At 37.9% G+C, this 115,343-nt stretch carries 110 protein-coding genes, 1 rRNA gene, 2 pseudogenes, 2 riboswitches and 1 other annotated feature; of the genes and pseudogenes, 43 read left to right on the top strand and 70 right to left on the bottom strand.

Annotated elements, in window-relative coordinates; genetic code table 11:
* Nucleotides 1-31 precede the first annotated feature (31 nt).
* Together ACZ11_RS26430 and ACZ11_RS18215 are read right to left on the bottom strand one after the other, a co-directional pair.
* The gene (locus ACZ11_RS26430; RefSeq protein ID WP_161804480.1) at nucleotides 32-172 is read right to left on the bottom strand and encodes a hypothetical protein; all 141 of its coding nucleotides are present in this window, start codon (nucleotides 170-172) and stop codon (nucleotides 32-34) included.
* Nucleotides 173-216: 44 nt separating this feature from the next.
* The gene (locus tag ACZ11_RS18215) at nucleotides 217-441 is read right to left on the bottom strand and encodes a DUF1450 domain-containing protein (RefSeq protein WP_049667962.1); all 225 of its coding nucleotides are present in this window, start codon (nucleotides 439-441) and stop codon (nucleotides 217-219) included.
* Nucleotides 442-871: 430 nt separating this feature from the next.
* Between ACZ11_RS18215 and ACZ11_RS18210 the strand changes: the two genes are divergently transcribed.
* The gene (locus ACZ11_RS18210) at nucleotides 872-1,519 is read left to right on the top strand and encodes an RsfA family transcriptional regulator (RefSeq protein ID WP_049667961.1); all 648 of its coding nucleotides are present in this window, start codon (nucleotides 872-874) and stop codon (nucleotides 1,517-1,519) included.
* Nucleotides 1,520-1,577: 58 nt separating this feature from the next.
* Here the strand turns inward: ACZ11_RS18210 and ACZ11_RS18205 are convergent, their stop codons facing one another.
* Nucleotides 1,578-2,411 (bottom strand): lipoate--protein ligase family protein, encoded by an 834-nt coding sequence (locus ACZ11_RS18205; protein ID WP_049667960.1) that lies wholly within the window; start codon nucleotides 2,409-2,411, stop codon nucleotides 1,578-1,580.
* A gap of 157 nt (nucleotides 2,412-2,568) precedes the next feature.
* Between ACZ11_RS18205 and hemQ the strand changes: the two genes are divergently transcribed.
* Nucleotides 2,569-3,318, top strand: a complete 750-nt coding sequence (gene hemQ / locus ACZ11_RS18200) for a hydrogen peroxide-dependent heme synthase (RefSeq protein ID WP_049667959.1) — start codon at nucleotides 2,569-2,571, stop codon at nucleotides 3,316-3,318.
* Nucleotides 3,319-3,591: 273 nt separating this feature from the next.
* Here the strand turns inward: hemQ and ACZ11_RS18195 are convergent, their stop codons facing one another.
* Nucleotides 3,592-3,774 (bottom strand): hypothetical protein, encoded by a 183-nt coding sequence (locus ACZ11_RS18195; RefSeq protein ID WP_049667958.1) that lies wholly within the window; start codon nucleotides 3,772-3,774, stop codon nucleotides 3,592-3,594.
* A gap of 168 nt (nucleotides 3,775-3,942) precedes the next feature.
* The gene (locus ACZ11_RS26700; protein WP_049667957.1) at nucleotides 3,943-4,113 is read right to left on the bottom strand and encodes a hypothetical protein; all 171 of its coding nucleotides are present in this window, start codon (nucleotides 4,111-4,113) and stop codon (nucleotides 3,943-3,945) included.
* Between the two features lie 569 nt (nucleotides 4,114-4,682).
* Between ACZ11_RS26700 and ACZ11_RS18185 the strand changes: the two are divergent.
* Nucleotides 4,683-5,065: pseudogene (locus ACZ11_RS18185) on the top strand (cell wall hydrolase).
* A 21-nt stretch (nucleotides 5,066-5,086) separates the two neighbouring features.
* Entirely contained in the window at nucleotides 5,087-5,428 is a 342-nt protein-coding gene (gerQ, locus tag ACZ11_RS18180) for a spore coat protein GerQ (RefSeq protein WP_082172840.1), read from the top strand.
* Nucleotides 5,429-5,720: 292 nt separating this feature from the next.
* Here gerQ and ACZ11_RS18175 read toward each other — a convergent pair whose 3' ends face one another.
* The 5 genes from ACZ11_RS18175 to ACZ11_RS18155 all read right to left on the bottom strand — a co-directional run bounded on the left by ACZ11_RS18175 (nucleotide 5,721) and on the right by ACZ11_RS18155 (nucleotide 9,217).
* Nucleotides 5,721-6,896: a M20 family metallopeptidase gene (locus ACZ11_RS18175; protein ID WP_049667956.1), complete on the bottom strand. Its 1,176-nt coding sequence runs from the start codon at nucleotides 6,894-6,896 to the stop codon at nucleotides 5,721-5,723.
* Nucleotides 6,897-7,109: 213 nt separating this feature from the next.
* Nucleotides 7,110-7,490, bottom strand: coding sequence for a DUF423 domain-containing protein (locus ACZ11_RS18170; protein ID WP_049667955.1), 381 nt, complete (start codon nucleotides 7,488-7,490; stop codon nucleotides 7,110-7,112).
* Between the two features lie 435 nt (nucleotides 7,491-7,925).
* On the bottom strand, nucleotides 7,926-8,192 hold the full coding sequence (locus ACZ11_RS18165) for a YwdI family protein (protein WP_049667954.1): 267 nt from the start codon (nucleotides 8,190-8,192) through the stop codon (nucleotides 7,926-7,928).
* Nucleotides 8,189-8,368, bottom strand: coding sequence for a hypothetical protein (locus ACZ11_RS27105; protein ID WP_049667953.1), 180 nt, complete (start codon nucleotides 8,366-8,368; stop codon nucleotides 8,189-8,191). Before ACZ11_RS27105 ends, ACZ11_RS18165 begins: the two co-directional genes overlap by 4 nt.
* Nucleotides 8,369-8,539: 171 nt before the next feature.
* Entirely contained in the window at nucleotides 8,540-9,217 is a 678-nt protein-coding gene (locus ACZ11_RS18155; protein ID WP_049667952.1) for a uracil-DNA glycosylase, read from the bottom strand.
* A 374-nt stretch (nucleotides 9,218-9,591) separates the two neighbouring features.
* Between ACZ11_RS18155 and thiD the strand changes: the two genes are divergently transcribed.
* Nucleotides 9,592-10,422, top strand: a complete 831-nt coding sequence (gene thiD / locus ACZ11_RS18150) for a bifunctional hydroxymethylpyrimidine kinase/phosphomethylpyrimidine kinase (protein WP_049667951.1) — start codon at nucleotides 9,592-9,594, stop codon at nucleotides 10,420-10,422.
* A 57-nt stretch (nucleotides 10,423-10,479) separates the two neighbouring features.
* On the opposite strand, the gene ACZ11_RS18145 is transcribed toward thiD, so the two are convergent.
* Entirely contained in the window at nucleotides 10,480-11,007 is a 528-nt protein-coding gene (locus tag ACZ11_RS18145) for an acyl-CoA thioesterase (RefSeq protein WP_049667950.1), read from the bottom strand.
* A 190-nt stretch (nucleotides 11,008-11,197) separates the two neighbouring features.
* On the opposite strand from ACZ11_RS18145, the gene ACZ11_RS18140 reads away from it, so the two are divergent.
* Nucleotides 11,198-11,533 (top strand): hypothetical protein, encoded by a 336-nt coding sequence (locus ACZ11_RS18140; RefSeq protein ID WP_236690905.1) that lies wholly within the window; start codon nucleotides 11,198-11,200, stop codon nucleotides 11,531-11,533.
* A 391-nt stretch (nucleotides 11,534-11,924) separates the two neighbouring features.
* On the opposite strand, the gene ACZ11_RS18135 is transcribed toward ACZ11_RS18140, so the two are convergent.
* Both ACZ11_RS18135 and exaC read right to left on the bottom strand, forming a co-directional pair.
* On the bottom strand, nucleotides 11,925-12,287 hold the full coding sequence (locus ACZ11_RS18135; protein ID WP_049667949.1) for a DUF779 domain-containing protein: 363 nt from the start codon (nucleotides 12,285-12,287) through the stop codon (nucleotides 11,925-11,927).
* A gap of 21 nt (nucleotides 12,288-12,308) precedes the next feature.
* The gene (gene exaC, locus ACZ11_RS18130; protein ID WP_049667948.1) at nucleotides 12,309-13,829 is read right to left on the bottom strand and encodes an acetaldehyde dehydrogenase ExaC; all 1,521 of its coding nucleotides are present in this window, start codon (nucleotides 13,827-13,829) and stop codon (nucleotides 12,309-12,311) included.
* A 282-nt stretch (nucleotides 13,830-14,111) separates the two neighbouring features.
* On the opposite strand from exaC, the gene ACZ11_RS18125 reads away from it, so the two are divergent.
* Nucleotides 14,112-14,462, top strand: a complete 351-nt coding sequence (locus tag ACZ11_RS18125; protein WP_049667947.1) for a YojF family protein — start codon at nucleotides 14,112-14,114, stop codon at nucleotides 14,460-14,462.
* 13 nt (nucleotides 14,463-14,475) lie between these two features.
* Nucleotides 14,476-15,165, top strand: coding sequence for a bacillithiol biosynthesis deacetylase BshB2 (bshB2, locus tag ACZ11_RS18120; RefSeq protein WP_049667946.1), 690 nt, complete (start codon nucleotides 14,476-14,478; stop codon nucleotides 15,163-15,165).
* A 68-nt stretch (nucleotides 15,166-15,233) separates the two neighbouring features.
* On the opposite strand, the gene ACZ11_RS18115 is transcribed toward bshB2, so the two are convergent.
* Nucleotides 15,234-15,977 (bottom strand): TerC family protein, encoded by a 744-nt coding sequence (locus ACZ11_RS18115; protein WP_049667945.1) that lies wholly within the window; start codon nucleotides 15,975-15,977, stop codon nucleotides 15,234-15,236.
* A 246-nt stretch (nucleotides 15,978-16,223) separates the two neighbouring features.
* Here ACZ11_RS18115 and ilvA point away from each other — a divergent pair, with 246 nt between their 5' ends.
* Complete coding sequence (gene ilvA, locus ACZ11_RS18110; protein ID WP_049667944.1) at nucleotides 16,224-17,486, top strand: threonine ammonia-lyase IlvA; 1,263 nt, start codon at nucleotides 16,224-16,226, stop codon at nucleotides 17,484-17,486.
* A gap of 180 nt (nucleotides 17,487-17,666) precedes the next feature.
* Here ilvA and ACZ11_RS18105 read toward each other — a convergent pair whose 3' ends face one another.
* The 4 genes from ACZ11_RS18105 to ACZ11_RS18090 all read right to left on the bottom strand — a co-directional run bounded on the left by ACZ11_RS18105 (nucleotide 17,667) and on the right by ACZ11_RS18090 (nucleotide 22,372).
* Nucleotides 17,667-18,611, bottom strand: coding sequence for a nuclease-related domain-containing protein (locus ACZ11_RS18105; RefSeq protein ID WP_049667943.1), 945 nt, complete (start codon nucleotides 18,609-18,611; stop codon nucleotides 17,667-17,669).
* Nucleotides 18,612-18,827: 216 nt separating this feature from the next.
* A complete protein-coding gene (locus ACZ11_RS18100; RefSeq protein WP_049667942.1) occupies nucleotides 18,828-19,622 on the bottom strand; it encodes an ABC transporter ATP-binding protein in 795 nt (264 codons plus the stop codon).
* Nucleotides 19,615-20,643, bottom strand: coding sequence for an ABC transporter permease (locus ACZ11_RS18095; RefSeq protein WP_049667941.1), 1,029 nt, complete (start codon nucleotides 20,641-20,643; stop codon nucleotides 19,615-19,617). The genes ACZ11_RS18100 and ACZ11_RS18095 overlap by 8 nt, the downstream gene beginning before the upstream one ends.
* A gap of 706 nt (nucleotides 20,644-21,349) precedes the next feature.
* Nucleotides 21,350-22,372: an ABC transporter substrate-binding protein gene (locus ACZ11_RS18090; protein ID WP_049667940.1), complete on the bottom strand. Its 1,023-nt coding sequence runs from the start codon at nucleotides 22,370-22,372 to the stop codon at nucleotides 21,350-21,352.
* Between the two features lie 569 nt (nucleotides 22,373-22,941).
* On the opposite strand from ACZ11_RS18090, the gene ACZ11_RS26425 reads away from it, so the two are divergent.
* From ACZ11_RS26425 to ACZ11_RS18060, 5 genes are all read left to right on the top strand, one after another.
* Nucleotides 22,942-23,193, top strand: coding sequence for a hypothetical protein (locus tag ACZ11_RS26425; RefSeq protein WP_049667938.1), 252 nt, complete (start codon nucleotides 22,942-22,944; stop codon nucleotides 23,191-23,193).
* Nucleotides 23,194-23,345: 152 nt separating this feature from the next.
* Nucleotides 23,346-23,741: a DUF1259 domain-containing protein gene (locus ACZ11_RS18075; RefSeq protein ID WP_049667937.1), complete on the top strand. Its 396-nt coding sequence runs from the start codon at nucleotides 23,346-23,348 to the stop codon at nucleotides 23,739-23,741.
* Nucleotides 23,742-24,014: 273 nt separating this feature from the next.
* A riboswitch (PreQ1 riboswitch) is annotated at nucleotides 24,015-24,059 on the top strand.
* 6 nt (nucleotides 24,060-24,065) lie between these two features.
* A complete protein-coding gene (locus tag ACZ11_RS18070; RefSeq protein WP_049667936.1) occupies nucleotides 24,066-24,548 on the top strand; it encodes a QueT transporter family protein in 483 nt (160 codons plus the stop codon).
* Between the two features lie 92 nt (nucleotides 24,549-24,640).
* Nucleotides 24,641-24,842 (top strand) — a binding site (T-box leader).
* A 60-nt stretch (nucleotides 24,843-24,902) separates the two neighbouring features.
* Nucleotides 24,903-26,066 (top strand): tryptophan synthase subunit beta, encoded by a 1,164-nt coding sequence (trpB, locus tag ACZ11_RS18065; protein WP_049667935.1) that lies wholly within the window; start codon nucleotides 24,903-24,905, stop codon nucleotides 26,064-26,066.
* Nucleotides 26,067-26,355: 289 nt separating this feature from the next.
* Entirely contained in the window at nucleotides 26,356-26,886 is a 531-nt protein-coding gene (locus ACZ11_RS18060) for a hypothetical protein (RefSeq protein ID WP_049667934.1), read from the top strand.
* 161 nt (nucleotides 26,887-27,047) lie between these two features.
* Here the strand turns inward: ACZ11_RS18060 and ACZ11_RS18055 are convergent, their stop codons facing one another.
* Together ACZ11_RS18055 and ACZ11_RS18050 are read right to left on the bottom strand one after the other, a co-directional pair.
* Nucleotides 27,048-28,001 carry an L-threonine 3-dehydrogenase gene (locus tag ACZ11_RS18055; RefSeq protein ID WP_049667933.1) on the bottom strand — a complete coding sequence of 318 codons (954 nt, stop codon included), beginning with the start codon at nucleotides 27,999-28,001 and terminating at the stop codon, nucleotides 27,048-27,050.
* A 323-nt stretch (nucleotides 28,002-28,324) separates the two neighbouring features.
* Nucleotides 28,325-29,998 carry a methyl-accepting chemotaxis protein gene (locus ACZ11_RS18050; protein ID WP_236690904.1) on the bottom strand — a complete coding sequence of 558 codons (1,674 nt, stop codon included), beginning with the start codon at nucleotides 29,996-29,998 and terminating at the stop codon, nucleotides 28,325-28,327.
* Between the two features lie 440 nt (nucleotides 29,999-30,438).
* Here ACZ11_RS18050 and ACZ11_RS18045 point away from each other — a divergent pair, with 440 nt between their 5' ends.
* Nucleotides 30,439-31,623 carry an FtsW/RodA/SpoVE family cell cycle protein gene (locus tag ACZ11_RS18045; protein ID WP_049667932.1) on the top strand — a complete coding sequence of 395 codons (1,185 nt, stop codon included), beginning with the start codon at nucleotides 30,439-30,441 and terminating at the stop codon, nucleotides 31,621-31,623.
* Between the two features lie 241 nt (nucleotides 31,624-31,864).
* Here the strand turns inward: ACZ11_RS18045 and ACZ11_RS18040 are convergent, their stop codons facing one another.
* The 3 genes from ACZ11_RS18040 to ACZ11_RS18030 are packed head-to-tail and all read right to left on the bottom strand — an operon-like array spanning nucleotide 31,865 to nucleotide 36,211.
* Complete coding sequence (locus ACZ11_RS18040; protein WP_049667931.1) at nucleotides 31,865-33,223, bottom strand: aspartate aminotransferase family protein; 1,359 nt, start codon at nucleotides 33,221-33,223, stop codon at nucleotides 31,865-31,867.
* A gap of 24 nt (nucleotides 33,224-33,247) precedes the next feature.
* Nucleotides 33,248-34,777: a CoA-acylating methylmalonate-semialdehyde dehydrogenase gene (locus ACZ11_RS18035; protein WP_049667930.1), complete on the bottom strand. Its 1,530-nt coding sequence runs from the start codon at nucleotides 34,775-34,777 to the stop codon at nucleotides 33,248-33,250.
* An 18-nt stretch (nucleotides 34,778-34,795) separates the two neighbouring features.
* On the bottom strand, nucleotides 34,796-36,211 hold the full coding sequence (locus tag ACZ11_RS18030) for an amino acid permease (protein WP_049667929.1): 1,416 nt from the start codon (nucleotides 36,209-36,211) through the stop codon (nucleotides 34,796-34,798).
* Nucleotides 36,212-36,567: 356 nt separating this feature from the next.
* Here ACZ11_RS18030 and ACZ11_RS18025 point away from each other — a divergent pair, with 356 nt between their 5' ends.
* A complete protein-coding gene (locus ACZ11_RS18025; RefSeq protein ID WP_049667928.1) occupies nucleotides 36,568-38,136 on the top strand; it encodes a PucR family transcriptional regulator in 1,569 nt (522 codons plus the stop codon).
* 150 nt (nucleotides 38,137-38,286) lie between these two features.
* Here ACZ11_RS18025 and ACZ11_RS18020 read toward each other — a convergent pair whose 3' ends face one another.
* Nucleotides 38,287-39,081 carry a carbon-nitrogen family hydrolase gene (locus ACZ11_RS18020; protein WP_049667927.1) on the bottom strand — a complete coding sequence of 265 codons (795 nt, stop codon included), beginning with the start codon at nucleotides 39,079-39,081 and terminating at the stop codon, nucleotides 38,287-38,289.
* A gap of 82 nt (nucleotides 39,082-39,163) precedes the next feature.
* The gene (locus ACZ11_RS18015; RefSeq protein WP_049667926.1) at nucleotides 39,164-39,958 is read right to left on the bottom strand and encodes a PhzF family phenazine biosynthesis protein; all 795 of its coding nucleotides are present in this window, start codon (nucleotides 39,956-39,958) and stop codon (nucleotides 39,164-39,166) included.
* A 140-nt stretch (nucleotides 39,959-40,098) separates the two neighbouring features.
* On the opposite strand from ACZ11_RS18015, the gene ACZ11_RS18010 reads away from it, so the two are divergent.
* The gene (locus ACZ11_RS18010) at nucleotides 40,099-41,277 is read left to right on the top strand and encodes a pyridoxal phosphate-dependent aminotransferase (RefSeq protein WP_049667925.1); all 1,179 of its coding nucleotides are present in this window, start codon (nucleotides 40,099-40,101) and stop codon (nucleotides 41,275-41,277) included.
* A 69-nt stretch (nucleotides 41,278-41,346) separates the two neighbouring features.
* Here ACZ11_RS18010 and ACZ11_RS18005 read toward each other — a convergent pair whose 3' ends face one another.
* Nucleotides 41,347-41,850, bottom strand: coding sequence for a PPC domain-containing DNA-binding protein (locus ACZ11_RS18005; RefSeq protein ID WP_049667924.1), 504 nt, complete (start codon nucleotides 41,848-41,850; stop codon nucleotides 41,347-41,349).
* A gap of 120 nt (nucleotides 41,851-41,970) precedes the next feature.
* Nucleotides 41,971-42,077, top strand: a riboswitch (SAM riboswitch).
* A 271-nt stretch (nucleotides 42,078-42,348) separates the two neighbouring features.
* On the opposite strand from ACZ11_RS18005, the gene ACZ11_RS18000 reads away from it, so the two are divergent.
* From ACZ11_RS18000 to ACZ11_RS17975, 6 genes are all read left to right on the top strand, one after another.
* Nucleotides 42,349-43,182, top strand: a complete 834-nt coding sequence (locus ACZ11_RS18000) for a MetQ/NlpA family ABC transporter substrate-binding protein (protein WP_049667923.1) — start codon at nucleotides 42,349-42,351, stop codon at nucleotides 43,180-43,182.
* 105 nt (nucleotides 43,183-43,287) lie between these two features.
* The gene (locus tag ACZ11_RS17995; protein ID WP_049667922.1) at nucleotides 43,288-44,313 is read left to right on the top strand and encodes a methionine ABC transporter ATP-binding protein; all 1,026 of its coding nucleotides are present in this window, start codon (nucleotides 43,288-43,290) and stop codon (nucleotides 44,311-44,313) included.
* Nucleotides 44,306-44,977, top strand: coding sequence for a methionine ABC transporter permease (locus ACZ11_RS17990; protein WP_049667921.1), 672 nt, complete (start codon nucleotides 44,306-44,308; stop codon nucleotides 44,975-44,977). Before ACZ11_RS17995 ends, ACZ11_RS17990 begins: the two co-directional genes overlap by 8 nt.
* Before the next feature lie 13 nt (nucleotides 44,978-44,990).
* Nucleotides 44,991-45,770 (top strand): enoyl-CoA hydratase/isomerase family protein, encoded by a 780-nt coding sequence (locus ACZ11_RS17985; RefSeq protein WP_049667920.1) that lies wholly within the window; start codon nucleotides 44,991-44,993, stop codon nucleotides 45,768-45,770.
* A gap of 14 nt (nucleotides 45,771-45,784) precedes the next feature.
* Nucleotides 45,785-46,945, top strand: coding sequence for an alpha-hydroxy acid oxidase (locus ACZ11_RS17980; RefSeq protein WP_049667919.1), 1,161 nt, complete (start codon nucleotides 45,785-45,787; stop codon nucleotides 46,943-46,945).
* Nucleotides 46,942-48,138 carry a CaiB/BaiF CoA transferase family protein gene (locus ACZ11_RS17975; protein WP_049667918.1) on the top strand — a complete coding sequence of 399 codons (1,197 nt, stop codon included), beginning with the start codon at nucleotides 46,942-46,944 and terminating at the stop codon, nucleotides 48,136-48,138. The genes ACZ11_RS17980 and ACZ11_RS17975 overlap by 4 nt, the downstream gene beginning before the upstream one ends.
* A gap of 2 nt (nucleotides 48,139-48,140) precedes the next feature.
* On the opposite strand, the gene ACZ11_RS26695 is transcribed toward ACZ11_RS17975, so the two are convergent.
* The 3 genes from ACZ11_RS26695 to ACZ11_RS17965 form a co-directional block, all read right to left on the bottom strand.
* Nucleotides 48,141-48,278, bottom strand: a complete 138-nt coding sequence (locus ACZ11_RS26695; RefSeq protein ID WP_169776091.1) for a hypothetical protein — start codon at nucleotides 48,276-48,278, stop codon at nucleotides 48,141-48,143.
* A gap of 126 nt (nucleotides 48,279-48,404) precedes the next feature.
* Nucleotides 48,405-49,604, bottom strand: coding sequence for a glycine C-acetyltransferase (locus ACZ11_RS17970; protein ID WP_201778550.1), 1,200 nt, complete (start codon nucleotides 49,602-49,604; stop codon nucleotides 48,405-48,407).
* Between the two features lie 58 nt (nucleotides 49,605-49,662).
* Nucleotides 49,663-50,739 carry a nucleotide kinase gene (locus ACZ11_RS17965; RefSeq protein WP_049667916.1) on the bottom strand — a complete coding sequence of 359 codons (1,077 nt, stop codon included), beginning with the start codon at nucleotides 50,737-50,739 and terminating at the stop codon, nucleotides 49,663-49,665.
* Between the two features lie 166 nt (nucleotides 50,740-50,905).
* Here ACZ11_RS17965 and ACZ11_RS26690 point away from each other — a divergent pair, with 166 nt between their 5' ends.
* On the top strand, nucleotides 50,906-51,076 hold the full coding sequence (locus ACZ11_RS26690; protein ID WP_169776090.1) for a hypothetical protein: 171 nt from the start codon (nucleotides 50,906-50,908) through the stop codon (nucleotides 51,074-51,076).
* A gap of 257 nt (nucleotides 51,077-51,333) precedes the next feature.
* Here ACZ11_RS26690 and ybaK read toward each other — a convergent pair whose 3' ends face one another.
* The 19 genes from ybaK to ACZ11_RS17870 form a co-directional block, all read right to left on the bottom strand.
* Entirely contained in the window at nucleotides 51,334-51,828 is a 495-nt protein-coding gene (ybaK, locus tag ACZ11_RS17960; RefSeq protein WP_049667915.1) for a Cys-tRNA(Pro) deacylase, read from the bottom strand.
* Nucleotides 51,829-51,852: 24 nt separating this feature from the next.
* Nucleotides 51,853-52,590: a hypothetical protein gene (locus ACZ11_RS17955; protein ID WP_049667914.1), complete on the bottom strand. Its 738-nt coding sequence runs from the start codon at nucleotides 52,588-52,590 to the stop codon at nucleotides 51,853-51,855.
* A 310-nt stretch (nucleotides 52,591-52,900) separates the two neighbouring features.
* Nucleotides 52,901-53,515, bottom strand: a complete 615-nt coding sequence (locus tag ACZ11_RS17950; protein ID WP_049667913.1) for a VanZ family protein — start codon at nucleotides 53,513-53,515, stop codon at nucleotides 52,901-52,903.
* A gap of 211 nt (nucleotides 53,516-53,726) precedes the next feature.
* Nucleotides 53,727-55,265 (bottom strand): acyl-CoA carboxylase subunit beta, encoded by a 1,539-nt coding sequence (locus ACZ11_RS17945; RefSeq protein ID WP_049667912.1) that lies wholly within the window; start codon nucleotides 55,263-55,265, stop codon nucleotides 53,727-53,729.
* 145 nt (nucleotides 55,266-55,410) lie between these two features.
* Nucleotides 55,411-56,193 (bottom strand): enoyl-CoA hydratase, encoded by a 783-nt coding sequence (locus ACZ11_RS17940; protein WP_049667911.1) that lies wholly within the window; start codon nucleotides 56,191-56,193, stop codon nucleotides 55,411-55,413.
* Nucleotides 56,190-57,107, bottom strand: coding sequence for a hydroxymethylglutaryl-CoA lyase (locus ACZ11_RS17935; protein WP_049667910.1), 918 nt, complete (start codon nucleotides 57,105-57,107; stop codon nucleotides 56,190-56,192). Before ACZ11_RS17935 ends, ACZ11_RS17940 begins: the two co-directional genes overlap by 4 nt.
* A gap of 12 nt (nucleotides 57,108-57,119) precedes the next feature.
* Nucleotides 57,120-57,332, bottom strand: coding sequence for an acetyl-CoA carboxylase biotin carboxyl carrier protein subunit (locus tag ACZ11_RS17930; protein WP_031418413.1), 213 nt, complete (start codon nucleotides 57,330-57,332; stop codon nucleotides 57,120-57,122).
* A 201-nt stretch (nucleotides 57,333-57,533) separates the two neighbouring features.
* Nucleotides 57,534-58,892 carry an acetyl-CoA carboxylase biotin carboxylase subunit gene (locus tag ACZ11_RS17925; RefSeq protein WP_049667909.1) on the bottom strand — a complete coding sequence of 453 codons (1,359 nt, stop codon included), beginning with the start codon at nucleotides 58,890-58,892 and terminating at the stop codon, nucleotides 57,534-57,536.
* A 16-nt stretch (nucleotides 58,893-58,908) separates the two neighbouring features.
* Nucleotides 58,909-60,543 (bottom strand): AMP-binding protein, encoded by a 1,635-nt coding sequence (locus ACZ11_RS17920; protein WP_049667908.1) that lies wholly within the window; start codon nucleotides 60,541-60,543, stop codon nucleotides 58,909-58,911.
* A 30-nt stretch (nucleotides 60,544-60,573) separates the two neighbouring features.
* Entirely contained in the window at nucleotides 60,574-61,716 is a 1,143-nt protein-coding gene (locus ACZ11_RS17915) for an acyl-CoA dehydrogenase (protein WP_049667907.1), read from the bottom strand.
* 315 nt (nucleotides 61,717-62,031) lie between these two features.
* A complete protein-coding gene (locus ACZ11_RS17910; RefSeq protein ID WP_049668715.1) occupies nucleotides 62,032-62,649 on the bottom strand; it encodes a TetR/AcrR family transcriptional regulator in 618 nt (205 codons plus the stop codon).
* A 641-nt stretch (nucleotides 62,650-63,290) separates the two neighbouring features.
* The gene (locus tag ACZ11_RS17905; protein WP_049667906.1) at nucleotides 63,291-64,343 is read right to left on the bottom strand and encodes a YkvI family membrane protein; all 1,053 of its coding nucleotides are present in this window, start codon (nucleotides 64,341-64,343) and stop codon (nucleotides 63,291-63,293) included.
* Nucleotides 64,344-64,578: 235 nt separating this feature from the next.
* Nucleotides 64,579-64,710, bottom strand: coding sequence for a hypothetical protein (locus ACZ11_RS27300; RefSeq protein ID WP_269079334.1), 132 nt, complete (start codon nucleotides 64,708-64,710; stop codon nucleotides 64,579-64,581).
* A gap of 24 nt (nucleotides 64,711-64,734) precedes the next feature.
* Entirely contained in the window at nucleotides 64,735-65,868 is a 1,134-nt protein-coding gene (gene menC / locus ACZ11_RS17900; protein ID WP_049667905.1) for an o-succinylbenzoate synthase, read from the bottom strand.
* Nucleotides 65,843-66,682 carry a GNAT family N-acetyltransferase gene (locus tag ACZ11_RS17895; RefSeq protein WP_049667904.1) on the bottom strand — a complete coding sequence of 280 codons (840 nt, stop codon included), beginning with the start codon at nucleotides 66,680-66,682 and terminating at the stop codon, nucleotides 65,843-65,845. Before ACZ11_RS17895 ends, menC begins: the two co-directional genes overlap by 26 nt.
* 46 nt (nucleotides 66,683-66,728) lie before the next feature.
* Nucleotides 66,729-67,844 carry a M20 peptidase aminoacylase family protein gene (locus tag ACZ11_RS17890; protein ID WP_049667903.1) on the bottom strand — a complete coding sequence of 372 codons (1,116 nt, stop codon included), beginning with the start codon at nucleotides 67,842-67,844 and terminating at the stop codon, nucleotides 66,729-66,731.
* Nucleotides 67,845-67,849: 5 nt separating this feature from the next.
* Nucleotides 67,850-68,716, bottom strand: coding sequence for a MurR/RpiR family transcriptional regulator (locus tag ACZ11_RS17885; protein ID WP_049667902.1), 867 nt, complete (start codon nucleotides 68,714-68,716; stop codon nucleotides 67,850-67,852).
* Between the two features lie 558 nt (nucleotides 68,717-69,274).
* On the bottom strand, nucleotides 69,275-71,467 hold the full coding sequence (locus ACZ11_RS17880) for a DNA topoisomerase III (protein ID WP_049667901.1): 2,193 nt from the start codon (nucleotides 71,465-71,467) through the stop codon (nucleotides 69,275-69,277).
* A gap of 897 nt (nucleotides 71,468-72,364) precedes the next feature.
* The gene (locus ACZ11_RS17870) at nucleotides 72,365-73,438 is read right to left on the bottom strand and encodes a glycosyltransferase family 2 protein (RefSeq protein WP_049667899.1); all 1,074 of its coding nucleotides are present in this window, start codon (nucleotides 73,436-73,438) and stop codon (nucleotides 72,365-72,367) included.
* 365 nt (nucleotides 73,439-73,803) lie between these two features.
* Between ACZ11_RS17870 and ACZ11_RS17865 the strand changes: the two genes are divergently transcribed.
* Nucleotides 73,804-74,427 (top strand): response regulator transcription factor, encoded by a 624-nt coding sequence (locus tag ACZ11_RS17865; RefSeq protein WP_049667898.1) that lies wholly within the window; start codon nucleotides 73,804-73,806, stop codon nucleotides 74,425-74,427.
* A 173-nt stretch (nucleotides 74,428-74,600) separates the two neighbouring features.
* Here the strand turns inward: ACZ11_RS17865 and ACZ11_RS17860 are convergent, their stop codons facing one another.
* The 6 genes from ACZ11_RS17860 to ACZ11_RS17835 all read right to left on the bottom strand — a co-directional run bounded on the left by ACZ11_RS17860 (nucleotide 74,601) and on the right by ACZ11_RS17835 (nucleotide 83,432).
* A complete protein-coding gene (locus tag ACZ11_RS17860; RefSeq protein ID WP_049667897.1) occupies nucleotides 74,601-75,779 on the bottom strand; it encodes a hypothetical protein in 1,179 nt (392 codons plus the stop codon).
* A gap of 63 nt (nucleotides 75,780-75,842) precedes the next feature.
* Nucleotides 75,843-76,577, bottom strand: a complete 735-nt coding sequence (locus ACZ11_RS17855) for a YiiX/YebB-like N1pC/P60 family cysteine hydrolase (RefSeq protein WP_049667896.1) — start codon at nucleotides 76,575-76,577, stop codon at nucleotides 75,843-75,845.
* Between the two features lie 343 nt (nucleotides 76,578-76,920).
* A complete protein-coding gene (locus ACZ11_RS17850) occupies nucleotides 76,921-77,679 on the bottom strand; it encodes a hypothetical protein (protein WP_049667895.1) in 759 nt (252 codons plus the stop codon).
* A 1-nt stretch (nucleotide 77,680) separates the two neighbouring features.
* Nucleotides 77,681-81,463 carry a DEAD/DEAH box helicase gene (locus tag ACZ11_RS17845; protein WP_049667894.1) on the bottom strand — a complete coding sequence of 1,261 codons (3,783 nt, stop codon included), beginning with the start codon at nucleotides 81,461-81,463 and terminating at the stop codon, nucleotides 77,681-77,683.
* A gap of 119 nt (nucleotides 81,464-81,582) precedes the next feature.
* Nucleotides 81,583-82,137, bottom strand: coding sequence for an NADPH-dependent FMN reductase (locus tag ACZ11_RS17840; RefSeq protein ID WP_049667893.1), 555 nt, complete (start codon nucleotides 82,135-82,137; stop codon nucleotides 81,583-81,585).
* 449 nt (nucleotides 82,138-82,586) lie between these two features.
* Nucleotides 82,587-83,432, bottom strand: coding sequence for an NAD(P)H-binding protein (locus ACZ11_RS17835; RefSeq protein WP_049667892.1), 846 nt, complete (start codon nucleotides 83,430-83,432; stop codon nucleotides 82,587-82,589).
* Nucleotides 83,433-83,693: 261 nt separating this feature from the next.
* On the opposite strand from ACZ11_RS17835, the gene ACZ11_RS17830 reads away from it, so the two are divergent.
* From ACZ11_RS17830 to ACZ11_RS17805, 6 genes are all read left to right on the top strand, one after another.
* Nucleotides 83,694-84,740, top strand: a complete 1,047-nt coding sequence (locus ACZ11_RS17830; RefSeq protein ID WP_049667891.1) for a PseG/SpsG family protein — start codon at nucleotides 83,694-83,696, stop codon at nucleotides 84,738-84,740.
* Between the two features lie 389 nt (nucleotides 84,741-85,129).
* Nucleotides 85,130-85,315: an SE1832 family protein gene (locus ACZ11_RS17825; protein ID WP_049667890.1), complete on the top strand. Its 186-nt coding sequence runs from the start codon at nucleotides 85,130-85,132 to the stop codon at nucleotides 85,313-85,315.
* A gap of 239 nt (nucleotides 85,316-85,554) precedes the next feature.
* Nucleotides 85,555-87,120, top strand: a complete 1,566-nt coding sequence (locus ACZ11_RS17820; protein ID WP_049667889.1) for an ABC-F family ATP-binding cassette domain-containing protein — start codon at nucleotides 85,555-85,557, stop codon at nucleotides 87,118-87,120.
* 96 nt (nucleotides 87,121-87,216) lie between these two features.
* Complete coding sequence (locus ACZ11_RS25965) at nucleotides 87,217-87,486, top strand: hypothetical protein (RefSeq protein WP_134008271.1); 270 nt, start codon at nucleotides 87,217-87,219, stop codon at nucleotides 87,484-87,486.
* Between the two features lie 340 nt (nucleotides 87,487-87,826).
* Complete coding sequence (gene spx / locus ACZ11_RS17810; RefSeq protein ID WP_049667887.1) at nucleotides 87,827-88,231, top strand: transcriptional regulator Spx; 405 nt, start codon at nucleotides 87,827-87,829, stop codon at nucleotides 88,229-88,231.
* A 23-nt stretch (nucleotides 88,232-88,254) separates the two neighbouring features.
* On the top strand, nucleotides 88,255-88,698 hold the full coding sequence (locus ACZ11_RS17805) for a MarR family winged helix-turn-helix transcriptional regulator (protein WP_049667886.1): 444 nt from the start codon (nucleotides 88,255-88,257) through the stop codon (nucleotides 88,696-88,698).
* Nucleotides 88,699-88,814: 116 nt separating this feature from the next.
* Here ACZ11_RS17805 and ACZ11_RS17800 read toward each other — a convergent pair whose 3' ends face one another.
* Both ACZ11_RS17800 and ACZ11_RS17795 read right to left on the bottom strand, forming a co-directional pair.
* Complete coding sequence (locus tag ACZ11_RS17800) at nucleotides 88,815-90,227, bottom strand: amidohydrolase (protein ID WP_049667885.1); 1,413 nt, start codon at nucleotides 90,225-90,227, stop codon at nucleotides 88,815-88,817.
* A gap of 2 nt (nucleotides 90,228-90,229) precedes the next feature.
* Complete coding sequence (locus tag ACZ11_RS17795; protein ID WP_049667884.1) at nucleotides 90,230-91,456, bottom strand: MFS transporter; 1,227 nt, start codon at nucleotides 91,454-91,456, stop codon at nucleotides 90,230-90,232.
* Between the two features lie 132 nt (nucleotides 91,457-91,588).
* On the opposite strand from ACZ11_RS17795, the gene ACZ11_RS17790 reads away from it, so the two are divergent.
* Nucleotides 91,589-93,532 (top strand): helix-turn-helix domain-containing protein, encoded by a 1,944-nt coding sequence (locus ACZ11_RS17790; protein WP_049667883.1) that lies wholly within the window; start codon nucleotides 91,589-91,591, stop codon nucleotides 93,530-93,532.
* Nucleotides 93,533-93,718: 186 nt separating this feature from the next.
* Here ACZ11_RS17790 and ACZ11_RS17785 read toward each other — a convergent pair whose 3' ends face one another.
* Both ACZ11_RS17785 and ACZ11_RS17780 read right to left on the bottom strand, forming a co-directional pair.
* The gene (locus tag ACZ11_RS17785; RefSeq protein ID WP_049667882.1) at nucleotides 93,719-94,267 is read right to left on the bottom strand and encodes an RNA polymerase sigma factor; all 549 of its coding nucleotides are present in this window, start codon (nucleotides 94,265-94,267) and stop codon (nucleotides 93,719-93,721) included.
* Between the two features lie 276 nt (nucleotides 94,268-94,543).
* Complete coding sequence (locus ACZ11_RS17780) at nucleotides 94,544-94,921, bottom strand: LuxR C-terminal-related transcriptional regulator (RefSeq protein ID WP_236690903.1); 378 nt, start codon at nucleotides 94,919-94,921, stop codon at nucleotides 94,544-94,546.
* Between the two features lie 234 nt (nucleotides 94,922-95,155).
* On the opposite strand from ACZ11_RS17780, the gene ACZ11_RS17775 reads away from it, so the two are divergent.
* From ACZ11_RS17775 to ACZ11_RS17765, 3 genes are all read left to right on the top strand, one after another.
* Nucleotides 95,156-96,025, top strand: coding sequence for a DMT family transporter (locus ACZ11_RS17775; protein WP_049667881.1), 870 nt, complete (start codon nucleotides 95,156-95,158; stop codon nucleotides 96,023-96,025).
* A gap of 232 nt (nucleotides 96,026-96,257) precedes the next feature.
* Nucleotides 96,258-97,055: a MerR family transcriptional regulator gene (locus ACZ11_RS17770; RefSeq protein WP_049667880.1), complete on the top strand. Its 798-nt coding sequence runs from the start codon at nucleotides 96,258-96,260 to the stop codon at nucleotides 97,053-97,055.
* A gap of 21 nt (nucleotides 97,056-97,076) precedes the next feature.
* Nucleotides 97,077-97,721: a methyltransferase family protein gene (locus tag ACZ11_RS17765; RefSeq protein WP_049667879.1), complete on the top strand. Its 645-nt coding sequence runs from the start codon at nucleotides 97,077-97,079 to the stop codon at nucleotides 97,719-97,721.
* 168 nt (nucleotides 97,722-97,889) lie between these two features.
* Here ACZ11_RS17765 and ACZ11_RS17760 read toward each other — a convergent pair whose 3' ends face one another.
* The 4 genes from ACZ11_RS17760 to ACZ11_RS17745 form a co-directional block, all read right to left on the bottom strand.
* Entirely contained in the window at nucleotides 97,890-98,747 is an 858-nt protein-coding gene (locus ACZ11_RS17760) for a M23 family metallopeptidase (RefSeq protein ID WP_049667878.1), read from the bottom strand.
* A gap of 337 nt (nucleotides 98,748-99,084) precedes the next feature.
* Nucleotides 99,085-99,210 (bottom strand): hypothetical protein, encoded by a 126-nt coding sequence (locus ACZ11_RS27295; RefSeq protein ID WP_269079333.1) that lies wholly within the window; start codon nucleotides 99,208-99,210, stop codon nucleotides 99,085-99,087.
* 132 nt (nucleotides 99,211-99,342) lie between these two features.
* On the bottom strand, nucleotides 99,343-99,738 hold the full coding sequence (locus ACZ11_RS17755) for an NUDIX hydrolase (RefSeq protein WP_049667877.1): 396 nt from the start codon (nucleotides 99,736-99,738) through the stop codon (nucleotides 99,343-99,345).
* Nucleotides 99,739-100,312: 574 nt separating this feature from the next.
* The gene (locus ACZ11_RS17745; protein WP_049667875.1) at nucleotides 100,313-101,761 is read right to left on the bottom strand and encodes a DEAD/DEAH box helicase; all 1,449 of its coding nucleotides are present in this window, start codon (nucleotides 101,759-101,761) and stop codon (nucleotides 100,313-100,315) included.
* 326 nt (nucleotides 101,762-102,087) lie between these two features.
* On the opposite strand from ACZ11_RS17745, the pseudogene ACZ11_RS27620 reads away from it, so the two are divergent.
* The 3 genes and pseudogenes from ACZ11_RS27620 to ACZ11_RS17735 form a co-directional block, all read left to right on the top strand.
* Nucleotides 102,088-102,226 (top strand): annotated as a pseudogene (locus ACZ11_RS27620) (tyrosine-type recombinase/integrase); the annotation flags it as partial.
* A gap of 245 nt (nucleotides 102,227-102,471) precedes the next feature.
* Nucleotides 102,472-103,335 (top strand): AraC family transcriptional regulator, encoded by an 864-nt coding sequence (locus tag ACZ11_RS17740; protein WP_049667874.1) that lies wholly within the window; start codon nucleotides 102,472-102,474, stop codon nucleotides 103,333-103,335.
* 53 nt (nucleotides 103,336-103,388) lie between these two features.
* Nucleotides 103,389-103,766, top strand: coding sequence for a VOC family protein (locus ACZ11_RS17735; RefSeq protein ID WP_049667873.1), 378 nt, complete (start codon nucleotides 103,389-103,391; stop codon nucleotides 103,764-103,766).
* Between the two features lie 351 nt (nucleotides 103,767-104,117).
* Here the strand turns inward: ACZ11_RS17735 and ACZ11_RS17730 are convergent, their stop codons facing one another.
* On the bottom strand, nucleotides 104,118-104,564 hold the full coding sequence (locus tag ACZ11_RS17730; RefSeq protein ID WP_049667872.1) for a MarR family winged helix-turn-helix transcriptional regulator: 447 nt from the start codon (nucleotides 104,562-104,564) through the stop codon (nucleotides 104,118-104,120).
* A 149-nt stretch (nucleotides 104,565-104,713) separates the two neighbouring features.
* Here ACZ11_RS17730 and ACZ11_RS17725 point away from each other — a divergent pair, with 149 nt between their 5' ends.
* From ACZ11_RS17725 to ACZ11_RS17715, 3 genes are all read left to right on the top strand, one after another.
* The gene (locus ACZ11_RS17725) at nucleotides 104,714-105,118 is read left to right on the top strand and encodes an Ohr family peroxiredoxin (protein ID WP_049667871.1); all 405 of its coding nucleotides are present in this window, start codon (nucleotides 104,714-104,716) and stop codon (nucleotides 105,116-105,118) included.
* A gap of 28 nt (nucleotides 105,119-105,146) precedes the next feature.
* Nucleotides 105,147-105,773 (top strand): nitroreductase family protein, encoded by a 627-nt coding sequence (locus tag ACZ11_RS17720; RefSeq protein WP_049667870.1) that lies wholly within the window; start codon nucleotides 105,147-105,149, stop codon nucleotides 105,771-105,773.
* Nucleotides 105,774-106,241: 468 nt separating this feature from the next.
* A complete protein-coding gene (locus tag ACZ11_RS17715) occupies nucleotides 106,242-107,624 on the top strand; it encodes a dipeptidase (protein ID WP_049667869.1) in 1,383 nt (460 codons plus the stop codon).
* Between the two features lie 45 nt (nucleotides 107,625-107,669).
* Here ACZ11_RS17715 and ACZ11_RS17710 read toward each other — a convergent pair whose 3' ends face one another.
* Both ACZ11_RS17710 and ACZ11_RS17705 read right to left on the bottom strand, forming a co-directional pair.
* On the bottom strand, nucleotides 107,670-108,242 hold the full coding sequence (locus ACZ11_RS17710) for a nitroreductase family protein (RefSeq protein ID WP_049667868.1): 573 nt from the start codon (nucleotides 108,240-108,242) through the stop codon (nucleotides 107,670-107,672).
* Nucleotides 108,243-108,606: 364 nt separating this feature from the next.
* Nucleotides 108,607-109,101, bottom strand: coding sequence for an amidase domain-containing protein (locus ACZ11_RS17705; protein ID WP_049667867.1), 495 nt, complete (start codon nucleotides 109,099-109,101; stop codon nucleotides 108,607-108,609).
* A 182-nt stretch (nucleotides 109,102-109,283) separates the two neighbouring features.
* Between ACZ11_RS17705 and ACZ11_RS17700 the strand changes: the two genes are divergently transcribed.
* Nucleotides 109,284-110,306 carry a DUF2804 domain-containing protein gene (locus ACZ11_RS17700; protein ID WP_049667866.1) on the top strand — a complete coding sequence of 341 codons (1,023 nt, stop codon included), beginning with the start codon at nucleotides 109,284-109,286 and terminating at the stop codon, nucleotides 110,304-110,306.
* Nucleotides 110,307-110,428: 122 nt separating this feature from the next.
* Here the strand turns inward: ACZ11_RS17700 and ACZ11_RS17695 are convergent, their stop codons facing one another.
* From ACZ11_RS17695 to ACZ11_RS17685, 3 genes are all read right to left on the bottom strand, one after another.
* A complete protein-coding gene (locus ACZ11_RS17695; protein ID WP_049667865.1) occupies nucleotides 110,429-110,734 on the bottom strand; it encodes a hypothetical protein in 306 nt (101 codons plus the stop codon).
* Between the two features lie 8 nt (nucleotides 110,735-110,742).
* Nucleotides 110,743-110,958 carry a hypothetical protein gene (locus ACZ11_RS17690; RefSeq protein WP_049667864.1) on the bottom strand — a complete coding sequence of 72 codons (216 nt, stop codon included), beginning with the start codon at nucleotides 110,956-110,958 and terminating at the stop codon, nucleotides 110,743-110,745.
* 134 nt (nucleotides 110,959-111,092) lie between these two features.
* A complete protein-coding gene (locus ACZ11_RS17685; protein WP_049667863.1) occupies nucleotides 111,093-111,812 on the bottom strand; it encodes a glycerophosphodiester phosphodiesterase in 720 nt (239 codons plus the stop codon).
* A gap of 173 nt (nucleotides 111,813-111,985) precedes the next feature.
* On the opposite strand from ACZ11_RS17685, the gene helD reads away from it, so the two are divergent.
* Nucleotides 111,986-114,223 (top strand): RNA polymerase recycling motor HelD, encoded by a 2,238-nt coding sequence (helD, locus tag ACZ11_RS17680; RefSeq protein WP_049667862.1) that lies wholly within the window; start codon nucleotides 111,986-111,988, stop codon nucleotides 114,221-114,223.
* A gap of 451 nt (nucleotides 114,224-114,674) precedes the next feature.
* Here helD and ACZ11_RS27580 read toward each other — a convergent pair whose 3' ends face one another.
* Nucleotides 114,675-114,782: an S-layer homology domain-containing protein gene (locus ACZ11_RS27580; protein ID WP_161804479.1), complete on the bottom strand. Its 108-nt coding sequence runs from the start codon at nucleotides 114,780-114,782 to the stop codon at nucleotides 114,675-114,677.
* A 271-nt stretch (nucleotides 114,783-115,053) separates the two neighbouring features.
* Nucleotides 115,054-115,169 (bottom strand): 5S ribosomal RNA (rrf, locus tag ACZ11_RS17675).
* Nucleotides 115,170-115,343 lie beyond the last annotated feature (174 nt).

Raw genomic sequence — 115,343 nt, 5'->3', positions numbered from 1 at the left:
TATTCTCGTCTTAATTTAGGATTCTATTGACCTAATTCCCATGCGACGGATAGTTTTCCGTCACTTCGATGGTTCTATCCGTCGCTCTGACTCTTCTATCCATCGCTTCAACGATTCTATCCTTCGCTCTAATTCTTCTATCAGTAAATATTAATAATGCAAAAAAAAACAAAAACTATCTCCAACTAGACTAGTGAAGATAGCGTTTTGTTTTACTTATTTTTTTAACTTTGCTAAAACCTTTTCCATTAGTTCTTCTTCCGTTAATGCAGCAACAGGACGGCTATTTACAAAGGTAAATGTTTTTTTACGTCCTGGGCCACAATAGGAATGACAGCCAATTTCGATGGTTGCATCAGGATCGATTTCCTTTAATTTTGGAATTAACGTTTTTAAGTTAACGGCCTGACATTCATCGCAAACTTTGAATTCGTTTGCCATTTTGTCAACAACCCTTTCTATATAGTATTTTTGTAACTTCTTTCAGCTGAAAGTCTCCCACCTCTATAGGTGGTGAAATGAATGCGTTTTTTAATCTCTTTTCAGAGCGGGTATCCAATCATCCGCTGAAAGAAGTTAAAGCCTCCGGCGGATGTCACGGAATCAGAATGGAGTTCTTTGTGCAAGCACAAAGCCGATTCCGGACGCAATTATGCCGAGGCAAAATTGATTCAAAAAGTCGTTTCTATGGAACGTATGACTTTCACATATTTAAGTATGTAGCATACGTACAAACCTACATCGGGTATTGTATCGCATTTTTCCCCTTGTATTCAAGCATAATTCCTTTCACATAGATGAATAAAAGGTTAAAAGATTGGTCATGCTAGTTGTAAATAAAAGTTCCAAATAAAGGTGGGAGGATTTAAATATGAGTAAAATAAGACAAGATGCTTGGTTAGAAGAAAACGATGAATTATTAGCAGAGGCGGTAATTCGCCATGTGACGGAAGGTAGTACACAATTAAATGCCTTTGAAGAAGCTGGTGATGCTTTAAATCGTACTGCTGCTGCATGTGGTTTTCGTTGGAATGCTGTTGTTCGTAAAGAATTCGAGGAACAATTATCAGAAGCAAAAAAAGAACGAAAAGAAAGAATGCGAGTATTAGGAGCTCCAGCAAGACGCCGTGCTTCTAGTATGTTTACAGTTAATAGTAGTGCTGCAGAGGGCAAATCAATTCCTTTATCTGCATTAAATCTTGATATTGTTATAGCCTATTTACTACGTTTACAACACTCTGGTGAAATAGGTAATGAGTCTGCAAAATGGAGACAACTAGTACACGTAACATCTGAGAAAAATAAAAAACTAGAGAAAACAATTACACAGCTAGAAGAGGAAAATAGAGCTATTCGAAAAGATTACGAGCAATTTGTTCAAATTATGAACCGTGCTAGACGACTAGTAACACTAGATGAAGAGGAAGAACGAATTGCACCTGTTTTCAAAATGGAGAAAAACGGAAATCTTGTTGTAAGTAGCCCTTATACACAAGAAAATGGCGATGCGCTTAATTAGCAGCATCGCTTTTTTCTTTGAAACAATCTATCTCGCGTTCACTGATTAAAGTTTAACTTCACTTTTGTTCAAGCATTTTCTTATTACGTTCTAAAACACGTTGTAAATAAAACGCATATAGTGTTAATTCTTCATCATGAAAAGATTCAACTCGAATTTCTTCCGCCATATTGTGAAGAAGCTGCTGTAAACGGATCCCAACGGCTTCCACTGTTAATGATGCATCAATTAGTTCGGATAATGAGGCCATCACATCAGGGACAATGTTAGGATACGTAAATTTTGTTTCCTCTCCTCTTAGACTTTCATTATAAAAGTCACGAATGAGTGCAGCTCGATCTGAACCGCTTCCTTCTATACATAAATATATTTGCACGGCTGCCCCTTGACGTAAACGTCTTTGAGAAATACCGGCAAATTTCTTTCCTTCAATACTTAAATCATAGGAACCTGGGCAATAGGATCCTACAATTTCATAGGCTTCAATTTTATCCGCTACTTCAGGGAACAATCCTTTTACTAGAGCTACCATTACATCATAGCCATCATTAATGCTTAGCGCTTCCGTTTGTTCAGATAAAACAATTGAAATATTTAATACACCTTCATCAAGCACAACTGCTAATCCGCCTGAATTTCGTACAATAGGATGATAGCCACGTTCTTTGAGTAAGTCCATGCCCTGCTGCACATATGGTAAACGGTGATCCTGAATACCAAGCACAACAGATGCATCATGTACCCATGTACGAATAGTTGGTGGAGAAGCTAATTGCCCAACTAGCTGACATAAAGTATCGTCGGTTGCGAAGGATTCAAGTGGCGATCTTTGCTTCGCGCTAATGGATTGATCGTAAAAACGCCAAATTGGCTGTTGTAAAATACTTTTCATGATTGGAGCTCCTCTATTTACATCTATTCTCTTTAGAATACATTATCTATGGAAGGTGTCAAATTCGTGAAATGCTATCATGAACTTAGGGATTTTGTACAAACTATGATAAACTGAAATTTGAATGGTATTCACTTATAAAGGAGTGTTTTTAATAATGAATGAAGCAGCAATTACTTTAGATGGTTGGTACGCTTTACATGATTTCCGCTCAATCGACTGGGCTTCATGGAAACTAGTTTCTGCTGAGGAACGCCAAGCAGCAGTAGAAGAATTCATTGCGTATTTAGAAAAATTAAACGAGGCTGATATCGCTAAAACAGGTGCCCATGCATTTTACGCAATTGTTGGTCAAAAAGCTGACTTTATGATTATGACATTACGCGAAACAATGGAAGAGCTACAAGAGCTTGAAGCTGAATTCAATAAATTGGCGATTGCTGATTTTACAATTCCTACATATTCATATGTATCTGTTGTTGAGCTTTCTAACTATTTAGCAGGTGATTCAGACGAAGATCCTTACCAAAACCCACATGTGCGAGCTCGTCTATATCCTGAACTTCCACGTGCTAAGCATGTATGCTTCTATCCAATGGATAAGCGTCGTCAAGGCAATGACAACTGGTATATGCTTTCAATGGATGAACGCAAATCTCTAATGCGTTCTCACGGTATGATTGGTCGTGGCTATGCTGGTAAAGTTAAACAAATCATTACTGGTTCTGTTGGCTTCGACGATCACGAATGGGGCGTAACACTATTCGCAGATGACGTATTACAATTCAAAAAATTAGTATATGAAATGCGTTTTGATGAAGTTTCAGCTCGCTACGGTGAGTTCGGTGCATTCTTCGTTGGTAACCTTCTTGATAACGAAAAACTAGTGAAATTCTTAACTGTCTAAAACGCTTTTAAATATCAATTTCGCCTTGGCGTAATTACGTCCGGAGGCTTTTGGCCAACAAATGTTTTTTGCGCGAAAGTGAAGCGTCAGCGGCACGAGGTTGACCACTCAGGTGTTTTTACAGGATGTGAAGTTTTTAGCCTGAGTTCCTCTATTTCAGTAGATGTTTGGAAAAGGAACCACATCGGCTTTCATCTCACTGACTTCATGAGGTGGGAGTCTTCTGCTGAATGAAGATAAAAATGCGAGTCCATTGTAGCGGACTCGCATTTTTTAATATTCATTTTCTTCGCTGTTCTCTGATTCCAATATTAAAATAATTGTATGAATAAAAAAACCAGTTAGAATCATAAGGAAAACTAAATACCAATTATATGGTTGATGATAGTATTCTGCTATACCAATTGCTATGAATGCACTTATGATAATTGCTACAAATGTACCAAAAGTCTGCATTGTAACACTCCTTCATGAAAGCAAAAAATAAATTTCCACTTTAGTATGTCACAGTTTATTTTTAATATACTTGCAAAACATTAGATATTATCTACTTATTCAAAAAAATTTAACAAAAAAATAAGAAAGTGTCATCCACTACGATGACACTTTCTTATTTTTCTCACCTTAAGACCTTTCATCCTTAACCTTCAAAATTAATATTATCGTATTAATGAAAAATCCTACTACGATTATTAATATAAATAGATACCAATGGAGTGGCTGTCCGTAAAAACTCCCTACTAAAAATGCCAGCACTGCACTTATCAAAATACCTACCCAAACACCAATCTCCATACCTTGTCACCTCACATGTATTCACTACACATGCAATTTCTTTCCCATGTTCCCCATTATATTTTCTATTCTCTCTTTATCCATTTTTATAAAATTTAGGCTGATCACCATAACGTGGGGTTGATTTCCGTTCCGGCCAGGAGGTTTCCTCAGGGCGTAGGGGTAAAAAATGTTTTCTCTGAGAGCGTAGCAGCAGCTGCGCTCTAGGGTCTCGGGTCTCGGGCCAACAGATGTTTTTTGCGCGAAAGCGAAGCGGCAGCAACACCGAAGTTGGTCACGAAGGCGTGATCACAGGACGTGATGGTTTTAGCCTTCGTTCCTCTATTGCTGATTCACAAGGAGTCACCCAACCCCACTCCATTTACATGACATATGTTTGGTGTTGAAATTTTTTTTAAAAGCCGTCCCTCTTTTTCAGACTACTCGTTATTACTAATATATGCTTAGCATTTTTTAATTGTGAATTTCTTTCATTAAAATTGAACATGTCTACAATACCATCATGCATATACTGTCTGCGAGGAGGAGTGAAAATCGCCGTTATAAAGACGAATGATGCACAAACAGCCATGCTTGCAAGGCTTATGCGCTCTGAGGCAGAAGGTGAAGGAAATTTAGGTTGCTAATGGTCGGCAATGTTGGCGTCAATCGTGTACGAGCCGATTGTTTAGATTTTACGGATGTTCGTACAATTGAACAAATGCTTTTTCAGCGTCCTGGGGCCTTTGAAGCGACACAAAAAAGCTATTTTTATCAGCGAGCACGTGATCAAGGCCTTCGATTAGCGAAGAGAGCTATTCAAGGCGAAAGATTCCATTCGGCGACTCGTTCGCTTTGGTTTTTCAGACCTGAAGGAGATTGTCCAGCACAATGGTATAGTCAGTGGAACACGGGAAGATTCAAAGCACATTGCTTCTTCTCGCCAACCGAAGAAGATTGTCCTCAAATCTAAAAGAAAGAAGGTTGATAACTTATGATGCCTTATTATTGGACACCGACAACGCAACAACAAATGCCTCCACAGGTAATGCCTCCACAGACGACTGGAGCACGACCACCTGGACGGGAGCAATCGTATATTGAAAATATTTTTCGTTTGAATCGCGGAAAGCCTGGTACTTTCCATTTTTCCTTCGAGCATGCGGTTGAGCCAGGAAAAAACACGAAAATAGTGCGAGGCGTTGTAGAAGCTGCTGGTCGAGACCATGTTATTTTACGTGAACTCAAATCGAATCATCGTTTCCTATTCCCAATGATTTACTTTGATTTTGCTGAATATGATGAAGAAATGGCTTATTTTAACCAAAATCCATAATTGAAGTGAACTTTTCAAAAGTCTTCTAATTCATATTTTCTTATATGGTAAAACTCCACTCCTCTAAATGTGAGAGTAAGAAAAGAGCAAAATCAATGAGCAACGTTGCATTGCATGTTTCGCTAGACTCCAAATTGGGTTTCGTATCCTTGTTTGCGTCGTAAACGTTTTTCGAATGAAAAAGAGGAATCTACTTGGATATTTGCCATTAAATCGAAAAAATTGGCATGTTAGGATACCTCCTAGCATGCCAATTTTTATGTAAAGCTCAAGCCTTGGGGAGAGCTTGTTATTAATTTTCTTGTAAAAACTGCAATGTTGCTTTTCCTAATGTTTTGGCAGCAATCAACATTGCACGTTCATCAAAGTCAAAGCGTGCATGATGGTGAGGATATGCCACTTCCCACTCTGGCTTTTTAGCACCTGTGAAGAAAAATGTACCTGGTACATTCTCTAAATAATACGCAAAGTCCTCTCCAATCATAAATGGTGGGCACGTTATAATATTTTCTACTCCTGGTACATCTGCTGCAAGTTGTGCAATAAATTCCGTTTCTTTCACATGGTTGTAAACAGGTGGGTAGCCTCTTGTATAACGATAATCATAGCTTGCACCAAAAGCCAAACAAGTGGCATTCAAAACGGCCTCAAGTTCTTGCTCCAATTGTTTTCGTACCTGCTCTTCAAAAGTACGGACTGTTCCAGCTAATACTACCCGTTCGGCAATAACATTGAAAGGATTAATCGCCTCCAAATGACCAATTGTTAAGACGGCTGATTTTAATGGATCAATACGACGAGATATAATCTGCTGTGCATTGACTACAAACTGTGAAGCAAGAGTAACTGCATCAATAGAATGATGAGGTTCCGCACCGTGACCACCTTTGCCATGAATCGTAATTTCCACTTTATCCGCAGCAGCCATAATTGCTCCATCTCTCACCAATATATCCCCTAACGGTGTTGGTGCCCATAAATGTGTACCGAAAATAACATCTACCCCATCTAGACAGCCATCTTCAATCATAGGCTTTGCCCCACCTGGTGCCATTTCTTCTGCATGCTGATGGATAAATACTACATTGCCTGCAATGTCATCCTTTATTGCATTAAGTGCTTTAGCAAGCCCTAGTAATGTTGCAGTATGACCATCATGTCCACATGCATGCATTTTACCATCTACTTTTGACTTATAAGGGACTTCATTTTCCTCCTGAATTGCCAGTGCATCAAAATCAGCACGCAACGCCACTGTTTTACCTGGCTTCCCTCCCCGTAAAGTAGCAACAACACCACGTTCACCTACATGCTCACGAACCTCATGTCCGAGCGCACGATGAAAAGCAGCTAGATACGCTGGAGTTTCCACTTCCTCAAAGGATACTTCCGGATATTCATGTAGATGACGACGAATCGCTACCATTTCATCATAATTATTATCTAGCAAAGTAAAAAGCTTCTCCATATCACAAAACCTCACTTCCGATTTGTCGAACTTATTTGATAATAACAGTGTACTATAAATCCTTACAAAAACAATAGGAATTAAAACTATCCTTTCTATAGTAATTATATTGTTCATTACGAAGAAAAATTCTCTTGATCCATTACTAGTAGTTTCTAAAAACAAAAACTCCCTCACACATAGTGCAAAGGAGTAACTTTGTATATTCAACTTTTATCGAGCATGTTTAAGGGCAGAAACTATAATTAGAACCCAGCCAGCTAAAAATAGAACACCACCAATTGGTGTGATGGCACCTAGAACTTTCACGCCGCTGATTGCCAGTACATATAAGCTTCCAGAAAAGAAGACAATACCTAGGTTAAAAAAGATTCCAGCTAAATTTAACTGCTTTACTTCACCTAGTAGTTTCGAGCTCATCAATATGCCAATCACAAGTAAAGCAGTGGCATGAAACATTTGGTACTGAACGGCTGTTTCCCAAATTCCGCGACTATAATCGTCTAGAACCTCTTTTAAAGCATGTGCACCGAATGCACCCAATGCCACTGCTAAAAAGCCGTGGAGTGCACCTGTTACGATAAATTTTTTCATGTCATTTTCCCTACCTTTTATCAATTTCGCCTTGGCGTATTGTAGCTGTCGCTTCGCTTTCACTACAAGAAATATTTTCCATCATCACTACACTTTCGCGCAGCAATGGTCCGTATTTTGAATTGTGCTTAGGCCTGCACGATGCAGGTCAGTTAGCCGTTTTCGCAGGATGCGAAGATTTTAGGCTAACTTCCTTGTATTTATTCATGTCAAAATCAGTGACATCCCCGGAAGCTTTGGGCCAACAGATGTCTTTTGCGCGAAAGCGAAGCGTCAGCGGCATGATGTTGGTCACTCAGTCGTTGCCACAGGACGTGGCGTTCTTAGACTGGGTTCTTCTATTTCAGTAGGCGTTGGGACACCTACTGAAAAGGAACCACATCCGCATTCATCTTGCCACCTTCAGAGGTGGGAGTCTTCGCTAAATGAAGATAATTAAAAGTCAAAAATTGAATCACCATTTGCTCCGTCTTCTTCTTCAATTTTTGCTGTATATAAGCTTGTTTGCTTCGGCTCTGACACTAGCATTTGTGGCACATGTTTTAACGGGGCTTTAGAGATGCCGTCAGATGAGTCTAATACCACATCACATAATGCACGGATTGCTGTTAAGGCTTCACGAATTTGTTGTTCGTCGCCAGTATTTTTGACACCAAGTAATTGTTTTTCAAGTTGTTGAATAACGGCTTGATAAGGAATCATTGCATTCTCCCACTTTCTGCTTTTGGCACAAATTTTAGACAGTCTGTGCCAGAGGATTGTTTAACAACAACAGATGGTATTTGCTTCGTTTTAAAGCCATATGCTACACAGGCCCGTGGAGTTTGCGGGTCCCACGTTACTTTAAAATATTGACACTTGAAACAATTTACATTCATCGTTGTCCCTCACTTTCTTCTATTATTAACTGTAACATGAAACGATGAATGCATGTGTATCAATTTCGCCTTGGTGTAATTGTAGCTGTCGCTACAGAAAAACAATGTTGCTGTCGCTTTGCTTTTGCTACAAGAACATTTGCTGAATGAAGATAAACGATTTGTGCCAACCTATGCTAGACTCCAATCAATTGGTTGCTCTCCCCATTCCACTAACTGTGTATTGATCTTCGAATATGGTTTACTGCCGAAAAAACCTCTATAAGCACTAAGTGGACTTGGATGTGGCGCTTCTAAAATTAAATGCGGTGTTGAGTATTTGCGAATTAATAGCTTTTTTCGTTGCGCTGGTTTACCCCAAAGTACAAAAATAATGGGTTTATCTCTAGATGCTAATTTATCGATTACAGCATCCGTAAATTGCTCCCATCCTTGTTCTTTATGAGAATTCGCCTGACCTGCTCGAACAGATAATACAGTATTTAATAACATTACTCCCTGCTGTGCCCATTTTGTTAATGTTCCGTTTTGAGGGATTGGACAGCCAAGATCATCCTGTAATTCCTTTAGCATATTTCGGAGGCTTGGTGGATGTGGGATTCCCGGCATGACCGAAAAGCTTAATCCATGTGCTTGGTTTGGTCCATGATACGGATCTTGACCTAAAATTACGACCTTTACATCATGATAAGCCGTCGTATAAAATGCATTCATTATGTCATTTATTGGAGGATAAATTGTTTCTGTTGAATATTCATCTGCTACAAATTGACGCAGCTTTGTGTAATATGTCTTTTCTATTTCTTCTGTAAGTATTGCTCGCCAATCATTCGGGAAATCTTCTTTCATCGTAATATAAGCCCCTTTCTCTTCTTACAACGGTACAAAAAAATAATGTTGAATTCAAGTATCCAGTTCAATTATGTCTTGGCATAATTGCGTCCAGAATCGGCTTTGTACTTAGGCCTGCAAGTGTTTTTTGTGCGAAAGCGCAGCGACAGCAACAGAACACCCTCTGAAATAGAGGAACTCAGTCTAAGAACGCCAAGTCCTGTGGCAACGACCAACATCATGTTGGCTCAAAGCCTCCGGCAGATGTCACAGAATCAAGAAGTTAAACTGACCTTCTAAAAATATCTAACTCTGACTATTTTTATAGCATCAGAATAGGACTATACTAGATGGTAATTTTAAAACTTTTATCTATAAAGGAGATATTCCACATGGTTCTTAAAAAAACTTTAACGATTGCTGGTTCAGATACATCAGGTGGCGCAGGTATGCAAGCTGACCTTAAAACATTTCAGGAACACGGCACATATGGCATGGTGGCATTAACAGTTGTCGTAACAATGGATCCAAACGGTTGGACTCATAACGTAACGCCATTACCAACAGAGCTTTTGCAAAAACAAATCGATACTGCTCTTTCAACAGGCATTGACGCCGTAAAGACTGGTATGCTATCAACGGAAGAAATTATTCGTATCGCAGGTGATGCTATCGCAAAATCTGGTACGACTAATGTTGTCATTGACCCTGTAATGGTATGTAAGGGAGAAGATGAAGTATTAAACCCTGGCAATACAGATGCAATGATTCAACATCTTTTACCATTAGCTGCAGTTACAACACCTAACTTGTTTGAGGCTGGGCAATTAGCCGGAACTGGAACACCAAAAACTATCGAGGAAATGAAAATAGCAGCTCGTAAAATTCACGACCTTGGTGCTAAAGCTGTTGTGATTAAAGGTGGAAAAGCGTTAGCTACTGAAAAAGCAACTGACTTATTCTTCGACGGTGCAAAATTCTACTTATTAGAATCTGAAAAAGTCGCTTCTACTTATAATCATGGGGCTGGCTGTACATTTGCTGCTTCAGTAACAGCAAACCTTGCAAACGGTCTTTCAGTACAAGAGGCTGTAATTGAAGCAAAAGAATTCGTTTCAGCAGCAATCGCTCACGGTTGGGCATTGAATGACTATGTAGGACCTGTTATGCACGGTGCAAAATCTCGTTTTGGCGCACCACAAGTAACAGTGACAGAAATTTAAATATGAAGAGGCATCTGATTAGTTTCAGATGCCTCATTTATATATAGTAGTTCTCCTTCATTTCGAGCAATCCCACGGATCGTTCATCGAAATGAATTGAGCCAATGCCTTACTTTCCTTTTTACGCTCTGCACGCACCTTCGCTCGTTCAGATGCAGTTTCATGTAGCTTTGTCTCCTCTACTGTTTCTGGAATGACAAATGGAACTGGGGTTGGTTTATTATTTTCATCTAATGCAACAAAAGTTAATAACGCTGTTGCCGCTACCTTACGTTCTCCCATTTTCAAATTCTCTGAAATGACCTTTACGAAAACTTCCATTGAAGATGTCCCTGTCCACGTTACATAAGATTCGAAATAGACAGAATCGGTCGGGCGTATTGGATGCAGGAAGTCTACAGAATCCGTTGAGGCCGTCACACAATCTCTACGACTATGTTTAGCAGCGGAAATTGAAGCTACTAGATCGATGTCACTCATTAATCGACCGCCAAACAGTGTATTATGATTATTAATATCATTCGGAAAAACTCGACTTGTACGCATAACTCTAGATTCTTTACAATATTTAAAGTCTTTGTTCATATCCATTCCCCCTAAAACAACTGTTTATTTCTACATATTGATTTATTTTTCCATGAAAATCAATTAAAATACCAGAAAGTTATGAATATTTATTTTAACAGAGGTTTAAGGTTTATTTCTTCAAATGCTCAGGACAAGATACACTACTACTTCATATGCCATATATTAGCTTTATATGGGAGGGAGAAAAATGGCAAGACGTAGACAACAACAAGACCCAGATCCAAATACACAAGCAAGTTTCCTAGGTGCTCAAGAAGCAGGTCTCCTAGGTGAAGACACAGGTGTCCAAGGCGGAAATATAACCTCTACGAAAGTAGAATTAATATCTTCAATGGTTTTGACAATAGGGTATTCATTAGCAACCCTCTCCAACATTTTAGCATTGCAGGAAGAAGAGGCAATTGAACAATCAAGATCATCAGACGCGCAAAATCAAAATGTACTTTTTAGACAAATGCATAGGCATCTATCACATCTCAACAATCGTCTAGATTCCATTGAACGAAAAATCAACCGATATTAATAAATACATACCCAAAAATACCGCTAATTATAAAAAGCCGCGATTCTCCGTCATAAAGAGAATCGCGGCTTTTTTACCATACTATGATAATGAGCTTTCAGTCTTCTTCCCTAATTACAGCTATACATATCAATGTTGAAGGAACGTCATCTATTGTACCAAGATAGAATTCGTTATTACCTAGTTTAAAATTCCCTTCAACATTATGCGCTGCCTTTCCGTCAGTTAAGGAAGAAATCATGGTCAGTATCTTTTCATTTGTGAAACCGTATACAATACAAAACGACACATTTTGTACAAAATTGCTTTCACACTCATTATATTGATATATTTCTATAATTTTTTCAAGAATATTGCTTAAAAATCTTCATAGATTAAAAGATGCAATCAATTAAAAGAGTTTTATTACTTCTTCATACTCTTCTGTTGTGAATACTCTAGAGTTTGTAATGAAATGCATATTTTCAACACTATCTAAAGAAAAACTTGCACCTCTGCCCTCAATCGCATGAATAATCAATTGCGTATGCTTAAAATATTCATATTGCGCTCTATGAATGTAAAAAGGAACGTCACCTATTGTACCAAGATAGATATCGTTTTCACCAATTTTAAAATCCCCTTCTACATAACACATCGGTGCAGAGCCATCACAGCAACCTCCAGATTGATAAAACATGATAGCGCCATGCCTACTCTTAATTAGCTCTATCAAATTTAAACCCTCTTTTGTTGCAATAACTCGTTTTGCCATGTTGTTATTCATCCCTTGGTATTAGAAAAATCCTTGTGCTTCTTTTTTGTAGCTTACTAAAAGACATTTAGTTTGTTGGTAGTGATCTAACATCATTGCGTGGTTTTCACGACCGATACCAGAAAGTTTGAACCCACCAAATGCAGCACCCGCTGGATATTGATGATAAGTGTTTGTCCAAACACGACCAGCTTGAATAGCTCGACCTGCACGGTAAGCAATGTCACCAGAACGTGACCAAACACCAGCACCTAAACCATATTCTGTATCATTTGCAATTTCCATTGCTTCATCGAAATCTTTGAATGTAGTCACGCCAAGCACTGGACCAAAGATTTCTTCTTGGAAGATACGCATTTTATTGTGACCTTTGAAAACTGTTGGTTTAATGTAGTTACCTCCTGCAAGGTCGCCTTCAAGAATATTTTCTTCTCCGCCTATTAAGCACTCAGCACCTTCTTCTTTACCAAGTTTAAGGTAAGAAAGGATTTTTTGTTTTTGTTCGTTAGAAGCTTGAGCCCCCATCATGACTTCTGTATCTAATGGATTACCAATTTTAATAGCTTTTACGCGTTCTAATGCAAGTTCAATGAATTTATCGTAAATGGATTCTTGAACAAGTGCACGTGAAGGACAAGTACAAATTTCACCTGAGTTTAATGCGAACATCACAAAGCCCTCAATTGCTTTATTTAAATATTCATCATCTGAAGCCATTACGTCCTCAAAGAATACGTTTGGTGATTTACCACCTAGCTCTAACGTTACAGGAATAATATTTTCAGTTGCATATTGCATAATTTGGCGACCAACAGCTGTTGAACCAGTAAAAGCAACTTTTGCAATTCTTTTGTTCGTTGCAAGTGGTTTACCAACTTCAACACCAAAGCCGTTTACAATGTTAAGTACGCCTTTTGGTAGGATGTCTTGAATTGTTTCAATTAACACTAATAATGAAACTGGCGTTTGCTCAGCTGGTTTCATCACGATACAGTTACCTGCTGCAAGTGCAGGAGCAATTTTCCAAGCAGCCATTAAGATTGGGAAGTTCCAAGGAATGATTTGGCCAACTACACCTAGTGGCTCTTGGAAGTGGTATGCAACAGTGTCGTTATCTAATTGAGTTGTACGTCCTTCTTGTGCACGGATAACACCTGCAAAATAACGGAAGTGATCAATCGCTAAAGGAATATCTGCGTTTAAAGTTTCGCGAACTGCTTTACCATTATCCCATGTTTCTGCAACAGCAATCATTTCTAAGTTTTCTTCAATACGATCTGCGATTTTATTTAAAATAGATGCACGCTCAGTTGCGCTTGTTTTACCCCATGCATCTTTTGCTGCGTGTGCTGCATCAAGAGCAAGCTCAATATCTTCAACTGTTGAACGAGCTGCTTTTGTGAAAACTTGACCTGTTACTGGTGTTTTATTTTCAAAGTATTGACCTTTTACTGGAGGAACCCATTCGCCACCGATAAAGTTATCATATTTTTCTTTGAAATTTACTACTGCACCCGGAGTATTAGGATTTGCATAAATCATAGTATCAATCTCCCCATATTTTATTTATGAAACCGCATACAAATTATAACGACACAATTCAATTTATATTAATCTGTTTCATGTGTCCTATATTGATACATCAAAATAGTTTTTTCAAGTAATTAACCCTAATAATAGTAGAAAACAGTTTTTTTAAAATAAAGAAATTTCTGTATTTCGTTAATAACAATTATGATTTGGTTGGCAACAAAGCCTTTCGATTTCCCTTTGTCATCTTTTTTAACTATACTTAAAGGAGAAATAATCGAGAGGAGTGTTAAGATGCAAGAAGTACAAGTAAAGACGTTGCAGGAATTATTGAATTCTTTCGCCAACAAAGACGTTTATATTCATCTTGAGACGACGAACGGTTCTTATGCAGCACACTATGATGAGAAATTTTTCAATGCAGGTGCTTTTATTCGCAATGCTAAAATTAACTATGAGCTTGCTAAAGTGGTAGATGATTCACCTCATCGTGTCGGATTAAAAATGGCACATGGCTGGGTCTATGCTCAAGGCATCACACATTTTGAATTAGATGATTTAGGCCGTTTATTAATGGCTGGACTAGACTACTCAGGTAAATTGGCGATTGCACTCGAAATTAGCGAAACGCCATTTACTTATTAAGGGGGACGACTTTTTGAATTTACAACCACAACGTCATATTTTAATTGTTTACCCTCACCCAGATGATGAGGCTTTTTCAATTGCTGGAACAATTGCCTATTATACAAAGAAGATGAATACACCTGTTACATATGCCTGTTTAACTTTAGGTGAAATGGGTCGTAATTTAGGAAATCCACCTTTTGCAACACGTGAATCTTTGCCAGAAATTCGACGTAAGGAGCTTGTTGCAGCAGCAGAGGCTATGGGAATACAAGATTTACGTATGCTTGGTTTCCGTGATAAAACGATTGAATTTGAAGATGATGAAAAAGTGGTAAAGCTTGTTGAAGGTTTAATAGAAGAGTTAATGCCTTCTCTTATTTTTACATTCTTACCTGGTTTTGCAGTGCATCCTGACCATGAGGCAACAGCGCGTGCCGTAGTAGAAGCTGTTCGTCGTATGCCAAAAGCTGCACGTCCACAAGTGTTAGGTTGTGCCTTTGCAAATGATACAATTGAAAAAAATGGAGAGCCACATGTCGTCAACGATATCAGTGAAATGAAGATGGATAAAATTAAAGCATTAAAAGCACATGCATCCCAAACTGCTTGGATGATGCAAGAAACAGAAAAACGTGTCGATGACGGTGAGCCAATGAGTGAAAGCTGGCTTAATATTGAAAAATTCTATATTATAAATCCTGATCAATATGTAAAATAACAATAAATCTTTTACAACAACAAAACGGTTCTGTCCTCTTTCTTCATTGAGAACAGAACCGTTTTATATTATGCGACTCTCATCTTTTTTAAAAAATGAATAATGAAAGTTATAGAGAAAATAATAATTAACACAACAAAAAACATATAATGTGGAACGTGAATACCGATGACGCTCGCTAACATTTTCAGTGCAATAATTCCAATAATAATAAATGCTGTTGCCTCTAATTCAGGTATTTTTTCAATAATGATTAAAAATAAACCTGCAATAGTTCTCATCATTAAAATACCTAACATTCCCCCGATTAGTAATATCCAAATTTGATTGGATATCGCAAAAGCGGCAAAAATTGCGTCAATTGAAAAGGCAATATCCATCAGTTCAACAGAAATCACCGTAGCCCAAAATGTTCCAAAAAGACGAACCAACAACCCTGTTTTTTTCATCTCCTTGGCACTATCCGCTTCCCCAACCTGTAAGAAATGAGCGACACATAGCCAACCTAAATACAAGGCTCCTAGCAATTTAATAAACCAAAATTCTACCAAATAAACACCTATCCCGATAAATAAAAATCGGAAAAAATAGGCCCCCAACATACCGTACATTAATGCTCGTTTGCGTTGCTTGTTTGGCAAATGCTTCACTAGCACCGCCAATACAAGTGCGTTGTCTGCCGAGAGTAAACCTTCTATTACAATTAGTGTTGATATTAACCCCCAAGATACAGGGTCAGATAAGATCTCTTTCCACATTTCCCAATTAAAAAATTGCATGTATGTAGATAGAATTCCTTGAATGATTTCCAATTACATACCCTCCTACTTGTCCTAAGGTATTCTAGTATATGCTTGACCATTTTCGTTATGAGGAAATGTGTGCATCCTTTATTTCTACAAAAAATTCTCGAAGAAATTTAATTATTCTCCTTTTTGTAGTTACATAGATAAAACAGACACCGAAAATTTAGAATTTACTAAAAATTAATAACATAATGCTTATAATATGTGCTATCATAGATAAATGTTTTATACGGATATCGGAGGATGAATATTATGGAAGCTGCTGAAACTAGAACTGTGCAGGTAGAAAATATCTTGATTGCACATCATTTCTTAAAAGACGTAGTGGTGCACACGCCGCTACAAAAAAATGACTATTTATCCGAGAAATACGGAGCTAATATTTATTTTAAACGCGAAGATTTACAGCACGTACGCTCATTTAAACTTCGTGGTGCCTATTATAAGATTAAAAAAATTGAAGAAGAGGCTCGTAAAAATGGCGTTGTTTGCGCAAGCGCAGGCAATCATGCCCAAGGTGTTGCCTATGCCTGTGCACAATTGAAAATTCAAGCAAGTATTTTTATGCCTCAAACAACACCTAAGCAAAAAATTGACCAAGTGCGTATGTTTGGTCGTGATTATACAGAAATTATTTTAGCAGGTGATACCTTTGATGATGCTGCAGAAAGTGCATTTGCTTACTGTAATGAACAGGATAAAATCTTTATTCACCCATTTGATGATTTTGATGTCATTGCTGGACAAGGAACGGTCGCAGTTGAAATTATGAATGACATGGAGGAACCGATTGATTACGTGTTTGGTAGTATTGGTGGCGGTGGCTTAATGTCAGGTGTTTCTGCCTATGTGAAAAACCTCTCCCCTAATAGTAAAATTATCGGTGTAGAGCCTGCTGGAGCGGGCAGTATGAAGGCTGCATTTGCAGAAGGCGGTGCAGTGGCACTTGATTGGATTGACAAATTCGTAGATGGTGCTGCCGTAAAGTGCGTCGGTAATTACACATATGATGTTTGTCGTCGCTACTTAGACGACATCGTACTAGTACCAGAAGGAAAAGTATGTACAACAATTTTAGATCTTTACAATAAACACGCCATTATCGCAGAGCCTGCTGGAGCATTATCAGTAGCAGCACTCGACTCTTATAAAGAGGAGATTAAAGGTAAATCAGTCGTTATCATCATTAGTGGTGGTAATAATGACATCGACCGTATGCAGGAGATTAAAGAGAAATCTTTAATTCACGAAGGATTACTATACTACTTCATCGTTAACTTCCCACAGCGTGCAGGCGCGCTTCGCCAATTCCTAACAAGCGTTCTAGGACCAAATGATGACATTACAACCTTCGAATACACAAAGAAAAACAACAAAGAAAGTGGTCCTGCCTTAGTCGGTATCGAGCTTGGCAATCGCGAAGATTACGAAGGATTACTAGCACGCATGAATGAATTCGGCTTCAAATACAAAGAAGTAAACAACGACATTCAACTATTTGGCTTACTAGTCTAATATACAGGGTCACACTTACTATGTAAGTGTGGCTTTTTTAGGTTTATCGGAATAAATTTGTGATTTATCGGAACAATTTTGAGATTTATCGGAACAATTTCGGATTTTATCGGAATGTTTCATTAATTTATCGGAACATTTTAATAAATACAGTCTATCTGACCGCATTGATAGACTATACTATTTAATAATATACTTTCGATTCTTCTTTGCGCCTACTTCTTGAAGCTGTAACGACTTCAATATTTTATATACCGTTTTAGAGCAAGAGATTCCGAAAAAATCTTGAAATAAACCGTTCGATATCAATTCACCATACATATAACGGTAATCTTTCAGTGCATCATTGAATGCTTGATTATCTACCTCACCACAATTCTCACACCTCCACTTACCTTGACGATATTGCATAACAAATCGATAATCGCACTTAGAACATATTACGCCTTTCTTTAGTTCATCCATCTTCATATCCAGTGTCCATTGCGTAGGTTTATGCATCTTTAGAATATGTTTCGAGAGTTCTCTTAAAGCTTTTTCACTCAAACAAACTTGTTGATGTTGCTTATACAGGTGCTCCATCTTTTCAGCCAAACCACTCACATGAATAATCGGTTGCGCTGACAAACTTGGCGTCATAATCATTTTCGGATTTGCAGAGACAATCATATATACAATCGGTATATGGTAGCCCGCTTTTTGAAAAATCTGACGCATAAATCTAGCATGCCGCTTCACTTGATCAAAGGGATTTCTAAAGCCATCTACTTTGCCATCAGAAGTAATTCGAACAAATTGATGATTATCTTCCATATATTCGACACGGCCCACGATATTTTTAATTTCCACTATTAAAACAAAATTTCTCGACATATATAATGTATCCATTTGATGTATTGCTCCACCTTCAGCTTTAAGCTGTACATCATGCAATAAATAATGCCATTGCTCCAAATAGATTTCCTGCCATTCCTGATCTACTCTTTGCTCACCTGCATACCCTGCTCTTGTTCTATTTAGCATTTCTTGATAGTAAGTAGACTTTGGGTGAGATTTCGTCAACCTCCTTTCAATCATTTCTAATGCGAGTTGCTTTGATGAGACTTCCCGTTTTTTCAGTAGCATATTTTCACCTCCTTTAGCTAGATTATAATGCACTTTATCGAAAGAGTTTGCTTATTTATCGAGAACTTTTGATTGTTTATCTACCAACTTTATTGATTTATCTACCAACTTTATCGATTTATCTACCAACTTTTTTAATTTATCACCCAACTTCTAAAAAATATCGACATCTAGCAGAAAAACGCCCATACCTATGTATGAGCGTTTTATCATTCATTATCCTAGTAACGCACGGTCTGAGTTCATTTTCTCTCCGCGGATACGTTCGAACTCTGCCATCAAATCTGGGATGGTTAGTTCATGCTTGCGATCCTCGCCAACCTCTAAAATGATTTGACCTTTATCCATCATAATCAGTCGATTTCCTAAGTCTAATGCTTGTTGCATATTGTGTGTGACCATCAATGTCGTTAAGCTGTCTTTCTCGACTAAATATTTCGTAATACGTGTGATTAACTCTGCACGAGATGGGTCAAGTGCCGCCGTATGCTCGTCTAGCAATAAAATCGAAGGCTTCGTAAATGTTGCCATCAAAAGAGACAAAGCTTGACGCTCCCCTCCCGAAAGTAAGCCGACTTTTGCAGATAGGCGATTTTCCAGATTTAAGCCCAACATCTCCAATGATTCCTTGAAAAATTCTCGACGTTTTTTATCAACACCGAAGCGCATGCCTCTTCTCTTATTACGTGAGTAAGCTAATGCTAAATTTTCCTCAATCGTCATCGTTGGTGCTGTGCCAGCCATCGGATCTTGGAATACTCGACCGATATAGTGAGAACGCTTATATTCTGGCAAAGCAGTAACCTCATTCCCATCAATTGAAACTGTGCCAAAGTCTGGCGTTAATGCACCAGAAATCATATTCATCATGGTCGATTTACCAGCACCATTACTACCGATAATTGTGACGAAATCCCCTGGCTTTAAGTGCAAATTGATTTCTGCAAGTGCAATTTTTTCATCAGGCGTACCTTCATTAAAAATCTTATTAATGCCGGTTAATTTAAGCAAGGCCCTTCCCTCCCTGCTCAACCGTCTTTACTCGTGTCCTCTCTGCCGCACGCTTCACCTTACGTTTGCGTTCCTTACTCTTATTAATAAATTGAGGTAAAATCAACGCTATAATAACAATGATAGCCGTTATTAATTTCATATCTCCTGAATCAAGGAAATCTACTCGTAATGCTAATGCTAAAATAATACGGTAAATGATCGCTCCAGCAATGACAGCGAAAGTAGTGCGCATAATCGTTTTTGTACCGAAAATTGCTTCGCCGATAATAACAGAGGCAAGACCGATCACAATCATCCCAATTCCCATACTGACATCTGAGAACTTCGAATATTGTGCGATTAAAGCGCCAGAAAATGCAACAAGTGCATTAGAAAGTCCTAGCCCTAGAATTATAAGTGTATCTGTATTTGCCGAGAAGCTACGAATCATGCGTTTATTATCGCCGGTTGCTCGAATAGCCAATCCAACCTCTGTTTTTAAGAACCAGTCTGCAATGAACTTAATTAAAATCGTGATGATCAATACTACGATTATCGTACTCCATGTTGAAGGTAGATGCTGAACGCCGAAGCCTTGTAATAGGTTATTTAAAGCAGCATCGATTCCTAAATCACTCCAAAACGCTTGAAACTTTGAAAATAAAGTCTCTGAATTTAATAGCGGAATATTCGGTCGACCTATCGTATTTTCTGTAGTTGACCCCATTATACGTAGGTTAATAGAATACAAAGCAATCATCATTAAAATTCCCGATAATAGAGGATTTATTTTCCCTTTTGTGTGAAGAATTCCTGTCATACATCCAGCAATAAATCCAGCAACAATTGCCACTAAAGTCGCTAAGATTGGGTGGTAGCCAAGCAGAATCATCGTCGCTGCTGTAGCTGCCCCTGTTACAAAGCTTCCATCAACCGTTAAATCCGGAAAATCTAACACGCGGAATGTTAAATACACACCAAGTGCCATAATTGCATAGATGATTCCTTGCTCCATCGCGCCAAATATTGCTAAAAACATAGTTGAATCATCTCCTAATAATTTCTTTTACAAATTTTTCATTAAAAATTCTTCCTTGAGCTCCATTCCTTTAAATGGAGCTCAAAACTTATAAAGTCCTTCGTACATAATAGAATCGATTATTTTAAGGTTTTAGCGCGACGGCCTGTGATAAATTCTTGCCCAACATCTGTGTGCCAAAATGAAGCTCAGTGCTATAATGGCTCATCACCAAAAGTTGGAGACGATATTTATTAAAAAAGTAGATAGGTTGATGAGGTGGAGACTGGGCGACCCCTTGGGGATCAGCAATAGATGAACGAAGGCTAAAACCATCACATCCTGTGATAACGCCTTCGTGACCAACATCGTGCTGCTGCCGCTACGTTAGCACTTCGCTTTCGCGCAAAAAACACCTGTTGGCCCAAGCGGCTCATCGGACGCCCCCAGGAAGCTCTGCTCTGCGCGAAAGCGAAGCGTCAGCGGCAAATGTTTTATCTGTGCGAAAGCGAAGCGACAGCAACAAATGTTTTCTGTAGCGAAAGCAAAGCGACAGCTACAAAGCGCCCCGTCGGAACGGAAATCAACCCTTACTTTATGATAATGAGCAAGATTTAATAGGAATTCACATAAATCCTCTACCAACACAAAACACTTAAAAGTAGATAAAGCGGAGGCAGTTTTACTTCTCCCCCGCTTCGCTCCATAAGATGATCATGTCAGGTCATTACTTTTCTAACAGCTCTGCACCCCAAGAATCTTTAATTTCGATTCCTAAATCATCCGCTACTTTTTTATTAATTAATAGTTTTAGCTTTTGTGGGTATTGAGCCGGTATATCAGCAGGTGTTGCTTCACCTTTTAGAATCTTCACAGCCATTTGCCCCGCTTCATAACCGATGTCATAATATTCAAAACCATATGCAGCTAAGCCACCACGCGCAACAGAATCAAGCTCTCCTACAACTAGTGGTAGTTTATTAGAATTTGCTACATCAATTACAGACTCAAGAGCCGAAACTACTGTATTATCAGTAATGATATAGAATGCATCTGCTTTACCGATTAATGATTCAGCAGCTTGTTTTACTTCCGCAGAAGTTGCCGCAGATGCCTCAACTACTGTTAGGCCTTGCTCACCCATAACTTTTTTCACTTCTTTTACTTGTGCTACTGAGTTTTGCTCACCAGCGTTGTAAACCATACCCACTTTTTTCGCACCTAATTCCTTTAAGAATGCTACTGTTTTCGAAATAGTATCAGGATGTAAATCGATTGTTCCTGTTACATTTTTCCCTGGCTTCTCCATAGATTCAATGAGCTCTGCGCCAACAGCATCCGTTACAGAAGTGAAGACGATTGGAATATCACTAGTAGCTGTCGCCGCTGCTTGTGCAGATGGCGTAGAGTTAGCAAAGATTAAATCTACGTTGGCACTTACTAGATTGTTTGCAATCGTCGTGTTAAGGCTGTTATCTCCTTGTGCTATTTGTGGATCGTACTCAACTTTTAATCCTGAATCTTCAATTGCTTTTTTAAAGCCATCCGTTGCAGCATTTAAAGATGGATGCTCAACTATTTGAGTAATCCCGATCTTATATGTTTTGTCATCTGCATTGCTGCCCTCACTTGCATTATTCTTTTCGTTCCCTTTCGAATCTGATGAACTAGAACCACCGCTACCACAAGCAGCAAGCATTAAAACTAACCCAAATAACAGGAACGAAAGCTTTTTCAGATTGCTTTTCACAAATAATCCCCCCGACTATTATCTCTGATATTTATCACACTTTATCCAAACAAAGTGTGAATGTATCGCTATATTATCGTTATTATTAAGGTTCGTCAACAACATTATGAATGTTCTGACTTTTAGATCCTGTGAAACATTTTATCTTTTCAATCAATTTGTCGCTTTAAACCGCTAAACTACGCTGTTTTTAAAATTGATTTCTTTTTTTAACATAACAAAAATTTTTTTGACAATTTCACGAAGTTATTTTTCTGTCATTTGATTTTTTAAGTAATTTATGTAAAACTCCAAAAACCTGACATTCCCCATAAGAAATGTCAGGCCTTCATAACAGTATTTGCTTTTACTTCTTCAAGATCTCTAATAACCAACTACTTTGAGGTAACAGGATATCTGGGAAGCATACGTGCGTTTGAGCAACACCTTGAATGGCTGAATACAGACAACCTGCGAGTATTTTAGAATTATCAGCTCGTATTATTCCCTTTATGTTTTTAGTCTCCTTTTTTGTATTTAATGCATATGATGCAAATGAGACAGTGCTGTTCCCAAAAAGGAGGAATACCATGAATAATGATGAAAGGGATTTAAATCATCAACCTTCTTATTCAAAAGAGAAGCAAAATGCAAAAACAGGAGATATTGACACAATCATTTCTAATCTTTGTGATAGTCTATTCGAATTTGCTCTAGATTTTGCCTTAAATGCCTTAGAATATACAAAAGAATTAGATGAAGAACTAGAATATACGGATGAATTTAAAAAGCAACTAGACGATTTAATTGTTGAAATAGAAGAAATTAAAAATGTTATGTGAGGATTAGTTTCAAATAAAAAACCCTTATTACTTTCTCTTCAAGGCATCCTCATTATAAATAATCAACTATGTCTCGGCTTGTTTGTAGTTGTCGCTTTGCTTTCGCTACAGAAAATAATTGCCGAAAGAAGTTTAATAATAGAGGTGTCTAAATGCAAAGCTTTCAAGATATGTGTACAAAATTTGCTCAGATTGCAAACGGAAAAGCTTCTATGGAACATGGCGTATGCTCAGTAAGACTTAATCGAAATCTTAATGTTATGATTCAAGGTCGCCCAAGTCGTAGTGCACTTCATGCTGGGATAACATTCGAATCGCTCGATATATATGGAAATGCACTTAACTTAGGTGAGGTTGTAGTACTAGAAGAGGAATTATCCCCATTTGTTAAGGTACTTGCTGAAAATAATTTGATTATTAGTGCTGTTCATAATCACTGGATATATTCGGACCCCGCTATTTTATACGTTCACTTTCAATCAATAGAGCCCCCATTAATTTTTGCGCAAAAATTTGCTCAAGCTTTTAGACTATTAAAAAACTATTGAATGTTCACTTTAAAAGAACTGCTTATAACAGTTCTTTTTTGATATGACCGGACTCCCCTTTAGTTGTTGCTTCTCATCCATTCCACCTGCAAAGAAGCATGTGTACAAGCCCCCTTCTTATGGTTTCAAAATTTAAATCCTGGTTACACACACATATCTAATTAATGAGCAACGAACAAAAGCTAAATATTACCGTTAACACTATGTATTTCTGCGTTTTTTTTGCTCATCGCTATTTACAAATAAGCATGAACATTGATATGATTGCATTTGCTTCACGTGGTTCGTAACCATCCCACGTAAAAAAACTAAGGAGAAATGAATATGAAAATAAAATTTTTAGCAACGAGCGGCATTATTGCAGCGCTCTACATTGCTGTTACATTGTTAGTCGCGCCATTTGGCTTTACAGAGGTGCAGTTCCGTCTATCGGAAATGTTTAATCATCTAGTTACCTTTAATCCACGCTTTGCCGTAGGGATCATTATTGGTGTATTTATCTCTAATCTATTTTCACCACTCGGCATCTACGATTTAGTTTTCGGTGTAGGCCATTCGATGATTACCCTTGGGTTACTCATTCTTATTTGTAAATTTGTTAAAAATATTTGGGCACGTTTAGTCATCAATACATTTTTATTTACATGCACTATGTTTATCATTGCATTTGAATTGAACTTAGCATTAGAATTACCATTCTTCTGGACATGGTTGACTGTTGCTGCAGGTGAATTTGTTGTCTTAGCGGTCGGTGCACCGATTATGTATTTATTGAATAAACGCTTAAACTTCAAAAATTTAATTTAATTTACCAGACGGATCTTATTAGATTCGTCTTTTTTATTTTCTAGGCACTATTACCTTGACACTATTCTGAAAATACTTTACAATTCTTTTCAATAAATGCTTGGAAAAAGAATAGTAGCAAGCGATAGTACTTAAAGAGAGCTGATGGTTGGTGCAAATCAGTAGTACATACTTGTGAATGGGCTTTGGAGCAGCCTCATCAAATATGAGGACGAATTTACTCCCCGTTACCGGAGTACGAAAGAGCGCATTTTTTTGCGAATTAAGGTGGCACCACGGTTACTCGTCCTTTTTACAGAAGGATTGTAGTGGCTTTTTTTTATGGAAAAATTAGATAAGAGGAGTCGAGAGAAGATGAGTATAGTAGTAGAGAAAAAAGGATATTTTGGTGAATTTGGCGGTAGCTTTGTTCCTGATGAGCTTCAAAATGTATTAAATATTTTAGATGAAAACTTCCAAAAATATAAAGACGATGAAGACTTTAATAAAGAGCTAGATTATTATTCCCATGAATATATTGGGCGCAAATCCCCACTTTATTTTGCAGAAAATTTAACAAAACAATTAGGTGGCGCAAAAGTTTATTTAAAGCGTGAAGATCTTAACCATACAGGTTCACATAAAATTAATAACGTTCTTGGACAGATTTTATTAGCAAAGCGCATGGGTGCTAAACGTGTGATCGCCGAAACAGGTGCAGGTCAGCATGGTGTAGCAACAGCAACTGCTTGTGCAATGTTCGGGATAGATTGCACAATTTATATGGGTTTAGAGGATACGAAACGTCAAGCATTAAACGTCTTCCGTATGGAACTTCTTGGTGCAAAAGTAGTAGCTGTTGATAAAGGTCAAGGGCGACTAAAGGATGCAGTAGATGAAGCATTTGCTGATTTAGTTGAAAATTATGAGACGACTTTCTATTTACTAGGTTCTGCTGTTGGACCTCATCCATTCCCTTCAATGGTCAAGCATTTCCAATCGGTCATTAGCCGTGAAAGTCGCGAACAAATTCTAGAAAAAGAAGGCAAGCTACCAGCAGCAGTACTAGCTTGTGTCGGTGGCGGTAGTAATGCGATCGGTGCATTCGCAGAGTATATTGCAGATGAAGATGTTCGCCTCATCGGTATTGAACCAGATAAGGCAGCAACATTAAATGAAGGAACACCAGGTGAATTACACGGCTTCAAATGTTTAGTACTGCAAGATTCAAAAGGCAATCCGCTACCAACATATTCGATTGCTGCTGGGCTTGATTATCCTGGAGCTGGTCCAGAACATAGCTATTTAAAAACGATTGGTCGTGGAGAATACGTAACGGTGACGAATGAAGAGGTGCTTGAAGCATTCCAAGTGCTGTCAAAGGTTGAAGGAATTATCCCTGCACTTGAGAGCTCTCACGCAGTTTCTCATGCACTAAAGCTTGCGCCAACATTATCTCCGGAAGAGAGCATTATTATCAATATCTCTGGCCGTGGAGACAAAGACGTAGAACAAGTATTTCAAATGTTAAATAAATAAAATGAAAGAGCGACTTCCCTTTGTGGAAATCGCTCTTTTATCTATACGAATGAACCTAATTCCGGATAAATTTCTGCCACATTATCTCTTAGCTTAGCCTTCAGGAACTTTCCAACTGATGTTTTTGGAATTTCATCTAAAAATACCACATCATCTGGTAAAATACCGCATTCCAGCAGATAGATGGTTAAGCTTGTTATCGAAAACCGATTCTAGTTCTCACATTTTTTCCTTTGGTCGTACAATAATATTATTTTATTAGTAAAATATTTATTAAAGGAGTGTTTATATGAAAAAATTTCTATTATATTTTAGTGTCTTATTTTGTTTGGTTTCAGTAGTAGGTTGTAACGAGCAGGACAAGGCTGTAAATGGTGAGTTTCTTTTAGGTAACTTTGGCGCTGATTGGAAGGAAGAAACTTATTATTTGGTTGTTCCAATTAATTGGTCAGGAAAATCACATGTAACAATAGAATCTATAAAGTTAATAAAAAAAGACGAAAAGCCTATTACATACGAGGAAGATGGTATAAAATATGAATTCTTTGGTGCAGACCCATTAAAGTCATCAGGGATATACGGTGAGTCAGATGTTGGAGAATTGAAAAATATAAAGGATTTAGAAATAGATGATGATGGTAAAATTGCGCTTAAATTAGTATTAGGAGAAGAGGTAAATGAAGACAGTGAACGAAGAATAAAAATTAGTTTTAGTATCAACGGAAAAGAATATGAAAAAATTGTTGAATGGAAAACCCTTGAACAATTAACTACGGTGTCAGAAAACAACTCAGTTATACCCTACACAACGGTGAAGTAGAAGCGACAGCTACAAAGCGCCTAGCCGGAACGGAAATCAACACCACGTCTTGCCGAAGGGTCATACTGGTATTTAAAAACATCTCCAAAACTCTTTAGTTTTCCAACACTAAAAGCGGACGAAGAAAACTAAATTCTTCGTCCGCTTTTGGGATTTATTATTTATGAACAGGCTTTTGTTTGTAGTTTGATTTTTAATTTATCAAGCATATCAACTGTCATTTTTGCTAGATCATATTGTGCTTTAAAGCCCCATTCTTTTTGTGCCGCTTCTATATTTATAGAATTTGGCCAGCTATCTGCTATCGCTTGACGTACTGGATCTACATTATAATCCATACGGAAATGTGGCAAATGCTTTTTAATTTCCTCAGCAATTTCAGATGGCTCGAAGCTCATTGCAGTGATATTAAAGGCATTGCGATGTATTAGTTTGCTACTATCTGCTTCCATTAAATCGACAATAGCTTGCAATGCATCTGGCATGTACATCATGTCCATGTACGTACCTTCTTGAATATAAGATGTGTACTTCCCTTGCTTGATCGCCTCATAGAAGATCTCTACTGCATAGTCTGTCGTACCACCTCCTGGAGGAGTTACGTATGAAATTAACCCTGGGAAGCGTACACCGCGAGTATCTACACCAAAACGATTGAAATAATAATCACATAACAGCTCACCAGCAACTTTATTTACCCCATACATTGTTGTTGGACGCTGTAATGTATCCTGTGGCGTATTATCCTTCGGTGTCGATGGACCGAATGCGCCTATTGAGCTTGGCGTAAAAAATTGCAAGCTTAACTCACGCGAAACCTCCAACGCATTCATTAAACCACCCATATTTAAATTCCACGCTAGCAAAGGGTTTTTTTCTGCTGTTGCCGATAATAATGCCGCTAAATGCATCATTGTATCTGCACCAAAATCCTTCGCTAAATCATGCATTCTTTGTCCATCCGTCACGTCCAATACTTCAAATGGACCTTTAGAATGCTCAAGCTTCCGGATATCTGTTGCTAATACATTGTCCTCTCCATAAATACTACGAAGTTTTTCTACAAGCTCAGAACCTATTTGACCTAATGCTCCTGTAACCATTATCTTTTCCATTTCTCCAAACCTCCACCTGTGAACAATTGTACTTTTGGAAAGTACAATAATATATAAATAAACATTGATTTAATAACATTCCTGATGAAATTCATTATAATTTGTTCGCATTAAAAATACAACCATAATATTTTTAATTTTTAAAAACAGAACGTAAAATCCTTTATCATCAGTATATGAGACCTATAAAATATTGTGCTAGCAAAATAAATAAAATACATATGTACGTCTCAAAAGTACATTTGTGAGCGTTATTAATTTTTGTTCGACACTAGTCGAACAAAGAACCTACTTTGTATACAAAGTAGGTCCGTTATTTCCTATTAAATTGAGAAACGCTTTACGGCTACCTGTAAAACTTTTGATACCTTATGTAGCTCTTTAATATAATCATGGAATTGCTGCTGTGCGGTTAATTGATCGGCTGTTAAAGTAGCAACATGTTTAGTGGATGCTGCATTCGTATCAGAAAATGATGTTAACATTACCGCATCTTCACTAACCTTTTTCGTATGGTTGGCTATTTCTTGAATGGTTGCAGATACTTCCATTATATATGGTTTAATTGTATGTACTTTTTCTAAAATTTGATCGAAGTTTGTTGCCGTATCTCCTGTAACCTGCACACCCTTTTCAGTTGCGACTAACACACCTTCCATCATTTGCACAGCATAGCTAGAATCTAAATGAATATTTTGCACAATCGACGTAATCGTTTGCGTTGAATGAACCGTTTGCTCCGCAAGCTTGCGAACTTCATTAGCCACTACCGCAAATCCTTTGCCATGCTCCCCTGCTCTAGCAGCCTCAATAGATGCATTTAAGGCTAGGAGGTTTGTTTGCGCGGTAATTTTTTCAATCACTTCAACCATTTGATCGATCGAAGCTGCTCTCTCTACAAGATTAAAAATGGCTGTATTTGATTTTTCAACTGCATGTTTAATAGCCTGTATTTGTGTTAAATTTGCCTGTACTATTTCCGTACCACTTTCTGCATCACGTGCAGTTTTATGAGCAAAATTTTCAACAACCTGTACTTTTTCTAAAATTACTTGCACACCATTTAGTACTTCCTCTAGAGATGCCGTATTGGAAGCTAATTTTTGGGTAGAAGCAGCAGTTGAATGTGAAATGGACTGCACATCCTTTGCAATTTTGCGTATCGTGTTAGATGATTGCTCGGAGGATTCCTGTAGTTTTCCGGTCATTTCTTCAACCTCATGTGCACTACTCGATACTGTATGAAGTAGTCTTTTCACCTCAGTTACCATTTGATTGTAAGACAATACTACCTCGCCAAGCTCATCCTGTGCCACATAACTGGCATTCGCTGTGAAATCACCCTGCTCTGCACGCTTTAATAATGATTTCAATTGACGTGTCGGTATATTCACAGCTTTTGTTGCTATAAATCCTATACAGATTACTATCAAAACAACAAAAAAACATACTCCTCCTAATAACCAATACCCAAACTGCACATCATTCTGGTATGCCTGTTGCTGCTCCTTAGCCCTCTGAACTAAATAGCTTTGAGTTTCTTCTAATAATGAATGACTTTGCTGACTTACAGGTAAATAAGACTGAGCATAAAATTGTTGTTGTTCATTTTGGCTCAATTGCTTATAGTTATCGATCAATTCTACCTGCTGTGCGAGTAAGGTCTTAAATTTCTTCATCTGATGGTTCGTCTTTTTATCGATTTCTAGACTTTCTAAATGATTTAAAGGCTGCTCAGCGTTTTTTAAAATGACAGTCATTTCTTGATAAGCTCCAGCTGAATCCACTAAATAATCTAATTGTCTTTGTGATTCCTCTAGTTCATTTAACCATCCGATCGGTACAAGCCCTTCTGTATAACTTTCACTTGCATGCCATGACATTTTCCGCAAATAATCAACACTAAAAATACCTAGCAATACATTCGATAGTACACAAACGATCATCAGTATAAGTAACTTGTCCTTCACCATTATGTATCGAAAAAAATGCATCATTCTTGGCTCCTTCTCCAACTCTTACCAATAATGATAGTATGAAGATATAAAGCCAGTGTTATGTTTTTGTAAAGATTGCACGAAGAATTGTGAAATTAATCCCATTACTCCTAATATTATAGGCGCATATATCCCTCGGAGTAACGTGATATTAGTCCTCACTAAATGCCTGGAATACCAGTTCAATTCGGAAATTCCCTCTACATTATGATGAGAGCTTCACTTTCCCCGTAACCTCACACTGCTTTGCTTACGCACATAAATCAATCAAACGTCATCTTGATAATCTTACGAATCCACTCATATAGCATCAAATGGAAAATCGACAAAATAGTAGAATGGGTTTATAAATTATAATAATCATAATAATCATTTATCTCGCAACCTTCTACATTTCCTATCGTTGTCTATTAATAGTACAGAAAAAAGGAGGTGTTTGAATGTTACAGTTTAATAAATTACAGTTCAATAAATTAGATAAAAGTTTAGTCATTAGCTTGTCATTACTCGGTATTATTAGTTGTCTCTTTGTCCATTCCAGTAGTACGGTGTTTGAACAGTATGCAAGCTCGTTTATTATAAAGCAGTTTTTTTATTACCTAATCGGATTTTTAATTATGTATGGAGTAGCAACGCTTGATATTGAGCAGCTAAAAAAAGTTGGCTGGCCATTTTATTGGGCGATGGTCTTGTTAACATTTGGCTTATTTATTGCACCCGAAAGTATAGCTCGGACTGTAAACGAGGCGAAGCGTTGGTACCAAATCCCAGTGTTGGGATCTATTCAGCCGTCAGAGTTTTTAAAGTTCGCGTTTTTAATCGTTGTCAGTAAGGTCATTGTTGAACATCGAGAGAAATATGTGCGCCCAACCTTTTTAACAGATATGCGACTTCTCTTAATCATTGCTGTTATCGCTCTTCCACCTACGCTTGCTGTTTACAAGCAACCTGATACGGGCATGGTCATGCTTTATATGTCGATGATTGTTCCGATGATTTTCTTTTCAGGTATACAAAGGAAATTACTTATAGCCTTTACAGCCATTCCAGTATCTATTCTCAGCGTTGTGGTTATTCTTTATGTAAAGTTTAATGATTTTTTCACAGATCAAATTTTAAATAAATTATCAGGGCATCAAATTTCTCGAATTCATGGCTGGTTGCAGCCTCATGAATATCCGGACTCCTCTTTTCAAACAAGGCAGGGATTTTCGGCAATTGGTTCAGGACAGTTTACTGGAAAAGGTTACATGAAAAATAATGTCTATGTCGTGGAAAAGCATACAGATTTCATTTTTGCCAACATTGCTGAAGAGCTCGGGTTCATTGGAGCGGCATTCGTCATTACTCTTTTATTTTTGGTTATTTACCGTATTGTCCTCATTACAGTAGAAGCAAAGGACCCATTTATGACGCTGATGGGAGCAGGTATTTCTAGTTTATTAGCCTTCCAAATTACACAAAATGTCGGTATGACAATTGGACTTTTACCTGTAACAGGTATGACATTGCCGTTTTTAAGCTATGGCGGAAGTTCCCTCATATCAAATTTCATGTTAATGGGCATTGTGATGATTATTTATAATTCTTATAGCGGCTACATGTTTAAAACAACAAAAGAGTAGGTGAAGGAAGGCTCGTATGAACAATATTTTTAAAAAGAGAATTTTATTATCATTATTCCTGACAGGAGTAGTTTTGTTCATACTCATAGTTCGCCTCGCCTTTCTTATGCTATAAGACAATCAAAAAGCTGCCTCATAAGTTTTTACTACAACTTTTGAGACAGCTTTATTTATATAGGCAGTAATGTACCGAAAGCAAAGCATCAGGTACAAGACTCACCCTTAATATGAAACCTACTAGTTAAAGCTTCACTTTATGAATACTATCAATGACAACCTTTACGATTGTATCAAGATCCTCTTGTACAATATTAAGTGGTGGAGATAATGTTAATACGTTATTAAAGCCTGCAACAGTTGCACCATTTTTACCTATAATAACACCCTGCTCCTTACATGCAGCAATAACAGCATTTACTTTATCTAATGGTAAAGGCTCCTTCGTCGTTTTATCTGACACTAACTCGATACCAATTAATAAACCTTTGCCTCGAACATTCCCAACGTTCGGGTGATTATTCAATGCTTGCTGAAGTGCTTGCAGAGTAGCAGCTCCAACCTCACTAGATCTTTCAAATAATGCTTCTTGCTGAAGAATCTCAATATTTTTCAATGCTACCGCACATGCAACTGGTGATCCACCAAATGTATTGACATGACGGAAATAACCGTATGCATCAGACTCGGTAAAAGCCTCATAAATTTCCCGTTTTACCGCTGTAGCTGATAATGGTAAATAGGCACTTGTAATTCCTTTTGCCATTGTAATAATATCTGGTTTTACACCGTAGTTCATAAATCCAAATGGCTTACCTGTTCGACCAAAGCCACAAATTACTTCGTCTACAATCATTAAAGCTCCATGTTTTTTACACACTTCTTCAATACCCCTTAAATAGTTCTCCGGAGGCATGATGACGCCCCCACCTGTAATAATTGGCTCTAAAATCATTGCGGCGATAGTGTCACTTAGCTCCCACGTCATCGTCTTATCTACAGCCTTGACGCTTGCTAAATCTGCTGGGGCAAGTGTATCACTTTCATGTTCCCGATATTGATCAGGTGGTGCTACATGGATAAAACCAGGAGATAGTGGTTCATATTTATATTTTCTTTCCGCTTGCCCTGTCGCAGCCAATGCTCCAAAAGAACTTCCGTGATATGCACGGTAGCGAGAAATAATTTTATAGCGAGAGCTTTCCCCTTTTTGTTGATGATACTGACGTGCAATTTTAAACGCAGTTTCATTAGCCTCTGACCCACTATTAGAGAAGAAAATAACATAGTCTCCACCAAGCATCTCATTAATCTTTTCAGCCAGTTCAACTGCTGGTAAATGTCCTTGCGATAAAGGAGCATATGCATTTTTCATCATCTGCTCATGTGCAACATCTGCTAATTCTTTACGACCATAGCCTACATTTACACACCACAATCCTGCCATTGCATCGATGTATTCAACTCCATCTGTATCAACAATCCTTGCACCATTTGATTTTTCTACTACATATGTCGCTTGTGGATTGTAAGGTTTCATTGAATGCCATACATATTGTTCATCTTTCTTTAAAATATCACTTTTAAGATTTACTTGAACCATATCTATACACCCCTTTATGTTTTTTTACTTATTCACATCGTTATTACTTGGAAACGCAAATGAACTTGTTGTATCCTCTGTTTCATTTGGCCAGCGTTCAGAAATCGTTTTCGCTTTCGTAAAGAATCGCGCTTGGTCTGGTCCAAACATATGCCCTTCACCAAACTTAGATCGCTTCCATCCTCCAAAATTGTGATAGCCAACTGGAATCGGAATCGGAACATTAACGCCTACCATGCCTACTTCAATTTCTTCTTGGAATTTACGCGCTGCCGAACCGCTACCCGTAAACATCGTGACACCATTCCCAAGTTCGTGATCATTAATCAAATCAATAGCTTCTTGTAAAGTTTCAACACCTACAACAATACGAGCAGGACCAAAAACCTCCTCTTTAAAAATAGTCATCTCTGGAGTCACATTATTTAACAAAGTCGGACCAAGATAGAAGCCTTTCGATGTTTCACATACTTTCGGATTTCGACCATCTGTTACAAGATTAGCCCCTTCCTCAATAGCCTCTTCGATATATCGAAGAATAGTATCTTTTGATTGTTGCGTAATAACTGGGCCAAAATCTACCTCATCATCTGTATATGGACCAACTTTTAATTTTAATATTTTCTCCTTCAATACCTCTGTAAAGCGTTGTTCAGTATCTTTCCCAACAACAATCGCTCCTGAAATAGCCATACAACGCTGGGATGCTGCTCCATAGGCTGCACCTAAAAAGGCATTAGCTGTTTGCTCTAGGTTTACATCTGGCATGACAATCATAAAGTTCTTCCCACCACCAAATGCAGCAACACGCTTATTGTGCTTCGTCCCTGTCTGGTAAATATACTCCGCAACAGGCGTTGATCCAACAAATGAAATTGCTTGTATCTCTTTATTTTCTAGCAGTTCATTAACTGCCTCTTTATCACCATTGACAACTGTCCAAATCCCATCTGGCAGTCCTGCCTCTTTCCATAAGTTACTTAAATATAAGGCTGAGATTGGTACGCGCTCAGACGGCTTTAAAATAACTGCATTTCCAACCGCAACCGCCATACTTGTAATCGCCAATGGAACCATGACAGGGAAATTAAATGGAGCAATTGTTGCTACAACTCCAAGCGGGGCTTTTGCAGAAAAGGCATTAATATCGCCACCTACATTAACCGAGTATTCCCCTTTCAGCATTTGCGGGGCACTTATTGCCATATCTACGGATTCAATGCCACGAACAATTTCGCCCTTAGCATCTTCCTTCGTTTTCCCACTTTCCTCACAAATTATTTTGATGAGCTCATCTTGTCTTTCAACTAATAACTGACGGAAACGGTGCAAAACCTCAACCCGTTTACCAATCGATGTCTTTTTCCATGAAGGGAAAGCTGCCTTCGCTTGCTGGATAGCCTGCTTCACCTCATCTCTAGTCGCTAAAGGAACTTGCGCAATGACCTCTCCTGTTGTTGGATTATAAACTTCCGAGTAACGGCCACTAGTACCTGCTGTTTCAACACCATTGATAAAATGTGATAGCGTTTTCACTTTTTGCTGAACTGTCATAATTTCCCCACTCCTCATCTATTGTTGTTCAAAATCTAATTCTTCCTTTTGGAAAATAGAATTTGCATCCTCTACTGAGTTTGACGACTTTTTCCTTTGTGTAACTAAATAGAAAATCATCACGACTGCAACTACAATACATGTAAATAAAATTTGTGAACGCATCGATTCAATAAAGAACATAGCGATCAGTAATGATGTCGTAGCCAATATTGTGAAATACGTTAAATATGGGAATAACCACATTTTCACTTTTAATAGCTCGGGATTTTCCTTCTCAATTTTCCGTCGCATTTTTAATTGTGAAAAAGCAATAATTAAGTAAAGAATCAACGTGATTGCACTACATGAACTAAGTAAAAACATAAATACTTTATCTGGTGAAACATAGTTCATAATAACGGCAATATAAGAGAAGAATGTCGCTGTTAATATGGCATTAACAGGTGCTCCCTTTTTATTTAATTTCAAAAATGCTTTTGGGGCCTCCCCCTTCTCCGCTAAAGAAAATACCATTCGAGATGTAGCGTAAAGCGCGGAGTTTAAGCACGATAAAACAGCTGTTAAAACTACAAAATTCATGATTTGCGCAGCTGCGGGAATGCCAATATAATCCAATACTGCTACATAGGGACTTGTTAAAATATCCGAGGAATGCCAAGGTAATAATGTGACAACTACCGCTATTGATCCAACGTAGAAAATCAAAATACGCCAAGTAATTGAATTTGTAGCCTTTGTCACTGCTGCCAACGGTTCGTCAGATTCTCCTGCTGCAATGGCAACAATCTCTGTACCCATAAAGGAGAAAATAACAATGACTACCCCCATCAAGACAGCACCGAAACCATTCGGTAAAAAGCCACCCTCACCGATTAAATTGGTAGTACCTACAGCATCAAAATTAGGTGCGATACCAAAGATAATAAATGCACCAAGACCAAGGAAAACTATAATACTTGTAACCTTAATAAGAGAGAACCAATATTCAAATTCACCAAAAGCTTTTACGGAAAGAACATTTGTTAAAGTAAGTGCTACCGTTAATATAAGACTTAGTAGCCATAAAGGAATTCCATCATACCAATATTGAATAATCGCAGCTGCTGCCGTTGCCTCTAAAGCAATTGCAACAACCCAGAAAAACCAATATAACCAACCAATCATAAAACCAGCCCACGGACCAATTGCTTCATGTGCATAATGCGCAAATGACCCACTTGTTGGATTGACGGCTGCCATTTCTCCAAGCATTCGCATGACAAGAATAACGATAATACCTGCAAAGATATAAGATAATATTGCTCCAGGGCCTGCTAAGTTAATCACTGAGCCACTCCCCATAAATAGACCAGCTCCGATAACCCCTGCAATAGCGATCATCGTCATATGCCTTTTCTTTAACCCTCTCTGTAATTGCGTCTGTTGCTCCATATCTGTTCACCTCTTTTATAGATTGGATTACCGCTTACAAAAATTTTACATGTTACATAGAAACGAAGTAATAGACAAACTGTAAAATTCTATACATTTGTTTTATACATATTGTAAAATAGACTAAAGATTCTTAAAATAAGATATTTCAGTTTATTTTAGCGGAAATACTATATCAATAAGAAAACAAGGAAATAGTCTTTGATCAATTATGCCTCGACATAATTGCGTCCGGAATCGGCTTTGTGCTTGCACAAAGAACTCCTTTCCGATTTCCGTGACATCCGCCGGAGGCAACATATTTCAGCGGATGTTTGTACACCCGCTGAAATATGTTAAAAGGGAGGAGGATAAACATGAGTCAATTTAAGCTTCAATTGAAGGATGTATTAGAAAATACATACTTCCAAAGTGCTGAGGTCGTAGCTGGTGAGGATGGATTATTACGAATAGTAAAGTGGGCTCATGTCATTGAAATTATACAAGTAGATAATTTTCTAGCTGGTGATGAATTGGTTTTAACAACAGGGATAAGCCTTCAGCATAGCATAGAGGATTTTATCTTTTTTGTAGAGTCCTTAATCCAAAAAAATTGTGCTGCATTATGCATTGAATATGGGACTTCCATACAAACCATCCCAGAAGTGATTGTAGCTCTTGCTAACCGTCACAGCTTCCCTATTATCGTTTTTCATGACACTGTTCCTTTTGTCCGTATTACACAGGATCTACATAGTCAAATTATGAATCAACAATATTTAATGATCTCTACTTTAGAATCCTACTCTCAAACATTAAATAAAAATGCTCTATTAGGGCAAACCGCAGAAGAAGTTTTACAAAATATGTATAATAAATTGAAGACACAAATTATCTTTTCTATTAAAGGTCGAGAGCCTATCTTTTTTCCAAACATGCCACATCATAAGCGCCAACTACTTTTAACGATGAAAAAATTAGCACCAGTATTTAAAAATGAACCAATCTTTATTTTGGATCAGCATTATGCAGATTTAACGCTCTATAGAGAGGATGGTCTATTCTCAGAGTTCGAATTACTTATTTTAGACCGTACGGCTACTGCGCTAGCGCAGCTGTTAATGAGAGAATTTTATATCGAAGAAAAAAGGGACATTGAGGATGCCTCTATTTTAGCGGATTGGATAGATCAAAAACTATCGAAAGAGGAAATTTATAAATTTATCGTAACCCATCACTCTAGCTATAAACTTTCTAGCGGAGCTGTTTTTATTCTAGCAACTCCTAACGCAGCCTCTAGGACGCAAGAGGATATTGTCTATAGTAAGCTCTACTATCGAAACCTTTTTGAGCAAAATGGATTTATACCATTTTTATTTGAAAGAAAAAGCTATGTCATTTTTATTTTACTCCATACAAAGGATAGCAAATCGAGTCGCGAATTATTAAATACGTTAGTTTCTTCCCTTCAAAAAACCGATTTATATAAAAAACAAATGGTTCAAGGTTATCAAGTAGCCATTGGCAAAGTCGTTGCAGACGTAGAAGAAATACCCAAGAGCTATCAAACCGCACTCGAAACATTGTATATTTGCAGTAAAGTACAAACAACTTCTTATTTTTACGATGATTTACATCTACATCACCTCATCTATAAATTACAGATGCAAGTAAATTTACAGGAAGTGATTCAAGATTATTTGCAACCTGTTATTGAATACGACAAAAAATATAACAGTAAGCTATTAGAAACTCTACAGGTATATTTACAAACGAATGGCTCCAAACAACAAACAGCCAACCAACTGTTCATCGTACGACAAACACTCTACCATCGTTTAAAAAAGCTTGAAAGTCTCTTAGGGGAAAATTTTATGAAGGGACATAATCGAATTACACTTGAATTTATGTTGCTTGCTAATTCATTGATTGAGGAGAAAAACTAAAATACTTTGTTTTTGTGGGGTTTATCGGAGGTGTTGACTGGGTTATCGGAGGTGTTGACTGGGTTATCGGCGATGGTCACCTTTTTACCGGCGATGTTGATTGATTAGCACGCTCAAGATTGCTTTACTTCTTGAGCGTGCTACCAGATTTTAATTTCCGGTAACTACTCCGCTATATAATCCTGGTCTGCGGTCGTCATAAACAGGAATTCTACCTCGTACTTCATCGACAATCGAAAAGTCCACATCGATGACAGCTACTTCTTCGTCCTCTGCGCCAACCCAAAGTACTTCGCCCCACGGTTGAATAATCATTGATTGACCATTGAAGTTTTCAACCTTCCTAGAAATACGATTAACAGCGATGACGAAGCATTGATTTTCAATGGCACGTGCTTGTAGCAATGTTTTCCAATGATCGATACGTGGTGTCGGCCATTGCGCCGGTACGAACAATACCTTTGCACCCTCTAAGGCGTGAGCGCGTAGCCATTCCGGGAAGCGGATATCATAGCAAATCACGCCTGCAGCCTCGATATCTCCAAGGGCAAAGCGATTCATTTCATCCCCAGCTTCTAAATATAAATGCTCGTCCATCAAACGGAAAAGATGTGCCTTGTTATATTCACCTACTAACTCACCATTCTTATCAAACGTATACATCGTGTTGTAAAATTTATCGCCCTTCTTCGTTGAAACAGAGCCTCCAACAATATGTACGCCAAGCTCTTTCGCTAAATCTGACAAAAATGCTTTCGAACGTTCTCCATCAACATCTGCAAGCTCCGGTAATTTTTCAAGTGCATAGCCTGTATTCCACATCTCCGGTAGTACAATAATTTCTGCACCTTGTTTTGTCGCTTCACGAATCTTATCCTCAGCACGAGCAAAATTTTCTTCTACTTTGCCAAAGCCAACATTTAGTTGGATACATCCAATTTTCATTGCTATTCCTCCTCTAGACAGTACATTTCTATATTTTATACTACAATAAAACAACCTTACTTCCATGGTTTTAGCTCAATATTTAGATTAATATTTCTCCGCTTAATACTCGAACTGCAGAACCTGCAATAGCTACATCTTTTATTTTGGGTGTAACGTATAATAATCCACCACGTTTTGAAAGCTGTTTGCTAACGATGCTTTCTTTTGATAACTTTTCACACCAGTAAGGTCCTAACGCACCATGAGTGGAACCATTTACATGGTCTTCATCAATGCCTTGTGCTGGAGAAAAGAATCTTGAGACAATATCAATCCCCTCATCCTTAGAACGACTTGTAATACAAACACCACGTACAGGGAACTGATTCATCGCATGAAAATCAGCTTTGAAATTTGCAATATACTCTTCGTGACTTAACTCCACAATTAAATCCAATTCTGTTTTCCCTACATATGTCGGTTTCATACCAAGCCATTCTTCAAGCCCCACAGGACATTCAATCTCTTCTAATCGATACTTTTGAATCGTTATTTCAACTAGTTCATTCAACCAAATTGCTTGCAAAGGACCACTTAAAGTTTGAAATGTAATTGAAGAGTTGACGGGTACAATCCCTTGTTTCCAAAGTAAAAAAGCGCTAGCAATTGTTCCATGTCCACAAATCGGTATTTCCTTTGCTGGCGTAAACCATCTAAGAAAAAAATCATTATCCTTCTTTTGGACAAAAGCTGTTGTTGGTACGGGAATCTCCTGAGCAATTTTTTGCATGGTCGACTCAGGTATTGCTGAATCAAGTAAACATACTGCTGCGGGATTTCCCTTGTAAAGCTCTGTAGTAAAAGCATTGACGATAAAATATGAGACTTTGTTCATTTTTCCCACCCCCATATACATATTGGGTCACTTATAGTTACCTATAGTTTTTGAAAATGCACTAGACAATTACTAAAAAAAGTAATAATATGTGCATCATATCTTTAATAATTATTATATTCTGAAAAAGGTGGACATGCATGGAATTCTCAAAAAAACTACAGCAACTCCCAACTCAATTTTTTGCAGCACTTGTGCAAAAAGTAAACGCAGCTCTAGCTGAAGGGCGTGATGTTATTAATCTCGGTCAAGGTAATCCTGACCAACCCACTCCTCCCCACATTATTAAAGCATTACAGGAGGCAGCAGAAAATCCTCAAAATCATAAATACTCTCCATTTCGTGGCATAGCAGAATTACGCCAAGCAGCAGCAAACTTCTACAAACGTGAATACAATGTTGACATTGATCCTGAAACAGAAGTAGCTATTCTCGGTGGTACGAAAATCGGTCTCGTTGAGTTACCGTTAGCCGTTTTAAACCCTGGCGATACAATACTTTTACCCGATCCTGGATATCCCGATTACTTATCTGGTGTCGTATTAGGCGATGTTAATTTTGAAGTCATGCCACTTTTTGCAGAAAATAATTTCCTGCCTGATTATAATGCTTTATCCGATGAAGTAAAAGATAAGGCGAAGCTACTTTACTTGAATTACCCGAATAACCCAACTGGTGGTACTGCAACACTTGAATTTTTCGAGGAAACAGTACGCTTTGCAAAAAAGCATAACATTATCGTAGCACACGATTTTGCCTACGGGGCAATTGGATTTGACGGCAATAAACCTATCAGCTTCCTGCAAGCTGATGGTGCAAAAGATGTCGGTATTGAAATGTATACATTATCCAAAACGTATAATATGGCGGGCTGGCGCATTGGTTTTGCAGTTGGTAACCCTGATATTATTGCAGCCATTAACCTTATTCAAGATCATCTATTTTGTAGTCAGTTCCCTGCAGTGCAACAAGCTGCGGCAGTTGCACTTACTGCTTCTCAAAGTTGCGTTGACAAGCTAAGAGCGACTTATGAGAGTCGCCGAAACGTCCTTATCGAAGAAGCTCAGCGAATTGGTTGGCAAGTAACAGCACCGAGAGGCTCTTTCTTTGCATGGTTACCTGTCCCACTAGGCTTTACGAGTAAACAATTTGCCGATTTATTGCTCGACAAAGCTGATATCGCAGTAGCTGCAGGAAATGGCTTTGGTCAATATGGTGAAGGCTATGTGCGAGTTGGTTTACTTGTTAGCGAAGACCGCTTACGTGAAGCAATCAGCAGAATCGAAAAATTAAACTTATTTAACTCATGTGCATTTTAGTCCCTCTACCTAAGTAAGACCCTATCAAAACTGTCCCCTTTGCGCATATTTGCTTTGGAGACAGTTTTTTCATTTTACTATCTTCCTTGGTTGCTTCAGCCCTTCTTCTAGTGGATAAAATTGGACATGACTTGTTTCTTCATCAAACTGGCGAATATGCTGAATCCCTTGTATTTCTGCTAAAACAACATCAGCTGTAATAACAATACTTCCACCTTTCATCAAATGCCCGCCGGACACTCCCCCCCACTGATCACTCATAGAACCATGAAGATGCGTATCATATCCTCCATCACGTTTACAAACAACACCAGAGCCTTGGATAAATTCAAGTGGGCCCTCTTTTTCAATAACTTCACTAAAACACACTTTAATTTTAGAAGATTCATCAGGTACTAAATAGACAAAGCTACTTTTTTGAAAGCTACCGATACAGCTAACAATTGTTGCTGACTCTATACCATTTTCTTCACAGATAGCCTCGATCCCCTCAATGATATCTGTTCCCATTAGAATACGTGCACTAATTACCTTTCCAAATGAGCCAATCCCATAATTCACTCTAACAGACATTCCCATCCCTCTTTCATACGAAATATTATAATAAAATAAAAAATTTGAAAAATTCGATTGACTTACTATATCCTATAATTTATATTAGTTCTATCGGATTTACAAAAAAATATTATAAATCTCTTATCAAGAGTAGCTGAGGGACTGGCCCTATGAAGCTCGGCAACCTCCTTTTTTTTAAGGAAGGTGCTAAATCCTGCAAACGATAATCGTTTGAAAGATAAGAGAGGACGTTTTTTCATGAGCCTCTCTTAGTTTTTTTAAGAGAGTTTTTTTTATCTTCATTTACATGAAGATAAAAGCCTCCGGCGGATGTCACGGATTTTGAAATGAACGAATACGAGGATGTTAGCCTAAAACCTTCGCATCCTGCGAAAACGGCTAACTGACCTGCATCGTGCAGGCCTAGGCACAATTCAAAATCCGGACGCAATTACGCCAAGGCGAAATTGATTTTTTTAAAGACCGATCGATAAAACAACTTTGGAGGTATGTTTCATGAAAAAGAAAAACAAAATTTTACTAGGTTTAGCGAGTCTCACATTAGTAGCAGCATTAGTAGGCTGTGGTACTAAAGAAGATAGTAAAGAGAGTCAAAGTAAGGCTATTAATGAACATAAAATTGTAGTAGGTGTAACTTCTGGTCCACACGAACAGATTGCAGAGGTTGCTGCAAAGGTTGCCAAAGAAAAAGGCTTAGAGGTAGAACTAAAATCTTTCTCTGATTATGTTTTACCAAATACATCATTAGCTGAAGGTGATCTTGATGCAAATAGCTATCAACACAAGCCATTCCTCGATACATTTAACAAAGATCACAATACAGATTTAGTGCCAGTAGGAAAAACAATTTTAAATCCTATGGGTATATACTCTGAAAAATATAAATCATTCGATGACGTTCCTGATGGTGCAACATTCGGATTACCAAATGATCCAACAAACGGCGCTCGTGCACTATTTGTCCTTCAAGAGGCAGGCTATATAAAATTAAAAGATGGTGCAGACTTAACTGCTTCTATTCGTGATGTGGAAGAAAATAAAAAGAACTTAAAATTCATTGAATTAGAGGCTGCACAAATTCCAAAGCAGCTAAGTGAAGTAGATGTAGCAGCCATTAATACTAACTTCGCTCTTGAAGCTGGCATTGATCCTAAAAAAGATTCCATTCTTTTAGAATCTACTGACTCTCCATATGTAAATTACATTGTGGTACGTGCTGAAAACAAGGACGACCCAACGATAAAGAAATTCGTTGAAGCTTATCAATCTGATGAAGTACGCAAATTTATTGAAGAAGAATTCAAAGGTTCTGTAATTCCAAGCTGGTAAGTGACGATTAAGACCCTTTCATAAAATCAAGAATCTGCGAGACTCCTATAGGAAAGCTAGCAGATTCTTGCTATATAGAAGGGCTTAGAAAGGAGATTTCACAGTATGATTCAATTAGAAAACATATCAAAAGAATTTAAAACTAAAAAAGGTATCGTCAAAGCAGTAGATGGTATTAACTTGCATGTCAGAAAAGGTGAAATTCATGGGGTTATTGGCTACAGCGGTGCAGGAAAAAGTACCCTCATTCGCTGTGTCAATTTATTAGAGCGTCCAACAACAGGAAAAGTATTGATTGATAATGTAGATATTACTTCCCTTTCTCTAAACGACCTTCGCAAAACACGTCAAAAAATCGGGATGATTTTCCAACATTTTAACCTTTTAAAAACAGCGACCGTTTACAGCAATATCTCGATACCATTAAAGCTTCTAGGCTATAACGGCTCTGAAGTAAAAGAACGCGTTGCAAAATATGCAGAAATTGTTGGCCTAACAGAGAAATTAGATAGCTATCCTAGCCAGCTTTCAGGTGGTCAAAAGCAACGTGTCGCTATTGCACGTGCCCTCGCCCAAGAGCCTGAGATTTTACTCAGTGATGAAGCAACAAGTGCACTCGATCCTGAAACAACTGACGCCATTCTTGAGCTTCTCTTGAAAATTAATCGTGAGCTAGGCATCACTATTTTACTCATTACACATGAAATGAATGTTATTCAAAAAATTTGCGATGATGTTTCCGTTCTGGAATCAGGGGCAGTTGTGGAATATGGCTCAGCGATAGAGCTATTTTCCAAGCCTCAGCATCCAACGACACGAAAATTTTTAAATACCATTTCTCAACGTAATTTATCTCCTTCCCTTATCGAGCAATTAAATGTTTCGGGAAGTGTTATTCGTTTAACATTCCTTGGTGAAAGTACAGGGAAACCATTACTAGCAGAAGTGAGCAAAGTTTATGATGTACAACCAAATATTTTAACAGCCAATATCATTGAATTAAAAAACGGCATTGTCGGTAATATTGTCGTGCATCTACACGGTAAAGCTCAAATCGTAGAAAAAGCACTTAAGTATTTTACAGAAAACGGAGTAAGCGTCGAGGAATTAGGAGGCGAATTAAATGAATAGCATTCAAAGCTTCTTTGCAGATTGGTCAGATGTTATTGGGAAATCCATTATCGAAACCTTCCAAATGGTCGGGATTTCATTATTCTTTTCTATTTTAATTGGGATCCCTTTAGGGCTTTTAATCGTTTTAACTCGCCCGGGACAATCCTTTGAAAATAAATTTCTCTATCAATTTTTCAATTTATTTATTAATATTATTCGCTCTGTACCGTTCATTATTTTACTATTTTTCATTTTACCGTTCACGAAGCTCATCGTTGGCACAACTATCGGTGTAAAAGGTGTTATTGTACCGCTTGTTGTTTATACAGCGCCATATATTGCTCGACTTATGGAAACGGCACTTTTAGAAGTTGATCCAGGTGTTGTGGAAGCTTATACAGCAATGGGTATTAAACGCCGTCATATTATTTGGAATGTCTTACTTCGTGAGGCTCGTCCATCCATTATTTTAGGTTTAACGATTGCTACAATTGGTCTTATAGGAGCAACAGCAATGGCAGGAATGGTTGGTGCTGGTGGTTTAGGTGATCTCGCATACCGTTACGGTCATTTACGCTATGAGGTCGATGTGATGTATGCGACTGTGTTTATCTTAATCATCCTTGTTCAGAGTATTCAATCAATAGGTAATCGCTTTGCAGCGAAACTAAAGAAAGATTAGTAGGAGGATTTCGATGACAAATGAAATTTACGTAGAGAAAAATGGCTATATCGCTACCCTGGTGTTAAATCGACCTGAAAAACGCAACTCTTTATCAAGAGCTATGTTTCAAACCATTTTAGATAATCTTGAAGCTTTACGTATAGATTCTTCTATTAAAGTTTTAATTGTTCGTGGTGTAAATAAAGTTGCCTTTTCTTCAGGTGCAGATATTAGCGAGTTTTTAAACGTTCGTTATGCAGCCAATCATGCAAAAGCCTATAATGATTTGGCATTAAAAGCCATTGATGCTCTTTATAAATTTCCACACCCTACAATTGCCATGATTCAAGGATTAGCTATTGGTGGTGGCTTAGAGCTAGCCAACGCATGTGATTTCCGACTAGCAACACCTAAGAGTAAGCTTGGCATCACTGCAGCGAACATCGGTATCATCTACAATCTTGGAAGTACAAAGCGTCTAATGAACATAGTAGGCGCGGCGAAGGCAAAGGAAATATTATATACAGCGAATATTTTCACAGCTGACGAAGGTAAAAATATCGGTTTAATTACTGCCTTACATGAGCCAGAGGATATTGAAGACGCGACAATTCAGTTCGCTAATCATTTATTAAGTAAATCCTCTGTTGCAAATGCTGGTATTAAAAAAATTATCCAAGCAATTGTCGATGGTGAAAACGAAGAAAGTGAAGAGTTAGCTCAAATGATTCTTGATTCATTTAGCTCTGATGATTACAACGAAGGTATCCAAGCATTTTTAAATAAAAGAAAGCCCATTTTCAATAAATAAGGGAGGTAATAACGATGACAAAGACAACAGATGGAGATCTACTGTTAAAAAATATTAACGCACAAGCCCCCTTCCCTATTTGCTTTGCAGATTTAGAAAAGGCAGTTGCAGAAAAAATAGAAGCTGGTCCGTTTGGTTATATCCGTTCAGGTGCTGGAGGTGAGCAAACATTAAGAAATAACCGTGCAGCCTTTGAAAAATACTCTATTATTCCACGCTTTTTACATGATGTTTCGAGTATTGATACATCGATTGAACTGTTCGGAAAAGTACATCCAACCCCGTTCTTATTTGCTCCTGTTGGCATGAACAGAATGGCGCATGACGAGGGAGAGCTTGCCGTTGCACGTGCAGCTGATCAGTTAAAAATTCCTTATATTCAAAGTACAGTTTCAAGCTATGCACTTGAGGATGTAGCACAAACAGCTCCCACTGCTACTAAATGGTTTCAATTATATTGGTCAACAAATGAAGAAATTGCATATAGTATGGCCGCTCGAGCCGAGGCTGCTGGTTTTGAGGCTATTGTTTTAACTGTAGATACAGTCATGCTCGGCTGGCGTGAAGAAGATGTTCGCAATCAATTTTCACCATTAAAGCTTGGGTATGCGCGAGGAAACTATATGAATGACCCTGTTTTTACTGCTTCCCTACCAGATGATTCATTTGAGTCATATGTACAAGGCGTTTTGCAAAATGTTTTCCATCCAACATTAAATTGGGACAATGTACGTGAATTAAAGCGCCGTTCTAATCTCCCTATTTTATTGAAGGGAATCTTACATCCTGAAGACGCAAAACTAGCTATAGAAAATGGCATTGATGGAATAATCGTATCAAACCACGGTGGTCGTCAATTGGATGGCGTAATTGGTTCACTTGATGCACTTCCCGACATTGTGAAAGCTGTAAAGGGACGAGTTCCTGTTATTTTAGATAGCGGTGTGTATCGTGGTATGGATGCTCTTAAGGCACTCGCTTTAGGAGCAGATGCTGTAGCCATTGGACGTCCCTTTGTCTATGGGCTTGCCTTAGAAGGACAGCAAGGAGTCGAAAAAGTAATGACGAATTTATATGATGAATTAAAAGTTTCTATCGCATTAGCGGGGGCAATATCTGTAAAGGGACTACGTGATATCACATTGGTGAAAAAAGATGGAGTCAATTATAGATGAAACTAGCATTAGAAGGTTTAAAAGTAGTTGATTTATCACAAGTGCTCGCCGGCCCTTATTGCACAATGGTGCTAGCGGATATGGGTGCCGAGGTTATAAAAATCGAAAAATATCCAAATGGAGACGATACACGCACGATGGGCCCATTCATTAATGAAGAAAGCCATATGTATATGATGGTCAACCGTAATAAAAAAGGCGTTTGTATAAATTTAAAAACGCCTGAAGGGTTGGAATTATTCAAAGAACTTATTCAATCTGTAGATGTTCTTGTAGAAAATTACCGACCAGGTGTCACAAAAAAACTTAGTATTGATTATGAAACATTAAAAGAAATTAACCCCGGGCTTATTTATTGCTCCATTTCTGGTTATGGTCAAACAGGTCCATATAGTCAAAATGGCGGCTATGATATTATGGCACAAGGGCTTAGCGGATTAATGCATATGACTGGTGAAGCTGGCGGTAGACCCGTAAAAGTTGGCTTTGCAGTGAACGATATTGCAGCTGCACAAACTGCTTTACAGTCTATTTTAATGGCATATATATATAAACTTCGTAGTGGTGAAGGACAATACATCGATGTGTCCCTAGTCGAATCCGGGCTTGCATGGACAGTTTGGGAGGCTGCTGCATATTTCGGAAATGGCGAATTACCTGAACGTACAGGGACTGCTCACCGAGTATCCGCTCCATATCAAGGCTTTAAAACAAAAGACGACTATATTTTAATAGGAGCAGGCAATCAAAAGCTGTGGGAGATTTTTGCCACGAAAGTCGTGAATCGCCTCGATTGGTTAGACAACCCTTTGTTTGCGACAAACTACTCCCGCGCTCAAAATGTGAAAGTACTTGAATCAGAAATCGAAAGCGAATTAATAAAACATCCAGCAACTCATTGGCTTCAACGATTAAATGAACATGGTGTTCCAGCTAGCCCCATCTATTCTTACGATCAAACATTGAATGATCCACATATTTTAGAACGTGGCATGGTGCTTTCCTATGAACATCCAGTCGCCGGCCCAATGCATACACTCGGCTTCCCAGCGAAGTTTTCGCAAACGCCTGGGCAACTAATGAAGGCAGCTCCTACATTAGGACAGCATAATGAAGATATTTTAAAATCATTGCATGTACCTGATGAACACATCAAGCATCTAAAAGCAGCGAAAGTCATTCACTCAAAATAAAGCTACCCCGGCATTTCGGGGTGGCTTTCCGTCGCTCTGGCTGTTCTATACGTTGTTCTGGCTCTTTTATCCGTCGCTTTGCCTCTTCTTTCCGTCGCTTCTACCTTTCTTTCCGTCACTTTGGCTTTTCTTTCCGTCACTTTGGCTTTTCTTTCCGTCGCTCTGCCTTCTATCCGTCACTTCGGCTCTTCTATCCGTCGCTTCGAACATTTAATCCGTCTGAACCTCAAAAAAGGGCTACCTCACAATTGAGGTAGCCCAATTTTTTATTGAATTACACCTAGCTCACGGCCGACTTTTTCATAGATTGCTAGAGCGTCGTCCAGCATTTCTTTTGTATGTGCCGCTGTAGGCATGTTACGAACACGTCCTGTGCCTTTTGGAACCGTTGGGAAAACGATTGATTTAGCATAGACGCCCTCTTCAAATAAACGACGTGAAAATTCCTGCGTAAGCTTTTCATCACCAATAATACATGGTGTAATTGGCGTTTCAGATTCACCGATATTAAAGCCTAGCTTAGCAAGACCCGCTTTTAAATAATCCCCATTTTTCCAAAGCTTATCGTGAAGCTCTGTTGAGTCAATCAGCATTTGCACTGCCGCTGTAATTGCAGCAACATCACCTGGTGGTAATGCTGTTGAGAATAAAAATGGACGAGAACGCACTTTCAGCCAGTCAATTAAATTTTTCTTACCTGCTACATATCCACCAACAACACCAATTGCTTTAGAAAGTGTACCAATTTGGAAGTCTATTTCTTTTTCTAAACCGAAATGCTTCACAGTACCCTTTCCTTTACCTGTTACACCTGAACCGTGTGCATCATCAACATACGTTATTAAATCAAACTCTTTCGCAATCTCAACGATTTCTGGTAATTTTGCAATATCACCATCCATTGAGAATACGCCATCAGTAATGACCATGACTTTATTATATATGCCTGATTCTTTCGCTTCCTTTGCTTTCGCACGTAAATCATCCATGTCAGAGTGATTATAGGCAATGATTTTCGCACGTGATAAACGACAACCATCAATAATCGAAGCATGGTTTAATTGGTCTGAAAGGATCGCATCATTTTTATCCATAACAGCTGAAATAGCTGCCATATTACAGTTAAAACCTGATTGGTAAGAGATCGCTGCTTCTGTTCCTTTAAATTCAGCAAGCTTTTCCTCTAATTTTACGTGTAAATCAAGTGTGCCGTTAATTGTACGGACTGCTCCAGCCCCCACACCGTATGTCTCAATTGTTTCTTTGGCAATACGCTTTAAATCTTCATTCGTTGCTAAGCCAAGATAGTTGTTAGAGGATAGATTAATTAGATTTTTGCCACGTACCTGAATAATTGGTCCGTTTGCTCCCTCTACTGGATCAATTTCGTTGTATAAGCCTTGATTGCGTAAGGCTTGTAGGTTTTCATCTAAAAATGCATTCAATACTTTTGACAAGCGTATCATCCTTTCCTAGGAACACTATTCTAGTTCCTAGTGTAGCACAAGCACGCTATTAGAAAAATTACTTTGTTAATCTTTCGAATAGTGGGGCAGTTTTTTCTCGCCAAAGAGATGATGATATACAATTATCTATTAATCGACGGACAGTATACTCTGCTTCCGCATAACGCTTCGAATAACCCATTGCATCCTGCATTGCTTCTTTATACTTTGCCCGAATATCTTCAACTTTAGCTTCTGCTTCCTGTGAGATTGCGCAATGTTCCCCTATATCGAAAATTTCATCACCAAGTCTTCCGGCCTGAGGTTCAAAGACATGTGGATCTGTACTATCAAAGATGCAGAAATTCAACTCCGGGATAATAACCATGTCAACAGAGTTTGAATCCAAGCCACACCAAATAACTTGTGCATCGAGCCCTCTCGCATTTGCTTCGTCTGCTAAACCTTTCATTAAAGAAGATTTACCTGTACCCGGCTTCCCTTTGATCATCAATCTTCGAGATACATTTTTTGTTATGCTATCTACTGTATTTTCAGCCCCCCTCGGTGTTAATGTTCCGAGTAAGCGATGTGTACGCATTCCTGTTTTATTTAAGACGATTGTTTGGAAAACATCTGTCTTTAAATTTTCAACCTGATCATTTAATGCCTGCCAGTTCATACAGCTTTGTGTGACTACTTCCCAATCATCATGGATCTTTATAGCACTATTAAGCTTCGAAATACACTTCTCACGCCACGACTCTCGTTCCGTCACTGCATCAGCGAGCTGTTCGCCAACCCTTTCAAGCTGGATTTCTTCTAAACAATCATAAAATGACATCACCCGATGCTTTGTTCCAAGGAAGATCGGTTCAATCCCCCACCCTGATGACCATACAAACAGTCGATTACATCCTTGAACATACACTGCCTCAACAATATCCTCCAACAAAGCATGCTTAAACCACTCCACCGTAAAGCCTTGCTTCACATAAAAATAACCTAGCTCTTTAATAAGCTCTGATCCTTTAAACGTAGGCGCACCTTGCAAAATATAAACTAATTCTGCCTCATCCATCAGTTCTTTATATAAATGTTTAATTCCTTGCCCAGTCAGTGCGTGCCCATAATAATAGGTCACATTTCCGTTCAATAACGCTCCCCCTTTATCTTATGCCTTGCATTATATGAAGGAACCTTTTAAAAAATGAAGAGCTACTTTTATTTTTTATAAATAAAAGTAGCTTCCTATTTAATAGAATTAGTTAAAACAGGAATATCCAAAATGAAATCGAATGTTTAAGTATGGAGGGAGATGTATGATAAAAAAAATTGGGATTGTTTTGTTTGCAATTGGTATAGTAATGATTTTTATAGGTATGCCTTATTTATTGGGTTATTCAACAAATGAATTTTTAAAGTATCCTTTGTATTTAGGATTGTTAGTAACAGTTATGTTCACCCCTACAAAAAACCAAAAAAGAAAGTAATGTTATTGAAATAATGGATAGTGTCGGCTGAGCAGGCGTTTCCGGGTTACATGAGCGATTCTTCAGTTTAACCGATGCAGTTCACCTGTCTTCTTGATCATTTTGACGCCCTACCCGCTCACTTCTTCAATATACCTGATCACTTTGGCGCCCTACCTAAGCGTTTCTTCCACATCGCCAAGCGGATTAACCATAAACCAAGCAATCTTTTTCTACTGTCACTACTTAAAAACCCAATAAAAAAACTACCCAACATATCATGCTTGGGTAGTGGTAATTGGTGCGAGCTTTGCCTTTGTTGCAGCAACTAAATCATCTAATTGTAGATGGATTTGCATGCCGATTTTTCCGGCACTCACAATAATCTTTCCTTGCTCTTGAGCTGAAGCATTAATGACAGTAGGATAAAGCTTCTTCATGCCGACCGGAGAACATCCGCCTCGTACATAGCCTGTGTAGCCGAGCAACTCCTTGACAGGGAGCATGTCGATTTTCTTCTCGCCTACAACCTTTGCAGCAGCTTTTAAATCAAGCTCCTCTGCTACAGGAATAACAAATACAAAAAGTTTTTGTGCACTTGCCTTTGCTACTAATGTTTTGAAAACACGAGAAACTGGGTGACCAATTTTTTCAGCAACCGAAATTCCGTCAACTTGGCCGTCACCTGTTTCATATTCAATTACTTCGAACTGAATTTTTTGTTGCTCCAATAATCTTATAGCATTCGTTTTCGCATGCTTCGCCTTAACCATATTAAAAAACTCCCATCTGCAGCATTAGGCTATCATGGAGAACATAGAGCCATTTCCTGGTCGATAGCCATCTTTCGCCATTTGAATATGAGTGGTATATTTTTCAGAAGCAAATTTAAATGTTCGCGCCTTATATGCCTCTGCATAACTCTTACCGAAAATTGTATCTGCAAATGGATCCAATTTCAATTCCTGCGAAAAACGTTCTGGTACTTTAACTTCAATTACTTCACGTACAAAAGCAGGCTGACTGTCGTCTAGTTCACTTTCATCTAGCTCTTGACCATTTTGTATTTGAGCATTTACACTTGCCGCCAAACGTAAATCCTGTGGTAATGACTGCACGGGTACTAGCGCTGTATCTCTCACCTGCTCTAGAATTTGTAACGTCTCCTTAGCATTCGCAACATCTACTATAGACGCTTCCCCATCTATATGCTCTAGCTGTGAATATTCAAGAGCTTCAGCTTTTTGCGTCTTTTCATGAGCGAGCACATTCTTTTTTGTCTGTTGCAAATCTTCAATGATTGCTTGCTGTTGAGGCGTGACTTCTTTAGATTCCTCTTTTTGTTGCTCGTATAGGTCTTGATCTGTATGCCCTAATAGTAAATTTTCTAGCTCAAGCAATAGCGGATTTTTCTTTGGCTGAAAATACAGTGAGTTTTTTCGATATGCATCACCTGCTTGTTTTCGCTGTAAAATCTTTTTACGATTATAGTATGATGAAACTCTTTCTTGTTCTATTAAACTGGATAGTTTCATATGATTCACCTCGGCTTTCTAATTTAATATGCAAGTTAAATAATAGATATGATAATTTCTTCTATTTAGTATAACTATTCCGTCTGAACAGTTTCTTTACACTAATTATCGGAATTTTCTTTATAAAATTCAAGAGCAAATTAATACTAAGCTCCTAAAGGAATATTCCATTTTCGACTAATTAGGTATAAAGACCCTAACAAAAGCCCATTATTCCATTCATTTATTATTTCAATATTTAATTTCAATAAAAAATATTACTGTTATCACTTTTAAAAAAGTGTTAATTTACCACTAAAAAAACAGCCCTTTAATAAGGACTGTTTATATCTATTTTTTTAGGTTTAATAAGTATACTTTTATAGGCTAAATAACCAAGCCATGCTCCAAGTGTATTTAAAATTAAATCATCAATATCTGCCGACCCAACCGTAAAAATAAACTGGATAGTCTCTACCGCTAAGCTAGAGAAAAAGCCTGCAAAAATAACTGTCCAAGCTTTACGAAACTTTTTTGATAATAATGGAAGTAAAAAGCCCATTGGGGTAAATATTAATAAATTGCCTAGTAAATTAATAATAATGATATCCAAATTAAAATACTGAGAGTAATTTATATAGCGAAGAACTGTATCAAAGGGAATAAAATTTGTAGTTAAACGCCAGTCACTATAATCAAACAGCCCTAATTCATCTAGAGAATATTCGCCATTAAATAAAATAATTATTACATTCACTAGACGGTCAATGACCAGTTTATAAAAAGCTATAACGGAATAAATACTAAAAAATATCCAACCTGTTATCTTAATTGGTAAATAATATGTATCTATCAATGAACGATAAGGTAATGGTAGCTTGGCACTACCCTGTATATTATTTTTTTTCATGCCTGTACCACCTACTTCCCTATATCCTCTCATCATTTTAATATGCTCTTCTTCCCCAAGCAAGTGGTAATAATAAGATGGGTAAAGCTTTTTAAGACATACCGGAGTACCCCCTTATACTATACGTTTGTCCAGGTTCAAATAGAAAAGAGATGATTATACCAATTCTAACAAAATACCATTCTTAGCTTTCAGAGGTGGACAAAAAAAGCTGCCTCAATTAACTGAGACAGCTTTGTTTCAGACTTTATACTGGATTTACTCCGTGTTTACGCTCTGAGAATAATAAGTACTTTGACATATAGAGCTCTAAACGTGATTCAAGTACTTTTCTTAAATCATTAGGCTCAATAACATCATCAATGATAAGTTCTGAGGCTAGACGATAGACATCGATTTCCTCTTGATATTCTTTGCGTTTCTCGGCAATAAAGCTTGCCTGCTCCTCTTTTGGAAGTTCAGCAATTTTATTTGCATATACTGCGTTGACCGCAGCTTCAGGACCCATTACAGCAATTTGTGCGTTGGATAGTGCAATACAGCAGTCTGGCTCAAAAGCAGGACCTGCCATTGCATACAGCCCTGCACCATATGCCTTACGAACAATGACCGTTAATTTAGGAACGGTTGCCTCGCTCATTGCGAAAATCATTTTTGCACCATGGCGTATAATCCCAGCTTTTTCAACCTGCGTACCAATCATAAAGCCTGGTACATCTGCAAGGAAAAGAAGCGGAATATTAAACGCATCACAAAGTGATATGAACTTTGCAGCTTTATCAGCTGAATCGTGGAACAAAACGCCTCCTTTTACGCGTGGTTGATTGGCGATTATTCCGACGGATTGCCCTTTAATGCGTCCAAGTCCCGTAATTAGTTCTGGAGCAAATAATTTTTTTACTTCACAAAACGAATCTTCATCAATGATACGTTCAATTAGTTTATACATATCGAAAGGAACGTTTTGATTTTTTGGTATTAGCTCATCAATCGATTTATCAAATGAAGCTGGTGGCTTTGGAGCCTCAACCTTACCGCGTTCTGCATAGTTATTCGGGAAGTAGCTCAAATATTTACGAGCATAGGCAATAGCTTCCTGCTCCGTTTTAGCAAGCACATCTCCGCAGCCGGAAACAGAACAGTGCATTTTAGCTCCACCCATCGTTTCCAAATCTACCTTCTCACCAATAACCATTTCCGCCATACGTGGGGATCCTAAATACATCGATGCATTGCCCTCTACCATGACTACAATATCGCAGAATGCAGGGATATATGCACCTCCTGCTGCAGAAGGTCCAAACAGTAAGCATATTTGAGGGATTTTACCTGAAAGCTTTACCTGATTATAGAAAATGCGTCCAGCTCCTCTTCGACCTGGAAACATTTCTAATTGGTCAGTAATACGTGCACCTGCCGAATCGACTAGATACAGTAATGGGCAATTTAGCTTTTCAGCTGTTTCTTGAATACGAATCATTTTTTCTACTGTACGTTTACCCCAAGAGCCAGCTTTAATCGTCGAATCGTTTGCTAATACACAAACAGTACGGCCATGAATTTTACCGATTCCTGTTACAACGCCATCTGCCGGTAAGTCACCAGCTAAGCAGTTTGCGTACAAGCCATCTTCTGATTGCAGCCCATCATCTAATAATAATTCGAGTCGTTCACGTACAAACAGCTTTCCTTGCTGTGCGTTTTTATCGTGATATTTTGGCAGACCACCTGCTAAAATTTGTTCCTTCATTGTTTTAGTCGTATTTTCTGTCGGTACATTGCTCATATTTAATTCCTCCTTTTGCCCATTCGGTTACGCCTTAGCACTTTGTATAACTTTACTTACGTACTGAGAATTTAAACGATATGCTTGGATTTCATTGTTTTTAATTTCCTACTTTAAAACTATTCAAAATCTATCATCAGAGCTTTTATTTCCCTAAGTATTGCGGTGTTCGCTTTTCTTGGAAAGCAAGTAAGCCCTCTAATCGATCTTCTGTAGGAATCAGAGCATTATATGCAAGTGATTCGATTTTTAAGCCCGTAGCTAAATCTACTTCAATCCCTTGATTCATAGCGATCTTCGCCTGTACTAAAGAAAGTGGAGCATTTTTGGCCATTTCGAGCGCAAGTTGCTGAGCCTTTTCAAGTACTTCATGTCCCTCATGAACGTACTCTACAATACCGTAACTTCTTGCTTCTTCCGCATTTAATCGACGAGCTGTATAAATTAATTCCTTCGCTTTTCCAATGCCAATTAATCGTGGAAGTCGTTGCGTGCCTCCTGCCCCTGGGATGATGCCGAGAGATGTCTCCGTAAGACCTAACTTTGCATGTGTAGCTGCCAGACGTAAATCACAGGCTAACGCTAGTTCGAGTCCTCCACCAAAAGCAACGCCATTTAGTACGGCGATAACTGGTTGAGCGAGTGCTTCTACTTTTGCCACTGTTGTACCGATTAATTGCACAATCTGCTTTACTTGTCGGTCTGGCATCCCTTTACGTTCTTTTAAATCTGCTCCTGCACAAAAAGCCTTTTCTCCTGTCCCCGTTAGTAGGACAACTCGCACTGCCGGATCACCGTTTATGTTGTCGAGAGTCGTGCTAAGTTCTTGGAGTAGTTGTACAGACATTGCATTCGCAGCTTCAGGTCTGGAAAGTGTAATCAGCCCAATGCAACCATCTAATAATTCAAAACGAACGAGTTGCGTCATAATTGACTCGCACTCCTTTCATTACGGGCAATCGCCATTTGTTTAGAGGCAACTGCTTTCCCTAGTTTCTGTTCAATAAATAGCGCAGCCTCTAGCACTTTATTCAGCTCTACACCCGTTTTAATACCCATTTCATCTAATAAATACAGTAGATCCTCCGTGGCTACATTACCCGATGCTCCTTTGGCATACGGACAGCCACCAAGTCCACCTAGCGCACTATCAAACTTTGTAATTCCCATTTCTAAAGATTGAACAATATTCGCTAGTGCTGTGCCACGTGTATCATGGAAATGCATCGCAAAATTTTCCGCAGGGTATCTTTTTAGCAATTCTTCTAAAAGATTTTCCACCTGTGTCGGCACACCAACACCAATCGTGTCACCAAGCGAAATTTCATCGACGCCCATTTCTAATAATTTTTCTGTTATTCGTAAAACCTTTTCTGGTTGTATGTAGCCTTCATACGGGCACCCAATCACCGTTGAGATATAACCTCGTACATTTTTATTCGCTGCCTTTGCCCCTACCACAACTTCCTGTAATATCGGAAATGTTTCATTAATCGATTTATTAATATTACTTTGATTATGGCTTTCGCTTGCCGACATAAAAACGCTCACTTCATCTACTTCAGCCTGCAATGCACGTTCTAAGCCACGCATGTTCGGTACTAATGCCGCATACGTGATATCTTTTTGGCGTTTAATGGCTTGAAGCACCTCCACTGCATCTGCTAGCTGTGGGATCCACTTCGGATGCACAAAAGACGTTACTTCGATATAATTCAATCCAGTTTGACTAAGTAAATTCACTAGCTGTACTTTATCGGCAGTCGCAAGATGTGTCTTCTCATTTTGCAAACCGTCACGAGGACCTACTTCCTTTAACGTTACATGCTTTGGTAGCTGCATAAAGAAGCCTCCTTATTCAATTTCTAAAATATCATCATCAACGTTAATAAAATCCCCTTCGTTCGCAATGATTTTTGTGACTACGCCATCTTCTTCTGCAGCAATAGGAATCTCCATTTTCATCGACTCTAAAATTGCCACATCTTGTCCTGCTGTCACTTTCTCGCCCTCTGCTACAACGATTTTCCATACTGTTCCTGCCATGCTCGCTTTAACTGTTGCCATTGTAAATCCCTCCAAATGTATGAATGTACGGATAACCGTATGTGATTTTCATATAACGCATTCGCACTAATGGTGAAGTGCGAATGCTTTTTATCATTTTCGCCTTGGCGTAATTGTTGTTGCTGTCGCTTCGCTTTCGCACAGAATACATTTGTTGCTGTCGCTTCGCTTTCGCATAAATAAACAATACGTTCAGAGGCTTTATTTCGTTTCTGCTAATTGAGGTAGATAATATTCATCTACAAATTTAGTTGTTGTATAGCCCTTCAAAAATTGTTCATGTGTGACTGTTTTCAACAACATCGGAATATTTGTTTGAATTCCTTCTACTTTATACGCTTTAAGTGCCTCAATAAGTCTTTCACACGCAATTGCTCGTGTTTCTCCCCACACTACTAATTTGCTAATCATTGGATCATAAAAAGGTGTTACCGTAGTGCCAGCCTCTACGCCACATTCATGGCGAATACCTTCACCTGTTGGTAATTCAAAAACCGTAATTGTGCCTGGAGAAGGGAAAAATGTCGATGGATTTTCGGCGTAAATGCGTACTTCAATTGCATGCCCTTTTCTTTGAATACTATCGCGAGTAAATGCTAATGGTTGTTTTGCCGCAATCTTTAATTGCTCCTCTACAAGATCCAGTTTTGTAATTTCCTCAGTCACCGGATGTTCAACCTGTAGGCGCGTATTCATCTCTAAAAAATAAAAGTTTTGCTCTGCGTCTACTAAATACTCAATCGTTCCAGCATTCACATAGCCGATATGCTGAACTGCCTTGACTGACGCATCTAGCATACTTTTTCTTGTTTCTTCAGAAATGAATGGAGATGGTGCTTCCTCAACCACTTTTTGATTTCTACGTTGAATCGAGCACTCACGTTCAAATAGTGGTACGACATTGCCATCATGATCTGCAATAATTTGCACCTCGACGTGATGAGGATTAGCAATAAATCTTTCCATATACATCGTTCCATCACCAAAGAATGACTGTGCACGCTTTTGATTTCCTTCAAAGGCTTTTGCCAATTCCTCGGCATTTTCTACGAGCTGCATTCCGATACCCCCACCGCCAGCAGAGGCTTTTAACATAATCGGATAGCCTAGACGACAAGCAATTTCAATAGCTTCTGTTACGTCTTTCACCGGTGTCTCTACGCCTTCAACAATTGGTACACCTGCCGCCTTCATTGTTTTCCGGGCTTCTAATTTACTACCCATCGAAGCAATAACGTCTGCGCTAGGCCCAATAAAAACTAAGCCCGCCTCGGTACAACGTTTAGCAAACTCAGCGTTTTCTGATAATAAGCCATAGCCTGGATGAACAGCTTCAGCACCGCTTTCCTTCGCCACTTCAAGAATACGATCAATATTTAAATAGCTTTGCGCAACAGGTGGTTTTCCGATACAGAACGCCTCATCCGCTTCCTTAACATGTAAGCTTTCAGCGTCTGCCTCGGAATACACCGCTACTGTTTGAACGTTTAGTCGTTTGCATGTTCTTATAACACGCCTTGCTATCTCTCCACGATTTGCAATTAAAACCTTCTTGAACATAACACCGGCCCCCTTCTTACTTCACTGCTGGAACAAAACTCTCTCGTAATCTATACTTTTGAACTTTTCCTGATGCAGTCATCGGATAGTCGTCGATAAAGAAAATATGTCGTGGTATTTTATGTCTAGAGATTTTATCCCGACAATAATCCCGAATCTCTTCTTCTGTTGCCTGCTCTCCTTCACGCAAAATGATCCAAGCTGCCGCTTCCTCTCCATAAATAGGATCAGGAACGCCCGCAACCTGTACATCTGCAATTTTGGTATGTGTGTAAAGGAATTCTTCAATTTCTCGAGGAGATAAATTTTCACCGCCGCGAATAATCATATCCTTTAAACGCCCTGTTACACGTACATAGCCCGCCTCATCCATCGTTGCCAAATCCCCAGTATGCAGCCAACCAGCCTCATCAATTGCAAGAAGAGTTTCTTCTTGGTTTTTATAGTAACCTTTCATGACATGGTAGCCTCTTGTACATAGCTCCCCTTGCTCATTCGGCGCAGCCTCTTCGTCTGTACCAGGAACGACAATTTTAACTTCCAGATTCGGCAAAGCACGGCCAACGGTTTCTACCTTTAACAATAGCGGGTCATCCGCTCTCGTTTGTGTGATAACAGGTGAGGCTTCTGTTTGTCCGTAACAGATAGTAACATCCGTCATCCCCATTTTGTCGATAACGGCTTTCATCACCTCAATAGGACAATTAGAGCCTGCCATTACTCCAGTACGCAACGTTGATAGATCAAAAGACGAAAAATTCGGTAAATTAAGTTCACTAATAAACATCGTTGGTACACCATGTAGCGAGGTACATTTCTCTTTTTCAACCGTTTGTAGCACCTCAGCAGGTGAAAATTCCTGAACTGGAACCATCGTCCCACCACTCGTTGTAATTGCTAATGTTCCAATTACACAGCCAAAGCAATGGAAGAAAGGAACAGGGATGCACAAACGATCTTCAGAAGTTAAACGCATACATTCTGCAATATTAATCGCATTATTGACTAAGTTATAATGCGTTAACATGACACCTTTCGGAAAACCCGTTGTTCCCGATGTATATTGAATATTAATAACATCATCATAATGAAGTACTTGCTGTCTTTGATCTAATTGCTCCTCTGTTATTTGCTCAGCAGCAGATAACACATCAGACCAGTTTAGCACTCCTGGGTATTTTGTCTCGCCAATTAAAATAACATTTTTCAATAAAGGTAGTCGCTTTGATTGCAAATTACCCGGTTCACAATGTTCAAGCTCTGGACATAACTCTTGAAGTGTATTCATAAAAGAATGGTCTCGATAATTTTCAATTAAAATAATCGTTTTTGCATCGGATTGCTTCAATAAATATTCCAACTCGCTTGAGCGATAATTAGTGTTTACAGTGACGATTGGGGCACCCATTTTACCTGTACCAAATTGCAGTTGCACCCATTCTGGGACATTTGTCGTCCATACTGCAATATGCTCGCCCTTCTCTATTCCAAGAGCCATCAACCCTCTAGCTACTAACCGACTTTGCTGATTGAGCTCCTCGTAGGTCATTCGTAAGTCCCTGTCTGCATACACTAATGCTTCGCGCTGTGGATACTTTTCAGATTGTTCATCTAGCAATTGACCAATAGTTTGATACACAAGTTCTGCCATGAAAATCCTCCTTATTTATGCTACTTAAGATTAACAGCCAATTAAACGAGAAATAACGAGACGTTGAATTTCAGACGTTCCCTCACCGATTTCCATTAACTTAATGTCACGCAGATGACGCTCTACGTCGTATTCTTTCATATAGCCTGAACCGCCGTGAATTTGAATTGCTTGATTACAAGTGCGGAAGCCCATTTCAGAAGCAAATAATTTTGCCATTGCCGCTTCCTTCCCGAACGGTTTCTTTTGATCTTTAAGCCATGCCGCCTTATGTACTAACGTACGTGCAAGCTCTATCTCCATTGCCATATCGGCTAATTTAAATTGTATTGCCTGTAGTTTCGATATTGGTGCACCAAATTGTTCACGTTCTTTTGCGAATTTTAATGCTTTTTCATAAGCCGCCTGTGCAATCCCTACCGATAGTGCAGCTATAGAAATACGCCCGCCGTCTAAAGTATTTAAGAATTGGCTAAATCCGCGTTTTTCATCCCCTAAAAGATTAGCCCTTGGCACACGAACATTTTGTAAAATAATCTCACACGTATTCGAGCCACGTACGCCCATTTTGTCGTAATTGCAGTTGATCGTTACGCCAGGAGTATTAGTTGGTACAATGATAGATGAAATAATCTTTTTACCATCTTCACGTTTACCTGTCACAGCTGTCACAATAATTTGACGTGCATAGCCAGCATTTGTGATCCAGCATTTCTCACCATTAATGATGTAATCATCACCATCAATTACAGCTGTTGTACGTGTCCCACCAGCATCTGAACCTGCATTAGGCTCTGTTAACCCAAACGAACCTAATGTTTCTCCCTTCGCTAACGGAACAAGCCATTCCTGCTTTTGCTCTTCTGTACCGAAATTGTAAATAGGCGAAGCACCTAAGCTAACTGCAGCTGCATAGCTTAATCCTGTACCACCACATGCACGACCGATTTCTTCAACAGCAAGTGCGTAGGAAACAGTATCTCCTCCTGAACCGCCGTACTCTTCAGGAAACGGTATACCTAATAAGCCTAGCTCTGCCATCTTTTTAAAGCTCTCTATTCTCATCGTCGATGTCTCGTCAACTTCACGAGCATACGGTTTAATTTCATTTTCAGCAAAATCACGTACCATATCTCGAATCATCGCTTGCTCTTTTGTTAGTTCAAAGTTCATCCCCAGTCCCCCTAATGTTTAATGTGCCATAGCAAATTTCGTTCAGATGTCGATTATAAAAATCAATTTTGCCTCGGCATAATTGCGTCCGGAATCGGCTTTGTGCCTGCACAAAGCACTCCTATCCGATTCCGTGACATCCGCCGGAGGCTTTGGGCCAACGTGATGTTGGTCACTCAGTCGTTGCCACAGGACGTGGCGATCTTAGACTGAGAGTTCCTCTATTTCAACGGATGTTTGGATACCCGTTAAAGAAGTTAATACCGACTAGTCGGTTTGTATTGAAAATTAATAAAACCAGTCTTTCTGCGCTGGCTACCCCTTTACCATAAATTGAACTGCTTCTTCCATTGCTTGTTCAGTGACAATCGCACGCAATACCATATCCGTAAATACTTCAGTAATTTCCTCCATTGTTAATGGACCTGATTGCTTAAACCATTTGTATGTCCAGTTAATCATCCCAACAATAGCCATCGTTACGATAGTACAAGGTAGTTCTGTACGAAAATCCTTTGTTTGCTGACCATCCTCTATGACTTTTTGTAAAATATCCCGATATTGATCTCGTTTTTTATGAATAATTTCACTATATTCCTCTGGCAGTGAACGGCTTTCCTCATAAAAAACAGTTATATGTGCTTGGTACATATCAAATACTTGGGTCAGTGTTTGCAGCATTGCACATAAACGTGTAATCGGTGTATCGTATTTGTCATATGCCTCCTGTGACTGCTTAATAACATATGAAATAAATACATCGTGAATTTCATACAACAGTTCATCTTTCGATTTAAAATTATGATAAAATCCACCCTTTGATGCACCAATGTATTCAACAATGCGATCAACAGTGACATTGTGATAGCCATCTTCCTGAAATAGCACTACAGAAGCGTCAACAATGCGTTGTTTTAACGTTTTCTTTACCATAGGCATCTATCATCCTTCTTATAACTCTTTACTCCATCACTCTTTATAATTAGAAAAAGTTTTGGGTCATCACCATATTGTGTAGTTGATTTCCGTTCCGGCTGGGCGCTTTCCTGGGGGCGTCCGATGAGCCGCTTGGGGCAACAGGATGTTGGTCACGAAGGCGTTATCACAGGACGTGATGCTTTTAGCCTTCGTTCCCCTATGTGCTCGCTCCAGGGTCTCGGGCCAACACGATGTTGGTCACGAAGGCGTTATCACAGGATGTGATGGTTTTAGCCTTCGCTCCTCTTTTCGCTAATCCCCGAGGAGTCGCCCAGCCTCCACTCCAATCAACTTACGCACATGGCCTATGTTTTAGCAAAATGCCATCCCATCTCTCGGTGACGAAGCCTGATTTTTCTTAATTATAAAAAAACTACGACACCATTAATATAGCATTCGAAAAAATTAGTGTCTAGCTCCAAAATAGATTTTAATCAAACTTTCGAGAATTTATTTTACATAAAGCAGAATTTTACAGATCTCTACAAATGAACAAACATACACTTACTGTATGATTCCCAACTTGTTTTCATTACAAAAATCCAAAAAAATTCCCTAGCGCAGTACAATAACACTAGAGAATCTCAAAAACATGATTATGAAGCTTTTGGTATTTTACGTAGCCACGAGAATATGATCGCAATGATTAATGCAAAGCCTAAATACCCCGTTGTTGAATAAACCTTTCCAACTAATGTCGTGAATCCTACTAAACTAGCGACGAAGCCTATTAAACCAATCACCACAATACCTATTTTAAAATATTTATGATCAGGCGCTATGAAACGTACTGCAAACGCATAAAGCATTCCTACAGCTGTATTGTACATCATGCCTAATAAAGCAATGGACATTAAGATACCCACTACAGGATGAATTTGTTTTGCTAGCTCTAATGTTGGCATTGCTGCCCCGCCAACTACGTCCATTTTAACGAACATAGCAATATTAATTAGTATGATTAAAACACCGAGCATTAAACCACCAAGAAGACCGCCTAAACCAGCAATCTTGCGCTCTTTTACTGTTCCCCCCATAACAATTAACATCGCAGTACCAGCAGCTATGTTATAAGATACATAGAGAAGTGCGCCCATTACCCAATTTGAGGCCGCAGATGTTTGCTCTTTCGCTAACACATTCTGTTCTGCAATTGTTAAGTCCATTGTAAAAATGGAATAAATTAATATAATAAAAACGATCCCCATTAAATAAGGTGTCACTAAAGCTATTATATTAATAATATTTTTCACATTTAATAGCAATGTTAAAATCGTAATGATTACCATAAAAATACTGCCAATCATCGGGTTTATATTAAACATTTGCTCGAATGTTGAGCCCGATCCAGCAAACATAACAACAGCCACACCAAATAAGAAGAATGTAATGACAATATCTAATATAACCCCAACATAACGTCCACCAATTTGATATATAACCTCTTTATGAGATGTCGTTTGTGAATCCGCTCCTAATTGCGCTAGACTCATCCCTAAAAAGGCAAATGCGATTGTTGCAACAATTCCTCCTGTTATACCGTAAAGACCAAAGCTCGTAAAATATTGCATAATTTCTTGTCCTGATGCAAAGCCAGCACCAACGATTAATCCTACAAATGCGCCACCTATCTGCCAACTTTTTTTCATAGAACACCTACTTATCTATTTTATCAATTATGCCTCGGCATAATTGCGTCCGGAATCGGCTTTGTGCTTAGGCCTGCCCGATGCAGGTCAGTTAGCCGTTATCGCATGGATGCGATGATTTTAGGCTAACATCCTTTAAGCACTCCTTTCCGATTCCGTGACATCCGCCGGAGGCTTTGGGCCAACAGATGTCTTTTGCGCGAAAGCGAAGCGTCAGCAGCATGATGTTGGTCACTCAGTCGTGTGTTGCTGTCGCTTCGCTTTCGCACAGATAAATTGCCACAGGACGTGGCGTTCTTAGACTGAGTTCCTTTATTTCAGCGGATGATTGGACACCAGCTGATAAGTGGTTTAAAACCGTGTTCATCTCATCATCTATAGAGGTGGGAGACTACCGCTGAAAGAAATTAAGCAAACTCAATCCATAAGTTTTCTGCTCTACTGTAAATAAATCGATTGTCTCTCTATTCACTTCATAGCCGATCCCCGCTTTTTGAGAAACTTCAATATAACCGTCCTTCACTACAACTTCTGGGTCAATGATATCCTTTTCCCAATAACGACTTGAGCCTGCAGTATCTCCAGGTAAAATAAAATTCGATAATGTTGTTAATGCCACATTATGTGCACGACCAATACCAGACTCCAGCATGCCACCACACCAGACTGGAATGTTATTTGCCTCACAATAATCGTGTATTTTCTTTGATTCTGTTAAGCCACCAACGCGTCCAATTTTTATATTAATAATTTTAGTACTGCCTAACTCAACAGCTTTACGTGCATCCTCTAATGAATGGATACTTTCGTCCAAGCAGATTGGCGTATCGATTAATTTTTGTAATGCTGCGTGGTCAATGATGTCATCTGACGCCAATGGTTGCTCAATCATAGTTAAATTAAAAGCATCTAGTTGCTTGAGCGTTTCAGCATCTGACAGTCTATAAGCTGAGTTCGCATCCGCCATAAATGCCACATCAGGGAACGCTTCACGTAATGTACTCATTACTTCTACATCCCAACCTGGCTTAATTTTGATTTTCATTCGTTTATAGCCTTCTTTAACAAAGCCATCTACTAACGCCACAAGATCCTCGATTGATTTTTGAATACCGATACTGATTCCTACTTCAATATTGTCCTTTTTGCCACCGAGTGCAGCTGCAAGGGATTGATTCGTCTGTTGGGCATAAATATCCCAAATAGCACCTTCTATCGTTGATTTCGCCATATTATTTTTACGAATTGGTTTAAATAGTTCATTGACCTCATCCGGATGCTGAAGCTCTTTATTTAAAATAAGTGGAATTAAAAAATCTTCTAGCATATGCCAGTTTGTTTGCAATGTTTCCTCGTTGTACCAAGGTGAATGGAACGCTACAGATTCTCCCCAACCGATTGTTCCTGCTTCATCCTTAGCCTCTAAAACTAAAAAATCTCTATCTTCAAATGTGCCAAAGCTAGTTGTAAATGGTTCTTTTAAATTCATTTTTAAATGTCTAATGGTAATTTCCGTGATTTTCATATTGTTTTGCCCCTTCCAGATTTAAAGTTTCTAATTTAACGAGAACATACTCGTTGTAATGTTCTTGCTGCTGCAATTGAACTGCCGCATAACCTTGTGCAAATAATCGTTGTAATAAATATCTCGTTTTGAAACGCCAATCCAATGCTAATGTTGGATCTTGCACCTTCAATGCTTGAAAATCCTTTGGTACAGGCATTGTATACAGACCTTCGTTATATTTTAAATTTTCAGTTATATTCAAACACGGAAATCCTTGCTCATTTAGAACACAGCTAGCCACTGGTATGGCATCCGTCGCATCTATTGAAACATTTTTACTTACGTAATCAGAGCTTATATACCAGCACACCTCAAAACGATCTGAAGGTAGTCCCTTATTTAAGCCATCCTTCATTTCACCATAGCAATTTTCTATATACGTATTACAAATACCATTTAATTTGGATAGATTGAGAAAACCATTTCGTGTTTCCAGCGGATCAAACGTCCACACCATTAAATCGTAGCCCCGCTCAATAGCAATAGCTTGCTGGGCATATTTTAATTGTTCACCTATTCCTTGGGAGCGGTAATTTTCGTCTATCCCTAACATATGGGAACATAAATAGCTTTTGCTCTCTCGAAATCCTGAAAAGCCATAGCTAAAGCCAACCAATTGATCACCATCATAGGCACCGACAACGATACCGCCATTTTTTACAGCTGTTAAAGTTTGATGAATGGGAATTGAAGGCATTCCCCAAACGTTATATTCCAATTGTTGAACTTGCTCCAGCTGTTCGATTGTCTTTATTTCCCTTATGTCAATCATTACTTTCACTCCTTTCTATTCTTTATCCCGTAATAACGACTAGAGTCTATAAAGCTCTTAAAATAGCTCTCGTAATAATGTTCACACCGGTAAAAAGCCGCTCTCGATTAAACGTCATTTTCGGATGATGTAATCCTGGCGTTACACCACAACCTAAGCCAAGCATTGTTGCTTTAAGGTTCGGACGCTCATACGTATAAAAATGAAAATCTTCTCCTCCAGGAGTGACGACTGGTGAAGCGCATGCTTTTTCGCCAACTACATCAACAATAGCTGAATTCATATGTTGTAATGCCTCATCATTCACTAATGCTGCAACAATATGTGCATCAACTTGCAATGAAATTTTCGCACCGTACATCGCTTCTACCGATGCCTTGACACGTTCAAGACCTTCTGTGAGAGATTGCATTACTTCATTTGTTTGTGCTCGTGCATCAATACTAAATGTTGCTTTCCCCGGAATAATATTCGTAGAGGTTCCTCCTGCATTAAATTGCGTCATTTTGACTGATGCAGAGACATTAGGATCTGTCCAAATTTTTTGTAAACCTTCGACAATCGCTGCCCCTACCTCAATTGCATTAATGCCGAGTTCAGGTCGTGCACCATGTGCTTCTTCCCCAAGAATTGTCCCAGTAAAAAGCTTTGCAGCACCGTGGTACAATGCTGGGGCATACGTTCCATCCTGTAATTCTTTTAACGGACGAACATGGACACCAAATAAGTATTCTAGATTATCAATAAGCCCCTTCTCAACGAATGCGCGAGCGCCCTGTGCCTTTTCTTCAGCAGGCTGAAAAAGAATACGTACTGCCCCGGGGAGTAAATGCACCATATCCTTTAACACTAGTGCCGTCCCAATAGCCATCGTCATATGACCATCATGACCGCAAGAATGATTAGCTTGAAATTTGCCATCAACTTCTTGCCATAGTGCATCAATATCCGTACGAAATCCGACTCTTGGTATTCCTTCCCCAATATCTACATACAGTCCCGTCATATCCTCGAACAACTGAGGCTCCATTTGTGCCTCCTTCAATAGATTGGCGATGTATTGCGTTGTCTTCTTTTCCTGCCAGCTAATTTCCGGATGCTCATGTAAATGTGTAAAAATATCAGCCAATCTAGGCTGTAAGTTTTGTAAAACTTGATTCATTGTATTCAACTCCATCGATTTGCTAAAAAGCTATTTTGGAAATCATCATATTTTACGCGTTGATTTTCATAATAGTCGTGATCTTGTGCAGTCATACCTGCAATTAGTGTATTTAAAAATGAAATTAGTGCTGGCATTGCGTCAATCGTAGACATTTCCTGTTGTTCATTCACAAAGGTAATCGTCGCATATTGCGTGATAGGTGCAATTTTAGAATCTGTAATACCGATAATCTCGCAATTTTTTTCTTGAATTTCAGCTGCAAATTGTATCGGTTCTTTAAAATAACGATGGAACGATAAAATAATGACCACACTATCCTCATCAATTTCTTGTAAAGCTCTAATGATTTCACTAGTTTCAAAATCTAAAAGCACTACGTTAGGACGTAGCATATTTAACGTAAAATACAACCATTGCGCCGCTAAATGGGAAGACCCATTCCCAACAATATAGATTTTTTTCTTCGTATGCAGCAGTAGTGACGCACGATTAAAATCTTCCTCATTAATGTTCTTAGCAATGTTTAAAATACTCGATGCATCCTTTTCCATCGTCTTTTCATAAAAACGTGGTGTCTCAAAAAGTACCTGCTTTGATTGCAAATAATTGTGCAAGCTACTAGCATTACCTTCATTGAATAGCTGCATCGTAATCTCCCGCTGCAGTTCAGCATAACCTGATAATCCTATAGCGTAGCAAAAGCGGATAACCGTCGTTTCACTTACCCCTGCCTTCTCCCCCACATATGCAGCTGAATGAACGCCGACAGTCTGCAAATTTTTGAGGATGAAGATCGCTACCTTTTGCTGACTCTTTGAAAGCTCCTGATAGTTATGTTGAATGACTTGTTGAATTGTTTGATTATCCATTAAAGAAGTACATCCTTCTTATTTTGTTTTTTTGAAGCTTAAACTTCATTTCCATGTTACATACAGTAGCATAATTATTTTCGCAATTCAATATATTTTCTGAAATTTCTGTTTATATATGAAAAATAAATTATCATAAACGTGGTGTCTATTTCCGTTCCAATGAGCGTTTTCCTGGGGGCGTCCAGTCTTCACTCCAATCTACTTATTCACATGATACACGTATAAAAAAATGTCATCCCAAACTTTGGGAGATGAGCTACCTTTTCCGTTCAGTTCATGGGTCGAATCGCTCGATACCACAGAATGACGCTTCGTTTTTCTTGTACAACCTAAAAAATGCACAAATGTTATCAAAATAACATTTGTGCATTTCATTATCGATTTCGCCTTGGCGTAATTGTAGCTGTTAAGTTTGATTCTTAACTTTCCCAATTCCCTTATTACTGCGCCGTTAGTTAAATAAAAAAAGCTCCAGATCATTGATCCAGAGCTAAAAACATCCCGACTGTTTTAAACATCATAATTTTATTTTAAAAATCTACTTTTAATTGATCTTTATTTATCAAATTTCATCCCTTTTAACAAATCTGCAAAAGCATTATTCAAAGGTTCAGCTTCTTTTTCTTGCTGTTTCATGTATTTTTGTACACTACGCTTATCTACTTTGCCACCGCCTTCTTTTTTACGACGGGCTTCAAATGCAGATAACTTCTCACGATAGCCACATTTACATACGAAGATTTGGCCATCACCTTCACCACGAAGTTCTAGCTTTTTCTTACATTGTGGGCAACGCGCGTTTGTGACGCGTGATACGTTTTTACGATGTCCACAATCACGGTCTTGGCAGACAAGCATTTTACCTTTTTTACCGTTGACTTCAAGCATTGGCTTGCCGCAATCAGGACATGATTTTGTTGAGATATTGTCATGCTTATATTTTTTATCATTTGCTTTAATTTCAGCGACTATTTCTTGAGTGTGCTGTTTCATTTCATTGATGAACGCGTCTTTTTTCAACTTACCTTTTGAAATTAGCTCAAGTTTTTGCTCCCACTCAGCTGTTGTTGCAGGAGAACGTAATTCTTCAGGCACTAAATCAAGTAATTGACGACCTTTAGATGTAATGTAAATTTCTTTGCCGCCTCGTTTTTCGATTAAGAATGAATTAAAGATCTTTTCAATAATATCCGCTCGTGTTGCAACGGTCCCTAACCCACCTGTTGATTTCAACGTATCAACAAGCTTCTTGTCGTTCGTTTCCATATACTTCGTAGGATTTTCCATTGCTGATAGTAATGTCGCCTCTGTAAAACGTGCTGGTGGCTTTGTTTGACCAGACGTTTGGGCAATGAGCTTTGTTTTTAACACTTGTCCTTGTTCTAAACGAGGAAGCAGTTGCTCTTTGACATCATCTGTTGATTCTTCATCATCAAAACGATTTTGATATACTTCTTTCCAGCCAGCAATAGTGACTGTTTTCCCTTTGGCGATAAATTTCTCATTACCGATTTGAGCTTGTACTGTTAATTGCTCGTATTCTTGTGCTGGGAATAATACAGCTAAAAATCGTTTTACTACTAAATCATATATTTTACGCTCTTTATCATTGAATGCAGAAAAGTTCACATAGCCCTCAGTTGGAATGATGGCATGGTGATCAGATACTTTACTGTCATCTACAAATGATTTATTCGCTTTAATCGGCTTTGTTAAAATTTTATTCGTCAATGTACGATATTCACCGATACCACATGCTTTTAGACGCTCAGGTAATGTGCCGACAATATCAGATGATAAGTAGCGAGAATCTGTACGAGGGTACGTCAGCACTTTATGAGATTCATATAGCTTTTGCATAATATTTAATGTTTCTTTTGCAGAATAACCAAATAATTTATTGGCATCTCGCTGTAATTCTGTTAAATCATAAAGACCTGGGGCAAATGATTTTTTAGGCTTGCGGTCAATTGAAGCAATCTTTGCATCTTGATTGCCTAATGCTTTGACAATAACGTCGACTTTTTCTTTATTGAAGCTACGTGAATTACCATTTGCATCTTGCCATGTAAGCTTTAATGAATCTGTTTGTGCTTCAATACCGTAGTACGTTTGTGGTTTGAAGTTTTTAATTTCATCTTCGCGTGCAGCAATGATCGCAACAGTTGGAGTTTGAACACGGCCACAGTTCAGCTGTGCATTAAATCTTGTCGTTAATGCTCGTGTCGCGTTTAATCCGATATACCAATCCGCTTCAGAACGAGCAACAGCAGCAGCATATAAATTATCGTAGTTTTTACCCGGTTTTAAATTAGCAAATCCTTCTTTAATCGCTTTATCTGTAACAGATGAAATCCATAAACGTTTAATTGGCTTTTTCACATTTGCTTTGTCAATAATCCATCGAGCAACTAATTCCCCTTCACGCCCAGCATCAGTAGCCACAATGATTTCGTTTACATCATTACGAGTTAACTGTGATTTGACTGCATTATATTGCTTACCTGTTTGCTTCATAACGACTAGCTTCATTCGTTCAGGCAACATCGGAAGGTCTTCTAAATTCCATGTTTTATATTTATTATCGTAGGCTTCTGGATCGGCTAATGTCACTAAATGACCTAATGCCCAAGTAACTATATATTTATCACCTTCTAAAAATCCATTCCCCTTTTTATTACATTTCAAGACATTTGCTATATCACGTGCAACTGAAGGTTTTTCAGCAATAACTACACTTTTAACCATATATTCGTACTCCTTTACTAACTATGTACTGTCTAATATACCATAAGTTCGGGACAGAAATTATTTAGAGCCTTCTACTTAGTCTTCATATTAGTCATTGCCAGAGAAATGATTAGGTAGTAATGAAAACTGATCGGGTACCTCAGAGAATTGATCGGGTAGCCTGAAAAATTGATCAGGTACGCATGAAATCTGATCAGGTTGCCTGGAAAATTGATCAGATTTCATGCGTACCTGATCAGGTTGCCTGGAAAATTGATCACGTACGCATGAGATCTGATCAGGTTGCTTAGAAAATTGATCAGGTACGCATGAGATCTGATCAGGTTGCCTGGAAAATTGATCACGTACGCATGAGATCTGATCAGGTTGCTTAGAAAATTGATCAGGTACGCATGAGATCTGATCAGGTTGCCTGGAAAATTGATCACGTACGCATGAGTTCTGATCAGGTAGCTTAGACAATTGATCGGGTACGCATGAAATCTGTTGAGGTGGCCTGGAAAATTGATCACGTACGCATGAGTTCTGATCAGGTAGCTTAGACAATTGATCGGGTACGCATGAAATCTGTTGAGGTAGCCTGGAAAATTGATCACGTTCCCCATAGATCTGTTCAGGCAGACAATTAATGTAAAGAGCAAATTCACAATTAGCGTGAATTTGCTCTTCTTTTCTATGTTTCAAAAAATGTTTACGATGCACTGCATACTCAAACTCTCAAAACATATGTTGAGTTAACAGAATGTACACAAATTAGAAAGGGGATGAATGAATGGATGCTCGAACTTTCAGACCACGGAATGTGATTTGTATGACAATTATTGTTTTTGTATCGGTGTTAATTGGTTACGGTATATATATAAATTTTATTGATGTTCCCTTCCCATGACGATCTTACTTCTTTAACTGACTTAACAAGTGTTTTCGGTTGTCTAGTATGCGCTGATCTTTTGGCTTAAATTTTCTTGCTACTTCATTATGCTGATATGCATTTTCAAAGAGACGCAAGCGATTGTATAACAAACTTAACTGTAAATGCGGAAGCCATGTGGAATATGCATGCTTATGAACAGCCATTGTCTGTTCTATAGGTTGCTGTAATGCTTGTGAATACCAGTATATAGCCTCTCTATTTTTCATTTGCTCCATAAAAAAATGACCGATTCGACAGCATGTTTCTGGTCTTGGTCGATCATATAATAATGATTGTAAAATAGCTTGTGTTGCTTGTTTTGCATCGTGTAGCTGTTGGTAGCAATCCGCTAAATTTAAGCAAGCTTGAATATTCTCATCATCGGTGCCTTTTGTGGAATCTAGGAAAATATTATAATGATTGATTGCTTCTAAAAATCGCTGATGAATCTTTAGCTCATTTGCGTATTGAAAAGTTTCTCTAGCTGAAAATGGGTGCCCTTCTTTCTTCAAATGCTCATAAATATTAATATTGCGATGAATATCACTTTTTCTTGGCAAATGTGTAACTGCTATATCGCTATGATAGAGCTGGCCTGTTATATCTAAATACTCATGGACGGCACCCCACCACTGAAAATTACGTTCACGTTTTACGAGACGAAATCTTTTTTCACTTGATTCTACACAGCCATCAGCATCCAGCGTTAAATAATAATCCATTGAAACAGCATCGACATTAGGATAAAAAAGCGATTGTTTAAGTTGTAGGAACTTTTGCTGATGTTCCGTTGTGATCACATCATCTGCATCGAGCCATAAAATAAAATCTTTCGTTGCTTGCTGAAAGGAAAAGTTACGAGCTTTGGCAAAGTCATCACACCAGGTAAAGTCGAAAATTCGAGAGGTATAGTTTCGGACGATATCTTTTGTACGATCAGTTGAGCCTGTATCAATAATATTGATTTCATCCACTAAATGTTGAACGGAATCTAGGCATCTTTCAATAATACATTCTTCATTTTTGACAATCATACATAAACTAATCGTAAACATCTGTCCCCTCCTTTTTTGTAATAATATATGCAAGTTTAAAAATTTATCGAGGATTTTTACCATCTTATCGTATTACTTTTTGAATTTATCACCTAACTTTTTGAATTTATCACCTAACTTTTATATTTATCACCCAACTTTTCCGTTTTATCGACATCCCCCTTAAATATTCGAACCATAATAAATGTTTACCTTCCCCATAATTGTATGCAATCATATAAATATATGGCTCATCACCAAAAGTTGCGAATGATATTTGTTAAAACATATGCCTTGTATATAAGATGATTAGAGTGAAGGCTGGGCGACTCCTTGGGGATTAGCGTCACAGATTATGAAGGGGGAAAAATAGAAGTTACTATACTATGATTAAATTACTAATATTAGACGATCATCCCGTTGTTCTAGAAGGTACAAGAACATTGTTGAAGGACATAGATGAAATAGAAATTGAGATTTCTTCTAACATCACTGATATAATGCCAAAAGTTCAAGATCACTTTTTTGATATTTATTTATTAGATATACATATGCCTCAGAAAAATGGTGTACTACTTGCCGAAGAAATTAAACAAATAGATCCTGAAGCCCGTATTATTCTTTACACAGGATGTAACATTACAGATTATTACCACTTATTATTAAATTATAAAATTGATGGTATTGTTGATAAAACGGCCAGCAGGGATCAACTACTTAGGGTAATTTATTCCGCTTTAAACGAAGAATTGACCGTTCCAAATGATTTTATTAGTTATGTAAAAAGATTCATGGATCAAGATAACAATATTTTTATCGGAGGCATCAACGAAAAAGAAATCAAAATATTAAGACTAATGTCACTAGGATATACGAATAAGGCAATTGCTGCCGAACTGGATGTGACACAAAGAACTGTTGAAAAATATATCGCAAAAATTTTATCAAAATTAGACGTAGATTCTAGGATAGCGGCAACAATTAAAGCAAAAGAGTTAAAATTAATTTAAAGGAGGACTAAATAAGAGCTCTATTAGCTCTACTCCCCTACTAGCAAACATTTTGAAGTGATTGAATGGAAGATGTATATAACATAAAACCTCTCCTGCGATCATTAGGAGAGGTCTTATCATGTTTGATGAATTTCCCAGCTAATGTGTGGCCGCCAATTTTGCACATTTTATTATTGCAATACCTTTAAATCATACGAATAAACCTTTTTACTTGAGGAGTGATTGATAATTTCATCCAAACCATTGATATCAAATGAATCTATCAACTTCCCTTTATCAAGTGAATAAGTTTCTAAATAATAGTAGCCATTTTTATCTTCACTGTACCTTAATACATATAAATTTCCATCTTTAAAATAAGTCTCTTCATTGTGACGGATTTTAGATTGACTTGCTTTTTTGAGTTTAAATGCCTTTGAGACTGCATGTGTTTTTAAATCAAAAGAATAAATTTCGCCTAATCCATTAGCATAAAATAACTTATTTTGAGAAATTGTTGCTGAATTTTTATAATTATAAGGAATCGTAGCCGTTAAATCTACATCATTGTATTCAATAAGCTTAAATTTCTCTTGTTCTAAAGTTTTTTTATTAATTCTATAAATTGATACACTTTCCTTAGATTCACTTATTATAGTTGATAAAATTAAATAGTAATAATGCTCATCAGTTAAAATTGGCGCCAGTGCTTGCGTGCTATCAATAGTTAATTCTTGAAGAGTAGTAATATCATTAATTTTTAATTCTTTATCAAATGTTACTTCTCTTAAGTTAAAAGTCTTGGTTTCAAAGTCTTGTGTGAGTATATTAATCCCTTTTTCCGTTACCCCGGAGATCAAAATATAATAAGGGATACTGTCTACATTGATTTTCTCAGCATTACCATACCGAACGTCTGAATTGTATCCCGATTCTTTAAATCCACTATTATATATACTAAAAAATAAATCTTGAGAGGGTAAATAACCCGTCCGTTCACCGGTATACTGTGGGGTGTCCATATTAAATTGTTTAATATCACCATCTACAATTCTTATAGTATTTTTATCTTCTAATAATAGCCGATTCTTACCAACAGCTATACTCCCTAGTTCAAGCCCATTCATAGTGAGCGCCTGAGTTGAATGGTCCTTCTTTACAAAAACACTATAACTTAGCCCCTTATTATCAAAGTCTTGGTCAGCTGTTGTCGATAAATAAATAACTGCTTTAGTATTTTTTAATAAACCTTTGTCAACGTCTTCAGCCGATAAAAATTGTGAGGAATCTTTTATATTTTGCTGCTTAAAAAGAATGATAACTATAAAAATTATTATTAAGCTAATCCCTATAAATATAATTTTTTTCAAATTTAGTTCCTCCCAAAAATAAAGATCGTCTCTAAATAATTAAAGACGATCTTTATAATAGAATTAAATATTTCTTACTAACACTGTATCTGATGCATCTCGGACATCCCGTGGATATACACCTAGTCCACCGTCCACGTCTAAGTCTAGATTACCGTTTACTTTATATGCTGACCAAATTAGTTTAGAGCAATTTTTAGCCCCATCATGTCCAGTTAAACGGTTTGTAGCAAAATTATAAGAATATGATTGTCCAACTTGGGTGTATGCCCAATCCGCAGCATTATTACGATTTGTTGTAGATGTTGAGACAGACTTTACTACTGATCCAGAGCTATCGACTTTGCGTGCACTAGTTGAGATTGTTCGAACTCCATCAGAAGGTACTGATTCTACAATTGTTGTTGACGTATAATACATCCCAACATGTCCATGATCTAAATAAGCTGTTTCTGATGGTGTATAATAGAAGTTTCCTTTTGTACTAGATCCTATGCTAACAGTCCCTCCACTTCCACCACGAGGTGATACTCCATATTTCTCTTTAGAATAAGCTGATTTTTCTGCAATACCTTTTGCTTCATCTTCTTTTAACTCTGTATAAATTTGTTCAAGAATAACTTGTTCTGATTGTCCTGTATTTGAAGCAATCATTTGAACATCCTGCAACAATTCTTCCTCCGAAATGTCCGGTTGGAGTTTTAAAATGTCATCCACATATGATTCAGCATTCGTAATACTTGCTTGACTAAATAACATAGCAGTAGTTAAAGAAAGTGCTAATATTGTTTTCTTCATTTTCACAGCCCCTTTAATAGTGTTAGAAAAAGTTAAACCCGGGTTACTATTAATTTTAGTCTATTTAATACCGAAAGTACCACTTCGCTTTTCCGAACAAGACGATGCAATTTACCGACTTTTATTTTTACAACATCTGTTCCCACTTTTCTGTAATACTATATGCAAGCTTAAAAATTTATCGAGGTCTTTTACCATTTTATTGCCTTACTTTTTGAATTTGTCGCTCAACTTTTATAATTTATCACCTAACTTTTTGTATTTATCACCCAACTTTTGTGTTTTATCGACAAACACCTCAAAAAGCACAAAAAAACGAACGCTGCACACGTTCGTTTCTTTCTTATAAGTATTGTTTACGCCATTGTAGTTGTTCTTTTTTTGTAAGCTGTTGTTCTAAGTGGGAATCCCATTGATTTGAGAGCGCATTCCATATACGAACGAACAAAATATCTTGTTCTTTATCGTGAAGGACAAATTCAAAGCATGGGATATCATTAATTTGTTTAGCGTCTGTTTGAACAATTTTTGAAATTAATTTTTGAGATGCCCCAACTCCAGCTTTTTCTTCATCCTCTTGCTGTAACGCTTCTATCAACAGTGCTTCTTCGAAATTCTCCTGCTTCTCAGCCTCTTCATCCACATAGCGATATAGCTCTGGTAGATCATCGTATTCTTCAATATTGTCTTCGTCGACAGCAAGAAATGCAAGATGGCATGGGCTATAGTAAAGGTTGGACATTTCTACATCTAGCTCCTCTTCAAAGATGCCACGTTCCAGTTGCTGCTGTCCTTTAGGTGTTAGTCTATAAAAGCCTTCCGTTTGCTCAATAAGACTAACTCGAGACATTAAAGATACTAGATCCTCAATAAATAACGGGTCGACTAGCAATAACTCACTCAATTCCTGTGCGTTTGCAAAATCCGCTTCCTGTATGCTCAGTAACAACATTGTCATCAGGACATCCATAGTAGAACGGCGAACTGGCTCATAGGTCACTTCTACCGTTCGAATCGGGATGCTCCATTCATCGGTTTTGACGATATTAACATTCCGATTTTGCTGAATTTCTCGCATTAAGCGCTGCTGTAATTTTGACAATCTACATCACCTGTCCTTCATGATTACGCAAGCCGTTATAGGATTTCACTGTCTCTAACAGATTGCTATACATCTCTCGTGTATCTGGATGCTTCGCCCGTTTGGCAAACATCTCAGCACTTCCGACAAGTAGTAATAGCTCTCGTGCGCGAGATAAGGCAACGTTTAAGCGGCGATAATCTCTTGCAAAGCCAACGTCTCCCCCTTTAGGCGTATTACGTACCATACTAACTAATATGACGTCCATCTCCATACCTTGGAACTTATCGACTGTCCCGGTTCTAAATTGAAGATGTGGTAGCTGTAATTCCTGTTGCAGAAGGCGATTAATTTTCTTTACCTGCTCCCCGTAGAAGCTTATAACCCCAACACTTTTTTGTACATCCTGAGGTATGCGTCCCGCTGCTTTAGCTTCAATAACAGCCTTATTCATATCTATTAAAATGCGTCGAATTGTTTGTAATTCACCCTCATTGTAACGACTCGTTCCGCCCTTTACCTGCTCCTCTAAATAAGGTTTTTCGGTTGGTATATCAACCCATAGCAAATGATCATCACGATTCACAAATTGTCCTTCTAGACAATGGTCTCGTGCTGCATCTGAATCAGGTAAACCACATTGCAGACCATTTTCCTCTTTCGCGTAAAACGGTGTAATACTGTGCATAATTTTCTCATGCATTCGGTACTGCAATGCCAGCATTTGCTTATGTGTTTGTGGCAAATTATTAAATAAACGCTCAAACAGCGATTCACGCAGTAAATTTTTTAATTCTTGCGCGCCATCAAAGTTTGGATTTTCATCGAGCATTGCTTTTAACGTTTCCTCCAACGTATCGTCTCCAAGTAGTGGAGGTAGCTGATGATGATCGCCTACTAAAATAACTTTTTTACCCTTAAGCATCGGTAATAATAGCTCTGGTGGTGTTGCCTTTGATACTTCATCAATAATGACAACATCAAACGTCGGGTAGTTTTCCATAAATTCTTTACTTGCTGAAGCGACACATGTTGTACCTATAACATTCGCATGACGCACATATAATTTACGAATTTCATCTAAATCATATTCGGTAGCATTTTGCAGCTTGTCACGCCATTGCTCTTGTAATTTTTTTCGAAGAGGTAGCTGCTGTTCCTTACGCTGTAATTCCACAATTGCTGTCTTCGAGGATGCAATTGCTTCCTCTACCTCCTCGTAAGTGCGCTCCGGTGTTGATTGAAGAAGCTTTGTGCAAGCTGTGAGCTGCTTCTCCTTCTTTAATCCAGCTATATTAATTTCTTTAACATTTTCTTCTAATTGTGTTAGCTGTTGTTCAATCTCTTGTAAGCTAGTCTGCGCTGTTTGAAGTGCCGCTCTCTTTGGTAGGAGCTGTGTATTTGCATGTTCTACTGCCTCAAGCTGTTGACTTGCTGTTTGAAGAGAAGATTTCGATTGTGATATAAGCATTTTTAAATGCTCTACAGACTCTTCTGGCTCAGCATCAATTTGGAATGTCTCAGCTAGTTGCTGAAGTCGTTCTGTATGCTGTAAAAATGGCTGCAATTGTCGCTGTAAGCTTTGAACATCGAAGCTTGTAATTGCACACTCTTGATGTAATAAGCCACCAATACCTTTACGCAAGGACTCAAACTCCTGATCTTTATGATCTTGTTGTTGTTTGAGAGCTACACCTTTTTGCCAGACAAAATCACGACGCATATATAATCCGAGCAAGAAACTCTCAATTTGCTCGGTAGGTGGCGTTTGATTATCTTGAAAGGCTGTATTGAGCTGGGCAAAAACACCTGTTAGATTTTGCAACGAAAACGATTGAACTGACTGCACTCTACTTTTAGCAAGGGCACGTTCTTTTTCTTCATAAGATACAAACGACTCAAGCTTTGCGATAGCTTTTTGTAAACGTGAATTGATGGTTGCCCATGCCTCCAAATCTTTGGCATCCTCTAAATGCTGCAAACGACTAATCTGCTGTGACAGCACATAGGATGGGCGAATTTGATAATGTTGTAGAAATCGTTGGATTCGCTCATAGGACGTTAAATTACTGACATATTGTTCGGCATCCTTCATTAATCGAAGACGATTATTTTCCTCTTCATATTTCGATTGGACATCTTTGAACTGCATTTCTAGATGCTGCTTTTGCTCTTGCAGCTCTTTATATTGCGCAGCCGCTTCATATTGCTCAATTTTTTGAGTAGTTTCCTCTATAGTAAGCTTTAGCTGCTCCGTAGATAGGCTTTCAGCAAGGGTTTGCTCAAGCGACTTTACAGCAGGCTCGATTTGCGCCAACTGTTTTTCGTAATGCCCTTTATGTGCTTCGCTCTCCTGCTGCTCAGCTTTTGCAGCCTTTAATTCTTTCTTTAACGCTTGTATTTCCTGCTGTAAAATTGGCTCGTCAATTGCGGCCTGTTCTTTTGCAGCTATTTCCTTTGTTAACTCCTCAAGCCATGCCTTAAGCTTTTCTAGCTCTTCTTCAGCCTTGCTAATACTTGATTTTAGTTCTTGTTCACGTTCTGTAAAGGCTGTAATTTCCTCTTCGATCGCTGCGAGAGTTTGCTCACGCCAATGAAGTGCAACATTTTCCTCAATAAACTTTTTACCCTCTTCTTCAATGCTTTCCGTTCTACCGTAGCGTAAAATTCGAATTTCTTGATTGGAAAGAAGTCGTCCTAAAGCATTATCCACGGCTAGATTTGATTGCGAAGCTACGAGTGTTTTTAAGCCAGCCTTGACATTTTGCTGACAAATTTCAGAAATAACGGTTGTCTTCCCTGTGCCAGGAGGTCCTTGAATCACATACAAGTCTTCAACAGACAATGCTCCTAAAACAGCCTGCCTTTGATATTCGTTTAAATTATTGTGAAAAACAATATCCTCTCGAAGCTTTGCTGTTCGGACAGTCGGACGCTTTTCAAATAATATTGTCTCTAAATTAGGGTTAACTGCCTCGCCTTTTTCAAGCTTTGTAAAACCATTGCGTAATCGTCTAATTTGACTCAATGTCGCAAAATTACTAAAGCTCGCTTGCTTTGAGCGAAGGTTAAGTTGATCTTTACGTGCTAAATCCTGTACAAAAGGCTTTAAGTCAATTTCTATTGTCTGCTTCCCTGCATTAGCCTTTAAAACTTGTCCAATTTCACCGCGTACCCCTTGAATGCTCACACTTAACCCTTCAAGCTTCTTCCATTCCTTCGATTTTATATAAGGGCAGACAATTGTCAGCCTAGTAAAATCTTCATTAAAATAGCTTTGCTTAAACTCTGTATGAATATCATCTACGGTCGCATCGCGTTCTTGAATTTTTAAATAGCCTTCCCAGCTCGAGATACGCTTTTTCACATATTCTGTGCGCTCCTCAGCTATCGGTAGCTCTCTTATTTTTTTATGAAGATCGAGCGGAATCCCTGCTCCATTGTTAGCTCTTGTAACAAAGTGTAATGCTGCTGGTAAGCGTCGGTTTGTATTGATTGGACCTCGCATATGTACAAAACGAATATTTGTAGCTAGCAATCCTTCAACCTTTAGCACACAATCCATAATGGCTGTTTTCTCAGCAAGGACGTCGGTTAACTTTTCATTTTGCTCCGCATTAAAATAAATCGATAAAAATGTTTCACCAACTGTTTTTGCTTTGCGCTTTTCGATATAGACGGTGAATGTATTTTGTAAGGCAAAAAAGGCATGCTCATTTGCTGAGCATTCCTCTACCGCTTCCTTCGCCTTATTAGTCAATATTAGACTACAGCGTTGTTTTTCTAGTATAGCGATGTCCTGCATGAGCAGCCCTCCCTTCCGTTTCACTAAAATTCTATTTTATCACATCGTAAAAGGATTCTTGAAAAGAAAAATCCCCTGCACAGTGATTTCCTTCCACTGCACAAGGGATGAATTTTATTTTAATGTTGATCAATCGGTTCTTTTGGCAATGTTTTGCTCATTTCACAATACTGCACAAAAACACGAGCCAATTCACGTAAACGATTATGAACATCTTCGTCGACAATATTATTATCTGCATCAAAGTGAGATGTGTGTGTGTATACATAGTTCGGAGTTACAAGTGCACGGAAGTAGTCTAAAATTGGTTTCAACTGATTTTCTACTACTAAATGGTGCTGATACGTACCACCATTTGCCACAATCGATACTGGCTTATAGCGCATTGTTTTCGGATGCAAGAAGTCAAATGCATTTTTTAAAACGCCTGGAATCGATGCCTGGAAAATAGGTGTAGCGATAATATACGCATCCGCTTCCTCGAACTTTTGAATCATTTCCTTCATGTCATCATTTAACGGTGAACCGTCTACAATTTGATGCTTATATTGACTAAAATGCATAATTTCTAACTCGAAACTTGCATCTAATTCTTTAATATATTGCTCCACTTGCTCTAAAATAGCACCAGTTTTACGACCAAACATCGTGCCATCAACGAGTAAAATTTTCATTTTCACTTTGCCTCCACATTCATTTCTACAATAATATTGTAACAAATGAAAAGAGGCACGGAAAGAATTGTAGTGGTTAAAACCATAAATTCAGTCTTTAGGCGGAACGGAGTCTACACAAAAAATATTGCTTTAGAAAGAAACTTTGGCATGTGGATTACTTGTTATTAAAATAATATTCGACTCATAACGTGGAGTTGATTTCCGTTCCAACTGGGCGCTTTCGCACAGAGCAAAGCTTCCTGAGGGCGTCGGGCCAACAGATGTTTTTTGCGCGAAAGCGTAGTGTTAACGAAGCGTCAGCGGCAGGATGTTGGTAGAAGGCGTTATCACAGGACGTGATGCTTTTAGCCTTCGTTCCTCTATCGCTGATCCCCAAGGAGTCGCCCAGCCTCCACTTCAATCAACTAATCTACTTAAAGATATTTCCCAATTCCAGTGATGGACCTTTATTTATCCTCACGACGTCGGAATTTTACTTCTTTATCAACAACGGTTTCCTCTATTTTATATTTATCTCGATTAATCACTACTTCACGATTTACTTTATCGCCTTCATCGCTAGAACCCGATAACCTGCGCTTATCCCAATTAAATAATTGCTCCCTTGAAACATCCCCATCCTGCTTTTCAAGAAAATCTAACTTAGCCAATTCCTGAGATTGATAAATTGTAACTGGCTGTTTATTGCCGTACAACGCAATAACTATCATCGCCTTCGCAACCTGGGAAGCTTCTATAGCTCTTGAACGCTTTAATGGTCCAACTAATAACGGCTTTACTAGCTTTAAAACTTTCTCTCCCGCCTTTTCACCTAGGCGAAATTCTTCTCTCTCCCCAACAAGTAAAGATGGGCGGATAATTGAAAGTCTCTGTAAGCCTAGCTCCATAAGGTCATGTTCAAGCTTTCCTTTTACTCGATTATAGTAAAATGGAGAACTTTCATTTGCTCCCATTGCTGTAATGACTAGCATATGTGGGATTCCTCGTTTTTTGGCTAATGAGGCAATCGTTAGCGGATATTCAAAATCAACTTTCTCAAATTCCTCACGAGATCCTGCCTTTTTAATCGTTGTTCCTAAACAACAATAAAGCTCATGTGCAAATTCGATATCTTTTTCCTCCAAAGTATCAAAATTACGGATTTTCACTTCTAGCTTTGGATGTGAATATGCTGGTGCTCTTCGTGCAATAACCGTAACTGAAACATATTCATCATTTTCACATAATTGTTCTACAAGAGAGGTACCTGTTAATCCAGTAGCCCCTACAACAATCGCTGCGCGCATTCCCATTGGTTGTACCCCCTTCTATGCTTATTTGCTCCAGAAGTCACAGTGCCGGAACAAAAGTTTTGCTGAAAAACTGCAAAAATCCTATGTATCTTCTTGCAAACTCTACTTTATTTATCGGTCAAAGAAAGAGCTCTTACTCATTTAATTTTAGGTTTTTATCAATTATTCCACGGTTAAATTGATTTAATAATCCTATTTTTTACACATACTTGCCCATCATTCACCATAGTTTAAATAGACGGATGAAAGGATGGGATACATTTGCAAAACGAAACTCAAACAATGGAACTAAAAAAGACGGTTGTTTTCATTATTGAAAGCTGTATTGATAAAGGGCTGTATCCTTTTGAACGGGTTGCAACGCTGGCAAAGCTACTTACAAATGAACAAGTTTTCATATTTGTAAAAACCCCTTCAAATGATGGGATTCAAATTTTAATGAATGAAAACCTCTCGCCAATCTTATTTGAACATTTCGATGAGCTACCTAAGCAAATGAAAGGTATTCAGCCTGATTTAATTGTAAGAGATGGTCGTAACTCAGAAAGCTGGCAAGTACAAAATTTACGACCATTCTGCAAAACAATCATTCATTTTGATGATTTGGGTGAGGGTGGCCAAGCCTGTGACTGTGTATTGCTAGCACTCTATCAAGAAGTTAAAGATTATTTACCATCTCATTATATTGGTGGTAGTTTCAACTTCGCATTACCACAAGCTTTTCAAAATTTTGATGATAGACCAGACAGTAAAATACCTGAAAACCCACCTCATATCGTTGTTGCTTTTGAGGATGGGGACGAGCATAACTTAACCTACCGTACTCTTCGACACTTAACGCAGCTACAAATCCCACTACAAATTACAGTGATGATAGATGATAGCTATCGACACGCAACAGATGATTTGCAAATGATGGTGCTTAGTCGTCGTAACACTGCCATTCTTCGTGATAAAAACGCACTCCTAAAACTATTACCAAAAGCAGATGTTATTATTTGTAATGCTAACTATACACCTTATAAAATCGCCTCTTATGGTGTACCTTGTATTACTCTTGCACAAACTGAGGCTGAGCTATTACATGCCTTCCCTCGCGAACAGAACGGCTTTATTCACCTTGGACTAGGTCGCAAAATGAAGCAATCACAAATTCAAAACGCTGTCATGGAATTTCTATTACATGAGGCCCGAAGCGAACGAGCTGTAAAAAAACAACGACAGCTCAATCTAGTAAGTAACAATGAAGCACTACAGTCATTGCTTTTAGATTTCGCTTACGATCGACATAATATCGCTTCTACTTAGTGATTCTTTGAAGGTGGATATGATACAATATAGAAGAATTTTTCACTTTCACTTATCTTTCATTATAAGAAGTGAATTCAAGCAACATAAGTACCCGATTGATATTAACTAATAAGCGGTGGGGGATAAAAAAACCTCCATCGCTTTTACCTTCTTTCAGCAGGCGTTTGGACACCTGCTGAAAGAAGGTAAAGCCTCCGGCGGATGTCATGGAATCGAAAAGGAGTTAATAAAGGATGTTAGCCTAAAATCATCGCATCCATGCGATAACGGCTAACTGACCTGTATCCTGCAGGCCTAAACACAAAGCCGATTCCGGACGCAATTATGCCGAGGCATAATTGATATACGCATTCGTTATAAAATAAACACATAAAGGAGCAATCATCATGCCATCAAAAAGCGATATTGAATATCAAATTAGAGAGCTAAAAATGGATTATATGAATTTACAAGGCGATATCGAAAAGCTTGAATCTACAGGTCATAATGATCAAGTAGCAAAAGCCGAGCAACGCCTTGCAAATATGGAAGCAACGCTAGCGGAATTAAATAAACAATTAGCAGAACTATAACCTCTTTCAGCAAGTGTTTTTTTTGTACCGAAGTGTAACGGCAGGTACAGGTGTTTTTTGTACCGAAAGTGTAACGGCAGGTACAGGTGTTTTTTGTATCGAAGTGTAACGGCAGGTACAGGTGCCAAAACACCCACTGAAAGAAGTTAATGCCTCCAGACGCAAGTTATGCCGAGGCAATTGATTAATACTATTATCTAGCGGTCATAAAAAAGCGCCGCTATTTCGGAGGAACATATATGGCAATATTAACAGTTGAAAATTTAGGTCATTCTTTCGGTGACCGTACGCTTTTTAAAGATGTCTCTTTTCGTCTAGTTGAAGGTGATCATATTGGTCTTGTAGGTGCAAACGGTGTTGGTAAGTCAACATTAATGAGCATCATTACAGGCCAAGCAATCCACGATACTGGGAAGGTTGAATGGCTTCCAGGAACGCATTATGGTTATTTAGATCAGCACACTGTATTGACAGCTGGTCGCACTATGCGTGATGCATTACGTGACGCCTTTCTTCCTTTATATAAAAAAGAAGAAGAACTTAATGAAATTACAGGCAAAATGGCTGAAGCAACACCTGAAGAATTAGAAGTTTTACTAGAGCAAATGGCTGAGGTGCAAGATGCTCTGGATGCAGGAGATTTCTATTCTCTTGATATGAAAATTGAAGAGGTTGCACGCGGTCTTGGTCTTGATGCAATCGGCTTAGAACGTGATGTTGCTTCCCTTTCCGGCGGTCAACGTACAAAGGTTTTACTAGCCAAGCTATTACTTGAAAAACCAAAAGTATTATTACTCGATGAGCCGACAAACTATCTTGATGAAGAGCATATTACATGGTTGAAAAACTATTTAAAGAACTATCCACATGCTTTCTTATTAATTTCGCATGATACAGAGTTTATGAATGAAACAGTGGATGTTATCTTCCAACTAGAATTCTCAAAATTAACTCGCTATACAGCGACATATGAAAAGTTTTTAGAGCTTGCTGAAATCAACAAGCGCCAGCATATCGATGCCTATGAAAAGCAACAGGATTTCATTAAAAAACAAGAGGATTTCATCGCGAAAAATAAAGCTCGCTACTCAACTACTGGCCGTGCAAAATCTCGCTCTAAGCAGCTTGACCGCTTAGAGCGTATCGATCGTCCTGAAACAGCTGTAAAGCCTGAATTTGGCTTTAAAGAGGCACGTTCTTCAAGTCGTTATGTAGTAGAGGCTGAAAACTTAGTCATTGGCTACGACAAGGAGAAGCCACTCCTTCCTCCTCTTACATTTGCTATTGAACGTGGGGAAAAAATTGCTCTAGTTGGTATGAATGGTGTCGGTAAATCAACATTATTAAAAACAATGCTAGGCAAAATAAATCCGCTAGATGGAAAAGTGATTCGTGGTGACTATCTTTACCCATCTTACTTCGAACAAGAAGTAAAGGCAGAAAAAATTACGCCTATTGATGATGTATGGAATGCCTTCCCTTCTATGGAGCAAGCACAAGTACGCGCAGCATTAGCACGCTCAGGTCTAAAAACGGAGCATATTACTCGCCCACTTAGTTCTTTATCTGGTGGTGAGCAAGCAAAGGTTCGTTTATGTAAGCTCATGATGGATGAAGCAAACTGGCTTGTATTTGACGAACCGACAAACCACTTGGATGTCGATGCAAAAGAAGAGCTAAAACGTGCCATGAAAGAGTTTAAAGGCACAATCGTACTAGTAAGCCATGAACCTGATTTCTATGAAGGTTTAGCAACAAAAGTTTGGAATGTCCAAGACTGGTTTACTACAGGACAACAAAGCTAAAAATATATTATCAATATGGGCAGTTCCCGATGTGATTGATGGATCACTCGGGGCTGCCCTCTTTTTTACCTAAAAACGAGATTGGGTAGCATTAATTTGGCGGTTCTATGGCCTATCGGGCAGTTCCTTGGCTCTCCCGATCAGTTCCTTGGTCTACCTGAGCAGTTTTTTGACCTACCCGAGCAGTTCTCTGACCTACCCGAGCAGTTTCCTGGCTTACCCGAGCAGTTTTCTGACCTACCCGATCAGTTTCCCGGCTTACCCGAGCAGTTCTCTGACCTACCCGATCAGTTTCCCTACCTAGCCAAGCTTTTGAAAGCAACACTTTTTTCAACCTCAAACAAAAATTTATTTATCTATGCATAAAAATCTGCATTAAATCATATTAATAATCAGTGGATTAACAATATATCTATCTCCATTAAATCTAACTATTTCTCTCTATATTAGAACAGCTCTCTTTATTCTATGAGCTTCTATTATTAATATTGAGTAAACTTACATCATTGTAAGCCGAATTTGCGAAACTTTTCGCTCTTTTGTGCGTATATTTTAGTGTAGAAAAAAAATTCACTTCTGTTTAAAATTTTTCAAATAACTATTGATTTATATATAGCTTACTAGTAAGATATATGTATAACCTAATTAACTTACTAATAAGATATATATTAAATATAATCCTAAAAAAGAAAGCGGGGAATGAAGAATGACAGTTACAATTTATTCACAAGCGAGCTGTTCTTCATCCAGAAAAGCATTAAAATGGTTAAAAGATCACAAAATCGAATATAAAGAAAAACGTATTACTTCACATCCACTAACACTTGCTGAATTTAAAGAAATTTTAAGCATGACTGAAGATGGAACAGACGAAATTATCGCAACTAACTCAAATGATTTTAAAAATTTAAATGTTGATATTGATCAGCTCTCTATTCAAGAGTTGTTTGCCATCATCCAGGCTCACCCAAGAATGTTACGAAGCCCTATCTTAATTGATGAAAAACGAATTCAAGTTGGGTACAATGAGATGGACATCCGTCGTTTTATTCCACGTAAAGTACGTGCATATGAGTTAAACGCGATGACAAGATTGGCACAAGAAAGTTAAAACAGTTTTGGAGTTGACCTTATATGGATCAAGAAAAACAAATAGCCATTACCTCATTGTTTGAAGTAGTATCTTCCATTGAACGTAAGTGGGCAAACGAGTGGAATAATCATAATGTACTCGGCTTTTCAAAATCCCATATTTTAATTTTAGACTACTTATCGCAGGAGGGACCAAAACGCCCTTCTGCCATTGCTGAACGGTTAAAAGTGACAACAGGTGGTGTCACTGTTTTAACAAGTAAGCTCATTAATGCTGGCTTTATTGAAAAAACACAGCATGCAACAGATCGACGAGCATCCCAATTGAAAATTACAACTGATGGCGAAGATATTTTAGAAGAATCCCGTCAGCAAGTTAGCGCAATTATACAAAATATGTTTGGTATGCTATCAGCAGATGAAGTACAAACATTACGTGATATTTTTGCAAAATTACTCAATGCTGAACCTAATCGATATGAGTAAACGCTTCATTTTCACACCGTAAAAAGTTAGACATGCATCTAACTTTTTACGGTGTTTTTCTTTTTGTGCGATTTTTGGAAGACTGCCCTGCCCCTCGTTTATTCACTTAATTATCCTCACCCTAAAACTGTGCTTGGCGCTCTCACTTCTTCTGGAATACCACATTCATAAAGTTTCCCAGCTCTTAATTTCACAAATTCCTCCTTCGCTTTTTTAATAACTTCTGGATCTAGTAAGGAATTAAGTGCAGCCCCTGCCATCGCTTTTGCCGCATAATGCATCCCCTTCATACCAAGCGAAGATCCAAAAGCAGCAGTTGCTTGCCAAGTATGCACTTGGACCCCATATGGAGCACAAGTTGTAAATACCTGACCAAGTGGCGTAATCCACGAAACGTCCCCTAAATCACTAGAACCTTGCATGGATTGGCGAAAAGTTTGTGGAAAATGTAATACCTGTTCCACCAATACCTCTTTACTTATTTCATTTGGTACAAAAGATTGTTGGGCAGTTCCTGCAAGAACAGAAGAATCTAGTGAGGCCTGTAGCGACTTTGCAAAAGTAAGCTCGTCCTCTGTAAAGGATAGTGGCGGTAGATCGTCCCAAGCCGCCAACATTTGCTCATTCAAAGTGAGATTCGGTAATGTATCGTAACACCCTGCCTTCAGCTCCCAATGCACTTCTGTTTCTGTCATCATCGCTGCCCCTTTTGCAACCTTAATCAGTCTGCGTTCTAAATCTTTGACAGCATCACGATTTGCTCCGCGTAGATAATAATAGACACTTGCTTTATCAGGAACAATATTCGGCGCTAAGCCACCATTTGTAATTTGATAATGAATACGAGAACCGTCTGGCACGTGCTCCCGTAAATAATTGGCTCCGACATTCGTCAATTCAACAGCATCAAGCGCACTTCTCCCTAGATGCGGTGCACCAGCAGCATGTGCTGTCCGACCCGAAAAATAAAATTCAATGGCAGTGAGTGCTTGCATAGAGAAGTTCGCTGTCATGTTAAACGTGAATGGATGCCACGTATAGACTACATCTAAATCATCAAAAACACCGGCCCGTGCCATATACGATTTTCCAGACAACAATTCCTCTGCTGGGCATCCATAATAGCGAATCGTTCCTTGTAAATTGTTAAGCTTCATCACTTCTTTTAAGGCAACTACAGCTTCTACTCCAGCCGTTCCTAATAAATTGTGACCACAGCCATGCCCTGGTGCCCCCTCCTCCACAGGCGAATATAATGAACTGACTTGCTGTGATAACCCTGGAAGCGCATCAAACTCCCCTAAAAAACCAATAATTGGACTACCTGATCCCCACTGTGCATAAAAAGCCGTTTGTACATCACCAATCGGCGTAACAATATCAAACCCTTCTTTTTTCAGAAAATCTTGTTGTAATGAAGACGCAAAAGTTTCTTCATAGCCTAGCTGAGGCTTGTCCCAAATTTGCTTTGCCATATGACTAAATGTTTCTTCATTTTTTTGCATCCAATCAAATAATTGCTTCTTCATAGTTAGTATCCCTCCACAGATTTTATATTTGTTTGTTGCTGATGATTAACTGGTAGAGTAACAGCAATTACAGCAGCGATTACACACATAATTGCTAAAAATATAAATGATGTTTTAAAAGAACCACCTGATACATTAATTAAATAACCCATAATTGTTGGCGAAATTATCCCGGCTGCTTGACCACCAAAATTTACTACGCCAAAAGCTGTCCCAACATTTTGTTGACTGACAACACGGTGTGGTGTTGTAAATATAAACGAGGCCATAAAAGATACGAATATAAAGGCGATTGATTGATACGTAATAACTATTGCTACAGAAACCGCTGTAGACATGAGATATAAACAAATAGCTAACACAACTGCTCCAAAAATTACGCCATATTTTGAACGTCCCCCTAGCTTTGAAATAATCCGACCACTTATAATCATTCCAATAGCTGCGAAAATAGCTGGTATAGCAGCAATGAACCCTACATTTTTTAAATCTAAACCATGCACCTGCATTAAATACGTTGGCATCCATGAGCTCAATCCCCAGTTTGCAATATTAATAAAGAAGAAAATAAAAAGCACACGCATTAGATAAGTATTTTTTAATACTTTCCTAAAAGAGCCCTTCTCTTCGCTTTCCTTTCGCTCCTCTGCTATAAATGTCTGTGCATTTTTCGTACTCCACAAAAGAGCGATTACAAAAATAAATCCTAAACCAGAAATTAAGAAAAATACATGGCGCCAATCCATTACCAATAATAAAGGAGCACAAATAATAGGAGCGATAGCACTACCTATCATATTGGATGACATCATTGTCGCTTGAGCCTTTGTACGTTGCTCTTTCTGAAAATATATAGAGATTGATTTCGTACTTGCGGCAGGATATCCCCCTTCCCCAATACCAAATAAAAATCGAATTAAGAGCAATGAAGTGAGTGACCAAGCTAGCCCTGTAAATGCAGTGAAAACTGACCAAAAAACAACGGCACCAATTAATAATTTAATCGGTCCGTACTTATCCGTTAGCCATCCACCGGGAATTTGCATCACAGCATATCCAAAGAAGAACGCACTTAACACAAATCCTAGTTCAGTGGCTGATAAGGACAAATCTTTGCCAATACTAATTAAAGCTAGACTAATAGCAGTCCGGTCAATGTAAGAAACCATCCATCCAAAGAATAAAACACCTAAAATTAAATTACTGCGTTTCTTCAGTTCGACATTCATAAATCCACCCCTTTCGATAAATTATCTAAATATTAAGAAAAATAGAGGACGAAATCATTAGAATATCTTACAATGTTTATAAAAGTTCATTAGAATATATTCTGAAATTTAGGGAATGGAGTCGAAATAACGATGTCTCTAGGGGAACATGAAGAAATTATATTGAACGATGACAATTGTAGCTTTTATATTTATAGCGCAACGAAGGAATGGTCTTTATTTTCTGGTCGGCCTTGTGATATAAATCCCGATCTTAAAGAAATACATTGGGATAAACAACAGCAAAGCTTCAGTGCAACGTTATACATACTAGAGCCAAATGAGTATATTGTACAAGGGATCATATTTGGAGATTTTACATGCTATGATGAACAATTTTTAGTTTGGCAGCTAGAAAAGACATTTTATCAGAAAATCCTTATACGTCAGCGTGAGCAAAAACTAGCAATTATACAGCTCATGGGAGCGATGAATTCAACTTTGAAAATAAAAACACTTTTGCAAACTATCATGGATTTTGCCATTTTAGCTATTCCAGAAATTGATCGTGGATTTTTAATGTTATTCAACCCTGAAATGGAGCGTTTATATACAGTAGCTAGTGCGGGTGTGACAGAGCGTATTTTTGATTATGCTCCCCAATTAGGTGAGGGAATGGCAGGTTATACATTCCAAACAGGCGTATCAGGCATTTACAATTATCGAGAAACAATGGAGATCATGAGGAATATCTCAAAATTTAATCTAGACGCTTTAATGGAAGCCGTACATATAGGAAGAATCGAGAATAATACATCGATGGCTGTTCCTATTACTTTTAATGAAAGAAAACTAGGTATAATGATTGTCCATCAATATACAAATAAACGTGCTTTTCAACGAAGTGATTTAAGACTCCTAGAAAGCTTCGCATCCCAGGCGGCAGTTGCTATAAGAAATGCTGAAGCATATGAAGAAATAGAACGGTTAAATGCTTATTTTGTAAAGCAACATGAAATTCATCAAATCTTTATTAGACTATCCTTGCAAAATGTTAAAGACATAAAAATAATTCAAACAACCAAGGAATTATTACAACTAGACGTTCAATATGTAAATTTAGCAGATCGTAAAACATTTTTACAGCTTGCGGAGATGGACAAGCTCTCAACAATTAACAAAGAACAATTAATTGATATAGGCTATGTTTTTCCAATTAGAAATAAAAAAGAAACTTTTGGTTATTTAATTATTCAGGAGTTGGAGCATTTAACGAGTCAGCAACGTATGATTATTGAAAATGCGTCGATGAGTTTAACGTTAAAATCATTACAAATACAGGCTGCTGGACAAACGAATTTTAAAGAACGTTTCGAGCTTTTCCAACAACTTATCTCTGGACGCGCCCCTCTCATTGATTCTCGTTATGATGAATTAGGACTTGATATTAAGAGGCCAACATTCGTCGTAAAATTTAGGCTGAAACAATTTTCTCATAAAAATAGTATGCAATTTATTCAACATGTTCAGCAATATTTTAAAGGCCAACATTTTATATTTACACAGCGTGAAACAGTCGTTTGGGTACTACAAGGAGATATAGCGTTTCGTCAAAAAATAAAACAACAATTAACACAGGCAATCATTAGTTGGGTTCAGTTTTATCATCAACAGGTTGCAATTGGCATAGGAGCTGTACAGGATCACCTACTAAAGGTCGCTCTGAGTGCAGAAGAAAGTAAGCAAGCTCTCCGGCATGCTTTGCGCCACACAAAAAATGAAGATGAAGTAACAATTATTTGCTATGAGGAGTTAGGTATTAATCGATTATTCAGCAAGCAAAGCGAGGAAGAGCTTGGACAATTTGTCCATGATATATTAGCTCCATTATACAAACAAAAGGATGAATCTTTACTTGAAACACTTCGTTGTTACATTCATCAAAATCGTTCTATTTCGAAGACGGCTTCCGCCTTACACATTCATCAAAATACGCTCTACCATCGACTCGAAAAAATTGAGCAATTGTTAAATCGAGATTTACACAATCCTGCACATTATTTAGAAATTCATTTAGCCCTGCATTTAACTGAGTAAGAAATAAAATCGTGGTTAATCGGCGTTGTAGATGCCTTATCAGCGATGCCCACTGTTCTCCCGACTACAAAAAATCCATACAAAAAAAGATGCATCGCAAAATAATTTTGCAATGCATCTTTACTTGGATTGGCCGAGCGAATACTTCCGTCTAAGTAATTATGCTAGTGCGACCAATGCATTTAATTATGCTGGTAGCACAGACTCTACTATGGATGCATCGGCCATTAGCATTTCTTTTAAACGAGCTTTTGCACGGAATAAACGAGATTTCACAGTACCAATTGAAACTTTCATAATCGAAGAGATTTCTGCAAGTGAAAATTGGTCTATGTAGAAATACCATAATGTTTTACGATAGATTGTATCTAATTGACCCATTTTATCCTGTACTAATTTAGTAACAATATCTTTTTCAATTTTTTCTTCTGTTGAAATGTCATTGTTGGGAACCAAATCTAATATCGGTACGTCTAATGTTTCAGGTTGGTTCATCATGTATTTACTGCGTCGTGTTGTTTTACGATAGCGATCTCTAAATGTATTCATTGTAATTGTTGTAAGCCAAGCTTTAATATGTTCCACCTCGGCAACGCTATCCTCATAGCGCACAACTTTTACCCATACTTCTTGCATTAAATCTTCAGCTTCTACATTATTGCGAGTAAGTTTTAAACATAAGTGGTATATGTAACGATTGAATTCCTCATATACGCCTTCTAATTTTTCATTCATTGTGTATTCCTCCGCTTCTTGTTCTTGCTTCTATACACATTCTCGCAAAATAATGTATTACACTCTATCGTATTGGCTTTCAATTACATTACAATCGTGTAAGCTTAAATGCTTTCACTTGTAATATTCGTAAATAATGTTTTATTACTATACTTATTTTTCGAATGAAAGCTTCAAAACACACCTCTCACACTACTTTTTTATTGTGTTTTCAATAGTATTCCCTTAAATTACCTGAAACTGGTATCGCCATCCCCCACAATAATTCAGAGTTACTCATTTCAACAGCCCCAATCGAAAAGCAGAAGCGACAACCTGTGTACGATTCTTTGCTTTTAGCTTTGTCATTAGACTACTGACATAATCTCTTACTGTATGCTCACTTAAAAACAGTAAGCTACCTATTTTTTTATTGTCATACCCTTCTGCTAATAAGCTCAAAATCATAGCTTCCCTTTCCGTTAAGTGAAGTTCAGAGGAGTTCTCCACTTTTTCACCTTTTCTTGATAAAAATAACCCCAAGCGTTTCCCAACTTGTTCAAGTAACTGCAATTGATCTTTAGTGCAATCAAACTCTTCACCTAGCTGATCAAATGTCAGCCATCCAAACAATTGGTCATCATGAATAATCGGTATAAAGATAATAGAGGACAAATTAAATAATTTTATACGCTCTCCTTTTACATAATTTTAGGGTGTTAGACCATTTTTTTCATCAAACTCCAAAAATGTTATATGATAAATGAAATACTATAAAAGGAGCTGGCTATATTATGATCTTTTCACCATTATTTGAACATGATGTACCTGAAGTTATTCTCCCTTAACGGAGAATCATCATTTCTCCGTTAAGGACAGGCATTGTCTAGAGATAACGGAGGGGAAAAAATGAAAAAAACCTTATTAGGTTCCTTATATTTATCACTTGCTGCTAGCATTTGGGGCGGCATGTATGTAGTAGTTAAAGTAGTTGTCGATACCGTACCACCTATAGAGTTAGTATGGCTACGCTATATGATTGCAATTATTGCTTTGTTCATCATCGGCATTATTACAAAACAATCGTGGCGAATTGATAAACGGGACTGGCTGTTAATCTTTATGATTGGGCTAATTGGGAATACGATTTCTATCGTTGCCCAAGAGATAGGTACTATGCTGTCTACTGCTCAAATGGGAGCCATCATTACTGCAACGACACCGGCATTTATGGTTGTTTTTGCGAGGTTCATTTTAAAAGAAAAAATCACTTTAAAAAAAGCTGTTTCTATTATTCTAGCGACATTTGGAGTCTATATGATCGTCGGTAGTGCACATATCGATTCCTCACATCAATTAGGCGGAGTTGCTCTACTAATCGCTGCCCTAACCTGGTCACTGATGTCCGTCCTTATTAAACGGGTACCAGAGCAATATTCACAAATCGTTGTCACTAGCTACGGAACACTTGTCGCTATCATTGTCTTAACACCCTTAGCCATTCCACGAATAAAAAATTTAGACTTCTACGCTATGGTAGAACCATCAATCTGGGGTGGCTTACTATACTTAGGCGTTATCTCTACAGCGTGTGGCTTCTTACTTTGGAATCGTGGATTACAGATGCTCAATGCCGCAAGCGGTGGTTTATTTTTCTTCTTTCAACCAATCGTCGGCACCTTCCTAGGATGGCTATTACTAGGCGAACAAATCGGCGTATCCTTTTGGGTTGGAACTGTATTAATCTTTAGTGGTGTACTATTGGTTATTCGAGAATAAGCATACTAAAAGCTGAATGATTCATTCAGCTTTTTTTGGAATTTATTTACTTAATGAGGTCGCCTTTCGCACAAAACATCTATTGCCCCGAGCAGCCCATTAGACACCCCCAAGAAACCCTCATGTTATGAAACCCCTACTTCTATCAATACCTCGTATACATAAAAAAATAGCTACATTGTTGACCCTCCCCTTACAGGAAACATTATATTTAAAACAGGAGGTGATCGTTATGCTTACAATCGGTGAGTTTTCAAAAATATCACATCTCACATTGAAGACTCTTCGCTACTATGATGAAATCGGACTTTTAAAACCTGCTTTCATAAACGCTAAAAACAACTATCGCTATTATAATATTTCTCAATTAGAAACAGCTTTATTGATTACACGCTTAAAAAGCTATTTATTTTCATTAGAAGAAATCAAGGTTATTTTAGCTAATTGGGAGAATACCGAACTTCTTAACTCTAAAATGAAAGCCAAGCAAGAAAATCTGACACAACAGATTACATTCTATTCTGCGTTGTCAAAAAAATTAAAGCATGATATTCAACTATTAGAAGCAGAGGAAAATATCATGGGTTATTTAAATCAGATTGAGATTAAACTTGTTGATCACTTAACCTATCCTATATTTTCTCAACGCAAACAAATAAATACCGCTGATTTTCTAAAACACTTTAATGAGTTGTTTAGTAAAATTCTGTTTGAAAATTTATCATCTATTGCCAAGCCACTTGCTATTTTCCATAGTTCAGAATATGAACCTGAAAATTATGATGTAGAAATTGCCATTCCCCTTGCAATGGCCACCAATAAAACAAAAGTGTTTAATCCTGGTCTTTGCGCAATGGCTACGCTTATCGGCTCTTACGATGAATTGCCTTCTATTCATACAAAGCTGCATGTTTGGATTGCTGAAAATAACTATAAACTGAACGGTGCTCCGTTTGAAGTTTATCAAACGGACCCCTATTGCACACCAGAGGAGAATAATATCATAGAGGTATATTTTCCTATTAAATAAAAAATGAAGGAGCTTCTTAATATGTATGGGATAAACAAGTCAACGATTAAAGAAAAAATATTGATTTTAGTTGCTGAGATTATCTATTTAATCATTGCCTATTATTTGCTTTTCATTAGATATGACAAATCAGGCATTTCACTTGGACTTTTTATTGCTTTAATCATCACAGCTTTACGATTAACAGCTATGATGTTTATATGGTTGCCTAGGGGTATTGCATGGCAAGAAGCCATTATGAACAGTCTAGCTTTCGGGATATATTATTTAGGTTTCCCTATTTTAATGATTACTAGTAATCAGGATCCTAACTTAACAGTACTCATTGTAGGCTGGCTATTATTTTTAGGGGGCAGTATGTTAAACACAGTTTCAGAGTTACTGAGAAAACCGTTTAAAGACAATCCTGAAAACAAAGGTAAACTATATACAGGCGGTTTATTTAAATATGCGATTCATATTAATTATCTTGGAGATTGCCTTTGGGTACTAGGCTTAGCGCTAATCTCTAACAATATGTATAGTTTGCTTATCCCTCTAGGTTTATTTTTAGTATTTATTTTTGGCTATATCCCAAAATCTGATGATTACCTACAAAACAAGTACGGAGAACAATTTACATTATATAAACAGACAACTAAAAAACTAATCCCTTTCATTTGGTAAGTAGTAACGAAAGTATGAAAACGGTATAAAAATGATCACCTATTGTAGGGTGATCTTCTTTAATTCATTAACCAATCGCCATTTCGGTGTCAATTTCTTATCCATAAAAGAAAAAGCCTTCCCCCGCTAGGAGTAGGCTTGAATACTGCAATAAAATATTTAATTGTCTTAAGATATCGTATCCCCTTGTATTGGCTCATTACCATCTTTAAAAAGAATACGAATGGACTTTCCATATACAATATCCTGGGAATCCATTACCTGAAAATGAATATGAGCTTCTGATGAATTACCAGAGTTTCCGCATTTCCCAATAAGTTGCCCTTCTGTTACGGTGTCGCCTGATTTTACTAAAATTGAGTTCTTTTTAAAATGTGCAATCATACTAAATTCATTATTTGCATGCTCAATCACAACATAATTTCCTGCTGCATTACGTTCATCCATTTCACCAGGTACATTATCTTTTATTCCATCTACAACCTTTACGACTTTACCATCTGCTGGCGCTATAATATCCTCATCAAAAGCATAAAAATCTTCATTTCGAATTGGGCTATTTTGATAAGATTGTCCATCTTGAACTTTTACTAAATCGTAGGCATATCGCTGATTTTCATATACATAATGATAATTTACAAATTCATTCGTACCACCCCAAAAAACAAACCACTCACCTCTAATTGGCATTATGTATTTATTTTTTGTATATTGTTGATCCGTTTTTGGATAAGCAATAAAAGGCTTTATATAAAAACGCTGTATTTGATTGAGTTCATCAAAGGAAGCTACAACTACTTTCTCTCGTTTATCATCTGACCATACATAATGCGTTAAATTTTGTAATATCGTCTTTGTTTCTAATTGATAATTTTTAACACTCTTATTAAATGACGTGCTTAGCTCGATGAATTGTTCTAAAGTAACCATCTTCTGAAAGTCTTTTGATGTAGCATCATAAACTTTTTCGTAACCTTCTCTTAACCAAATATCTATGACTTCTTCTGGACTACTGAACTTTTTCATAACAACGACCCCCATTAATGTATAAATAAAACATTTAATTGTATTTACGAGGTTAAATTACGAAAAGTTTCAAGAACTACTCTTTTGCTCATTTCCATAATGAATAGTTGATTTCCGTTCTGACTGAGCCGCTTCGCCGCAGGGTTCATCTGAGACGCTCCCCCAAGGAGTTTCCTAGTCTCCTCTCCAAGTCAAACTTTACAGGCTAGTGAGGAAACAAAGTAGCGCACAAAACAAGCTATAAAACCTTGTATATCAACACTTTAATATCTTTTTAACAGTTATCATTAATTTGCAGGATATAGCATAATAAAGCATGACTTTGGGGTTATGTGGGCTAGATTGGGGCAATTAAAAACAAAGTGGCTTGTGTACAGGAATATGTCATAGATTGTATTTGATTATATAAAATAAAGGCTGTTTTCTCAAAGATTGTTGCTAATGGATCGTCTATCTTATTCAACTAAAGCACCCCGTTAGCCATCCATGTAGCGCAAAATCAACACTACACCACAGAAAATGAAAGATTTTTACGTTCTTTCATGGGAGTTTAAGTAGAAAAAGGCTCTACTCCTTATTGAAGTAAAGCACCCCGTTACTTGAATAAGGATTGAACTTTTATAGCAACTTCTTTCGGTTTAACATCAATCGATGATAATTTTTTTATATCTACCCACATAGGCAAATAAGTTCCTCTATCTCTCTCTTTGTCTGTGTACTCTTCACCTTGCCCAGTTCCGAACATTCCATTAATGATTTCAGATAAGAAAAAGTATTGAGTTCCTTTATATTCAACTTTTGCTATACACTCATTGACCTTTACTTCTACTCCCAATTCTTCAAATGCTTCTCTTTTTGCTCCTTCTTCTGGTGTTTCCCCATTTTCTATTCCACCACCAGGAAAAACATAATAAACAGAGCCATCTCTAATTCTTTGAATTAACCCAACCGTATCATTTTCTACTATTACTACCGAACCTCTATTTCGCATAGCCGTAACCTCTTTTTCATTCAAATCTTTTGAAGTATTCTACTCCGTTAGTTTAAGTAGAAAAAGGCTCTACTTCTTATTGAAGTAAAGCTACCCGTTAGTCTAATTAGAACAGAGACGCTTATTCAACAATCGCGCCCTTTAATTGAATAACGATTAACCTTCTTTTAGCTGGTTTAGTTGAATAAGAAAATAGAGCTGTCTGAACAGCTCAACGAGCTTCTACCAAAGCACGCGTTAGTACAACTAAGGTATTATTAATAAAATACATAGTTAAGAACGAATAATGCTATAAAAACTGTAATAAGTAATCCGATTTTTTGCATTCTAGTTTTTTTGGTAAACCACTCCCACCTTTTGCTTTCTTTACGAAAGCACATATAATCAATTACACACAGTAATAACGCACCCAGTAATGCCCCAGCGATATTAGACATAGTAACTACTCCTCTTCACACTATTTTTATTATAATAGTAACTAAATGAGGGTTTTAGTTTGATATCTCCTAATGTTACTTACAAGAAAAAAGTCCAGTTATGTCTTATTACCCATCGTTCTGCCAACACTAACTTTTCACTTCTTATTAGCTTCATATACTTTCAATAACTTACCTTTTATTGTTGTGTTCTTCATGCTATTCAACACAATCGGACCTTTATCATTTAATATTTCAACATAAGAAACAGTATCTAATATTGTAATAATACCAATATCCTCCACTGATACTCCGTCAATTTTTGCAATCGTTCCAACAAAATCTACTGCTCTAAGCTTCTTTTTCTTACCACCATTAAAGTATAACTTCATGATTTTCTTGTTTAGTTTTTCACTTTTTGCTTTTTTAATCGTTGGTTCAACATTCATTTTTTCTTCAAAGGCAGGTTTCTTATCTAAAACTTCCTCTTTTGAAGGAGCGTTCATTTTCGGAATCTCAAAACCAATGTATTCTTCAATTTCACTTAAAAACCGATCTTCAAAAGGTGTAACAAAAGTGATGGCTTTCCCTTTTTGACCCGCTCGTCCTGTTCTACCCGTACGATGGACATAGCTCTCTTTCTCAAGTGGCAGGTCATAGTTGACGACATGTGTTATATTATCAATATCAATCCCTCTGGCAGCTACATCAGTAGCAATCAAATAGCGAAATTCTCCTCTTCTAAAGTCATTCATTACGCCAAGCCGATCATCTTGTATCATTCCGCCGTGGATTTTATCACAGGAATAACTTAAATCTATTAACTGATCACACACAGTATCTACTCGATCTTTTGTTCGACAGAAGATTATGCAACTGTCTGGATTTTCAACAATCGTTATATCTTTAAGCATAGAAAATTTATCGTCATCTGCCACCTCAAAAAGAGAATGATCAATTTTATCAGTTGTGAGTCCCGTCGTCTTAATTTCAATATCGATAGGCGTTTTCATATAGTTAAGTGAGAGGCTTTTGACTTTCTCTGGTAATGTAGCTGAAAATAACATTGTTACTCGTTCTCGAGGTAACTCCTTGATGATGGCTTCTACCTGTTCAATAAACCCCATGTTTAACATCTCATCAGCTTCATCAATTACAAGATAGTGAATCCGATCTAAAGCCAGAGTACCTCTTTCAATATGATCTAACACACGACCTGGAGTACCGACTACTACATGTGTTTTTTGCTTTAATTCTGTTTTTTGGATAGCAAAAGGTTGTTTTCCATAAACAGCTGCTGCTTTTATCCGTTTAAATCTACCTATGTTTATGAAATCCTCTTTCACTTGCACAGCAAGTTCTCTCGTAGGTGTCAAAATTAACGCTTGAGGTTTATTTTCCTTCCAATCAATTAATTCACAAATTGGAATCCCGTATGAAGCAGTCTTCCCACTTCCTGTTTGTGATTTCACGACAAGATCCATTTTCTCTAACACAATAGGTATAACCTTACTTTGAACTTCTGTTGGATTTACGTATTCTAAGCTATCCAACGCGTTTACTATTTCATTACTTAATTTATAATCTTTAAAACTTTCTTTGCACATAATTAAGCCTCTTTTATTTTGGATTATTTACCTTATTATTTCTTGAAGATTGTTACCTTATTCAAACTACCATTATACGCGAATTTCGCCTTGTAAATGAGTTAGAATGTGAATTAATAAAAAATGACCTGCCTTTTTTGGCAAGTCAAGTGCTTGGTATTTTAACTTTTGCTTTTAGCCTTAAAGACGATTTTGCTAACTAATCATTAGTATAGGCGAATTTAAACAAATATCAATAACTTCTCGGACACTTTAAATACAATATTCCGCTAACTCTATTCACTTCTCAAACCAATCATAAAATTCATCAACACTGGTTTCACAAATTTAATGCGGATATTTTGGTTGTATCACAACGACCATTCAAGGCCAGAAATTACATTGAAGCACTACGCTCACCTATGGAGTCGAAATGATGAAGGAATCGCTCAACAAATGACTGGCAACATCCGGTTCGCCTTATGATACGGTTCACCTTTCTTAATATTAAATCTATAATTATGTATTCAACAATCTGGCCCTTTAGCTAGAGAAGGCACAATTCTTTTTCAAGAATAGCGCCCGATTGTTGAATAACTTTATTTCCATAAATTATTTGAGATATGGTTCAACCAAATTCATTAGTAATATATATGTGTAATACTTAGATTCCATTTTTATGTATAATAAAGTTATGAAAAAATAAAGATGTCTATTATGGAGATTGTATTATGTCAAAAAATGATTCTACCAATTTCGTTTTACATGCAAAAAGTGACCAATTTTACTGGGAAGGAGTTGGCCAACTGTCCATAAAAACATTTTCTAATGGTAAAGCCCATTATAAGACTAATAAAGGCATGTTTGCTGTTGAAGATAGTAGATACCTGCTCCTTAATGAAGGTTCGTACACAATTTCAATTGATGAAACAAAGGAAGTGGAATCTTTTTGTGTTTTCTTTAAAGATGGGTTTGCAGCTGAAGTCTTTAAAACATTAAAAGAAACAAGCGATAATCTTCTCAGCGATCCATTCATGAATACAAGTTCCATTTCCTTTTTTGATAAAACCTATCATAAAAATGATACTTTATCTATTCAACTTGAGTCTTTTAAACATATTTTACCTAGTCTCGAAATTAATTCTATTGGTTATGAAGAACTATTTCATAAATTAATGCAATCTATTTTGAATGAACATTTTAATACGTATAAGGAAGTTGAATCTTTAAGTGCAATACGTACTTCTACGCGTGAAGAATTATATAGAAGGATATGTATAGCTCATGATTATATAAGAGCCTATTATGACAAAACCATTAAATTAAATGACATTTCACGCATTGCTTGTCTATCTCCAAATCATTTATTAAGAACATATACACAAATATATGGTAAAACTCCTCATCAGCATATTTCAGAGTTTAGAATAATAAAAGCAAAACAACTTTTAGCAGAATTAAGTAATAATATGACCGATATTACCTTTAAACTCGGATTTCAAAATCCTGTATCCTTTAGCAAAATGTTTAAGCAACATGTTGGCATATCTCCTAATGAATATCGTAAAAAGGTGATATTGGATAAGAAAAGTTAGATAAAATAATTTATTCTTTTTATAATCTGATAATTTGAAGGGGGAAAAGTATTATGGAAAATAAAACAATCAAAAAAATTGGACAAATCGGAGTACCTGTAAAAGATTTAAATAGAGCAATAGATTTTTATAAAGAAAAATTAGATCTCTCGCTTTTGTTCAACACTAATAATATGGCATTCTTTGAATGCAATGGATTGCGGCTCATGTTAACACTTCCAGAAAAAGAGGAATTCGCGCTTTTAAGCTCAGTAATTTATTATGAAGTAAGTAATATTAAAGATACTTATGAGCGCTTATTAGGTAAAGAAGTTACTTTTATCGACGAACCACATGTTGTAGCTAAAATGGGACAAACAGAAACATGGATGGTATTTTTTAAAGATACAGAAGATAATACTCTTGCATTGATGAGTGAAGTACAAGTTTAAGAAAAACAAAAGGAGACCGTCTAAATAACATGAACGGTCTCCTTCTTTTTATGTTAACCTATGTAAACTTCATAATCTAGAGGGATTTTTACTCTTTACTTTATCACTATTTGTAATACGGTTCATCTTGCTTTATGTGAAACCAACGTTATTTATTCAACAATCTGGCCCGATTGTTGAATACAAGTTAAACATCACTCTTCAACAAACCAGCATCGTTAGTTGAAGAGCAACAATCTTTTCGAAAACAGCCAAAATAAAAAACCGCCAACTTAATAGCTGGCGTTAACATTTTGTGGCTGAATCCTATGTGATTGATCCAATAGTTCAGGGAGAGACTAATAAATCATTTTATTTCCCCAACTTCTCATCCTTAATTGGCAAGTCGTTTTGTAAAATATCTTGAAGGACGTATTTCAGCTGCATATACTGCTGCTCTGTAATATTCAATTGCTTCATTACTCGACGTGACACTTCAGGTAGCTTTTGGCGTACTTCAATTCCTGCTTTTGTTAAATAGATTTGCATTTGTCGCTCGTCTTCCTTGGAACGCTCACGAAGGACGTAGCCTGTTGCCTCTAACTTTTTTAGTACTGGTGTTAACGTACCAGAGTCTAAAAATAAACGTTTCCCCAATTCCTTCACCGTAATTTGCTCATCGTCCTCTAGGGCTAGTATGGCAATATAACCTGTATAAGTTAAATTGTATGGCTTTAATAACATCGTATATTGTCGAATGATTTCCTTTGAAGTCGCATACAAAAGAAAGCATAGTTGATTATCTAAATGATTCGGCATAGGAATCCCCTCTTAAAGTACTTTTGATACTAATATTAAAAATAAAGTTTCTACTTGTCAAACACAATTAAATTGTATACAATCTATTACGCACAATTAAATTGTACGCAATCTAATTTAACGGTGCCACATAAAAGGAGGTTAATCTTATGAAAGAATTATATACAACAACAATGATTAATAATGGTGGCCGAAATGGTAAATCGTATGCAGAGGATCAATCGTTATCATTAAATATTGCACCACCTGGATCGAAATTAGCGGATGTTACAAACCCCGAACAACTATTTGCAGCAGGTTATAGCGCTTGTTTCAATAGCGCGTTAGATTTAATTAAACGTCAAAAGAAAATTCAAGGGGCATCAACAATTAAAGCAACGGTTAAACTAATGGAGCAAGCTGCATTTGACTATGTGCTTGCTGTTGACATTGAAGGACATATTGAAGGCTTATCGATTGAAGAAGCACAGCAATTATTAGAAATCACACATACCGTTTGTCCATATTCAAAAGCGACAATGGGCAATATCAACGTAACAATTAAAGCGGTTTAATTTATATTTAGCAAAAGAGGGAAATAACATGACAACAACTAAACCAGTAAAACAAATTATGCACGAGCGTAAATCGGTTCGTAAATACAATGCTAACACAACGATTTCTCGTGAAACGATTATGCAACTGTTAGAAGATGCAACTTCATCCCCATCTTCAAGTAATATGCAGCCATGGCGCTTTATCGTCATCGATGATAAAGAAATCCAAAAGAACATTAATATTTTTTCATTTAATCAAGAACAAATCGAAACAGCATCTGCCATTATCGCTGTCATTGGAGATACAGAAATGTATCTAAATGCAGAGGAAATTTATTCAAAAAATGTTGAGCTAGGCTATATGCCAGAAGAAATTGCAAGTAAGCTTGCCCAGGATTCTCTAGCAATGTATGGTGCGGTTCCAAAAGAGGCGCTACTAAATATCGTTCACTTTGACGCAGGCTTAATTTCAATGCAAATTATGCTATTAGCGAAGGAAATGGGCTATGATACAGTCGCAATGGGTGGCTTTGATAAATCAAAATTCGCTGAATATATGGAATTACCATCAAATGAAGTGCCTATTTTATTACTAGCGATTGGCGAAGCAGCTGGACCAGCTTATGGTTCTTCACGTCTTCCAATTGAGCGCCTTGTACGCTTCAATAAATAATTAAATCGGTTGTACGAACGATTTTGGCAATGTCCCTTGAGAGGACATTGCTTTTTTATAAATAGAAAAGAACAGTGATGAAAAAATGAGCCCTGGTCTTTTGCTTAAATATATATAATTTAATCGGTTGGTACGTTCCCGAACAATAAATAAAAACCCTTAATTACACACAAACAATTCCAACTAAAAATTGACCAATTCCAGATGCTCCCCCTTCTTTAGTCTTCCTGAAAGTTCTAATAAATAATAGTACCTCATATAATCCATTGTTTCTTATTCACTTTGCAATTCTCTCAGTAGATGGATGAATACTAATTTTATAGGCATGTAATACAGACCTTTCAAGTCTTAGTTTCTACACCATGGGGGCTAATCATTAGCAAATATGGCTTTGCTATAACAAGATTCCCCAACCACATTATGCTATACTATTTCTATTATCGAAATATTTGAAAAGAGGGATTCTAGATGACAAATTTACAGCAATTAGATGCGTATTTCACAGAACATCGCGAAGCACACTTAAATGAATTAAATGAATTTTTACGTATTCCAAGTATTAGTTCTTTATCAGAGCATAAAGGAGATATACAAAATGCCGCTGAGTGGCTAGCAAACGCTTTTAAGAAGCTGAATCTTGAGAATGTCTCTATTACGCAAACTGCAGGTCACCCTGTTGTTTATGCTGATTGGTTACACGCAGAGGATAAACCAACTATTCTATTTTACGGGCATTATGATGTACAGCCGGTTGACCCATTAAATTTATGGGAAACTGAGCCATTCAATCCTACAATCCGAGATAACAAACTATTCGCTCGTGGTGCTAGTGACGATAAAGGGCAAGTGTTTATGCACTTAAAAATGATTGAGGCATTATTTGCGACAACTGGCACTTTACCAGTGAACGTGAAATTCATCTATGAAGGTGAAGAAGAGATTGGTAGTCCTAACCTTCCTGCCTATGTTGAAGAGAATAAAGAGAAACTAGCTGCTGACTTAATTTTGATTTCTGATACAGGTTTATATGGTCCTGGTAAGCCTGCTGTATGCTATGGATTACGTGGCTTAACGGGTGTCCAAATTGATGTTCGTGGTGCAAAAGGTGACCTTCACTCTGGTCTTTACGGTGGCGGTGTACAAAACGCTATTCATGCATTAGCTGACATTTTAGCATCCTTCCGCAATGAGCATGGCACAATTCAAGTTGAGGGCTTCTACGATAAAGTTTTACCATTATCTGAAGAGGAACGCGAAGCTTACCGTGCTCTTGGTTTTGATGAAGAATCCGTGAAGGAAGAAGTTGACGTGAAGGAATTATTCGGTGAAGCTGGTTATTCCTATTTAGAACGCACTTGGGCACGCCCAACATTAGAGATCAATGGTGTGTTCGGTGGCTTCTCTGGTGAAGGCATTAAAACAGTGCTTCCTGCTGAGGCTGGTGCAAAAATCACATGCCGCCTTGTGCCAAATCAAGAGCCTGATGAAATTGTAGCACTTTTAAAAGCACATATTGAAAAACATAAGCCAACTGGCGTTGAAGTGACTATCTCTGAATTCGATAAAGGCCGTCCATTCTTAACACCATTTGATCATCCATTTATCCAAGCTGCTGGTCGCTCATACGAAAAAGTATATAATGTGCCAACTGCTTATACACGTGGAGGAGGATCAATCCCTATCGTAGCTGCCTTTGATGAAATTTTAGAATTGCCAGTAGTGCTAATGGGCTTCGGCTTATCAAGCGAAAACTTCCATGCACCAAATGAACACTTCCATTTAGAAAACTTCGATAAAGGCTTACGCGTTTTAAGCGATTATCTATTCGAGGTAGCTGAATTAGAAAAATAAAAAAACAAATCCCCTCGTTAAAAATAACGAGGGGATTTTACTATGCTATTCTCCAAAAATCGTAACGATATCTGCTGATTTTTTTCGTTCTTTCCCTTTTGGTACTTCATCAAAATAACCAACTTGTAGCATCGCGATCACGCGCTCACCCGGTTGAACCTTTAGAGCTTCACGGAATTTTGGGTTATCTAGGAACCCTGGCGTTTTCCAGCATGAACCGATTCCTCTATCCCAAGCAAGCAATTGAATATTTTGAATAAAAATACTTGCCGCTCCGAAATCTTCTAAGCGCTCTTTTTGTCGAGCATCCTCTGGAACGATGACAAAAGCATAGCCACCTGGTAATGTGAATTTCGTCATTTGCTTCACTAAATCTTCATTTGAAAGCTCCTGCCATTTCGGTATCGTTAGATCACGCAATAAATTATGAAGAGCATCTAACTCCTTACCACATGCAACGACTAAACGCCAAGGCTCTCGATTTCCATGATTCGGTGCCCACACTGCATCGTCAACAATAGCTAATAAATCTTCACGATCCACCGGCTGCCCATTAAATTTTTTAATAGAACGACGCTCAATAATAGCATTCCTAACAGATAAAAATTGTTCGCTCATTTACTCTAATCTCCTTCTATAACACTACAATAATTAAGATTTATCTTCATTCAGCAAATCTCTCTTGTACCGAAAGCAAAGCGACAGGTACAGAAGACTCCCTCCTCTGAAGGTGGTGAGATAATTTCAGGTATAGTTCCTTTTTTCGGGTTCCAAACACCTACTGAAATAGAGGAACTCAGTCTAAGAACGCCACGTCCTGTGGCAACGACTGAGTGACCAACATCATGCCGCTGACGCTTCGCTTTCGCGCAAAAGACATCTGTTGGCCCAAAGCCTCCGGACGCAATTTACGCCAAGGCGAAATTGATATCTTCTATCTTTCACATTATCACAAATTGATGAGCTTTAACACTGCTATCACTTAAGCAAAACTATCTTCTATATGAATATAATAATAAATCATGCTTGGCGTATAAGCCGTTGAATCTTCATAAAAATATGGTCGATTAATACTATCTGAAGTGTGTGCGTTAACATATGGAATACCATTTTGGATACTTGTCACAATTACGGAATGGTCAACTCTTCCATCCCCTTGGAAATCATAAAAAATGATATCTCCAAGTTCTAATTCTTCGGCAGATTGTACACGCTTACCCCTCAACCCTGTTGTAGAGCCTTCCAAATACCATCTAAGGGAATGTGCAACAGACCAGCTAAAGCTCCAATTTCCATGTTGAACCCACCAACCTTTCCCTCTGTTTGGAGCACCTCGCATTGGTGCTCCTCCAGCAAGTAAACATTGAGATATATAGTTCGTACAATCAACAGTAAAATTCGGAAATGCTGGATTACGCCTGTTCCACCACAAGTTCGCATACTGTACAGCGGCCTGTCTGTTATACATTTTTGCCACGCTTCCCCTCCTTAAATTCAACATATGTATAAAGAGTGGTTTCTATTAGCTAGGTCCTCATTCATAAAAATGTCGAATGTGGTCTTAATTGGCACTAACTTTGCCAATTTTAAGATTGTTTTTGCTACAATAAGGGTAAGGAATTATAGATTTTATTTTATGAACCAGAAGGGATGTTGAAATTGAAGCAGCATGCTGAGAAAGAAATTATACAACCTACTCTTTTATGCGATAAAAAAGGTAATTTAAATCCAGCTGCCATTGGATTTGCACGTAAACCTCTCATAAACAGCAATTTAAGTGGCCATATCATGCGCAAAAAGAAATGGAATTATTGGTGTGTCTACGGTGATGAGATCATCTTCTCAGCTACTATTAGCCATCTAGACTACGCAGCGGTCTGCTTCGTCTATTTCCTTGAATATGAAACACAGCGCTACTTTGAAAAAACAATTACAATCCCATTGGGTGGAAAGTTAAAAATGCCTACGCAGGTGCTAGATTCAGTATCCTTCAAAAATAGTGAAATGATGATTGATATGACATATGTACAAAATGAAACACATCTATCAGTTTCGATCCCAGACTTCGATGGAGATGTTTTACGTGCAAAGCTTGTCATTCAGCATCCGCCTACAGATGAATCATTGAATGTAGTCATCCCTTGGAACCGTAAAACATTCCAATTTACAGGTAAGCATCATACGCTCCCTACTTCTGGGTTTGTGACAATTGGGAATCGCCGCTTCCCATTTTCCCCTGAGGAAAACTTCTCTGTACTAGAATTTAGTCGTGGCGTTTGGCCTCGTACATTTACATGGAATTGGGGAATGGCCTCACAGCGAGTTCGAGGTAGACGAATTGGACTCAATTTAGGTGGTAAATGGACAGACGGAACAGGAATGACCGAAAATGCTGTTTTCGTTGAAGGAAAAATGACAAAAATACATGAGGATGTACTGTTCAACTATAATCAAGAGGATTTAATGCAACGATGGAAAATTAAAACTAAATTCACTAACCAAGTTTCATTAACATTCTCCCCATTTTACGAGCGTGTATCTGTAACAAAAGCTGGTCTCATAAAATCTGAAGTACATCAAATGTTTGGCTACTACGACGGCTCTGTATTACTAGACAATGGCGAAACACTTGTAATCAAACAAATGCTAGGCAGTATCGAAGAAAATCGCGTAAAGTGGTAAGATTTTTAAAATTTAATTGCTATCTTTTTATACTAGGATTTAACGCACTGACATTCACACATCCTCAGCGCGTTAAATCCGAAAAAGCCTATAAATAACGCCTATTCGGCGATTTAGCGGTTTTATCCGTTGCTTTCGGCTTTTCTTTCCATAGCTCTACCGGGGCTATCCACGATTTTGGCGGTTCTATCCACGATTTTGACGGTTCTATCCACGTATTTGGCTTCTCTATCCACGACTTTGACGGTTCTATCCACGACTTTGACGGTTCTATCCACGTATTTGGCTGCTCTATCCACGACTTTGACGGTTCTATCCCCGTATTTGGCTGCTCTATCCACGGCTTTGACGATTCTATCCGTCGTTCTGGCCACTCTTTCCGTCGCTCTCGCCTTTCTATCCGTCGCTTTGACTTTTCTATCCGTCACTCTGACTTTTATCCGTCACCTTGCCTCTTCTTTCCCTCGATTTGTGGGCTATCCACGATTTTGGCTGTTCTATCCACGTCTTTGATGGTTCTATCCACGACTTTGGCTGCTCTATCCACGACTTTGACGATTCTATCCGTCGTTCTGGCCACTCTTTCCGTCGCTTTGATCTTTCTTTCGGTCACTTCGTCTCTTCTATCCGTCGCTTTGACCTTTCTTTCCATCGCTTCGGCTCTTCTATCCGTCGCTCTAACTTCTATCCGTCATCTTGGCCATTCTTTCCGTCACTTTGGCCACTCTTTCAGTCGATCTGACCATTCTATTTCCGCTTCTATCCCCACTCGGCCATTCTATCCAATTAATCAGTCAATCCAGTTACTATTTTTTCCGGGTCGTCTGTAAATATTGCCTGTACACCGAGCTGCTGTAATTGTTTCGCTTGCTCGACATCATTAACTGTATACACACGGACAATTGCTCCTTCATTAAGAGCCTCTTGAATGGATCTCCGAAATGCTGTAGGTAGGCTGACATGTATAGCATCTGCCGGAATTTGAGCTGTATAGCCGTTGAAATCAACTAAAATTTCCGCAAATAGAGCCGCTTTTTCAATATATGGCGCTCTTTGTGCGACGATCTGAATAGATTCGTGATTGAAGGAGGAAATAATTACTCTCTCTGTCATTTGATATGCAGCAACCTCCTTAATAACAAGCGCTTCTATCCCGTTATACGGAAATACATCGGTTTTGAGCTCAATATTTATACGATGATTTGTGCCTGCAAATAGCTCTAAAACGTCTCCTAATGTTGGGATGCCCTCCCCGTCAAATTTAGAAGAAAACCATGAACCATAATCAAATGCACGGAGCTCTTGTAGCGTATAATCCTTTACGAATCCAGAGCCATCAGATGTGCGATCGATTGTTTCATCATGAATAACGACTAACTCCCTATCCGCTGTTAAATGAACATCTAGTTCAATCCCCGTAATCGGAAGCTTTGATGCGGCCACAAAAGCAGCCATAGTGTTTTCTGGGTAATGTGCTGAAACGCCTCTATGGGCAAAAATATTCAAATCTGATAACCTCCTATTTCTCCCACCTCTCAACTAATTAGCAGGTGGACCATTAAAATTTCGATTTTCCTTCTTTCCTAATAAGCCTATTACAATTTCACTTGATGGTAAATATTATATATAGTAGTATGAGAATCTACTTGAAAATGTAAGTACTTAGGAGGTGCTAAAAAATGACTGCACAACATCCAGATTTTCAGGCTGAAGTGGAGCGGCTAGCTTTCACCAAAAATTACATGCAGCAAATTTTAAATGAATCACAAAGAGGTTTGAAATCTGCTCAGGAGAATATTCGTAAGTCGATGGCAGATCTTGAATATTTAGATTCCAGTTTGGGCTATATTAATATTTTAGCAAACGCTCGTTTCTTTGAAATGGCTCGAAACCAAAAGGAAGGCTTAGAGGCTATTCAAAAAAAGCCATACTTTGCCCGAATTCATTTTCAAAAGACAGGTGATCCTGAAGAATTTCTTTATATCGGAAAAACATCTTTGTTTCATCGAGAAACTCATGAACCTATTATAGTCGATTGGCGTTCACCGGTAGCAAACGTCTATTATGATGGTCGCCTTGGGGATATGGAATATGATGTTCGTGGAGAAATCCATAAGGGACATCTATTCGCCAAACGCCAATATAAAATTAATGATGGTGAATTGCTTGATTTACGGGATATTGATTTAACAACAAACGATGAATTACTGCAAGAAGCATTAGCAGGAAAAGCAGATGTGCGTTTAACAGAAATCGTCTCCACTATTCAAAAGGAGCAAAACGAAATTATACGGGCACATCTTCGTCAGCCTATTATCGTACAGGGTGCTGCTGGTAGTGGAAAAACAACCATTGCCCTACACCGAATATCTTACTTCCTCTACACAATGGGCGAGGATTTTAACCCTGAGCAGCTCATGATTTTGGCACCAAATAAGTTATTTATCGATTATATTGGTGATGTTTTACCAGAGCTTGGTGTCGATAAAATTTGCCAAACAACCTTTACCGATTACGTTTTAGCCGCGACGAAGCTAAAACTGAAACTTCAAAACCCAAATGAGCAGTTAGAATCTCTTGTTGCAGGAGAACCCCAACAGGTAGCTTCTTGGATATCTGAAATGAAGGGCTCTCTTTATTACCGTGATGTAATAGAACGTTACATTCAAAAGATCGAGCAGGAAATTGCCAACCAATTTGAGGATGTTTACATTGAAAAATATTGCATTATGCGTGCCTCTCACTTAAAAAAGCTATTTTTATATGAATTTTCTTATATGCCGATTGAAAAACGACTGGCACATATTAAAAAAGTGCTAGCAAGCCATGCCCGTCAAAAGAAACAGGCCATTTTAAATACGCTTCATAAAAAATATGATGAAGCACTCGGTAGAGCACTTGATGGATTTCGTGATGATGACAAACGTCGTCGTATTGTTACTAAGTTTATTGATGAGCGTGATGAACGCATTCCTGCCATTGAAAAAGAGTCAAAATCAACAGCCACTGTTTATATGCGACGCTTTTCTAAACATAACATCAAGACTCTCTATCGTTCTCTTCTAACTAACGCTGAGATTTTAGCAGAGCTTGCTCCAGAATGGCATTTTCTTGAGCAACAGCAATTTTTACAGGCACATGCTAAAGAGCGATGGGTGCTTGAAGATTTAGCTGCACTGTATTATTTACAAGCTCGTATAAAGGGCATTCCAGATGAATGGAAAATGCGAGTCGTTTTCATCGATGAAGTACAAGACTATAGTTTATTTCAGCTTGCTGCTTTAAAAACTGGACTTGAAACAGATATGTTTACAATGGTCGGTGATTTAGCACAAGGGATTCATAGCTATCGTTCTCTCACTGCCTGGGAACCTGTCCAAAATCTATTTCCTAGAGCAAGCTTTAGAACACTGCAAAAAAGCTATCGAACAACAATTGAAATTATGGAGGTTGCAAACAAGGTTCTAGCACAAATGGATGAACAGCTTCCATTAGTAGAGCCAGTAGTTCGTCATGGCAATGCCCCTACCTATATACAGGCTCAATCATTTGATGCCCTGCAAATTAAAGAAATTTTTGAAGCCATTCGAGCTAATGGACATCATTCAGTTGCTTTAATTTGTAAAACAACTGCAGAGGCGATTACAATGCAGCAAGCATTAAAAGACAAAAGAGTTATTTCTCAGCTTCTAACTGAAAATGAGTCCATCAATCAGCAATTATTGCTCGTTGTTCCTAGTCATTTAGCAAAGGGTCTTGAATTTGATGCTGTTATCGTAGCTGCTTTCGATACACCTTTCTACGATACGAAGGTTGATCGCAAGCTCCTTTATGTGGCGCTCACTCGAGCGATGCATGAGCTTTATTTAATTGGCCCAACTAAAAATACATTTCTATTAGAAAATGAACAGATATAATAATTAATTTCACCTTGGTGTAATTGTAGCCGTCGCTACAAAAACCTCTTTCTGAAAGAAGATAAAAAAGTCGCTATTAAGGCGACTTTTTTGCATGGAACATTTAAATCTCATTTATCGATTCCGAGGCGGTATACGGTAAAACCTCCCTCTGGATAAATACGCTTTAACAACTTTCCACCATGACCTTGGTGCTTCCCTTGGAGGAGACTTCTTTTTAGGTAGTGCCGGCATGCGCATGATAACGACTCCTTTCATAGGCTTACTAATACTATATGAAGATAGTTACAAATTTATGATAAAAAGACTCCCAATATCCTACTGTGACTTCTCGGTTTATCGCAAAAAACATTGCGGAATCTTAGTCATTTCTTGTACTACTCTTTTTACACTTATCCACAATAAAAAGAGGGATGTATCAAATATATGATACATCCCTCTTTTTCACGTTTTATAATTCAATTGCTCGAAACATAAACACGGTAAATTGCGCTCGTGTTAAGTTTCCATTTGATCTAAAATTACCGTTTTCATCGCCTAGTGCAATGTTATGGTCCACCAGAGCGGCAGTGTGATGGATTGTTTTTTGAAAAGCGAGCTTTGTCCCAGCAGTTGATATTCGAGAATTGAGGCTGCTTAGGTTGTTTCAAAGTTCCAGAATCGTACATTAGCTTCAAAGCACTGGACAATCGTAACTAGAGAGGGAAGAAAAAAGCACTCGTTACGATACATTTTCTTTCTTGTTAGAGTTTCCAACTTTTTCAAGGCCAAGGGATTATTTATTTTCACAGAAAAAAAAGCCGAGGAATAATTCCTCGGCTTTTCTAGGTGCCTAGCGACGTCCTACTCTCACAGGGGGAAGCCCCCAACTACCATCGGCGCTAAAGAGCTTAACTTCCGTGTTCGGTATGGGAACGGGTGTGACCTCTTTGCCATCATCACTAGACTATTGTCGGCTTTCAATATACATTGTATTTCTTCGTCAGCTCTGTCGTTCAGTCAGTCACGTACTTGAGTACGCTCCTTCCTTCTCTCCATCGCTTCCTCGAACTACTCGTATCTTGAAACCCTTGGTTGAAAGATTGTTCTTTCAAAACTGGATAAACGGTGCATTGAATGT

The sequence above is a fragment of the Lysinibacillus xylanilyticus genome (assembly GCF_001183605.1).
GTDB classification, from domain to species: domain Bacteria; phylum Bacillota; class Bacilli; order Bacillales_A; family Planococcaceae; genus Lysinibacillus; species Lysinibacillus xylanilyticus.
Note: the sequence above shows the minus strand (reverse complement) of the source record. Positions and strands in the feature narration are given on the sequence as shown.

Excerpts from the sequence above, each read along its gene's own strand:
- ACZ11_RS18125 (WP_049667947.1), top strand. The coding sequence starts at position 14,112 with ATGCAAGAAGTACAAGTAAAGACGTTGCAGGAATTATTGAATTCTTTC.
- ACZ11_RS17710 (WP_049667868.1), bottom strand. The coding sequence starts at position 108,242 with ATGAGCGAACAATTTTTATCTGTTAGGAATGCTATTATTGAGCGTCGT.
- ACZ11_RS17755 (WP_049667877.1), bottom strand. The coding sequence starts at position 99,738 with ATGCGAAATAGAGGTTCGGTAGTAATAGTAGAAAATGATACGGTTGGG.
- spx (WP_049667887.1), top strand. The coding sequence starts at position 87,827 with ATGACAGTTACAATTTATTCACAAGCGAGCTGTTCTTCATCCAGAAAA.
- ACZ11_RS18155 (WP_049667952.1), bottom strand. The coding sequence starts at position 9,217 with ATGAAAGAAGATTTCCCGAATGATTGGCGAGCAATACTTACAGAAGAA.
- ACZ11_RS18040 (WP_049667931.1), bottom strand. The coding sequence starts at position 33,223 with ATGGTTCAAGTAAATCTTAAAAGTGATATTTTAAAGAAAGATGAACAA.
- ACZ11_RS18145 (WP_049667950.1), bottom strand. The coding sequence starts at position 11,007 with ATGAACAAAGACTTTAAATATTGTAAAGAATCTAGAGTTATGCGTACA.
- ACZ11_RS17925 (WP_049667909.1), bottom strand. The coding sequence starts at position 58,892 with ATGTTCAAGAAGGTTTTAATTGCAAATCGTGGAGAGATAGCAAGGCGT.
- ACZ11_RS17720 (WP_049667870.1), top strand. The coding sequence starts at position 105,147 with ATGACAACAACTAAACCAGTAAAACAAATTATGCACGAGCGTAAATCG.
- ACZ11_RS18215 (WP_049667962.1), bottom strand. The coding sequence starts at position 441 with ATGGCAAACGAATTCAAAGTTTGCGATGAATGTCAGGCCGTTAACTTA.
- ACZ11_RS18045 (WP_049667932.1), top strand. The coding sequence starts at position 30,439 with ATGTTACAGTTTAATAAATTACAGTTCAATAAATTAGATAAAAGTTTA.
- ACZ11_RS18035 (WP_049667930.1), bottom strand. The coding sequence starts at position 34,777 with ATGACAGTTCAGCAAAAAGTGAAAACGCTATCACATTTTATCAATGGT.
- ACZ11_RS17935 (WP_049667910.1), bottom strand. The coding sequence starts at position 57,107 with ATGCAGCTACCAAAGCATGTAACGTTAAAGGAAGTAGGTCCTCGTGAC.
- ACZ11_RS17915 (WP_049667907.1), bottom strand. The coding sequence starts at position 61,716 with ATGAACTTTGAACTAACAAAAGAGCAAGCGATGATTCGAGATATGGTA.
- ACZ11_RS18205 (WP_049667960.1), bottom strand. The coding sequence starts at position 2,411 with ATGAAAAGTATTTTACAACAGCCAATTTGGCGTTTTTACGATCAATCC.
- ACZ11_RS18005 (WP_049667924.1), bottom strand. The coding sequence starts at position 41,850 with ATGTCTGTTAGAGTGAATTATGGGATTGGCTCATTTGGAAAGGTAATT.
- ACZ11_RS27300 (WP_269079334.1), bottom strand. The coding sequence starts at position 64,710 with ATGAACACGGTTTTAAACCACTTATCAGCTGGTGTCCAATCATCCGCT.
- ACZ11_RS17950 (WP_049667913.1), bottom strand. The coding sequence starts at position 53,515 with ATGATGAGAGGATATAGGGAAGTAGGTGGTACAGGCATGAAAAAAAAT.
- ACZ11_RS17765 (WP_049667879.1), top strand. The coding sequence starts at position 97,077 with ATGTATGGGATAAACAAGTCAACGATTAAAGAAAAAATATTGATTTTA.
- ACZ11_RS18095 (WP_049667941.1), bottom strand. The coding sequence starts at position 20,643 with ATGTTTTTAGCAATATTTGGCGCGATGGAGCAAGGAATCATCTATGCA.
- ACZ11_RS17835 (WP_049667892.1), bottom strand. The coding sequence starts at position 83,432 with ATGGGAATGCGCGCAGCGATTGTTGTAGGGGCTACTGGATTAACAGGT.
- ACZ11_RS17940 (WP_049667911.1), bottom strand. The coding sequence starts at position 56,193 with ATGACGCAACTCGTTCGTTTTGAATTATTAGATGGTTGCATTGGGCTG.
- ACZ11_RS18070 (WP_049667936.1), top strand. The coding sequence starts at position 24,066 with ATGAAAATAAAATTTTTAGCAACGAGCGGCATTATTGCAGCGCTCTAC.
- ACZ11_RS18140 (WP_236690905.1), top strand. The coding sequence starts at position 11,198 with ATGGCAAGACGTAGACAACAACAAGACCCAGATCCAAATACACAAGCA.
- ACZ11_RS17740 (WP_049667874.1), top strand. The coding sequence starts at position 102,472 with ATGTCAAAAAATGATTCTACCAATTTCGTTTTACATGCAAAAAGTGAC.
- helD (WP_049667862.1), top strand. The coding sequence starts at position 111,986 with ATGACTGCACAACATCCAGATTTTCAGGCTGAAGTGGAGCGGCTAGCT.
- ACZ11_RS17845 (WP_049667894.1), bottom strand. The coding sequence starts at position 81,463 with ATGCAGGACATCGCTATACTAGAAAAACAACGCTGTAGTCTAATATTG.
- thiD (WP_049667951.1), top strand. The coding sequence starts at position 9,592 with ATGGTTCTTAAAAAAACTTTAACGATTGCTGGTTCAGATACATCAGGT.
- ACZ11_RS17890 (WP_049667903.1), bottom strand. The coding sequence starts at position 67,844 with ATGAATCAAGTTTTACAAAACTTACAGCCTAGATTGGCTGATATTTTT.
- ACZ11_RS26425 (WP_049667938.1), top strand. The coding sequence starts at position 22,942 with ATGAATAATGATGAAAGGGATTTAAATCATCAACCTTCTTATTCAAAA.
- ACZ11_RS18105 (WP_049667943.1), bottom strand. The coding sequence starts at position 18,611 with ATGCTACTGAAAAAACGGGAAGTCTCATCAAAGCAACTCGCATTAGAA.
- gerQ (WP_082172840.1), top strand. The coding sequence starts at position 5,087 with ATGATGCCTTATTATTGGACACCGACAACGCAACAACAAATGCCTCCA.
- ACZ11_RS18030 (WP_049667929.1), bottom strand. The coding sequence starts at position 36,211 with ATGGAGCAACAGACGCAATTACAGAGAGGGTTAAAGAAAAGGCATATG.
- ACZ11_RS17855 (WP_049667896.1), bottom strand. The coding sequence starts at position 76,577 with ATGAAGAAAACAATATTAGCACTTTCTTTAACTACTGCTATGTTATTT.
- ACZ11_RS18020 (WP_049667927.1), bottom strand. The coding sequence starts at position 39,081 with ATGAAAATTGGATGTATCCAACTAAATGTTGGCTTTGGCAAAGTAGAA.
- ACZ11_RS27105 (WP_049667953.1), bottom strand. The coding sequence starts at position 8,368 with ATGAATGTAAATTGTTTCAAGTGTCAATATTTTAAAGTAACGTGGGAC.
- ACZ11_RS18000 (WP_049667923.1), top strand. The coding sequence starts at position 42,349 with ATGAAAAAGAAAAACAAAATTTTACTAGGTTTAGCGAGTCTCACATTA.
- ACZ11_RS18025 (WP_049667928.1), top strand. The coding sequence starts at position 36,568 with ATGAGTCAATTTAAGCTTCAATTGAAGGATGTATTAGAAAATACATAC.
- ACZ11_RS17910 (WP_049668715.1), bottom strand. The coding sequence starts at position 62,649 with ATGGTAAAGAAAACGTTAAAACAACGCATTGTTGACGCTTCTGTAGTG.
- ACZ11_RS17895 (WP_049667904.1), bottom strand. The coding sequence starts at position 66,682 with ATGATTGACATAAGGGAAATAAAGACAATCGAACAGCTGGAGCAAGTT.
- ACZ11_RS17955 (WP_049667914.1), bottom strand. The coding sequence starts at position 52,590 with ATGAAACTATCCAGTTTAATAGAACAAGAAAGAGTTTCATCATACTAT.
- ACZ11_RS17735 (WP_049667873.1), top strand. The coding sequence starts at position 103,389 with ATGGAAAATAAAACAATCAAAAAAATTGGACAAATCGGAGTACCTGTA.
- ACZ11_RS17820 (WP_049667889.1), top strand. The coding sequence starts at position 85,555 with ATGGCAATATTAACAGTTGAAAATTTAGGTCATTCTTTCGGTGACCGT.
- ACZ11_RS18055 (WP_049667933.1), bottom strand. The coding sequence starts at position 28,001 with ATGGAAAAGATAATGGTTACAGGAGCATTAGGTCAAATAGGTTCTGAG.
- ACZ11_RS17945 (WP_049667912.1), bottom strand. The coding sequence starts at position 55,265 with ATGAGCAATGTACCGACAGAAAATACGACTAAAACAATGAAGGAACAA.
- ACZ11_RS18050 (WP_236690904.1), bottom strand. The coding sequence starts at position 29,998 with ATGATGCATTTTTTTCGATACATAATGGTGAAGGACAAGTTACTTATA.
- ACZ11_RS17990 (WP_049667921.1), top strand. The coding sequence starts at position 44,306 with ATGAATAGCATTCAAAGCTTCTTTGCAGATTGGTCAGATGTTATTGGG.
- ACZ11_RS17980 (WP_049667919.1), top strand. The coding sequence starts at position 45,785 with ATGACAAAGACAACAGATGGAGATCTACTGTTAAAAAATATTAACGCA.
- ACZ11_RS17870 (WP_049667899.1), bottom strand. The coding sequence starts at position 73,438 with ATGTTTACGATTAGTTTATGTATGATTGTCAAAAATGAAGAATGTATT.
- ACZ11_RS17770 (WP_049667880.1), top strand. The coding sequence starts at position 96,258 with ATGCTTACAATCGGTGAGTTTTCAAAAATATCACATCTCACATTGAAG.
- ACZ11_RS17880 (WP_049667901.1), bottom strand. The coding sequence starts at position 71,467 with ATGGTTAAAAGTGTAGTTATTGCTGAAAAACCTTCAGTTGCACGTGAT.
- ACZ11_RS17745 (WP_049667875.1), bottom strand. The coding sequence starts at position 101,761 with ATGTGCAAAGAAAGTTTTAAAGATTATAAATTAAGTAATGAAATAGTA.
- ACZ11_RS18015 (WP_049667926.1), bottom strand. The coding sequence starts at position 39,958 with ATGAACAAAGTCTCATATTTTATCGTCAATGCTTTTACTACAGAGCTT.
- ACZ11_RS17775 (WP_049667881.1), top strand. The coding sequence starts at position 95,156 with ATGAAAAAAACCTTATTAGGTTCCTTATATTTATCACTTGCTGCTAGC.
- ACZ11_RS17995 (WP_049667922.1), top strand. The coding sequence starts at position 43,288 with ATGATTCAATTAGAAAACATATCAAAAGAATTTAAAACTAAAAAAGGT.
- hemQ (WP_049667959.1), top strand. The coding sequence starts at position 2,569 with ATGAATGAAGCAGCAATTACTTTAGATGGTTGGTACGCTTTACATGAT.
- ACZ11_RS18075 (WP_049667937.1), top strand. The coding sequence starts at position 23,346 with ATGCAAAGCTTTCAAGATATGTGTACAAAATTTGCTCAGATTGCAAAC.
- ACZ11_RS26690 (WP_169776090.1), top strand. The coding sequence starts at position 50,906 with ATGATAAAAAAAATTGGGATTGTTTTGTTTGCAATTGGTATAGTAATG.
- ACZ11_RS17800 (WP_049667885.1), bottom strand. The coding sequence starts at position 90,227 with ATGAAGAAGCAATTATTTGATTGGATGCAAAAAAATGAAGAAACATTT.
- ACZ11_RS18135 (WP_049667949.1), bottom strand. The coding sequence starts at position 12,287 with ATGGCAAAACGAGTTATTGCAACAAAAGAGGGTTTAAATTTGATAGAG.
- ACZ11_RS17975 (WP_049667918.1), top strand. The coding sequence starts at position 46,942 with ATGAAACTAGCATTAGAAGGTTTAAAAGTAGTTGATTTATCACAAGTG.
- ACZ11_RS26700 (WP_049667957.1), bottom strand. The coding sequence starts at position 4,113 with ATGGAGATTGGTGTTTGGGTAGGTATTTTGATAAGTGCAGTGCTGGCA.
- ACZ11_RS17690 (WP_049667864.1), bottom strand. The coding sequence starts at position 110,958 with ATGGAAAGAAAGGTCAAAGCGACGGATAGAAGAGACGAAGTGACCGAA.
- ilvA (WP_049667944.1), top strand. The coding sequence starts at position 16,224 with ATGGAAGCTGCTGAAACTAGAACTGTGCAGGTAGAAAATATCTTGATT.
- ACZ11_RS17730 (WP_049667872.1), bottom strand. The coding sequence starts at position 104,564 with ATGCCGAATCATTTAGATAATCAACTATGCTTTCTTTTGTATGCGACT.
- ACZ11_RS17920 (WP_049667908.1), bottom strand. The coding sequence starts at position 60,543 with ATGGCAGAACTTGTGTATCAAACTATTGGTCAATTGCTAGATGAACAA.
- ACZ11_RS17715 (WP_049667869.1), top strand. The coding sequence starts at position 106,242 with ATGACAAATTTACAGCAATTAGATGCGTATTTCACAGAACATCGCGAA.
- ACZ11_RS18165 (WP_049667954.1), bottom strand. The coding sequence starts at position 8,192 with ATGATTCCTTATCAAGCCGTTATTCAACAACTTGAAAAACAATTACTT.
- ACZ11_RS17825 (WP_049667890.1), top strand. The coding sequence starts at position 85,130 with ATGCCATCAAAAAGCGATATTGAATATCAAATTAGAGAGCTAAAAATG.
- ACZ11_RS18010 (WP_049667925.1), top strand. The coding sequence starts at position 40,099 with ATGGAATTCTCAAAAAAACTACAGCAACTCCCAACTCAATTTTTTGCA.
- ACZ11_RS17795 (WP_049667884.1), bottom strand. The coding sequence starts at position 91,456 with ATGAATGTCGAACTGAAGAAACGCAGTAATTTAATTTTAGGTGTTTTA.
- ACZ11_RS18210 (WP_049667961.1), top strand. The coding sequence starts at position 872 with ATGAGTAAAATAAGACAAGATGCTTGGTTAGAAGAAAACGATGAATTA.
- menC (WP_049667905.1), bottom strand. The coding sequence starts at position 65,868 with ATGAAAATCACGGAAATTACCATTAGACATTTAAAAATGAATTTAAAA.
- ACZ11_RS17865 (WP_049667898.1), top strand. The coding sequence starts at position 73,804 with ATGATTAAATTACTAATATTAGACGATCATCCCGTTGTTCTAGAAGGT.
- ACZ11_RS17840 (WP_049667893.1), bottom strand. The coding sequence starts at position 82,137 with ATGAAAATTTTACTCGTTGATGGCACGATGTTTGGTCGTAAAACTGGT.
- ACZ11_RS17985 (WP_049667920.1), top strand. The coding sequence starts at position 44,991 with ATGACAAATGAAATTTACGTAGAGAAAAATGGCTATATCGCTACCCTG.
- ACZ11_RS17785 (WP_049667882.1), bottom strand. The coding sequence starts at position 94,267 with ATGAATGAAAAATTAGAAGGCGTATATGAGGAATTCAATCGTTACATA.
- ACZ11_RS17970 (WP_201778550.1), bottom strand. The coding sequence starts at position 49,604 with ATGATACGCTTGTCAAAAGTATTGAATGCATTTTTAGATGAAAACCTA.
- ACZ11_RS17930 (WP_031418413.1), bottom strand. The coding sequence starts at position 57,332 with ATGGCAACAGTTAAAGCGAGCATGGCAGGAACAGTATGGAAAATCGTT.
- ACZ11_RS17725 (WP_049667871.1), top strand. The coding sequence starts at position 104,714 with ATGAAAGAATTATATACAACAACAATGATTAATAATGGTGGCCGAAAT.
- ACZ11_RS17760 (WP_049667878.1), bottom strand. The coding sequence starts at position 98,747 with ATGAAAAAGTTCAGTAGTCCAGAAGAAGTCATAGATATTTGGTTAAGA.
- ACZ11_RS18170 (WP_049667955.1), bottom strand. The coding sequence starts at position 7,490 with ATGAAAAAATTTATCGTAACAGGTGCACTCCACGGCTTTTTAGCAGTG.
- trpB (WP_049667935.1), top strand. The coding sequence starts at position 24,903 with ATGAGTATAGTAGTAGAGAAAAAAGGATATTTTGGTGAATTTGGCGGT.
- ACZ11_RS18195 (WP_049667958.1), bottom strand. The coding sequence starts at position 3,774 with ATGCAGACTTTTGGTACATTTGTAGCAATTATCATAAGTGCATTCATA.
- ACZ11_RS17885 (WP_049667902.1), bottom strand. The coding sequence starts at position 68,716 with ATGGATAATCAAACAATTCAACAAGTCATTCAACATAACTATCAGGAG.
- exaC (WP_049667948.1), bottom strand. The coding sequence starts at position 13,829 with ATGATTTATGCAAATCCTAATACTCCGGGTGCAGTAGTAAATTTCAAA.
- ACZ11_RS17805 (WP_049667886.1), top strand. The coding sequence starts at position 88,255 with ATGGATCAAGAAAAACAAATAGCCATTACCTCATTGTTTGAAGTAGTA.
- ACZ11_RS18175 (WP_049667956.1), bottom strand. The coding sequence starts at position 6,896 with ATGGAGAAGCTTTTTACTTTGCTAGATAATAATTATGATGAAATGGTA.
- ybaK (WP_049667915.1), bottom strand. The coding sequence starts at position 51,828 with ATGGTTAAGGCGAAGCATGCGAAAACGAATGCTATAAGATTATTGGAG.
- ACZ11_RS18060 (WP_049667934.1), top strand. The coding sequence starts at position 26,356 with ATGAAAAAATTTCTATTATATTTTAGTGTCTTATTTTGTTTGGTTTCA.
- ACZ11_RS17905 (WP_049667906.1), bottom strand. The coding sequence starts at position 64,343 with ATGAAAAAAAGTTGGCAGATAGGTGGCGCATTTGTAGGATTAATCGTT.
- ACZ11_RS17790 (WP_049667883.1), top strand. The coding sequence starts at position 91,589 with ATGTCTCTAGGGGAACATGAAGAAATTATATTGAACGATGACAATTGT.